This window comes from Dokdonella soli, from assembly GCF_039523175.1.
GTDB lineage: Bacteria > Pseudomonadota > Gammaproteobacteria > Xanthomonadales > Rhodanobacteraceae > Dokdonella_A > Dokdonella_A soli.
On sequence record NZ_BAAAEU010000023.1, the window covers coordinates 57,672 to 173,014 of the forward strand.

Here is a 115,343-nt window from a genome sequence, read left to right on the forward strand (position 1 = left end):
ATCTCCCTGTGCCAGTGGCACCGGCGCACCGGACGCGCCCCCTATGCCGAGCACCGAGACGCTGAAGCCGCGCTCGTGCGCCTTGCGCGCCGCCGCGACCGCACCAGCGCCTGCGCTGTCGGCGAGCAGGATGATCTCGCCGTGATGCAAGCCGGCCTGCTCGATCAGCGCGGCGGCGCTATCGATCGCGCGCGCGGTCGCGTTACCAGCGACCGGCATCGTGGTCGGATCGAGTGCATCGACGAGATTGCGCACGGTGCCGACATCGTCGGTCAACGGCGCGGCGATGAATGCATCGCCGCCGTAGCCGATCAAGGCGGTCTGGTAGTCACGGCTGCGCGCGAGGATGTCCTCGATCTTGTAGCGCGCGCGGGACAGGCGGTTCGGTTTCTCGTCCTGCGCGAGCATCGTCGGCGCCAGTTCCAGCGCAAGTACGCGTGCTGCTTGGTTGCGGTACAGCGGCATCGGTTCGCGTTCCCAGGCGGGGCCGGCCAGCGCGAGACAGGCCAGCGTCCACAGCAGCGCTGCGAGCATGATGCCGGCGCGGCCTGGGCCGCCGTCGATGCGTTCGATCAAGTGCGGCAGAAGATGTGCGTCGATTGCGGCGCGCCATGCGCCCGCGTCCGCGCGGCCATGACGCCAGGCGAGCCAGAACAGCGGCACGGCGAATACCAGCAGCAACGCGAACGGCCGCAGGAAATGGAAGTCCGCCCATCCGGCCATGAAAGCACCGCTCATGTCGACACCGCCCTGCGCAGCAGGCGCACGCGCCACACCGGCAGCAGGAACGCGAATGCGCCAGCCGCGAGTGCGCCGGCAAGCGGCAGCCAGTACAGCTCGTCGACCGGACGCAGGCTCTGCTTCGCGTCCGCCGCGGGTTCGAGCTTGTCGATCGTGCGGTAGACGTCGGCGAGTTCCTCGCTGTTGCGCGCGCGGAAATAGTGGCCACCGGTCTTCGCGGCCATCTCGCCCAGCATCTTCTCGTCGAGATCGGCGGACGGATTGATCACGCGGCTGCCGAACAGGCTATTGACGCGCATCGCATCGGCACCGATGCCGATCGTGTAGATGCGCACATGGTTCGCCGTAGCGAGATCAATCGCCTTGACCGGATCGAGTTCGCCGGAGGTATTGACGCCGTCGGTCAGCAGCACCATTACGCGCTGCTGCTGCGGACGATCGCGCAGGCGCTTGACCGCGAGGCCGACCGCGTCACCGATCGCAGTCTCGCGGCCGGCGAGTCCGATCGTCGCATCGGCGAGTTGCTTGCCGACCGTCTTCAGGTCGAAGGTCAACGGCACCAGCAGATAAGCGCGCGTACCGAACAGGATCAGGCCGACGCGATCACCGGCGCGGCGCTGGATGAAATCGGCGCCGATCGCCTGGATCGCCGCGAAGCGTGGCGCCGGCTGACCGCCGAGCTGCATGTCCTCGATGCTCATGCTGCCCGAACAATCGACCGCGAGCAGCAGGTCGCGGCCGGAGCGTGGCACGTCTTCCGGTGTGCCGAGCCATTGCGGCCGTGCCGCCGCGAGCGCGAGCAGCGCCCATGCGAACAATGCGAGCACGCGACGCAGGCGCGGCACCGGCGAGACATCCGCCTGCTGCGGCAGCGCGACGCCGAGGTGCGGCAGGTGCAGGGCCGTGCTCATCAGGCCGCACGCACGCGGCAGCAGCCGTACCGCGATGAAGGGCAGCGGCAGGATCGCAAGCAGCCAGGGCCAGGCCAGCTCAAGCACGCCGGTGTCTCCGCGGCAGCGCATGCGCGAGCCACGCGCGTGCGAGGTCGAGCAGCGCGCGCGCATCGAACGCCGGCGCCGCTGGATCGCCGTCGCGCCGGTACGGCGCATCGATCAACGCGCGTCCGGCACCGTTGCGGAACGGTGCCGCGGCGGCGTGCGACGGCGGCAGTCGCCGATCCAGAAAGTCCAGCCAAGCCTCATCACGCAGTGCCGCGGCCTGCGGCTCGATCAGCAGCGAAGCGCGCCGCAGCAGCTGCGACACCTGTGTCGCGACCTGAACCGGATCAGGTTGTGCCGCGTGCATCGCCGCGATGCGTTCGAGCTCGGCCTGAACGCGTCGGCGCCAGCGCCGTTCGCGCTCACGCCGGAGCAGCCAGCGTGTGGCGAAAACGGCCAGCGCGAGCGCGAGCGCAGCGAGCAGCCACCAACCTGGCGCCGGTGGCCACCACGATGGCGACGGCGGCAGATGAATGTCGTGCAGTTCGGGGCCGGGAAGAGGCGAGCTCATGTGACGATCGTGGAGTGGCGACTGCGCGCAAGCAGCGGCGCCAGCGCGCGGCGCAGGTCGGCGTGACTGTCGAGTTCAATCGTGCGTACGCCGAGTTTCGTGCACTGGTCGCGCAGGCGCTCGCGCGAAGCGGCGAAGCGTTCGGTCCACGCGCTGCGCACGCGGCTGTCGGAGAAATCGAGAATCTGTCGCACGCTGCCGAGATGCAATGCGTAGCGGCCGGGTGGCGGCGGTGCCAGTTCGAGCGCGTCGCGCAGCAGCACGACGGAGACTTCGTGGCGACCTGCGATCTGCGGCAATCGCTCGGCGGCAGCCGCATCGGTGCTGAAGCCGTCACTGAGCAGCACGAGGCGCATGCCGGGCCGCAGCAATCGGCGCACGCGCGCGAGCGCACTTGACAGCGGCTCCTGCTGGTTCGCATCGTCGGCGCTCGCATCCCAGTCGCGCAGCGCGCGCAGCACATGCAGTACACCACGTCGCCCGCCTGCCGGCTTGACTTCGCCATTGATGCCGCCGCCGAAGCCGATCGCGCCGACCCGGTCGCCGGCGGCGGATGCCATCCACGCCAGCAAGGCTGCCGCGCGCGCCGCCTGCACGCTCTTGAAGCGCACGCGTGTGCCGAAGCGCATGCCGGGATTGAGGTCCATCGCGAGCAGCAGGCCCTGTTCGCGTTCCTCCTCGAACAGTTTCGTGTGCGGCTTGCCGCTGCGCGCGGTCACGCGCCAGTCCATGTGGCGGATCTCGTCGCCCGCCTGGTAGATGCGCGACTCGCGGAAATCCACGCCACGTCCGCGCCAGCGTGAGCTGCTTGTGCCCGTACGCAGCGCCGGACTGCGTCGGCTGCGTGCAAGGCTGGTGCCGTGCGCGAGCGCGCTGAGCGCGATCAGCTCGTCGAGCGCGACACGGACGGAATGGGACATGACGGGCATCGGGAAATGCTCAGGGCAGCGGCACGCGCTCGAGCAGCAGCGCGATGACCTTGTCCGCGCTGATACCTTCGGCCTCGGCCTCGTAGCTCAGGAGCACGCGATGGCGCAGCACGTCGGCTGCAATCGCGTGCACGTCTTCGGGAGTCACATAGTCGCGACCGGCGAGCCACGCGTGCGCACGCGCGCAGCGATCGAGCGCGATCGTGCCGCGCGGGCTCGCGCCATAGGCTACATAGCGAGCCAACTCGGCGCCGAAGGGCGACGGATCGCGCGTCGCCAGCACGAGCTGGACCAGATAGTCCTCAAGCTGCGGCGCGAGATGGAGTTCCAGCACTTCGGCGCGCGCGCTGAACACCTGCTGCTGGCTGAGCCGGCGCGCCGGTACCGGCTGCGCGCTCAGCGCCTCGCGCGCACGCGCGCGCGCAAGTTTCAGGATCGCCGCTTCCGCGGCCGCCTTCGGATAGTCGACGCGCACATGCAGAAGGAAGCGGTCGAGCTGCGCCTCGGGCAACGGATAGGTGCCTTCCTGCTCGATCGGATTCTGTGTCGCCATGACCAGGAACAGGGCCGGCAATGCGTAGGTGTCGCGGCCGACCGTGACCTGGCGTTCGCCCATCGCCTCGAGCAGCGCGGACTGCACCTTGGCCGGCGCGCGGTTGACCTCGTCGGCGAGGATCAGGTTGTGGAAGATCGGCCCACGCTGGAACTCGAAGCTGGTCGTCTGCGGTCGGTAGATCTCGGTGCCGGTCAGGTCGGCCGGCAGCAGGTCCGGCGTGAACTGCACGCGGTGGAAATCCGCCTCGATGCGCGCGGCCAGCTCCTTGATCGCGGTGGTCTTGGCGAGGCCGGGGGCCCCTTCGACCAGCAGATGGCCGTCTGCGAGCAGCGCGATCAGCAGGCGGTCGATCAGCGCCTCCTGGCCGATGATGCACTGGCCGAGCTCGCTGCGCAGCGCGGAAAAGGCGGCGGATGCCGTTCTGGCTTCGGGCATGTCCATGGGTCGGTTCGGGGTTCCGGAGAGATGATCGCACGTCGACGTGCGCGCCTTCGGACAGCGCCGGAAGCGAGAAGTTTTATCGAGGTGTGTTGACGATTGGCCACGCCGGGTCGTTTGCGCGCGCGCCGCCGCATGACCCTGCGGGGCAATGCGACCGGCTGGGAGACTGTCAACGGACCTTGGTCAGGCCTTCAACACGTGGTCGAGCGGGACCGGCTTGCCGACCAGCCAGCCCTGCGCATAACGGCAGCCGAGTTGGTGCAGGATCTCGCGCTGCTCGCGCGTCTCCACGCCCTCGGCGACGAGATCGCAATCGAGCGCGCGTGCCATGGCGACGACCACGCCGACAACGGCGACGCCGCGCTGGCGGTCGAGCGCCTTCACGAAGCTGCCATCGAGTTTGATCTGGTCGAAACTCAGGGTCAGCAACGGTCCGAGGTTCGAGAAACCGGTGCCGAAGTCGTCGAGTGCGACATGCATGCCCACCGCGTGGCAGCGCTCCAGCAGGTCGGCGATACGCGCGTAATCGAGCACCAGGCTCTCGGTGATCTCGAGCTTGAGCCGGTCCGGCGGCAGGTCGCGCTTGCGCAGGTGGGCGAGGATGCGCTCGACCAGCTGCGCATCATCGAGCTGGCGCGCGGACAGGTTTACCGCGATGAAGGGCAACGGTTTGCGGCCGCGGCGCTGGAGTTCGCCCAGCATGTCGCAGACGCGCTCGAGGATGTAGTCGCCAACCGGCAGGATCAGCGAGGTCTCCTCGGCGAGGCGGATGAATTCGGCCGGAGACACCGCACCGCGTTCCGGATGCTGCCAGCGCACCAGCGCCTCGTAGCCGGCGATGCGGCCAGAGATGATTTCCTCGATCGGCTGCAGGCGCACCTCGAGCTCCTTGCGCTCGAGAGCCGCACGCAGTTCGCTCTCGAGGCGGATCTTGTCGAACGCATGGGCGTCATCCGGCTGCGCGAGCGAAACACTCGGGCGGCCAGTGCCGTCGCCGGTCAGGGTCGCCAGCGCCGAGCGGTAGCGTGTCAGCTGGCTCATCAGTAGCGCGCGAACAACCGGGTCGGCCGCGGCAAGACGTTCCGCGAACTGCGCGGCATCGATCGGTGTCAGGCGGCAGTTGGTCAGCGCGCGAGCGGTCGCCGTGCGTGGCGACTCGTCGAGGACCGCCATCTCGCCGAGCAGCATGCCCGGCCCAAGCTCACCGAGTACACGGCGCTCGCCGAACTGCGTCGTGCTGATCTCGATGCGACCGGACTCGATCAGGAACGCGCCGGACGGCGCATCGCCTTCGGCGAAGATGATGTCGCCGGTCTTGAACAGCTCGCTGTAGGGCTGCACTGCGCGATTCCCCTGAGAATTCGCTTACGCGCCGCGATGTTGTGGTTCTTGATATCCGGTGATCCTACACAAAAAAAGGGCCGCATTGCTGCGGCCCTTCGATTTTAGAATCTGCCCATCGTCTTACGGATGGCAGCTCGGATCACTCGGCGGACTGAAATCAGTGGCGCAATTGGCCGTGCCATTGAATGTTACGGTCGCGCTATTGTTGCCGCTGGCTGTGAATACACACGTCCCCGTACCATTGGACGGTTGAACGACAGGCGGTCCTAAGGAACCCGGCTTCACGAAGCCCGATGCGACCGCCGAGAACATCGCTGTCCCGGCGTTGCTCGTAGTGGCGCTACCCGGCGTCAGTGCGATAGCGGCGTTCAGTCCGCCACTCGCAGTGCATGTGCCAGTGACAAGCACACCAGGTACCAAGCCGCCGGAAGCTGTACGCGCGGTTACCGTGATCGCCGCCGTTACGCCAGCAGACGGTACGGAGACGGAGTTTGGTGAAACCTGCAAGGTCGCGATCTGCACTGAGATACCGACGCTCGTGCTCTTGCCAGCCGCGGAAAGCTTGAGCGAACCGCTGGTCGCGCCCGCCGCAGATGCCGGCACACCGGTGGTCACCACGTTACCCGTTGCGCAACCGTTGACGCCGGTCACTTGCGCGAATGTGCCACTGCCGGTCTGTCCGTCGACCGTGCCGGTGCCACCACCGGAAAGAGCGAACTGGAACGATACCGTCTGGCCGCGCAGCGGAATACCGAGTGCATCAGCCACGCACACGGTGACGGTCGCCGTCGTGTCGCCGAGGATCGGATCTGGCGATGCCGAGATCGTCGCGGGCGCCACGCCGGGATAGGCAAGGACACCAGCGTCGGTGACGCGGCGTGGACCGTTGGTCACGCGGTCAACGCCATCGCCCTGCGCCCAGATCGCAACCGCGTTGCCAACGCTCTTGACCGTATAAGTGAGGGATGCATGCACAACGCCTTTCGCATCGGTGACCGCCTGGGCCGTGACGCTGCCCTGCTGGGAGCGCCCGATCAAATAGGGAAGCACCGGGCCGTAATCCACGCTTACGCCGGTCGTGTCGTTGAGGTTGAAACCAGGCGACGCGACGAGGCTGGTCGCACTGGTCACGCTTTGCACCGTGACCGCGCTCTCAAGATCATCGTTGCCCTGCACAGCCTTGCCGAACACAACCAGCGCGTCGCCGGGACCGGCACCACCGCCGCCCGTCGTGAATTGTCCGGTCGGCGCGGTGAACAGGGTGCCGCCTTCTTGCGGATTGCCGTCGATACCCGAAAGCAGGAACTGGTTGTCGTTCTTGCTACCCGGCGCACCAACCGGTGTGTCCACTGAACCGAAGCGGATCGGCGTACCCGGCAGCACCGGATTGCCTTGGCGATCCTGCGCCTTGGCCGAAACGACCAAGCTAAGCGTGGCATCCGGATTCGTGGGAATCGCGTTCGGACTCGGGGTCACGCTGCCTGAAGCGGTTGGGACGACGCAGGGAGTCGTCACGCAATTGATCGTGATACCGGGCAAATTCGCTGCAAAGACCGGTGAAGTGACCTGGATCGAATACAGCTTGCCGTCCGACACAATGACCGAAGTCGTGAACGTGACCGGATCCTGGATACCGTTGCTGACGTTGTTGTCGGCGCGGTCGACCGTCGCGCGGATCTGGATCGGACCCTGTGGCGTCTGGTCGCCTGCTTGGAACGATGCCGTCGCAACACCATGCACGGTATGCGAAGACACCTTCGTGCCCGTGCTCGAACCGCTCACCGAATTGGTGGACAGGCGCGCATCGCCCGCATTGCCGATGATCTCGAACTGGATGTTGTCGACGCCGCTGTTGCCACTGACCGGATCGGGAATCAGCTGGCCACCGCCATCGCGCACAGTGGCGCTGATGGCGGACGAGTTGGTTCCGCCCGAACTCGGCAGATAGATGCCTGTCGGACTTGGGGTCAACGTGACACTCGCTGGCGACGAACCGACGCCGCTCGTCACTGTGAACACGAGACTGGCACTCACCGTCCGACCCGTCGTCGGATCGGTTGCGGTGACAACCAAGGTCGTTGTGCCCGCAGTCAGACGAGAATTGACGAAGACAGTGGCTTGCCCGTTGATGCCGGTGATCGGAACCGATCCATATAGGTCGCTGGTGGTCGCGCAGGTACCACTGCCACTGCCACCGCCGCTCGTCCCCGCTGCCAAACAGGAGATCGCCGCAACTGTGATCGGCGAAATGCTGACCGCGATGTCGTGCCCATTCACGAGCGTCCCATTGGCATTCCGCCATACGATGGTGACTTCAGCCTGGGTTGGTGCACCCCGCTGCGCCGGGTCATAGCCAGCCGTATTAAGCGGCAGCGTCGTCGTCGTTGCGGTCAGCGTGATCGAGCCGCTCTGCGGGGGCTGGAACGCGTCGCCGCTGCCACCACCACCGCCACCACCGCCGCAACTGGCCAGGACGAGGCTGGCGAGCAGCAGCCCCAGGGTCTTGCCGAAAAATTTCATGTTGAATCTCCAGGACTGCATGTTCGTTTCTGGTCGGGTGCCTTCAGGCATCGTCGTCATTGTGTGTTACACCCAGCCGGTCACTTGAGGCTGTCGCTCAGAATGCGCGGCGTGACGAAAATCAGGAGTTCCGCCTTGGTGTCGTTGCGACTGTTGTTCTTGAACAAGTTGCCGAGCACCGGCATGTCGCCGAGCAACGGCACCTTGCGGATCGTGTCGGATTTGCTGACCTCGTAGACTCCGCCGAGCACGACGGTCTGGCCATTGTCGACGAGCACCTCGGTGTTGATCTCGCGCTTGTCGAGCGTCGGCACCCTGCCACCGCCGGGGTTGTCGACGAAACCTGCGATCGCGTCCTTCTTGACGTTGAGGTTCAGCACGACGCGGTCGTCGGCCGTGATCGTCGGGGTGACCTTGAGTTCGAGCACTGCTTCCTTGAATTGCACGGTCGCGGTGCCCAAACCGCCAGCACCACCCGAGTTCTGGAACGTGACGTAACCGACTTCCTGGCCCTGCTTGATATCTGCTTCCCGCTGGTTCGCTGTGATCACACGCGGGCTGGAGATGACTTCGCCGCGACCTTCGGTCTGCGCCGCGGACAACTCGAGATCGAGTAGATAGTCTGCACCGAGGATCGCAAGGCCGAAGCTTCCCGCCGGATTTGTGGCCGGCATGTTGACGTTGAGGCGGTTGTTCAGCGAGGGCACCAAAATGCCGTTCCCTATTTGAGGATCCCGCGCAGTGTTCGGCAAACCGAGACCCGGTCCGTTAAAGCGGTTGTTGAGGACGACGTTGTTCATCTGATCAGTGCCGCGAGCTGTGCCGGCGGTGCTGATCACGTTGTTGTTGCTGTCCATGTAGCCGCCGCTAATACCGAACTTCACGCCAAGCTCGCGCGCGAAGCTGTCAGTCGCGATCACGATGCGCGATTCGATCAGCACCTGCTGAACCGGGCGGTCGAGCACGGCGACGAGCTGGCGGATCTCTTGGATCTTCGACGGAATATCGCTGACCAGCAGCGTGTTCGTGCGGTCGTCATAGCTGACGCTGCCGCGCGAGGACAGGAAACCCCGCTGAACCTGGCCACCGGCAGACTGGCCGCCCGCCGAGTTGGTCTGCGTTTCCTTGGTCAGCAGTGCGGCGATGTCCTTGGCCTTGCCATAGCTGACCGGGATGTAGTCGGTAACCAGCGCTTCCTTGTCTTCCATCTTCAGGCGCGCATCGGCAATCGATTCCTCGCGGTCCGCGATCTCCTTCTGCGGCGCGACCCAGATCACGTTGCCGCGGCGGCGCTTGTCGAGACCTTTGGCCTGCAGCACGATATCGAGCGCCTGGTCCCAGGGCACATTGATCAGGCGCAAGGTGACGTTGCCCTGCACGCTGTCGGCGACGACGATGTTGAGATCGGAGACATCGGCGATCAGCTGCAGCACCGAACGCGCGGGAATATCCTGGAAGTTGAAGGTGACACGGCTGCCGTTGTATTCCGGTTCCGCGTTCTTGCCCTTGAGCTTCGCTTCATCCTTCTTTTGCGAGATCTCGACGACGTACTCGTTGCCGGTCTGATAGGCGAGCTGTTCGAACGGCTGCTTGGCAACGATCTCCATGTGCACGCCGTTGTTGCGCGCGCGCGTGTCGATCGATTGCACCGGGGTCGCGAAATCGAGCACGTCGAGATGCTGCGCCTGGTTCGGCGGCAGCTTCACGTTGAGCATGTCGAGCACGATCGTGCCGCCCTCGCGCTTGAGGTTCGCAGCGGCGCCCGGACCGTTGAAACTGACCACGACGCGCCCCTCACCGTTCTTGCCGCGGCGGAAGTCGACGTTGGACACCTCGATCTCGTTCGATGCGCTGACCGCCTTGGTCGGATCGGTCTTGCCGACCGAGGTCGCGACGCTGGTCGTGCCGATCAGGCCGTTGTTGATCGTGAGCACCACGTTGTTGCCATTGGTGCGCGTGTCGTAGCCGGCGACGCGGAACAGGTCGACGACCACGCGCGTGCGTCCGGCGGCCTCGATCGCCGAGACGCCCGAGGTCGCCCCCGCGCTGATATCGATGTGGCGCTTGCTGACCGCGTTGCGGGTGTCGGCGAAATCGAGCGCGATGCTCGGCGGCGACTCGGTCGAGAACGCATGGGGAGCACTGACCGGGCTCGCGAACTTCAGCGTGACCTCGACTTTGCCTCCCGGCAGGGCCGTGTAGCTGATGTCGTTGAGCACATTCTCGGCCTGCGCGGCACCGCTCAGCACGAAACCGAGAAGGAGCAGCATCCAGAGCACTGGCCGGATCACCGGGAAGGCAAACCTGCGCTCCGAGGTTGAAGCGAATGTCGTGGTCATGAGATTTGTCCCGAATGATTCGATCATTTCTTGGTGTCGCCCAGGGCAATCGAGGCCTGCCGTTCCATCCAGCCACCGGTGCCGTTCGGCACCAGCTCGACGAGGTCGATGTGGTCCTCGCCGATAGCGGTGATGCGTCCGTAGTTCTGACCGAGGTAGTTGCCGACATGGACCCGATGCACCACGCCATCCGGATCCCGCACGAGCCCCTCGATCTGCTTGGCCAGACCGAGCGTGCCGGACATCTTCAGCCCGTCGAGAGGAAACGACTCGAGCGGCTCGCGCGTGCGGTTCTGGTCAGGATGCGGACCGGTGTTCGCGGTCTGCTCCTGCTCCTCGGCACTGAGGCCGAACGGATCGCGCAGGTTCTGATCCTTGTAGAGGAAGGTCTCGAACGTCTTGACGACTGGCAGCGGCTGCAAGGGAGCGCCTTTCTTCGCTTTCTCCTTCGCGACCCATTGATGCGGGTCCTCGCTCGAGCTGCAGCCGGCGATGCCGACAAGGAGCACGCACGCAACGGCCAGTCGATACATGGTGGCGAGGGGAGCATTCATGTCATTCTCCTCCTGCCTTGGACTTGGCCGCCGGTTTTGCGGCGAGCGCTGGCTTTGCGCCGGGCTTCGCTGCTTCCGCGCGCTGGACCTCCGCAGTCTCCGCCTCGTCGAGATAGCGATACGTCTTGACCGTGCCCTCGAGTGTCAACTGTCCGCCGGAGATCGATGTGGAACTCGCACTGGGCGCCTTGAACGGTTTCAGCGAGACATCGTGCATGGTCAGGATGACTACGCGCGGCAGCGATGCGACATTGCTGATGAACGATCCGAACTGATGGTAGGTGCCGAGCATCTTCAGCTGGATCGGCTTTTCGGCATAGAAGTCCTTCATCGCCTCCGGTCCCGGCTGGAACAGTTCGGTCTCGATGCCGGCCGCCAAGGCGGCCTGCGTGATGTCGTTCAGCAGGTCCGGCATCTCGGTCTTGCTCGGCAGCTGGCGCAGCATCGTCTGCAGCATCTCCTGCATGTCGTCGAGCTGCTTGCGGTAGGCCTCCAGGTTGACCACCTTGGCCTGCTTGTCCGAGAACTCCTTCTTCAGCGCGGTTTCCTTCTTGCGCGCGCTGTCGAGTTCGTCCTGCTGGCCGCTGATCTGCAGGTACCAGCCGAAGAACAGGATGAGGATGACGATGAGGCTGGCGAAGAAGATCTTGACCGACTTCGGCCAGCCACCGATGTTGTTGCGGTCCAGATTGCGCAGGTCGTCGAGGAAGCTCATTTCTTCTCCCCCGTGGCCGGAGTGGTCGTCGGTTGCGGCGCCGGCGCGGCCCTGTCACCAGCGGGCACCGGCTTGCTGGACGCGTCACCCGGCTGCGCGCCAGAATCGCCTGGCTTCTTCGCGCCTCCCGGCGCAGCCGTAGCGGCGGCCGTTGCTGCAACGCCGGCGTTCGCGGCTCCGCCCGCCGACGCCACCTGCCCGCCATCCTGCGCGTCCTGCGGCTTGCGCAGCTTCACGTCGAGCGAGAACACATATGGCATCTTCTTGTCGGCGTCCTTCAAGCCCGCCTGGTTCTCGATCTTGCGCAGGTCGGTGTGTCCCATCCACGGCGACACGTCGATGTTGCGCATGTAGCTGGCGACACGCGAATTCGATTCGGCGACGCCCTCGAGCGTCAGCACCTCGCCCGCCTGCTTCATCGAGATCAGGCGCACGCCGTCCGGGATCGTCTTCACCATCTCGTCGAACAGATGCACCATCTGCGAGCGGTTCGACTGCAGTTGCTCGATGATCTCCTTGCGGGTCAGCAGCTGCGAGCGCGTCTTGTCGAGCTCCTTGATCTCCTCGATCTGCTTGTCCAGACCCTTGATCTGTTCCTGCAGATACGTGTTGCGGCTGCTCTGATCGTCGATCAGATGATTCATCCACAAGATCGCCGCGATCAGCACCACGAACGCGCCAACCGCGGTCGCAAGCAGCATCATGTAGAACTCGCGCTCGCGCAGCTTGCGCCGCTCGGCACGCCACGGCAGAAGGTTGATGTGTGCCATCAGTCGTAGCTCCTGAGCGCGAGTCCGCAGGCGATCATCAGCGCGGGCGCGTCCTGCGCGAGCGTCTGCGCCTGCACGCGACCTGACAGCGACATGTCGGCGAGCGGGTTGGCGACGATGCAGGGAACGCCGAGGTGTTCCTCGACCAGGTCGGCGATGCCGGAAATCGACGCGCAGCCGCCGGCGAGCACGACCTGGTCGACGCGGTTGTACTCGCTGCCGGCGAAGAAGAACTGCAGCAGGCGGCTGATCTGCTGGACCATCGCCTCCTTGAACGGCTCCAGCACTTCGCTTTCGTAGGATTCGGGCAAGCCGCCCTGGCGCTTGGCGAGGCCGGCCTCCTCGTAACTGAGCCCGTAGCGGCGCATCACCTCGTCGGTGAGCTGCTTGCCGCCGAAGACCTGTTCGCGCGAGTAGATCGTGCGCTGGTTCTTCAGCACGATCAGCGTGGTCATCGTGGCGCCGACGTCGACGACCGCGACGACCGCATCCTTCGGCACGGACAATTGGTCGGCGATCAGCCTGAACGCGTTCTCCATCGCGAACGCCTCGACATCCATGACCTTGGTGCCAAGGCCGCCGAGGTCGAGCGCGGCGACCCGCAGGTCGACGTTCTCGGTCCGCGACGCGGCGAGCAGGACGTTCACCATGTCCGGGTTGTCCTTGATCGGACCGAGCACTTCGAAGTCGAGACTGACTTCCTCGATCGGATAAGGGATGTACTGGTTCGCCTCGACCTCGATCTGCGCTTCCATGTCCTCCTCGGACAGGTCGCCGGGCATAGGGATCACCTTGGTGATCACCGCCGAGCCGGCGACCGCGGCGGCCGCGAACTTGGTCCTGGCACCGGAACGGTTCAACGCGCGACGGATCGCTTCGCCGACCGCCTCGACCTCGACGATGTTCTTCTCGACGACGGCATTGGGCGGCAGCGGTTCGACCGCATAGTGTTCGACGCGATAGCGACCGCCGACCTGCACCAGCTGGAGCAGTTTGACCGCGGTCGAGCTGATGTCGACGCCGATCAGCGGCGGCGCTTTAGGTGTGAACAGGCCCACACTTTTTCCCCTTCCCACGCGCTCTTACGAGCGAAAGATGCGCCGTTACATTAAATACGATGATTAACGGTTTTTCAACAGCCGTCCAGCGTTAAAATAAAATTTAGTGAACACAGTCACTTAGATCGAACTTCGCCCCTGACAGAAGACAAGGCGCCCCTTCCGGCACCTGTCCCGCGAAACCATATACGCTCTATACTCCGATACTTACCGCACGTACCTTGACTGGCATCACAAGTCCCGCCGCATGACCCTATTTCTCCGACTGCTGCGCTATGCGCTGTACCTCGCGCTGGCCGGCGTCCTCCTCGGCGGCATCGCGATCGGTACCGCCTACTGGCTCATCTCGCCCCGGCTGCCTTCCGTCGAGACGCTCAAGGACGTGCGCCTGCAGGTGCCGCTCAGGATCAAGTCCGCCGACGACAAGCTGATTGCAACCTTCGGCGAGACGAAGCGCTCACCGGTGCGCATCCGGGATGTGCCGGAACGCCTGAAGAACGCGTTCCTCGCGGCCGAGGACGCCGACTTCTACACGCACCGCGGCATCGACCTCGGCGGCATCGGGCGCGCGGTCTGGTTGACCGTCACCACTGGCAGCAAGCATGTCGCCGGCGGCAGCACGATCACCCAGCAGGTGGCGCGCATGTTCTTCCTCAGCTCGGAAGTCAGCTACACGCGCAAGCTGTCGGAGATCTTCCTCGCGTTCCGCATCGAGAACGCGCTCAGCAAGGACGAGATCCTCGAGCTCTACCTCAACAAGAGCTTCTTCGGCCATCGTTCCTACGGCATCGCCGCGGCGGCGGAGTTCTACTACGGCAAGACGCTGGACCAGCTGACCCTGCCCGAATGCGCGATGCTGGCGTCGATCCCGAAGTTCCCGTCGACCGGCAACCCGCTCAGTCGCCCGCAGCGCGCGCTCGAGCGCCGCGCCTACGTGCTCGGGCGCATGCTCGACAACCGCTTCATCGACAAGACCGACTACGACGCCGCACTCAAGGCGCCTGATCTCGCGCAGCCACACGAGGCGCCGGTCGAGGTCGACGCACCCTACTTCGCCGAACTGGTGCGCCTCGAGGCGATCGACCGTCTCGGCAACAACGCGCTGACCGACGGCTACGTGGTCAAGACGACGCTCGATTCCGTGCAGCAGGACGCGGCGAACCGCGCACTGCGTAGTGGCCTGTCGACCTACGACCAGCGCCACGGCTGGCGCGGCGCGGAAGCGCATGTCGACCTTGCCGCCGGCGCGACCGCGTCCGACTGGGACAACGCGCTCACCGACTACCGACCGCTCGCCGGGCTGATTCCGGGCCTGGTCACCGAGAGCGACAAGCAGCAGGCACGCGTCCATCTGGCGGACGGCCAGAACATTTCGTTGGATTTCGCATCGGTCGCTTGGGCGCACCCGCGCCTCGACGAAGATCGCCGCGGCGCCGCGCCCAAGAGCATCGACGCAGTGCTCAAGCGCGGCGATATCGTGCGGCTCGTGCAGGACGCCGAAGGCGCCTGGAGACTCTCGCAGATTCCCGCCGCGGAAGCCGCGCTCGTCGCGCTCGATCCCGAGGACGGAGCGGTCGAGAGCATGGTCGGCGGCTTCAGCTTCCTGCGCAGCAAGTTCAACCGCGTGACGCAAAGCGCTCGCTCGCCGGGCTCCGGCTTCAAGCCGTTCCTGTATTCGGCCGCGTTCGACCACGGCTTCACGCCCGCCTCGGTGCTCAACGACGCGCCCGTGCAATTCCCCGACCCGTCCAAGCCCGACGGCGTGTGGACGCCGAAGAACGACGACGACACGTTCCAGGGCCCGATCCGGCTGCGCGAAGCGCTGGTGAAGTCGGTGAACCTCGTGTCGGTGCGCCTGCTCGACGCGATCGGCGTGCGCTATGCCCGCGAGTACATCACGCGCTTTGGTCTGAGCCCGGGCCAGATTCCGGAAAACCTGTCGATGGCGCTGGGCACGGCCAACGTCGCGCCGCTCGCGATGGCACGGGGCTATGCCGTATTCGCCAACGGCGGCTACCTGATCGATCCGTACCTGATCCGCGAGATCGACGACCGCGAAGGCAACGTGGTATATCGCGCCGATCCAGCGATCGCATGCGCGAATTGCGCGGAACGGCAGAACGCTGATGCGTCATCCGCAGCAGCGACTACCGGAGCGGAAAGTACCGCGAGCGCGCTGAGCCCGATCGGCAGCGCGCTCGCCAGCACGGCGGCGCAGACGCCCGGCCAGCCGCATCTCGCCCCGCGCGCGATCGATCCGCGCAACGCTTACCTGGTGACTTCGTTGATGCGCGACGTGATCCGGCGCGGCACCGGCTCCGCCGCGATGGTGCTCAAGCGCAACGATCTGGCAGGCAAGACCGGCTCGACCAATGACCACCGCGACGCCTGGTTCACCGGCTTCGACGCCAAACTCGTCGCGAGCTGCTGGGTCGGCTTCGACGACTTCAGCTCGCTCGGCCGCGGCGAGTTCGGTGCCAAGGCTGCCCTGCCGATCTGGATCGACTTCATGCGCGCCGCGCTGAATGACGTGCCGGAACAGCCGTTCGACATGCCGCCCGGCATCACCAAGGTGCGCATCGATCCGGCCAGCGGCTTGCTGGCCACCGCAGGCGATGCCGGCGCGATTCTCGAGGTCATGAAGGCCGAGGATGCAACCCGGCTCGCTTCGCAGCCGCCACCGACCGACGACAAGAACGGCGAGCAGCGCGAAGCCTACGACGTGTTCTGAGCATGACCGGCCGGCATGACCGCGGCAGCCATGCGGCGACGCGCGCACCGGAGCTGCGGCGGCGCGTCGCGGTCGAGGCCGCGCGCCTGATGACCGAGGGCGGCCTGCGCGACTACCGCCAGGCGAAGCTGAAGGCGGCCGAGCGGCTCGGCATCTTCGACGAACTCAGCCTGCCGAAGAACAGCGAGATCGAGGAGGCACTGCGTGAACACCAGCGCCTGTTCCGCGGCGACGACCAGACACGCACGCTGCGCCGGCTGCGCGAGGTCGCACGCGAGGCGATGCGCTTCTTCTCGGACCACGAGCCGCGCCTCGTCGGCGCGGTGCTCGAAGGTACCGCCGACGCGCATTCGGCGGTCTGCCTGCACCTGTATTCGGACCAGCCGAACAACGTGATCGCGCATCTGCGCGAACACGGCATTCCCTACGAGGAGCAGACCCGGCGCCTGCGCGTGGACCGTGCGAGTGCGCGCGATTTTCCGGTACTGCTGTTCAGTGCCGACGACGCGGCGATCGACATCACGCTGCTGCCATACGATCTGCTGCGCCAGGCGCCGCTCGATCGCATCAGCGAGAAACCGATGCAGCGCGCGTCCTTGGGCGCGCTCGAAATACTGCTCGAAAGCCGGTAGCGGCTAGCCCTCGCGCCCGAATGCAGGCTGTTCCGGCTACCGATTACCGGCTACCGGTTTCCCGTCAGCGTCAGCGCTTAGCGAGTTCGACGTAGTCGCGCTTTACCGCGCCGGTATAGATCTGGCGTGGGCGGCCGATCTTGGTTTCCGGATCGGTGTGCTGCTCGAGCCAGTGTGCGACCCAACCCGCGGTGCGCGCGATCGCGAACATCACGGTGAACATCTCGGTCGGGATCTTCAGCGCCTTGTAGATGATGCCGGAGTAGAAATCGACGTTCGGGTACAGCTTGCGTTCGACGAAGTACGAATCCTTCAGTGCGGCCTGTTCGAGCTCCATCGCCACGTCGAGCAGCGGATCGTTGACGTGCAGGTCGTTCAGCACCTTGTGGCACATCTCGCGGATGATCGTCGCGCGCGGATCGAAGTTCTTGTAGACGCGATGGCCGAAGCCCATCAGGCGGAAGCCGGAGTTCTTGTCCTTCGCCTTCTCCACCGCCTTGCCGACGTTCTTCGCATCGCCGATCTCGCCGAGCATCTTCAGCACGGCTTCGTTGGCGCCACCGTGCGCAGGCCCCCACAACGCGGCGATGCCGGCGGCGACGCAGGCATACGGATTCGCGCCGGTCGAGCCGACCAGGCGCACGGTCGAGGTCGACGCGTTCTGCTCGTGGTCCGCGTGCAGAATGAACAGCAGGTCGAGCGCCTTCGCAGCGACCGGGCTGAGCTCCAACGGCTCGCTCGGCACCTCGAACATCATGTGCAGGAAGCGCGTCACATAGTCGAGGTTGTTGCGCGGATAACGGATCGGCCAGCCGATCGAATAGCGGTACGCGGCCGCGGCAATCGTCGGCATCTTCGCGATCAGGCGGATCGCCGCGAGGCGGCGCTGCTCCGGATCATTCAGGTCCAGCGTGTCGTGATAGAACGCCGACAGCGAGGCAATCGATGCGCACAGGATCGCCATCGGATGTGCGTCGTAGTGGAAGCCGTGCAGGAAGTTCTTCAGGGCCTCATGCATCATCGTGTGATGCGTGACCTCGTCCTCGAACGCCGAGAACTTCGCCTTGTCGGGAAGTTCGCCGTTGATCAGCAGGTAGGCCACCTCGAGGAAGCTCGACTGCTTGGCGAGCTGGTCGATCGGGTAGCCGCGATACAGCAGCACGCCGGCATCGCCATCGATGAACGTGACCGCGCTGCGCGTCGCAGCGGTCGCCATGAAGCCCGGGTCGAACGTGAAGTAGCCGGTTTCCTTGTTGAGCTTGCCGATGTCGATGGCCGGATCGCCGAGCGTACCGGTCACAACCGGAAACGTCGCGCTCTTGTTCGTAGCGGAATCGGTGAGCTGGACGGTTTTATCGGACACGACGAACTCCTGGCTGCGTAGCGCCGCATCGCGCGCAACCGGTGCGAGGCGCTGCGGGCGGATATATCTTTGGTGGACGACCGCGATACTACGATGCGGTCAACGCATGATTATTGCACGGCAACATATGCGTTTGCGGCATGCACGAATCAAGCTGCGATGAGGTCGAGGACGCTCCCGCGGAATGACAAAATGTTCATCCGCCGCGCGGAAACGCAAACGCCGGCCATCGGCCGGCGTTTGGATGACTCGATCGAACTGGACCCCGGATCAGCGTACATCCCTGTACTGTCCGGGGTGAGGTCATCCTGACCTTACTTCGCGTAGCGGCGGCGGAACTTGTCGACGCGACCGGCAGTGTCGACGATCTTCTGCTTGCCGGTGAAGAACGGGTGCGAGTGGCTGGAGATTTCCACCTTGATCAGCGGATATTCCTGGCCGTCCTCCCACTTGATCGTGTCCTTGCTGGACATCGTCGACTGCGTCAGGAACGCGAAATCGCTGGAGATGTCCTGGAACACGACCGGCTTGTAGTTAGGATGGATGTCGGTTTTCATGGGCTCGGTTCCGCTGCTGGGCGGGATAAAAGAGCGGCAGTTTAACCGGCCCTGCCCAGCCCGTGCAAGTCGCCGGACCAAAACCGCGCGAATCAGCACGAATCAGGCGGCGCCCGGCGCGCCGAGCGCCGCCCCGACCATCGCCTCGAAGTGTGTCTGGTCGACATCCAGCACGATGCGCGCATTCACGGGGTGGCCGCAGCGGTCATCCCAGTCGACCACGGTCGCGCCGCGGGTCAGCGCGCCGGCCAGCTCGATGCCGATGTGATGGCGCTCGGCGCGCCGGACGATGCCCGGCTCCAGCGCAACCGCCATGGCCAGCGCGTCGGCCACGACCATGCCGTGGCGCCCATGCGACTGGTTGAACGCGCGTGCCTTGCGCGAAATCGCCGCGTAAAACCTCGCCCGCTCGGTGTCCGCCGCGACCATGCAATCGAAGCGCTCGAACGCGATCGCATGACGGACACAGGCTTCCCAGTCGACCAGATCGAATTCCGGCCAGCCCGAAAACACGACCTGCGCGGCCTCCGGATCGAAGCCGATATTGAACTCGGCCGGCACCAGATGCGTGTTGCCGCGCCCGGTCACGGCGCCGCCCATGATGACCAGCCGCGCGATGCGCGAGGGCAGCTCCGCATCGAGACGCAACGCGAGCGCGAGATTCGTCAGCGGCGCGAGCGCGACCAGCGTGAGACGGCCCGGCCGCTCCCGGGCGAGCCGTACGATCGCGGCCGCCGCGTGCTCATCGGCCGCCCGGCGCGCGGAGCGCAGATAACCGGTATCGCCGAAGCCGTCCGCGCCATGCACGAAGCCGGCATCCGCAGCCGGCAGCACCAACGGTACGGGGCAGCCCGCGAACACCGGCGTGTCGGTCCCGATCACATCGATCAGTCTCAACGCATTGCCGACCGTGTGCGCGAGCCCGACATTGCCGGCTGCGATCGACAGGCCGGCGACCTCGGCGTGCGCGTGGGCCATCAGGATCGCCAGCGCGTCGTCCACGCCAGGGTCGGTGTCGATCAGCAGTTCATGGGCTTGCACGGGAATCCTTCATGCGGGTTTGCGCGCGACCACGACCGCGCGGGGGACGGTCCACGGAATGCGCTGTGTGGGCGTCGTCAGGTCGGCTTCGGCAAAGCCGGCATCGCGCAGGCGAGCGAGGATGTCGCGGCCGTAGTCGCGGAACGCGAGGATGCCGGCGCCATCGCGCAACGGATCGGTGTGATAGACCGGAGGATGCACGTGTTCGAGCGCGCCATCGCGCAGCCGCGCACGTTCGACCGTAAGTTCACCCTCATGCATCGGCACCGTGAATATCGTGACACCGCCTGGCCGCAGCACGCGCACGAGTTCGGCGAACGCTCGTGCGTCGTCGGGCACGTGTTCGAACACTTCGGTGTGAGTGACAAGATCGAAGCTCGCATCGGCGTAACTCAGTCGCTGGACATCCTCGCAGCGGATGCCGTCGCGCAACCCACCCGGCGCGACATCGGCAAAGTACTCCGAGGTCGCGAGGCTGCGCGCGGAGCGGCGCAGGAAGGCCACCAGCGGGCCGCGGGCCGACAGTTCGCACGCGTCGCATTCGCCGAGATGCGTGACCTGATCGCGCAGCGCCCAACCAAGCGCCAGGTGCACTGCCGAGGCCGCGCAACGCGTGCAACGCACGCCGGTTTCCTCGCGCTGCAGGCGCACGAACAGGCTCGGGCCACAATAAGGACAAGGTGCGGCGGCCAGCGCGAACTCGCGCGGCTTCAACAGGGCGATGCCAGCGCGCAGCCGGCTGACCCAGTGTGTCATGAATTCAGGCTCCCGCGTATCGGGCTGCACCGCCAACCCACCGCGCGATCAGGCGTTCGGCAAGATTGGGATGATCGCGCAGCAGGGCTTCGCCAACGCGGTGCACCGATGGTAGCAGGTGCGCATCGCGCGCAAGATCGGCGACGCGGAATTCGAGCTGGCCGGTCTGGCGCGTGCCGAGCAGCTCACCGGGACCGCGCAGTTCGAGATCCTTTTCGGCGATTCGGAAACCGTCGCTGGTTTCGCGCATGACCTCGAGCCGCGCGCGCGCCATCCGCGACAGCGGCGTCTGGTAGAGCAGCACGCAACTCGACGCGGTGCTGCCGCGACCGACTCGTCCGCGCAATTGATGCAGCTGGGCGAGGCCGAGTCGCTCGGCGTTCTCGATCACCATCAGGCTCGCGTTCGGCACGTCGACGCCGACCTCGATCACGGTGGTCGCGACCAGTACGTGGGTTTGACCGGCCTTGAACGCATCCATCGCGGCCTGCTTCTCCTTCGGCTTCAGGCGTCCATGCACGAGGCCGATGCGCAGCTCCGGAAGCGCTGCCGCAAGCTCCGCGAACGCGACCTCGGCGGCCTGTGCTTCCAACTGCTCGGACTCCTCGATCAACGTGCACACCCAGTACGCCTGGCGACCCTCGGCACAGGCTGCACGGATGCGCTCGATGACTTCGCCGCGGCGCGCGTTCGAGATCGCGACGGTCTGCACCGGTGTGCGGCCGGGCGGAAGCTCGTCGATCACGGAGACATCGAGATCGGCGTACGCGGTCATCGCCAGCGTGCGCGGGATCGGCGTCGCGGTCAGCACCAGCTGATGCGGCACGACATCGCCGCTGCGGCCCTTGTCGCGGAGGCTCAGGCGCTGGTGCACGCCGAAGCGATGCTGTTCGTCGATGATCGCGAGACCAAGGCGGCGGAACACGACGCTCTCCTGCATCAGTGCGTGCGTACCGATCACGATCGGCGCGCCCGCCGCGACCGCGGCCAGCGCGGCTTCGCGCGCACGACCGAGCATCTTGCCGGCGAGCCATACCGGCTCGATGCCGAGCGGCTGCAGCCAGGCCCTGAAATTGTTCCAGTGCTGCTCGGCGAGCAGTTCGGTCGGCGCGACCAATGCGGTCTGGGTGCCCGCCTCCGCCGCCGCCAGCGCCGCAAGCGCGGCGACCACGGTCTTGCCGGAACCGACATCGCCCTGAACGAGCCGCAGCATCGGCACCGGCTGCGCAAGATCGCTTTCGACCTCGGCGCCGACGCGCCGCTGCGCGCTGGTCAGCGCATATGGCAGACCCGCACGCAGCGCGGCACGCAGATGACCGTCACCGGCCAGCACCGGCGCGGCATGTCGGCGCATCTGCGCGCGCAGGCGCTTGAGGCTCAGGTGATGCGTCAGCAGTTCCTCGAACGCGAGGCGCTGCTGCGCCGGATGCCGGCCGGCCGCGAGTCCGGTGACATCCGCATCGGCCGGCGGCCGATGCACGGTGAGCAACGCATCACGCAACGAAGCGAACCGCAACGGTGCGCGCAGCGCGTCCGGGATCAACTCCAGCGCTGCATCGTCGGGCAGGCGATCGAGTGAGCGCGCGATCACGCCGGCGAGACGCTTCTGGCCGAGGCCTTCGGTAGTCGGATAGATCGGCGTCAGGCGATCTTCGGTGGCGACACGGGTCTCACCGAGCACGCGTCTGTATTCGGGATGCACCATCTCCGGTCCGTGCGCGCCATGCCGGACCTCTCCATAGCAGACGAAACGCGCACCCGGCACGAACTGCTCGGCCTGCGCGCGATTGAAATGGAAGAATCTCAACGTGAGCGTCGCGCGCGAGTCGTCGCCGACCGCGACGCGCAGTTGCGGCCGGTAGCGGAACCCGCGCTCGACCGCCTCGACGACGCCCTCGACCTGCGCACTCTCACCGATACGCAGCTCGCGGATCGGCGTGATCCGGGTGCGGTCCTCGTAACGCAGCGGCAGGTGGAACCACAAATCCTGCACACGCTCGAGACCGAGCCGCGCGAGCGCCTGCGCCAGCGCCGGCCCGACACCGGCGAGCGCGGTCACGGGCGTGAGGCCGGAATCGGGCGTCGGTACGGCAACACGCTGGCGGACCGCTGGTGGCATCTGCCTAGCGTATCAAGCGCGGCCGCTGTGCGAAGCCCGACCGTTGCAACCCGCATCAGGAAAGCCCGCCACCCACTGGAATCAGATGCGCGGAATTCCGGCGAAAGACCGCATGCCGCGCACGATGATCGAAGCAATCCGCGGGTAGTATTCCGCCGCCCCCTTCGGCCCGGAGCCCGACTTGAACGAATTCGAGTACATCACGGTCCTGCTGTCGATCCTGATTGGCCTGGGCGTGACCCAATTGCTCTCGGGGATCGCACGACTGGTTCGCGATGGCCGCGCGCTTGCGCAGGCGTGGTGGGTCATGGTGCTGGTGGCCACGCTGCTGCTGGCGAATCTCCAGGTCTGGTGGGTGTCGTTCGGCTGGCGACACGTTGCCGACTGGACGTTCTTCTCCTACGTCTCCTTCATGATCCTGCCGGTGCTCCTGTACCTGCTGGCGTATCTGATCCTGCCGGCCGATCTGCACCTCGACGGCGCGGGGCTGGCGCGAACATTCATCGCCAAGCGCAAGCCGTTCTACACGCTCATTGCCCTGGTACCGGTGGCGTCTTTCGTGCAGCAATGGATGCTCGCGCACGCCGCGCCGCAGGCGGATCTGGACACGGGCCTGCGCGTGCTCTGGCTGGTGCTGGCATTGCCGGGATTCCTGTCCGGCCGCGTCGCGGTGCAGGCTGCGCTCGCAGTGACGTATTTCGTCCTGCTGGTCGCCTACATCAGCCTGCTGTTTGCGCGGATGGGGTGATGTCGACCAGCCACGTCGTCATCACAGAGGCCTCAGCGGTCGAGCACCATGATCGCATCGACCTCGACCTCGGCGCCGCGCGGCAGCTCGCGCACGCCGATCGTCGAACGCGCCGGATACGGCTCGCGGAAGTATTCCTTCATCACGCCATTCACCGCAGCAAAGTTTGCGAGATCGGTGAGATAGATGCCGACGCGCGCGATCTGGTCGAACGAACCGCCGGCCGCCTCGCAGACCGCCTGCAGATTGTCGAACACGCGGCGCGCCTGGGTTGCGATGTCGCCCTGCACGAGCTCGCCGCTGACCGGATCGAGCGGCGTCTGGCCGGACAGGTAAACCGTGTTGCCGACTTTCACGGCCTGCGAATAGGGACCGATCGCCGCGGGTGCGCGGTCGCTGTGGATGATGGTGCGGGTCATTGGCTGGGAATCGGGAATGGAGAGCCGCGAATAGTACGGCGAACGGAGCCGCTTTTACGATTCCCGTCTCTCCATTCCCGATTCCCGGCGCTCACACCGGATGCCGGCGCACGGCGGTGACGACCTGCAGCCGGTGCACGCGGCGCATCACGTCGGCGAGGTGCTTGCGGTTCTTGACCTCGATCGTGAACAGCATCGTCGCAGTCATCACGTCGCGTTCCTTGTACTCGACGTTCTCGATGTTCGAGCCCGCTTCCGCGATCGCCGCCGCGACCTGGGCGAGCACGCCGGGCTTGTTCGCGACCTCAATGCGCAGCTCGACCTTGTAGTCGCCCTGCACGTCGGCGTCCCAGGCGATCTCGATGCAGCGTTCCGGCGACTTGCGAAGTTCCGGCACGTTCGGACACTCGACGCGATGCACGACGATGCCCTTGCCGGCCGAGAGATAGCCCATGATCTCGTCGCCCGGCAGCGGATGGCAGCAGTTGCCGAAGCTGAGCACGCCACGTTCAGCGCCGGTGATCAGGATCTTCTCGCTGCTGCGCAGGCGCGTGGCATGTGGATGCTCGCCATGCGCCGTGAGCAGCGCCTGCGCGACCGTATCGGCGACGCGGTTGCCGAGCGCGATATCGGCCAGCAATTCCTCGAGCCGCTTGAACTTCTGCTCGGCCAGGTAGCGGTCGAGCACTTCGTGCGGAATGCTCTCCAGCGACGATTCCACAGCATCGAGCGCACGATCGAGCATGCGGTGACCGAACTCGACCGCGTCCTCGTGCTGCAAGCGCTTCAGGTGGTGACGGATCGCGGTGCGCGCGCGACCGGAGACGACCCAGCCCAGCCACTGCGGACTCGGCGCCGCGGACGGCGCGGTGATGATCTCGACGGTCTGGCCGCTGACCAGCGGCGTGCGCAGCGGCACCAGTTTCTTGTCGGCGCGCGCGGCCACCGCGTGGCCGCCGACATCGGTGTGCACGAAGTAGGCGAAGTCGAGTGCGGTCGCATTGCGCGGCAATGCGAGGATCTGCCCTTTCGGTGTGAACAGGTAGACCTCGTCCGGGAACAGGTCGACCTTGACGTTTTCGATGAACTCCAGCGACGACGGCGTCTGCGTTTCGCGGTCGACGAGGCCCGACACCCATTCGCGCGCCCTCGACTGTGCGCTGTTCGCCGGCGTCGCGTCGGTCTTGTAGACCCAGTGCGCGGCGACGCCGCGCTCGGCGACCGCATTCATGTCCTCGGTGCGGATCTGGATCTCGATCGGTGCGCCGAACGGTCCGAACAGCACCGTGTGCAGGGACTGGTAGCCGTTCGCCTTCGGAATCGCGATGAAGTCGCGGAAGCGGCCATCGAGCGGCTTGTGCAGGCCATGCACCGCACCGAGCGCGTGGTAACAGTGCGGCACGCTGTCGACGATGACGCGGAAGCCGTAGACGTCCATCACCTGCGCGAACGACTTGTGCTCGCTGCGCATCTTCGAATAGATGCTGTACGGCGACTTGATCCGGCTGACCACGCGATGCGGGATCTGCTCGCTCTCGAGGCGTGCATTCAGCGCGACCTCGATGCGCGCCATCGCCTCGCGGCGGTTGCCGAGCACGGAGCGGATGCGCTCCGCGATCACGCGGTGGCGGTCGGGAAACAGCGCGCGGAAACCGAGATCCTGCAGCTCGGCCTTGAAGCGGTTCATGCCGAGGCGCTGCGCGATCGGCGCGTAGATATCCAGCGTCTCGCGCGCAATGCGGCGGCGCGCGTCGGGCTCCATCGCACCCAGCGTGCGCATGTTGTGCAGGCGGTCGGCGAGCTTGATCAGGATCACGCGCAGGTCGCGCGCCATCGCCAGCAGCATCTTGCGGAAGCTTTCCGCGGCCGCCTCCTGGCGGTTGCGGAATCGCACCTTGTCCAGCTTGGTGACGCCGTCGACGAGCTCGATCACGGTCAGACCGAACTCGGCAGTGATCTGCTCCGCGCTGAGCGTGGTGTCCTCGAGCGTGTCGTGCAGGATCGCCGCGATGATCGTCTCGGCATCCATGCCGAGTTCGGCGAGGATGCTGGCGACCGCGACCGGATGGGTGATGTACGGTTCGCCGCTCTTGCGCGTCTGGCCCTCGTGGGCGAGCGCGCCGGTTTCATACGCCTTGCGGACCCGCGTGACCTGTTCGGCGGGCAGGTAGGCCGCGAGTTGGTGCTCGAGCGCCCGCACGTCGGCGGGGGGCTGGCTCACCGCCGGCGCCCGAACCGGCCAGGGCACAGTCGTGGCCATGTCGCCGGCGCAGCCGCTCAGGCTGCCCCGTCAGATCGACACGATTGCCACGTTCGAGCCATCAGAGATCGTCGCCGCCCTTGCCGATATCGTCGTCGACTTCGGCGGCGGCCCATTCCAGCGCCTCGCGCTCGGCGCGCTCGCGCTCCTGCTTGTCGATCTCGTCGATCATGGTCTGGTTGACCTTGCGGTCCGCGATCTCGCGCAGCGCGAGCACGGTCGGCTTGTCATTGTGCCCTTCGATCGCCGCCGTCGCGCCCTTCGCCAGCTGGCGGGCACGCTTGGTGGCCATCAGTACCAACTCGAAGCGGTTGTCGACCACTTCGAGGCAATCTTCCACGGTGATACGTGCCATTCAGGAATCCTCGGACCAAAATTGAAGCCAATTCATGGCTTTAGCGATGCGCCATTGTAACGCCGCGGTTTTGTGCAGTGCAATCACGCGCATCGTGTCTGTACCTGCGCTGCATCGCTGCGCCCCTGCCCGGTGCATGTCGACCCCGATTTCGCGTAGCCTTGCATTGCGGAAAGGGAACACCCAGCTGTGCCGTGGACCGAAGAAGCCACGCACCATCGAGACGATACCCAATGCGATCCAACCTGACTTCCTCCCACCTTCGCGCGGGAGTTCTGACCTTGAGCGTCGCGCTGCTGGCCGGCTGCGCGGTGGCCAAACCGCGCTCCGACGATCCGCTGGAAGATTTCAACCGCAAGATGTACGCGTTCAATGACGCGGCGGACAAGGCGGTGATCCGGCCGGTCGCGGTCGGCTACCGCAAGGTCACGACGAAGAACATGCGCCGCGTGGTCGCGAATTTCTTCGCGAACATCAAGATGCCGATCACGATCATCAACGACATCCTGCAGGTCGAACCGCTTTCGGCTGCGCACAATTCCGGCCGCTTCGTGATCAACTCGACGGTCGGCTTCGTCGGTCTGTTCGATCCGGCCAGCGAGATGGGGCTTCCGCCCGACGAGACCGACTTCGGCGTGACCCTGGCCAAGTGGGGCGTCCCGGAAGGCCCGTACCTGGTGCTGCCGCTGATCGGTTCGACGACACCGCGCGATTTCTGGCGCCTGCCGGTCGACAATTATTTCGATCCGCTCGGCTGGTACGCCAGGGAGCACGACCTGCGCTTCCACGCAGAATACCTGCCTAACACGCTGTACCTGGTCACGCTGCGCTCACGCGGCATCGAGGCCGAGGGCCTGCTCGAGGGCGTCTACGACCCGTATATCTTCTTCCGCGACGCGTACCGGCAGCGTCGTTTGTACGACATCTACAACGGCCAGCCGCCCGCGGAGATCATCGAACAGATGCAGGGCACCAACGACGTGGACGTCGACAAGCTGCTCGATGAGCAGCACGCCTACGAAAAGAAAAAACCCGCCAAGGACGGCGATCACCCCTGAGCGTGGCGGCGCGAAACCGACGCGCCGCCTGCACCTGGCGGATCAGGCGATGCCTAGCAGCGGCTCGGCGTCGCACAGATGCGCCAACGCCCTGAGAGCGTCCGGGACGCCGGTGAACCGCAGCACCACTCGGCCGATGCGCGCGCGTGCCGCCCAGGCCAGCAGGATCGCCAACGTCGCGCTGTCGACGTCCTGCAATCCCGCGATATCGACCACGACCTCGCGCGCCCCGCTTCCGGCCAATTCATTGCCGCGCATCAGCGCCGTGGCCGCTTCGGCGAAGCCGAGCCGGCCGGCAACGCGGACATGACCCGCGTCGACGCGCTCGATGCGCAGCGTCGCTGTCACTGACTGCCCTTCTGGTCGTGCTCCATCGTCTCCAAAGTCTTCTCGCCCCGGGTTTCCAGGCGCGTGATCAACGCATCGAGGCTGGATTTCTGGATCTCCGCGCCGACCTGGTTGCGGTAATTCGTGATGTAGGAGATGCCCTCGATGATCACGTCGTAGGCCTTCCACTCCGCATCCTTGGTCTTGCGGAACGCGTAGTCGACCGCCAGCGTCTTGCCGTCGTCGAGCACGACCTCGGTGCGCACGATCGTGCGCTTGTCGCTCAGCTCGCCCTTGGTCGGCAGCACGCGAACGCGGCCACGCGTGTAGTTGAGCAGGCCTTCCGCATAGCGATGTGCGATCGAGTTGTAGAACGCCTTGGCGAAGCGCGTGCGCTGTTCCGGCGTGGACGTGCGTGCGTACTGGCCGAGCACGAGGATCGACGCGTAGTCGATGTCGAAGCGCGGCAGCAGGATGCCGTCGATGATCTTGATCAGCTTGTCGTGATCGCTCTTGAGTTCGGCCTGGTGACCGTCGATCGCCTTGCCGAGATCGTCGGCAATACTCTGAACGACCTGATCCGGAGTCGCCGTATCGGCGCGCGCTGGCAGGGTCGCGACGACCCCCAACAACAAAGCGAAAGCAAGACCTAGCGTGCGCAACATGAATGACTCCTCAATGCTTGTTGTCGTTGGAGGGGGGATTCGCAGCGGGCTTGGCGGCGGCGTCCTGATCCTTGGCTGGCTGGCCATCTGCAGGCTTCTGCGACGGCGAACCGCTGACCAGGAACTTGCCGATCAAGTCCTCGAGCTGCATCGACGACTGCGTCAGCACGAACTCGTCGCCGTCCTTGAACATGTCCGGCGAGCCGCCCGGCTGAATGCCAACGTACTGGTCGCCCAATAAACCACTGGTGAATATCGCCGCGGACGAATCGTCGGGCACCTCGTTGTAGCGCTTGTCGATCGAGATGTGCACCAGCGCATCGAGCTTGCCCGGATCGAGCGCGATCGACTCGACCGAGCCGATGCGCACGCCGGCCAGCTTGACCGGCGCGCGCAGCTTGAGCTGGCCGATGTTGGTGAAGCGCGCCTTGAGCGTGTAGCTCGGGCCCTGGCTGAAGTTCGCGACCGACGTCGTCTGCGTCGCGAGGTACGCGAGCGCGGCGAAGCCGAGCAGGATGAACAGGCCAGTGCCGATCTGGTAGGAACGTCGTTGGGTCATGGTGCTGTCCTGTTTCGATTTTCCGTAGGAGCGGCTTCAACCGCGATGCATCTTCCCTACGCATGCATGGCAAAGCATCGCGGCTGAAGCCGCTCCTACATCAAGAATGCGGTCATCACGAAATCGAGCGCGAGCACGACGATCGACGAGAACACCACCGTGCGCGTCGTCGCATAGGCCACGCCCTCGCTGGTCGGCGCCGTGGTGTAGCCCTGGAATACCGCGATCAGCGCGACCACCGCACCGAACGCGACGCTCTTCCAGACGCCGTTGACGACGTCCTTCCAGACATCGACGCTCGAGGTCATGTTCGACCAGAACGTGCCGTTGTCGAGGCCGAGCCAGCTGACGCCGACCAGGTGCGCACCGAAGATGCCGAGCGCGTTGAACACGCACGCAAGCAGCGGCATCGCGACGATGCAGGCAATGAAGCGCGGCGCAGCGACGTAGGCGAGCGGATCGACCGCCATCATCTCCATCGCGGAAAGCTGGTCGGTCGCGCGCATCAGGCCGATCTCGGCGGTGATCGAGGTGCCGGCACGTCCAGCGAACAGCAGCGCGGTCACCACCGGCCCGAGCTCGCGGTACAGCGACAGCGACACCACCGTGCCGAGCGCGGCGGTGCCGCCGAAGATCGACAGCACGTAGTACAGCTGCAGGCCGAGCACCATGCCGACGAACAGGCCGCAGGTCATGATGATCACGAGGCTCATCGCGCCGACGAACCAGATCTGGCGGATCGTCTCCTTGAGATGGCGCAGGCTCTTCGGGATCGCGGCCAGGATCTGCAGCAGGAACAGGCCGCAGGCGCCGACCTGGGCCAGGGCATCACCGATCATCGAGGGTTCCTTGCGCACCTGGCTCATGCCTTCGGCCCCGTATGTCGCGAAGCGACACCTTCGTCCCTCGCCCGCGACGCGGGAGAGGGGGGGGCCGTCCGCTCCGCGGACGGGGTGAGGGAGGCCGCGTCGCGGCCACCCGCCGTCTGCGTGCCTGTCGGCGGCGCACTGCTCGGGAAGCCGAGATCGGACGCGTAGTCGCGCGCCGGATACTGGAACGGCACGGGGCCGTCGGCCTCGCCGCCGAAGAACTGCTTTGTCCATGGCGAGTCGTCGCGGGTGAGCTCGGCCGGCGTACCGCGCGCAACGACCTTGCCGGCCGCGATCAGATACACCAGGTCGGCCGCACGCGCGACTGCGGCGAACTCGTGTGCGACCAGGATGCTGGTGATGCCGAGCGTGTCATTCAACATGCGGATCAGCTTGAGCACCTGGTTCAGCGCGATCGGATCGAGGCCGACGAACGGCTCGTCGTAGAGAATCAGCATCGGATCGCGAATCATTGCGCGCGCCAGCGCGACGCGGCGTGCCATGCCACCCGACAACTCGCTCGGCATCAGCTCCGCGGCGCCGCGCAGGCCGACCGCCTGCAGCTTGGTCAGCACGATGTTGCGTACCAGTTCCTCGGGCAGCTTGAGGTGCTGGCGCAGCGGGAACGCGACGTTCTCGAACACGCTGAAGTCGGTCAGCAACGCCGAGTTCTGGAACAGGAAACCGATCTTCTCGCGCAGGTCGAACAACGCATTGCGCGACAGCGTCGGCACGTTCCGGCCGTCGACGCGGATTTCGCCCGCGTCCGCCCTCAGCTGCCCGGTGATATGACGCAGCAGCGTGGTCTTGCCGGTGCCGCTCGGACCCATGATCGCGGTGACCTTGCCGCGCGGGATATCGAGGTCGATGCCGTCGAAGATCGTCTTGCCGTTCAGCACCGTGTGCAAACCACGGATCTGCACGATGGCGGCGTCGGACTGCGATGTCTTGGCGTCGGTCACTCGATGTCGTTCCGTTCTGACGCGCAAGCGGGATGCGCGGCGCGCTACCTTAGCCGATGCCGAGGCGCGGCCGCCAGCAACCGCACCTGGCGTTCAATCGCTCTTCAGCAAGTCATCGACCAACGCCGCGTGGCGCGCCAGTTGCGCGCCGCGACGCAGGCGCTGGCAGGCCACGATCGCACGCAGGTCGGCCAGCGCATCGGCGAACTGGTCATTGACCACGATGTAGTCGAAATCCTGCGCATGCGCGATCTCGTGGCGAGAATCGGCGAGCCGGCGCGCGATTGCCGCCGCGTCGTCGGACGCGCGCGTGCGCAGGCGGCGCTCGAGCTCCGCGCGCGAGGGCGGCAGGACGAACACGCTGACGCAGTCGGGCCGCGCCGCGCGCACCAGGCGCGCGCCCTGCCAGTCGATCTCGAGCAGCACGTCGCGGCCTTCGGCCAGCAGCGGCTCGACCGCGGTGCGTGCGGTGCCCTTGAGATCGCCGTGCACGTTCGCGTACTCATAGAACGCGTCCGCCGCAGCCATCCGTTCGAACACCTCGCGCGAGACGAAATGGTAGTGCCGCCCGTCGACCTCGCCGGGCCGCGGCAGCCGCGAGGTGTACGACACGGACAGGCTGATGCCCGGTTCGCGCTCGAGCAATGCGTTGACCAGGCTGGTCTTGCCCGAGCCCGAAGGCGCCGCAACGATATAAAGCGTTCCTGGAGCCGAGGTCCTGCTCATTCGAGGTTCTGCACCTGTTCGCGCATCTGCTCGATCAGCACCTTGAGTTCGACCGCCGCATTCGTCGTGCGCGGATCGGCGGCTTTCGAGCCGAGCGTGTTCGCCTCGCGGTTGAATTCCTGCATCAGGAAATCGAGGCGGCGGCCGACTGCTTCCTTCAGCCCGAACACGCGGCGTGCCTCGGCGACGTGCGCGGTCAGGCGGTCGAGCTCCTCGTCGACATCGATGCGCTGCAGCTGCAGCACGACTTCCTGCTCGACGCGACCTGGCTCGAGCGGTTGCTTGAGTTCGGCCAGGCGCGTGTCGAAGCGGGCGCGCAATGCGGCGCGGACTTCCGGCAGATGCGTGCGAACTTCGGTGACGATGCGCTCGATCGCATCCAGCCGCTCGCGCATGAATCCGCCAAGGCGCTCGCCCTCGCGCGCACGCGAAGCCACCATGTCCGCCAGCGCCGTGTCGAGCACGCCCAGCGCGGCCTGGCGCAGCGATTCCTGATCAGTGTCGCGATCGAGCAGCACGCCCGGCCAGCCGAGCAACGCGGTGAAATCGACATGCAACTGCGGGAACTTCGCCGCCAGCGCCTGCGCGGTCTCGGCCAGGCGCGTGACCAGCGCCTCGTCGACCGCGATCGCCGACGCATCGGCGACGGCCGGCTTCCAGCGCAACCCCAGATCGACCTTGCCGCGCGACAGCTTCGCTGCAACGCGCTCGCGCACGATCGGTTCCAGCGTGCGCAGTTCCTCGGGCAGGCGCAGCCCGAGTTCGAGATAGCGGTGATTGACCGAGCGCAGCTCGATCGCCAGCGTGCCGTGGCCGGTATCGGCCTCGGCGCTGGCAAAGGCGGTCATGCTACGCAGCATCGGTGTATCCCGGAGGAACGAAAGGGCCGCAATGGTAAACTCCACGGCCCGTTTGCCATAGCACCCGCGTTCATGCCGGATAACACCACGAATTCCGCGCGCCCCTCGGGCCGCGCCGCCGATCAGCTGCGGCCGGTCTCGATCCAGCGCCACTACACACGGCATGCCGAAGGTTCGGTGCTGGTCGCGTTCGGCGATACGCAGGTGCTGTGCACCGCCAGTATTGAGGAAAAGGTGCCGCCGTTCCTGCGCGGCAAGGGCGAGGGCTGGGTCACTGCGGAGTACGGCATGTTGCCCCGCGCGACCGGTACGCGCACGCAGCGCGAGGCCGCGCGCGGTGGTCAGGGCGGCCGCACGATGGAGATCCAGCGCCTGATCGGCCGCTCGCTGCGCGCCTGCATCGACCGCCAGGCGCTCGGCGAGCGCACGATCACGCTCGACTGCGACGTGCTGCAGGCCGATGGCGGCACGCGCACCGCGGCGATCACCGGCGCCTATGTCGCGCTGGTCGACGCGATCCGCTGGCTCAAGAGCCGCAACCTGATCAAGCGCGACCCGATCTTCGGCGCCGTCGCGGCGGTATCGGTCGGCATTTACCAGGGCGTTCCCGTGCTCGACCTCGACTACGCCGAGGATTCCGCCTGCGACACCGACATGAACGTGGTCATGAACGACGGCGGTGGCTTCATCGAACTGCAGGGCACCGCCGAAGGCCATGCGTTCCGGCGCGAGGAGCTGGATGCCTTGCTGGCACTCGCCGGCAAGGGCGTCGCCGAGCTTTGCAATCTACAACGTGAAGCGCTGGCGCGCGCCGCATGAGCCGACGCATCGCGCAGATCGCGTTGCTGGTGCGGGATTACGACGAAGCGATTGCGTGGTTCGCACGTGCGCTCGGCTTCGTCCTGCTTGAAGACAGCGACCACGGCGGCGGCAAGCGCTGGGTGCGCGTCGCACCGGCCGCCGACGCCGCATTCTGCCTGCTGCTGGCGAAGGCGACCACGCCGGAACAGCAGGCCTGCGTCGGCCGCCAGCATGGCGGGCGCGTCGGCTTCTTTTTGCATACGGACGACTTCGCACGCGACCACACATCGCTGGCTGGCGCCGGCGCGCGCTTCGACGGCGAACCACGCCACGAAACCTATGGTACGGTCGTCGTGTTCGAGGACATCTACGGTAACCGTTGGGATCTGATCGGGCCGGCGCAATGAAGCTCGTCCTCGCCAGCAGCAACGCCGGCAAGCTGGTCGAGATGCGCGCAATCCTCGCCGGTCTCGACATCGAGCTGGTCGCGCAACCGGAATTGGGCATCGACGATGCCGACGAGACCGGCTCGACCTTCATCGAGAACGCTCTGATCAAGGCGCGTCATGCCACGCGCGCATCCGGCCTGCCCGCACTCGGCGACGATTCAGGCCTGTGCGTCGACGCGTTGAATGGCGCACCCGGCCTGTACTCGGCGCGCTACGCCGGCGGCCACGGCGACGCCGCGGCGAACATCGCGAAGCTGCTCGATGCCTTGCACGATGTGCCCGAATCGGGGCGCACCGCACATTTCCACTGCGCGATCGTGCTGCTGCGCAACGCCGACGATCCGGCGCCGCTGATCGCGGAAGGCCACTGGCATGGCCGCATCCTCGCCGCGCCGCGCGGCAGCAACGGATTCGGCTACGACCCGGTGTTCTTCGATCCTGCACTGGGCGCCGGCGCGGCGGAATTTGATGCCGCCACCAAGAACCGCGTCAGCCATCGCGGACAGGCGCTGGCGCGGTTGCGCGAGCTGATCGCCCACGCCGCCCCCTCCTCGTAGGAGCGGCTTCAGCCGCGATGCTCTTCGTTCTGATCGAACGCACCAGAAAAGCATCGCGGCTGAAGCCGCTCCTACGGTCACGTCACGATCCTGGACGCCCCACCCGCCGCCAACGCCTACAATCACGTCATGTCACTCGTCACACCACCGCTGTCGCTGTACATCCATATTCCGTGGTGCGTGAAGAAATGCCCGTACTGCGACTTCAACTCGCATGCGCAGAACGGCGCGCTACCGGTCGATGCGTATGTCGACGCGCTGCTCGCCGATCTCGACCGCGATCTGCGCGGCTTGGGCGAAGCGATCATGGGCCGGCCGCTGCGCAGCATCTTTTTCGGGGGCGGCACGCCGAGCCTGTTCGCACCCGACGCGATCGCGCGCATTCTCGACGGCGTCGCCGCGCGCATCGATCTGCCACGCGGCATCGAGGTCACGCTGGAGACCAATCCCGGCACGGTCGAGCATGGCCGTTTCGACGGCTACCTCAAGGCCGGCGTTTCGCGACTCAGCTTCGGCGTGCAGAGCTTCGACGATGCCAAGCTGCGCCGGCTCGGTCGCATCCACTCCGCCGCCGACGCGGAACGTGCGATCAGGGAAGCGCAGGATGCGGGCTACGCGAACTTCAATCTCGACCTGATGTACGCGCTGCCGGAACAGACGCTCGACGGCGCGCTCGCCGACATCGAACGCGCGCTCGCGCTGCTTCCCGCGCATATCTCGCACTATCAACTCACGCTGGAACCGAACACGCTGTTCGCCGCGAAACCGCCGCCGCTGCCGGACGCGGACAGCGCCTGGGACATGCAGGAAGCCTGTCAGCAGCGCCTTGCCGAGGCCGGCTACGCGCAATATGAGGTCTCCGCGTATGCACGCGACGATCGGCGCTCGGCGCACAACCTCAACTACTGGACATTCGGCGACTACCTCGGCATCGGCGCCGGCGCGCACGGCAAGTTCAGCGATGCAGCGAGCGGACGCATCGCGCGCACGACGAAGGTGAAGCTGCCGCGCAGCTATCTCGAACGCGCCGAACGCGATGAAGCGTTCGGTACGAACACCGATGTGGCGCGCGCGGACCTGCCGTTCGAATTCATGATGAACGCGCTGCGCCTCAACGACGGCGTCGCGAGTCCGCTGTTTGCGGAACGCACGGGCCTCGCGATGGACGCGCTCGACGACGGCCTGCGCGTCGCGCGCGAACGCGGCTGGCTGGAACGCGATCCGGCGCGCATCATTCCCACCGAACTCGGCCGCCGCTGGCTCAACGACGTGATCGAGCTGTTCCTGCCGGAGAACGGCTGAGGGAATCGGGAGCAGAAGAAGCCCGTCGTCACCCATCGGCACTCGACCGCCATGCTCGAATCGATCACGCTGACGTGCCCCTATTGCGGCGAGAGTTTCGTCACGACCGTCGACCTCTCGGCCGGCTCGCAGCGCTACATCGAGGACTGCGCCGTGTGCTGCCGGCCGATCGAAGTAACGCTGCGGGTCGATGACGACGGCGAGCTGCTCGGCGTCGATACCGCGACTGATCGCGATTGAGCTTCGCTTGCGGCGCCCCGCCCCCGCCCCTACACTGCGCGCCGCCACAGGTGTCCCGCGCGTTGTCGCGCGGGGTGAAACGGGAAGCCGGTGCGAATGCGGGTTCGATCAACGAATCCGATTCAAGACCGGCGCTGCCCCCGCAACGGTAAGCAAGCCGAACCGGATCAGTTGCCACTGCCGCAGAAGCGGCGGGAAGGCGATTCGGCCGATGTAATGGTGGTTTTGCGCTCATCCCCGAGCGCGAAAAGAAGGTGGTCGTCCGCGACCGCACTTTTCACCAGGCGCATCGCTTGCAAGCCCGGAGACCGGCCTGAGGCTTTCACCGATCGCACTCGAGTCGGCTCCACGAGCCAGGACAGCGAATCGGCGAATCAGCTCCAGGCGTTGCGGCGGGCAACGGGCGGGCAAGGGCGCCCGCCGTCCTTTGCACGACCCTCCTCCGACGCCCTGGCCACGCGGGTGTGCGACAGGAGGGTATGAAATGTTCCGTTATTCCGTTTTGTTCATCGCGGTCTCGGCCGCGCTCGGCGGCGCCGCACACGCCGACGAGGTCGACCTGCAGCCGACCGTGCAGGTCACCGCCTCGCGCGTGGCGGAAACCGTCGACCAGACGCTCGCCGACGTCAGCGTGATCACTCGCCAGGACATCGACACTAGCGTCGCACGCGACGTGCTTGACCTGATGCGCCTCGAAGCCGGAATCGATCTGTACCGCACCGGCGGCCCGGGCCAGCAGACCTCGCTGTTCCTGCGCGGCACGAACTCGAACCAGGTGCTGGTGCTGATCGACGGCGTGCGCACCGCAGCGGCGACCACCGGCGCGTTCGCGTTCGAGCAGTTGCCGCTGGACGCGGTCGAGCGCATCGAGATCGTACGCGGCCCGCGCGCGAGCTACTGGGGTTCGGACGCGATCGGCGGCGTGATCCAGATCTTCACGCGCAAGCTCGAGGGTCCGCGCGTCGCGCTCGGCTATGGCAGCTACCGTGATGCCGAGGGCAGCGCGGGCATCGGCCACTGGGACGGCGCGAACGGCTACAGCGTGCAGGTCGGCGCGCGTCATGTCGGCGGCTTCTCCCCGACCAATCCCGGCATCTGCAACGGACCGAACGATCCGTACTGCCCGTACGACGGGGACGACGATGGCTACCGCAACACGAACCTCGCCGCGCGCGGCGCCTACACGCTCGGCAGCCAGCTGCTGTCGGCCACGCTGTACCGCAGCCAGGGCCAGGTGCAGTTCGACCAAGGTTACTCGAACGTGATCGAGCAGACCGCCGGCCTCAATCTCGAAGGTGAGCTTGGCGCGAACTGGAGCCATCGTCTCGCACTCGGCAACGCGCGCGAGGACCTCAACACGCCGGCGTTTTCGACGCTGTACCTGACCCGACGCAGCAGCCTGCTCTGGCAGAACGAGATCCGCCTAGACGAGAACCAGCGCCTGATCGCCGGCCTCGACCTCGTCCACGAAAAGGGTGAGACACGCGACACCTCCAGCAACACGCCGCGCTATCGCGACAGTCGCGACAACCGCGCGCTGTTCGGTGGCTGGCGCGCAGCGTTCGGCGCGTTCGACAGCGAGCTCTCGGCCCGCCACGACGACAACAGCCAATTCGGCGGCGCGACCACCGGCTCGCTGGCGCTGGGCTGGCGCGTCAACGAACGGCTGCGCGCGTATGCGAGCTTCGGCCAGGGCTTCCGCAGTCCGACCATGAACGAGCTGTACGATCCCGGCTATGGCGGCTATTTCGCCGGCAATCCGAACCTCGCTCCGGAGCGCTCGCACAGCGCCGAACTCGGCCTCGAGTTCTCGCCGACGGCGAATCAGCGCTTCAAGGCGAACCTCTATTCGACGCGCGTGCATGACCTGATCAGCTTCACCGGTCCTCAGAACCGCGCCGAGAACATCGCGAACGCGAAGCTCGACGGCGCCGAGCTGAGCTACCGAGTCAACGCGGGGGCGTGGTCTGCGCGCGCCGCGTACACCTGGGAGGACGCGCGCAACGCGGACACCGACACGCCATTGCTGCGCCGCGCCAAACAGAAGGTATCCGGCACCGTCGAACGCAGCTTCGGCGAGCGCTTCACAGCCGGAGCCGAACTCGTCTACGCGGGCAGGCGCCACGATATCGGCGGCGTCGAGTTGCCGGCTTATGCGATCGTGAACTTGCGCGCGCGCTACACGCTGAGCCCAGCCTGGAGCCTGAGCGCACGTCTGGAGAACCTCGCCGACCGCAACTACGAATTGGTCCACGGCTACAACACGCCGGGGCGTTCCGGCTTCCTGGACATCGTCTGGCAGCCGTAGCGCTGCGCAGCCTCTGTTCGCCCGCTGGACGACGTGCAAGAATCGTCTCCGTCGACCGCACGAGCGGCGGTCGACGGGGAAACAGGGGAGCGCGCGCAACTGATCGCGGCGCATTGGGGCAAGCGCAGCAGCGACACACCCGCAGCGTACGAGAGCACGTCCGGCCGCATGACGATACGCAGGCCAGCGCAGGACAGGCCGGGTCGCCCAAATGAGGGCGAGCCCTCCGCGTCGCTCGCGCGGCGGACGGATTTGCCACCCCGCGTGCGCGGGTTGCTGGACGGACTGCTGGAGCTCACGTTCACGCACTTCGAAAGCGCGATCCTGCGCACGCTCGACGAAACCGAACACGCGCTGTTCAAGCTGGCCGAACGCTCCAGCAGCAGTGCGCAGCAGCAGAAGCGCTTCGAGGGTCTTCGCGAGGTCCGGCACGGCCGCGCCGATGTAGCGCCGCGCTTCCTGCAGCACGTGGAATCGATATTCACGCGCATCCGCGGTGCGCCGAAGCCGCCACCTGCGCCGGATACGGCCGATCCCTCCATGCCGCTCGAACTGATCGATGCCGCGGTACTCGAGGAGGATCTTGCGCTGCAGGAGATCATCGGCAAGTCGGAAATCCGCAACAGTCAGGTGCTCTATGCGCTCGCGCATCGTCTCGGCGTGCTGGCCGGTACGCCGGCCTGGCCGCACGACACGATGCCGTTGGGTCCGGCGCAACTCGCCGCCGCATTCCGCTGCGCGATGCAGCCGCTCGATCTGGACACCGAGCATCGCGTGCTCGCCTATCGGCAATTCGACCGCCTGGCGATGCTGCCGATCGCGCCATTCTACGAGAGCGTGAACGCCTACCTCGTCGCGCAACGCGTGCTGCCCAACCTGCAGATGCCGGCCGGCTATCGGCGCGGCGACTCCGCGCGCGAGGCACTCGCCGAGCAGGCCGCGCTGGAGCCGGTGCTTCCGCGTGATCCGCCCGAAGCGGCGCCTGTGCACGACGGCGGTGACCAGGAGCTGTTCAAGACGCTGCGCAGCCTGCTTGCAGAGCAGCGGCGCCTCGACGGTGACGTCCCGGGCATCTCCGAAGGCCAGGTTTTCAGCGCCAGCCAAAGCGACGTGCAGTCCGTGCTCGGTGCGCTGCAACGCAGTCCAGGTACACGCGCGACCGCCAACGCCGCGTATGACAGCGAACATTTCAGGAACACGCTGCTGGTCAAGTTGCGGCGCGCGAGTCCGGAAGGACGTCCGCTGCGGCTGGCCGAGGAGGACTCGGACACGGTCGACCTCATCGGCATGCTGTTCGACCACATCACGCGGAGCATGCACGGCAGCGCAGGCGCGCTCGGCCTGCTGGCACGGCTGCATGTGCCGGTGCTGCGTGTCGCGCTCGACGACAAGACGTTCTTCACACGTCGCGACCACCCGGCACGGTTGCTCCTGAACACGATTGCCGAAACCGCCGTGCACTGGATCGACGATTCGGAATCGGATCCCGATCTGGTCAAGAAGATGCAGATCGTCGTCGACCATGTCAGCGCCGATTTCGACGGAGACGTCAGCGTTTTCGGCAACCTGCTCGATGACCTCGGTCGGCATATGCAGCTGCTGGCGCGCCGCGCCGAAGTCGTGGAGCGCCGCCACGTCGATGCGGCTAAGGGCCGCGACAAGCTCGATATCGCGCGCGAGACCGCTCGCAGCGCGATCGTGCACGTGCTGCAGGAAGGCACACCGACACTGATGGTGCGCTCGCTGCTCGAGCACGCCTGGACCGATGCCCTCGCGCTGAGCGCGCTGCGCAGCGGCAAGGACGGCAGCGAGTTCAAGCGACGCGTTGCGGTCGCCGAGCAGCTGGCACGTGCCGCCCCCGCGTCACCGGCGCCGGAGCCGGAGCCGGTCGATGCGGCGCTGCGCGAGGACATCGATGCGGGGCTGCGTCAGGTCGGCCTGCACGACGATGACGTGCGCGGCGTGCTCGACAACCTGTTTCCCGCACCCGGTACGGCGCCCGTCGCCGCGCCGGAACATCTGGATCGCATCAGCAGCGCGCTGAAGGACAAGACCCGGCTCGGCGGTGGCAATACGGACCGCCACGCAGCGCCGGTTCGCTCGCCGGTCACGCTGACCGACGCGGAAGCGGAGATGCTCGAACGGCTGCGCAAGATTCCGTTTGGCACCTGGTTCGAATTCGTGACCAACCAGCAGGGCCAGTCGGTGCGTCGCAAGCTCGCCTGGTTCTCGACCATGACCGGGCGTTGCCTGTTCGTGAACCAGCGCGGCGCACGCACCGAGGACACGACGCTGGAGCAGTTGGCCCGCGACATGGCGCGCGGCCAGGCGCGCGTGGCGGCCACCGAGCAACTGTCACTGATCGACCGCGCCTGGAAGGCGATCATGGCCACGCTGCGTCCGCAAGCAGCCGATCCGGCCGAGGCGCCGCGCGCATGAACGAAAAACGCCGCCTTCCGCGCAAGCGTCCGGACGTCGCCCTGCAGGTGACCGATGCAATGACCGGCGACGTCGTGGGCCGGCTCGGCAACCTCTCGCTGGAAGGCATGATGCTGATCGCCCATGCCCCGATCATCGAAGACGGGCTCTACCAGTTCGTATTCCATCTGCCCGACGCGCACGGCCGGTTGCATCCGCTCGAAGTCGGTGTCCACGAGCAATGGAGCGAGGCGTCCAACGTCCGCGGCCACCACTGGATCGGCTTCCGTTTCATCGACATCACGGCTGAGGATCAGCGCGTGCTGCGCGACTGGCTCATGCACGCCGAGGAGTTCCAGGGCTGAGCGCCGAACACGACCCCGACAGCCCTGTCGCAGAAAAGCCGCTCCGATCAGATCAGTTCAAAGCCTGACCGGCGATACGCGGCCCGGGCACGGCGCATAAGCGCGCAGAAAGAATTCGACCGTCGCCCGCACATGGCGCTCGATGTCGTGCTCGGAAATCGGCTCGGAGCATCCACACAGCAGACGCGCGTGGAATTCACCCTTGAGCAGCGCGAAGAACTGCGCTGACGCGCGCGGGATATCCGCGATTTCGAGCTGACCGGCCTCAACCTCATTGTGCAGGAATTGCTGGAAATGACCCTGCACCCGCTTCGGACCAGCGTCCCAGAACATCTGCACCAGCTTGGGCGATGTACCCGTGCCCGACGTCAGCACGCGATGCAGCGAAATCGATTCCGGCGCCATGACCAGCGAAAAGAACGCACGCGCGATCGCTTCGAGCTGATGCCTGACCGGCCCCTTGAGATCGACGTCGAACAACGTCGCCGGCATCTGTTCCTCGCAGCGCGCGCGGATCGCGGCGAAGAACAGCGTCTCCTTGTCCGTGAAATGGCTGTAGACGGTCAGCTTCGACACGCCGGCCTCGGCGGCGATCACGTCCATGCTGGTGCCTTCGAAACCCGACTGCGGGAACAGGCGCTTGGCGGCCTCGAGGATCGCTGCGCGCTTCTCGAGATCCTTCGGGCGACCGGGGCCGCATGACTTTGCAATAGCTAACGTCATTTTATGGATACTAGCTGGACTACCGGGTTCAGTTTTTATACTATACTACGGAGTACATGAACGGGGATAAATGGTTTCCCGCGATTATGCCTTCGGCGTGGCGGCATCAGGCTTGCAACATGGCTTTTAGCGTCCGCAGGCTCCTCGCGCAACACGCGGCCCAGGAAACCGGATCCTTCGCCTGTTTGAAAGCCTCTCGACCGCGTCGCCCGGGAACTCCCCCCTCCCGCACCCGGGCGGCGTTGGTCGAGAGCACTCGCGCCGGATAACAACGCGCACATGTTCGGCTTCACCGCGGCGGGAGAATCGATCTTCGCGGCTCACCGCGATGGCCCATGTCTTGCTAGGAACGACCCCATGCAACCTTCTCCGCTGATCGAGCATCCCATTGCCGCGACACACGTGTGCGCGGTGTCCGGAACCACACCATGACCGCGCACGCCGTGCCGCAAGTGGGCGAGCAAGCAGGCAACGCGGTGAGCTGGCCGCTGCGCATGGCGCAGCGGGCGTTCGCCGCGTTGATCGACAATGCCACGCGCGATCATGCCGCCGACATTGGCACGTTTCGCATGGCGCGGCGGACATTGTCCGCGCTGTCCGCGGACGACCTCGCCAGCCTGTCGCGCTGGCTGACACTGCAACTGGTGACGGGCACCGCGCGCGACGCCGCCCTCGCCGGCCAATCGATGTCACGTGTTGATGCGATGCTGGCCGCAACGATCGGCGCAGCCATCGCGCGGACGCACGAGGAACTGTTGCACGGCGCGGACGCGGGCGCGGCTGCCGCGTGACAAGCAGGGCTGGCGTCGCGATGACTTCCGGCACTTCGACCCGGGTGCACGCGCCGCCAAGGTAGATTGCCGCGGATGCAGTGAGTGCCTATGCTTTTCAACCTTTTTTTCTTGCGGAAGCCCCGACCATGCTGATGAACACCGAGCTGGCGCGACAGAACATGGTCGAGAACCAGGTGCGCACCTGGGAAGTCCTCGATGCGCGCGTGCTCGACACGCTGGGTGCCGTGCGCCGCGAGGACTTCGTGCCGGCGCGCCATCGCGCGCTCGCGTTCGCCGACCTCGCACTGCCGATCGGCCACGGGGAAGTCATGCTGAAGCCGACCATCGAGGGTCGCATCCTGCAGGCGCTCGCGCTCGCTCCCGGCGAACGAGTGCTTGAGATCGGCACCGGCAGCGGCTTCCTGACCGCCTGCCTGGCGCGGCTCGCAGGCAGCGTGGTCAGCGTGGAACAGCACGCGGACCTGGCTGAAGCCGCGCGCGCGAATCTGGCGGCAGCCCAGGTGCGCAACGCGCGCATCGAAGTCGCCGATGCGATCCGCGACTTCTCGCCCGGCGAGTCGTTCGACGCGGTAGTAGTCGGTGCCGCGGTCTACGCATTGCCCGAAAGCTTCCAGCGCTGGGTCAAGCCCGGCGGCCGCCTGTTCGCGGTGGTCGGCGAATCGCCGGCGATGCAGGCGACGTTGTACACGCACCCCGATGAAACGCACTGGCTGTCGGAAAGCCTGTTCGAGACCGACCTGCCGTATCTGCGGAATGCCGAACCCCCGCGCCGTTTCACGCTCTGAACGCGCGGGCAGGAAATCCCCACACTTTCGAAGGAAGAAACCGATGATTCGCATCCGCTCCCTGTCGCTGGCCGTCCTGCTGGCGATTGGTGCTTCCGCGGCACACGCTGACGACCTGATGCAGGTCTATCAGGAGGCGCGCGCCGCTGATCCGACGCTGGCCGGCGCCGAGGCGACCAAGCTCGCCACAGACGAGAATGTCGACCAGAGCCGCGCGCAACTGCTGCCGCTGATCGCGGCGAGCCTGGATTTCACGCGCGCGCGTGCCGGCGACAATGGTGTTTCGCTGGTCCCCGACCCGACCAAGCCTGGCAACCCCAACGCGACGATTCCGGTCGATGGCATCACCAAGACGACCTACACGCGCGCGACCACCGCAACGCTCAACCAGAGCGTCCTCGACATCAGCAAATGGACCGCGCTGAAGGCGAGCCGGTACACCGCGCAAGCCGGCGCGGCGACCTACGATGCCGCGCAGCAGGCGCTGCTGGTCCGCGTCGCGAGCGCGTACTTCAACGTGCTGAGCGCGCTCGATGCGCTGAAATTCGCGGACGCGAACGAGAAAGCGCTCGGTCGCCAGCTCGAGCAGGCGCAGCAGCGCTTCGAGGTCGGCCTTGCCGCGATCACCGACGTCAATGACGCCAAGGCGCAGCATGACCAGGCAATCGCCAGCGTGATCAGCAACCAGAACAATGTCGATCAGACACGCGAAGCGGTGCGCCAGATCACCAATCAGGAACCGGGTGAGTTCAAGAAGCTGCGTGAGAGCCTGCCACTCGACCACCCGACGCCGGACGATCCCAAGGCCTGGGTCGATGTCGCGCTGAAGCAGAACCCGGCCCTGCACTCGGCCGCACTGCAGGTCGAGGCGGCGAACGCGAACATCAACACGGCGCGCGCTGGCCACCTGCCGACGATCGGTGCGCAACTGAGCTATGGGCGCTCGCCAAGCTGGGGCGACTCCAGCCTGGGCGGTGTCGGTGAATTCCACAACTTCAGCGGCGACCCGAAATGGGGCAGCTCGATCTCGCTGGTGCTGAATGTACCGATTTTCAGCGGCGGCGCCACGCAATCGCGCGTGCGCCAGGCGATCTACAACCGCGACTTCGCGCAGGACCAGTTCGAAGTGAACCGCCGCCTCGTCGAAGCGACCACGCGCAACAACTTCCGCTCGGTGATCGCCGGCGCCAGCGAGGTCGAGGCGACGCGCGCTGCGGTCGTGTCCGCGCAGAGTTCGGTCGAGGCGACCAAGGCCGGTTACGAGGTCGGCACGCGCACGATCGTCGACGTGCTGATCAGCCAGCAGACCCTGCTGCAGGCGCAGAGCAGCTACTCGGCCGCACGCCACACGTTCGTGCTGAACGGCCTGCTGCTCAAGCAGGCGGCCGGCGTGATCGAGGTGAAGGACATCGAGGCGATCAACGCTTTGCTCGAATGAGTACCGTAGGAGCGGCTTCAGCCGCGATGCTTTTCCAGCGATGTCAGAGCAACGGCATCGCGGCTGAAGCCGCTCCTACAACACCCCCTGACTATCGCTGCTCGTGTTCGCTTCGGCCAGCACACGCTCGACGATCGCCATCGTCCGCTCGACCGCGCCGCGCTCGCTTTCCATCACTGCATGCGCCGCCTCGCCCATGCTGCGCCGCTCGACGTCGCGTGACAGCAGGCGCACCACGGTCAGGCCCAACGCGTCACCGTCGGCGATCCGGATCACCGCGCGCGCCTTGATCAGGTCCTCGGTGACCTCCTCGAAATTGAACGTCTGCGGCCCGACGATGACCGGCCGCGCCAGTGCCGCCGGCTCCAGCAGGTTGTGGCCTCCGACCGGCACCAGGCTGCCGCCGACGAACGCGACGTCGGCCGCAGCGTAGAAGTCGATCAGCTCGCCCATCGAATCGACCACGAAGCATTGGCAGCTCACGTCGGCGCCGCCCTCCTCGCTGCGCGTCGCGGTGCGGAATCCGTAGGCGCGGCAGGCCGCGGCAACCGGCTTGAATCGTTCCGGATGGCGCGGCGCGATCAGCAACAGTGCATCCGGAAAACGCCGCAGCACGGCCGCATGCGCCTTCAGCACGATCAGCTCCTCGCCCTCGTGCGTGCTCGCGGCGATCCACACCGGCCGAGCGCCGCCGGCCGCCGCGCGGAACGCAACGCCACGATCGCGCGCACTATCCGGCACGGCCATGTCGAACTTCAGATTGCCCACCACCGCCAGACGCGGTTCGGCGGCGCCCAGCGCGCGCAGGCGCTCGTTGTCGGACGCCGATTGCGCGGCGACGAAACTCACGCAACGGATCGCACGGCGCACCAGCGGCTGGATCGGCCAGTAGCCGCGCAACGATTTTTCCGACAGCCGCGCATTGGCGACGACGATCGAGATGCCGCGCTCGGCGCACGTCATGAACAGGTTCGGCCAGATTTCGGTTTCCATGATCACGGCCAGGCGCGGCCGCACGCGATCGAGGAAACGCTTCACTGCCGTGGTCAGGTCGTACGGCAGGTAGACGTGAAACACGCGATCGCCGAACAGCTGCAGCACGCGGTCGGACCCGGTCGGCGTGACCGTGGTGATCACGAACCGGGAATCGCGGTAGCGGCGCATCAGCGCCTCGATCAGCGGCACCGCGGCGTTGACCTCGCCGAGCGAGACCGCGTGGATCCAGATGCTGTCGCGGATGCCGGGGTCGGGGAAGAAACCGAAGCGCTCGCGCCAGCGCGCGAAGTAGCCGTGGTACTTGATGCCGCGCGCGGCCAGCCGATACACGACGAATGGCGTCAGCAGATACAGCGTGAGGGTGTAGACGAAGCGCTGGAACACGGGAGCGACGGACGCGGAGGGTGCGAAAGTATAGCTTCGGGGGCCGTGGGCCAAAGGATGGAAGCCGGACCGCGCCCTCGGCCTGCCGCCCGGCTTCCTCCATAATCCGCGCGATGCGCCAGACCGCACCGCCGTTCCGCTACGCACTGCTCGCCCCACGCCACTGGCCCGCCTGGATCGGGCTCGGTTTCATCGCGCTTGCCGCGAAAGTGCCGCGCCGGCTGCTGTTCGGGGTCGGACGCGGGCTCGGCTGGCTTGCCGCACGCATCATGCGCGAGCGCCGACATGTCGCCGCGTGCAATCTCGCACTGTGTTTTCCGGAGCTCGAAGACCGGAAACGAGCGGCGCTGCTCGAGGAGAACCTGCGCGACAGCGGCACGATGCTGGCCGAGTTCGCGCTGGCCTGGATGGGCTCGGTGCGCGCGATCGAACGTATTCCGGTCACGTTCGAGGGCCTGCATCATCTCGAGGCCGCCCGCGCAGCCGGGCACGGCGTACTGCTCGTGGGTGCGCACTTTTCCCATCTGGAACTTTGCTCGCGCCTCGTCTCGCAGCGGATCGCGATCGCCGGCATGTACCGCGAACACGCCGACGCCGCGTTCGAGTGGGCGATCAAGCGTGCACGGCTGCGCTATGCGGACGCGATGTTCGCCAAGGACGAACTGCGCCAGACCGTGCGCTACCTGAAGTCCGGCGGCACGGTCTGGTACGCGCCGGACCAGGATATGCGCGGCAAGGACGTCGTGTTCGCGCCGTTCTTCGGCGTGCCCGCGGCGACGATCACCGCGACGCATCACCTCGCGCGCCTGTCCGGCGCGAAGGTGATTCCGTTCTTCCATCGCCGCGATGACGGCGGTTATGCGATCCGCCTCGAAGCACCGCTCGGCGATTTCCCGAGCGCCAATGCGGTGGCGGACACGGCGCGCGTCAATGCCAGCATCGAACGCATGGTGCGCGAGGCGCCAACCCAGTACCTTTGGATGCACAAGCGCTTCAAGACGCGACCGCGCGGAGCGGCGGACGTCTACTGACCGGCACATCCTGAGGGGGAGAGTCGCATGGCGTTCCTGATCGTTATCGCGAGTTGCATCGTCGGCCTCGTCGTCGGCAGCGTGGTCGGCAACGACGCAACCGCAGCCTTGGGTTTTCTGGGCGGCTTCGCGATCGGGCTCGTGCTGGTGCGCCAGCGCAGCCTGTCCGCACGTATCGACGTGCTGCGCAATGAACTCGATGCGTTCAAGCGCGCACCGCGCGTGCCTGCACCGGCCGCGACGCTCGCACGCGCCACGGACGCGCATCCGGAGCATGCCGAAGCGCCCGCTCCGGACGTTGCAGCGGCGCCGGCAATCGCACCGCGCGCGGTCATCGACCAGCCCGTGATCGACGCCACGGCGCACGCGGCGACGCCGCCCCCTGTGCCGCCGCAAGGCACGTCACCGTCCGCGACCGTCGGCGGAACACGAGAACCCCTCGAACCCGGTCCCGTCGAAAAAGTCGCCGCCTGGCTGAAACGCTGGTTCACCGAGGGCAACGTGCCGGTCAAGGTCGGCATGCTGGTGCTGTTCGCCGGCATCGCTGCCTTGCTCAAGTACGCGAGCGACGAGGGCTGGCTGCGCCTGCCCGTCGAGTTCCGTCTCGCCGGCATCGGGCTCGCCGCGATCGGCTCACTCGCGTTCGGCTGGCGCGAGCGCGCCCGCCGGCGCAGCTTCGGACTCGCGTTGCAGGGCGGCGCAATCGGCGTGCTGGTACTGACCGTGTTCGCTGCATTCCGGCTCTATCAGCTGCTGCCGGCCGGCGCAGCGTTTGCGTTGCTGCTGGTCCTGGTCGCCGGTGCCGGCGTGCTCGCGGTGCTGCAGGACGCGCTCGCGCTGGCCGTGCTCGGCATCCTTGCCGGCTTCGCCGCGCCGATCCTGATCTCGACCGGCAGCGGCAACCACGTCGTGCTGTTTTCGTACTACGCGCTGCTCAATCTCGCGATCTTCGCGATCGCCTGGCGCAAGCCGTGGCGCGCACTGAACCTGCTCGGCTTCTTCTCCACCTATGCGATCGGCACGGCCTGGGGCGTGCTGCGCTACGAGAACGCGCTGTTCGCGAGTACCGAACCGTTCCTGCTGATCTGGTTCGCGATCTATCTCGCGATCCCGATCCTGTACGCGCGCCGGCAGGCGCCGCAAACGCGCGACCTCGTCGACGGCACGCTGGTGTTCGGCAATCCGCTGGTTGCGTTCGCGCTGCAGGCCGCGCTGCTCAGTGGCGAGCGCATGCCGCTCGCGTATTCGGCGCTGGCGCTCGCCGCAGTCTACGCAGCGCTCGCGGGGTGGCTGATGCCGCGTCTGCGCACGCTCGGCGAATCCTTCGCGGTGCTGGCGGTCGGCTTCGCGACGCTCGCGGTGCCGCTGGCGCTGAGCGCACGTGTCACCGCCAGCACGTTCGCGCTCGAGGGTGCGGCGCTGGTCTGGCTCGGCCTGCGCCAGCAGCGTCGGCTGCCACGGATCAGCGGCCTCGTGCTGCAGGCGCTCGCGGCGGGCGCATTCGCTTTCGCGCTCGCGTTCGGCAGCGCCGGCGGCGGCATGACGCCGATCGCGAACAGCCTCTGCATCAGTGCATTGCTGATCGCGGCGGCGGCGTTCGTCTGCGCCTGGCTGTACTGGCGCGACGGCGCACGGCCGCAACTCGCATTGCTGTTGTACCTGTGGGGACTCGCCTGGTGGCTCGGCGCCGGCCTGCGCGAGATCGACCATTTCGTGCCGACGAGCCTGCAGACACAGGCATTGCTCGCGTTCGCGGCATTGACGGCTGCATTGGCGGGATTCGCGTTCCTGCGCGTGCGTGCAGGCGCGCCCGCGTGGACGGCAGCGATCGCGCTCGCGTTCGGCATCGTAGTGAGTCTGATGTTTGCCAATGCCGGCGCCCGTCCGTTCGCCGGCTGGGGCCTGGCCGCGTTCGCCGCGTATGCGGCCGCGGGATTTTTCGCGTTGCGCGCGCTGCGCGATGAACCGGGCAACACGCCCGTCGTTGCGCAGATCGGCTGGCTGTGGACCTGGACACTCGCGCTTGCGGTCGCGATGCGCCAGTTCGCCGGCGACGCGCAGCTCGCGATCGGCTGGCACGACGCGGCGACCCTGCTGCCGCTGCTCGCCGCATGGACGATCACGCTGCTCCGACCGGCGTGGATCGCGCCTCCGCTCGAGATGCGCTTCGCCGGACACCGCGGTCTGCTGCTCGCGTCGCAGGCGCTGGTCGCGATCATCGCGTTCGCCAGTTTGCTGCTGCACGACGGTGCCAGCGCACCGCTGCCGTTCGTCCCCGTGCTCAATCCGGTCGACCTTGCGCAGATCGGCGTGCTCGCGCTGGCCGCGCGCTGGCTGGCCGATCGCGATACCGCCACCGACCTCGCGGCGCGGCGCGCGACGCTGCTCGCCGTGGCCGGTTTCGCATTCGTGACCGCGGCGACGCTGCGCACCACGCACCAGCTCGGTCACGTGCCGTGGGACGCGAGCCTGTGGTCGTCGAACCTCGCGCAGACCGCGCTGACCGTGGTCTGGAGCGTGCTCGGCGTGCTCGGCTGGGTGCAAGGCTCGCGGCGCGGCAACCGCATGCTGTGGCTGGCCGGCGCTGTGCTGATGGGCGTCGTGCTGGCCAAGCTGCTGCTGGTCGACCGCACCCATCTCGGCAACCTGTTCGGTATCGCCTCGTTCATCGCGTACGGTCTGCTGTGCACGGTGATCGGCTATTTCGCACCGGCGCCGCCGCGTGCGCCGGTCAATGGAGCTGTCCCATGAACGTGCGCGCCCTGCTCGCTTCCACGCTGCTCGCCGCCTCCGCCGCGAACGCGAACACGCCGGCGGACTATGCCTATACGTTCCCGATCGAGACGGCGGCGAGTCCTCAAGATGGAAACAGCGCGTGGCGCATCGAACTGACGCCCGAAGTCTATGCCTGGGTCCAGGATGCAGCGCTGCGCGATGTCGAGGTCTTCAATGCCGCGCGGCTGCCCGTACCGTTCGCGCGTATTGCGACCGAGCCGGCGGCGACCTCGCGCGAACAGAATGTGCCGCTGCCGGTGCTTGCGCTGCCTGCTGCCGCGTCCGGCGCCGCCGCGAGCGATCTGCGCCTGGTCATCGACCGCGATGCCGACGGACGCTTGCGTCGCATCGATGCAGGCGAGCAGACACCCGCGACCACGAAATCGACGGTACGCGACTGGCTGCTCGATGCGAGCGCTGTCGATCGTGCGATCGACAGCGTCGTGCTCGCATGGACCGCGCCCACGTCCGGCGTCGTCGCCCGCTTCAGCATCGAGGCCGGCGACGATCTGCAGACTTGGCGAAATGCCGGCAGCGGAACCGTGCTGGCGCTCGAACAGGCGGGCGCCCGCCTCGAACGCCACGACATCGTGCTCGGTGGCGTTCGCGCGAAGTACCTGCGCCTGCATCGGCTCGACGACGGTGCGGATCTCTCCGGCCTCGGCGCACAGGCGCATTCGGTCGAGCGCGGCCACGCGGCGCCGGCTCGAGGATGGCTGGACGCGGCCCTGGTTGCCACGCCGGCGGACGTCGAATTGCCCGCCGGCGTGGCGCGTTTCGACTATGCCCTGGCGTCCGCGCTGCCGATCCATGCCGCGCGCATTGAGCTCGCGAACGACAACGCGCTCGCGCCGCTGACGCTGTCGGCACGCATGCCGGGGAGTCCGGGCCGCGAGTGGAGCGATCTCGCTCGCGTCACTGCATTCCGTCTGCGCTCGGGCGACGAGACGATCCGCAACAGCGACATCGACCTGACCAGCACACCGCGCCTGCGCGAGTTCCGTATCGAATCGCGCGTGCCGTTGGCCGCGGCGCCCCGGCTGGCCCTCGGCTACCGACCCGACAGCTTCGTGTTCCTCGCCGAGGGCGATGGCCCCTGGACGCTCGCGGTCGGCAGCGCACGGGTGCGGCGCGCCGACTACCCGGTCGACGCCGCGCTCGCGGGCCTGCGCGCGAAGTCCGGCAAGGACTGGCAACCGCCGCTGGCCAAGCTCGGCGCCGCGCGGGAAAGCGCGGGGGCGATCGCGTTGAAACCGCCGCCGGCACCGACCCCCTGGCGGCGCTGGCTGCTCTGGAGCGTGCTGGTCGCCGGTGCGGCCGTGGTCGGCGGTTTCGCGATCAGTCTGCTGCGCGGTACGCGAGACAACAAGCCTTGAAGCCCTCCCTTTCAAGGGAAGGAGGGATGGGTTTATTCCTGCGGTCGCGCCATAGCAACACCATCCCCACCCAACCCTCCCCTTGAAGGGGAGGGCTTCAAACGCAGATCGGAACTATGTCGGATGGGGCGCTTCAGATGTCTCCCCACGCGCAGCCAGCGCCGCGCAATACAGTGCGAGCAGCCACCAGAACAGCAGGCCCCACCACGCTGAATAGAACGCGAGGTGCGTGTTGAGCGGAAAGCACATCGCAACCAGCGCAAGTCCGGGCGCGAACGCGCGCGCGCGCGCGGCGGCGTCCGCGCGCCACCACGCGCGCAACGCGAGCCACGCGCCCGCTATCCAGAACGCAAGACCGAGGACGCCGGTCTCGCTCAGCACCTCGAGCACGATCTGGTGTGCATGCGAAGCACCGATATCACTCGCGGTGTCGACGAAGCGGTCGTTCGGCGCCGCATAGTGCGGATAGGCGTAGCGGAAGCCGCGCACGCCGACGCCGGTCAGCGGATGCGCGGCGCTCATCGCGAGCGCGGTGTGCCAGATGCTGAGGCGTCCGGCCGAGGCCTCGTCGATCGCGCGTTCGGTGCCGCGCAGCGCGAGCAGGCTGCGCTCGATGCGCGCGCCGAAGCGCGTCGAGTCGTGCCAAGCGAGCGCGCCGAGCGTGCCGATGCCGATCGCGAGCGCGGCGAGCACGCCGAGGAAGCGGCGCGGGTCGCGCGTCTCGTGCCAGGCGAGCAGCACGCCGACCAATGCGTAGGAAAGCCACGCTGCGCGTGAGCCGGCAAGCAGGATCGGGGCGACGAGCAGCACGAACGCGAGCGCGAGTCCGCGTCGGCCGAAGCGCGCGCGTGCCGCGAGCAGCACGAACGGCGACAGCACCGCGAGCACCGGACCGAGCTTGAGGTTGCCCGCTCCGAAGATGCCGGAGACGCGCTCCATTTCGGCTGCGCCGCCGAGGCTGTAGCCGGTCGCCATCTGCACGTAGGCATCGATCGCCCACAACGCCACGATCATGCCGATCGCTGCGGTCAGCGCGGACCAACGCGCCGCATCGCGCAGCGCCCAGACGGTGAACAGCGCGAACGGCAGGAAGCGCAGCGTGACCGCGACGGTCGACCAGGTCTTGCCGTGCTCGACCGCGGCGAACCCCGACAGCAGTGCCGGCAGCCAGTAGCACGCAAACAAGGCGAATACGAGGCGCGAGGTGTGATCGCGCCAATCAACGCGCCATCGCGCCAGCAGCACCAGTGCGGCGATCCCTCCGCACGCGAGCGGCAGCTCGGAACTGCGTCCGAGCGGCAGCAGCACGAGCACGGCGAGAACGAACAGCGCGGGCCAGAGCGTCGTGCGGGAAACAGAAGGCGGGATCACGCGGCATCCTGCGAGGGAAGTCCGCCCATTCTATCTGTGCGCGCCACATGGCCCGGCATCCGCGAGAGCGGATGCGCGGCGAGCGGTCTCAGCGCTGCACGATGCCGCGGTACAGCGCGAGTGTCGCGTCCTGCATGTCGACCAGGCGATAGCGCGTGAGCGGCGCGATTGCCGGTGCCAGACGCAGCAGCTCTGCCGCGCGCTCGGCGAGGCGCTCGCGATCACCGGGCGGCACGCGGCCGGCCGGATACAGGTCCGCGAGCAGTTCGCCGACGCCGCCATGGTCGTAACCGAGCACCGGACGGCACAGCGAAAGCGCCTCGACGACCGTGCGGCCGAACGCCTCCGGCTTGTTCGACAACTGCAGCACCAGCGCGGAAATCGCATAGATATCGCGCGCGTCGTCACGTTGCGCGCTGATCACGATGCGGTCGGCGACGCCGCGCGATGACGCGACCTGTTCAAGCTCGGCCACGTAGGCTTCGCGTCCGGCCTGGCGCGCACCGAGCAGCAGCAGGCGTGTGTCGATGCCGCGCGCCTTGAGGTCGGCGACCAGCTCGATCGCGTCAGCATGGCCCTTCAGGCGCGTGCCGCGCCCCGGCAGGGTCAGCAGCGGCGCGCCGGCGAGCTGCGCGAACTCGGCGAAGAACCATTCGCGCCAGGAGCCGTCCGGTTGGTAGCCGTATGGGAAGTCCTCCGGATCGACGCCTCGCGGGATCACTACGAGCTTGCCCGGGTCGGTGCGCGGATAGTTGCGCAGCAAGTAGTCGCGCACCGTGTTCGACACGCAGATCACGCGGTCGCCACGGGTCATGATCGCGCTGTAGCGGCCGGGACTGTTCAGGCCGTGTGCGGTTGTGACAAACCGCGCCCGCGCCGACAGGCCGCGCAGCGCGAACCAGCCCAGCCAGGCCGGCATGCGCGAACGCGCATGCACGATGTCGGGACGCTCGCTGCGGAACAGGGCACGCAGCTTCGGCACCTGCGCCAGACTGGCCAGCGACTTGCGCCCGATCGGCAGCGTGACATGCTCGCTGCCTTCGGCGACCAGCCGGTCGACGAAACGGCCGCCGCCCGAAACCACGATCGAGCGATGGCCTTCCGCGACCAGCGCGCGCGCGATCTCCAGTGCGGAACGCTCCGCACCGCCGGCTTCCAGCGCCGGCAGCAGCTGCATGATGGTCAGGGCGCGCGACTGCACGATCGGCGTGTGTCAGGCGATCAGGTCGTATTCGGCGCCGCAATAGGGGCATTTCACGTGACCGCCCTGCTCGGCGATCGGCAGATACACCTTCGGATGCGAATTCCACAGCGACATGCTCGGCATCGGGCAGGACAACGGCAGGTCCGCGCGGGTGACCTGATAACGGTTCTCGGCATTGGCGGGAATGGTCTTTTCCGCCGCGGGATTGGGGCGCGACATGGCTGGCTCCATCGACAAGTCGTCCAGTTTACCAGCAGGACGCGTGCCAACCCGTTCACATTTTGCCCGTGACCCCGATCGCGCTGCCGGCGCGAATTCCAGCGCGGCGCGCCCCCCGGCCTTCTGGCCTAGAATGCCGGCAGCTGCATTCCATCGACTCAACCGGGAGGAGCACGTGGATACAACCAAGCTGGTAGCGCGGGTCAAGGCGATTCTGATGACACCGAAGACCGAATGGCCGGTCATCGCGGCGGAACCGGCGACGGTGCCCGACCTTTACAAGAACTACATCGCGATCCTGGCCGCGATTCCGGCCATCGCCGGTTTCATCAAGGGCAGCCTGATCGGCTACGGCATGTTCGGCATCCACTATCGCACACCGATCATGGCCGGCATCACGGGCATGATCGTGACGTATGCGCTGGGCCTCGCGCTGGTCTACGTGATGGCGCTGATCATCGATGCGCTGGCGCCGAGTTTCAGTGGCCAGAAAAACCAGGTGCAGGCGCTGAAGGCGGTCGGCTATGCATACACCGCGAGCTGGATCGCGGGCATCGGCGTGATCATCCCCGGCCTCGGCTGGCTGATCGCGATCGCTGGTGGCATCTACAGCATCTACCTGCTCTATCTCGGCCTGTCGCCGACGATGAAGTGCCCGCCGGAGAAAGCCGGTGGCTATACCGCGGTGAGCATCATCATCGCGATCGTGCTGAGCTGGATCATCATGCTGATCGTCGGCGGCATCATCGGCACCAGCGCGATGATGGGCGGCGCGTTGAGCGGCGCGCATGTCAGCAGTGACGGCGGCGAGGTCACGATCGACAAGGACAGCACGCTCGGCAAGCTCGACGCCTGGAGCAAGAAGATGGACGCGGCCGGCAAGCAGATGGAGGCCGCGCAGAAATCCGGCGACGCCGACGCGCAGGCCAAGGCGCTGGGCGCGGTCATGGGCGCCGCGACCGGCAGTGGCCAAGTGGAGGCACTGGCGCCCGACGTGCTGAAGCCGTTCGTGCCGGACACACTGGCCGGCCTCAAGCGCACCGAGTTCTCGGCCGAGCGCAACGGTGCGATGGGCATGCAGATCTCCGAGGCGCATGCGACCTATTCCGACGGCGCGGGTCGCTCACTGCGTCTGGAAGTGACCGACATGGGCACCGCCAAAGGCCTGATGGCGCTGGCCGGCTGGGCCGCGGTCGAGAACGACAAGGAAACCGACCACGGCTATGACAAGACCTACAAGCAGGACGGCCGCCTGATCCACGAGCAATGGGACAGCCAGAGCAAGAGCGGCGAATACGGCATCGTGCTCGGCGACCGCTTCTCGGTGAAGGTCTCCGGCAACGCGGACAGCATCAACGATCTGAAGGCCGCGGTCGCAGGCCTCAATCTCGCCGGGCTCGAGGCGCTGAAGGAACAGGGTGTCAAGAAGGGTTGACGCGGCGAGCAGTCCGCTGACCCGCGGCAACTGTCCACATTACTTTGGCCGGCGATCCGAAACCTTCGGACCGGCGGCAAGAAAACGCTTTCGTAGGAGCGGCTTCAGCCGCGATGCTCTTTCAGCATTCAGAGCGAGAGCATCGCGGCTGAAGTCGCTCCTACGGAGGTTGTTGCAAGGAACCTTGAGATCGCGAAGTGCGTCAGTTCTTCGCCGCCGGCTTCAGGCTCTCGGCATAGGCCTTGGCGTCGATCGTCTCGCTGGTGATGTGCACCTTGACGTCGTCGCTGACCATCGGCACGTACTTGGTGAGTCCGAATTCGGAGCGCTTGATCGTCGTGGTCGCATCGAAGCCTGCCGCCTGCGCCTTGCGCATCGGATGCTCGCCGACCTTGTTGATGGTCACGTCGAGCACGACCGGCTTGGTCACACCGTGCACGGTCAGGTCACCGGTGACCTTGAGCTTGTCCTTGCCCGCGCCCTTCTCGACCTTGGTGCTCTTGAAGGTCGCATCCGGGTACTTCGCCGCGTCGAAGAATTCATTCGACTGCAGGTGCTCGTCGAGCTTGGCCACGTGGCTGTCGATGCTCGAAAGCGGGATCGTGACACTGACGGACGACTTGGTCGGGTTTGCCTGGTCGAATTCGAGCGTGCCTTCGACCTTGCCGAATTGGGCGGACGGATTCGAGTAGCCGAAATGGTTCCAGCTGAAGATAACCTGGGTATGTGCCGGATCGAGCGTGTAGGTGCCCGCGAATACCGGCGCGGTGGCCAGCGCGAGCGCTGCGGCAAGGGCAATGCGGCGAATCATGAGAACACTCCTGTTGGACGGAAGCATTGGGAACGGGGTGGCGCGGCATCGACGGTGAATGCGCCGATGAAACGATTCGACGTCGCCACACGATGGCGGCGGCGCGATACTCATCAAGCATGCAACCGTGCGATAGCGACGGCAAGACGCGCCGGCCGGAAACAGTGTTTCCGCCACGCGCACAATGGCGCGCCGCTGCCGCTCACCCGGGCGCCTGCCTGCATTACCCTGCGCGGATGACCCCGCATCCTTCAGCCGTGCCATCCTGCTGGGCGATCAGCGACGGCGCCGCCGGCAACGAGCGCCAGGCGCTCGCGCTGGCGCGCGCGCTCGGCCTCGCGCCGCGCGAGCTGCGCGTCCATGTGCGCCAGCCATGGGCTGCGTTCGCCCCGCGCCTGACCGCCGGAGCACACGCGGCGATCCGCGACGAGGCCGGCGCACCGCTGCTGCCGCCATGGCCGGACATCGCGATCGGCTGCGGACGCCGCGCTGCGCTGGTCACCCGGCTGCTGCGCGGCTGGAGCGACGCGCGAACCTTCTGCGTGCAGATCCTCGATCCACGTATCGACAGCGCCGCGTTCGATCTGGTCATCGCGCCGCAGCACGATCGCGTCGAGGGCACGAACGTGATCCACAGCATCGGCGCGCTGAATCCGGTCGACCACGAGTGGCTCGGCGCCGCACGCGCGCGCTTCGCGGCCTTCGGCGCGCTGCCGACACCGCGCACGACCGTGCTGGTCGGCGGATCGAACCGCGCGCAGCGACTCGACGGCGCATATTTCGATGCGCTGCTCGAACGCCTCGCGACGCGCCACTCGGTTGACGGCGGCAGCTTCCTGACCAGCGTTTCGCGGCGCACACCGCCGCCGGTCACGGCACGGCTTCGCAAAGCCTTCGCAGCATTTCCCGGCGTGCTCTGGAGCGGGCCGGACGACGGCGAGAATCCGTACGCCGGTTTTCTCGCCTGGGCCGATCGCATCGTCGTCACCCCGGATTCGGTCAACATGCTGTCCGAGGCCTGCGCAACCGGCAAGCCGGTCTACACGTTCGCGCCACGTGCAGTCACCGGCAAGCTCGCCGCGTTCCACGCCGAGCTCCTCGCCAGCGGACACCTGCGTCGGCTCGATGACAACGCCTCGCTCGCGCAACCCGCTCCGCTTGCGGAAACCGCGGCCATCGCCGAGCTCGTGCGCGAACGCTGGCAGGCGTTCACCGCGAGCGCGCCGCACTAAGTCCCCACCGCGACAATCCGACCTGATCCCGCCGGAACTTTCGGCCCGGTTGCCGACAGCGGCTTTGCCCTAGCATGACCTGGCTCACTGTTCCGGGGATCGCCCATGCCATTGCTACGCCCGGCCGCGCTCGCGGCCTGCCTCACCTTTGTGCTCGCACCGGCGTTCGCCGCCGACAAGGGCGATGACAAGCCGAAATGGGACGTCAACGCCGCGCACGGCGCGACGAAAACCGTCAAGTTCACGACCGACGAAGGCACCTGGATCGACCTCGACGTCAGTCCGGACGGCAAGACCATCGTGTTCGACCTGCTCGGCGACCTGTACCTGCTGCCGATCGAGGGCGGCACGGCGAAGCGGCTGACCTCGGGCCCGGCCTGGGACGTGCAGCCGCGCTTCTCGCCGGACGGCAAGGAGATCGCGTTCACCTCCGACCGCGGCGGCGGCAACAACCTGTGGCGCATGCCGGTCGGCGGTGGCGCCGCGACGCAGGTCACGAAGGAAGACTTCCGCCTGCTCAACAACCCGGCCTGGACGCCGGATGGCCAATACATCATCGGCCGCAAGCATTTCACCGGCGAGCGCTCGCTCGGCGCCGGCGAGCTGTGGATATACCACCGCGCCGGCGGCGCCGGCCTGCAGCTGACCAAGCAGAAGAACGACCAGCAAGACCTCGGCGAGCCGGCGGTCAGCCCGGACGGCCGCTACGTCTACTACTCCGAGGACGTCAGCGCCGGTCCGTCCTTCCAGTACAACAAGAACCCGCATGCGGTGATCTACGCGATCAAGCGCCTCGACCGCCAGACCGGCGAGACACAGACGATCGTCGCCACGCCGGGCGGCGCGGTGCGTCCGCAGCCCTCGCCGGACGGCAAGACGCTCGCGTTCGTCAAGCGCGTGCGCGAGAAGAGCGTGCTGCACCTGGTCGACCTCGATTCGGGCGACGTGCGCCCACTCTGGGACGGCCTCTCCCACGACATGCAGGAAGCGTGGGCGATCTTCGGCCCGTACGCGAACTTCGCCTGGACGCCGGATTCGAAGCAGCTCGTGATCTGGGCGCAGGGCAAGCTCTGGCGCGTCGATGCGGAGGGCGGCAAGGCGGTGCAGATTCCGTTCAGCGCCGCGGTCGAGCAGACCGTCGCGCAGCCGCTGCGCTTCGAGCAGAAGCTCGACCAGGGCACGTTCGCGCCGAAGATGATCCGCGACGCCGCCACCAGCCCGGACGGCAAGACCCTGGTGTTCCACGCAGTCGGCCACTTGTGGACGAAGGCGCTGCCAAACGGCACGCCGCAGCGTTTGACCGGCGACGCGGCGCAGTTCGAATACCAACCGGCGTTCAGCCCGGACGGCGGGAAGCTGCTCTACACGACCTGGTCCGACGCCGCGCAGGGCGCGATCGTCGAGCGTGACCTCGCCAGCGGCCAGGTGCACACGCTGACCAGCAAACCCGGCTTTTATTACGGACCGATTTACTCGCGCGACGGCGCGCGCATCGTCTACGCGAAGACCGCCGGCGGCTCGATCACGGGCAATCTCAATTCCGGCGAAACCGGCATCTACCTGATGGCAGCGAACGGCGGCGCGGCCAAGCGCATCGCCAAGTCCGGCACGAATCCGCAGTTCGCCGCCGACGGCCAGCGCGTGTACTTCCTGACCGGCGACGGCCTGAAGAAGAAGCTGCAAAGCGTCGGTGTGAGCGGCGAGGAGCCGCGCGACGTGTTCGACCTCAAGTACACCGACTTCGTCGCCTTGAGCCCCGATGGCAAGTGGGTCGCGTTCACGGAACTCTTCAACGCCTACGTCGCGCCGCTGCCGCAGACCGGCGCCGCGATCGAGCTGTCCAAGGACACCAAGGCGATCCCGGTCACGCCGGTGAGCAAGGACGTCGGATCGTACCTGCACTGGTCGGCCGATTCCCGCGCGCTGCACTGGATGGTCGGCCGCGACTACCACACGCGTGACCTCAAGGATGCGTTCGCATTCGTGCCCGGCGCGCCGAAGGAGCTGCCCAAGCCCGGCAGCGACTTGGGTCTAGACGTCGGCCTCAGCGTGCCGATGGACCGCCCGGCCGACACGTTCGCGTTCACCCACGCGCGCATCATCACGATGAAGAACGCGCAGTCCGGCGAGCAGGAGGTGATCGAGAACGGCACGTTGATCGTCGAAGGCGACACGATCAAGGCCGTTGGCGCGAACCTCGCGATCCCGGCCAACGCGAAGGTCATCAATGCGAGCGGCAAGACCATCGCGCCAGGCTACGTCGATGTGCACGCGCACGCGAACCACTTCTTCACCGGCGTGGTGCCGCAGGCGAACTGGGCCTACTACGCGAACCTGTCCTTCGGCATCACCACGATGCACGACCCGTCGGCGACCACCGAGACGGTGTTCTCGCAGGCCGAACTGGTCAAGGCCGGCGACCTGGTCGGCCCGCGCGTGTTCTCGACCGGCACGATCCTGTACGGCGCCGACGGCGACTTCAAGGCGGTGGTCAACTCGCTCGACGACGCGCGCGCGCACCTGCGCCGCATGCAGGCGAACGGCGCGTTCAGCGTAAAGAGCTACAACCAGCCGCGCCGCGAACAGCACCAGCAGATCAACCAGGCTGCGCGCGAGCTCGGCATGCTGGTCGTCGAGGAAGGCGGTTCCACGCTCAACCACAACCTGCCGATGATCCTCGACGGCGTCACGAACATCGAGCACAACCTGCCGGTCGCGCCGCTGTACGCCGACATCGTGAACCTGTGGAAGCAGACCGACGTGCGCAACACGCCGACCCTGGTCGTCAACTACGGCGGCCTTTCCGGCGAGTACTACTGGTACGCGCGCGACAACGTGTGGGAGGACAAGAAGCTCAACCGCTTCTTTCCGCGCGAAACGCTCGATGCGCGCTCGATCCGCCGCGAGACCGCTCCGGAATGGGACTACTACTACAAGGAGGTCGGCGCGGCCGCGAAGAAACTGCGCGACGCCGGCGTGAAGATCCAGACCGGCGGCCACGGCCAGTTGCAGGGTCTGTCCGAGAACTGGGAGATCTGGATGCTGGCGCAGAGCGGCTTCAGCAACTGGGAAGCGCTGCGCGCGGCCACCTACGACGGCGCCGACCTGCTCGGTCTGTCGAAGCAGCTCGGGTCGCTCGAAGCCGGCAAGCGCGCCGACTTCGTCGTGCTGAACTCGAACCCGCTCGACAACATCCGCGCGACGATCGACACGCGCTACGTCGCGGTCAACGGCCGCGTGTTCGACGTCGACGCCGACATGGCCGAAGTCGCCGGCAAGGGCCGCAAGGCACCGGAGTTCTACTGGCAACGCCACCGCGACGGCCGCAGCTTCGGCATCGAGTTCGGCCCGACTGCGATGTGCCATTGCCCGAAGTCGGGAACGTTCCACGTGCATTGAGCCCGAGCCTCCCGCGTATTGTGCGCGGGGGAGACCGCTGCAGGAGCGGGCGCAAGCCGTGGCACGTCCACGGTTTGTACTCGCGCGACGACGTCGGCAGACCAGTGCTTCGCCTACCGCGACAGGGTGTTCCGGGAGCGAGTTTCAACAAGCGCGAGATCGACATCTTGCGGCTGCTGGCCGGCGGCTATACCAATCGGTGAGATCGGCCAGGCGATCCACGTCACCGAAGGAACGGTCAAGAACTACCTCATGCACATCTTCGACAAGCTGGGCACCCGCGATCGCACGCGCGCCGTATTGAAGGCGATCACCCTGAAAGTCATCTAGGGCGCCGCGCCGGCAATCCGTTGCCTCTACCCGAACCCATAACGCTGTGCCACGCCACGCACGACCTCCGCCTCGCGCTCGATCGTATCGCTGCGCAGGATCACGCGCGGACGCCCATCGAGCGTGCAGCGGATCGCGCAGGCAAGCAGCGCGGCGTGTGCCGCGGCGAGCGCGGTCGCGTCCTCCGCCGACAGCGCGCCGACGGCGACCAGCGCGGCGATCAGATCAGCGCTGTTGCCGCTGGCGAGCAGTGGCGGATGCTGCGATGCGTGCAGCAACACCAGGCCTTGCAACAGGAACTCGAGATCGACGAGGCCGCCGGGGCCCTGCTTGAGGTCGAATTGCTGTGCGTCGGAGCGGTCGCGTTCGGCGCGCCAGCGTGTACGCATCGCGACGACGTCGGTGCGGATCGTGGCGGCGTCGCGCGGCGTGGCGAGCAGGTCGCGGCGCTGTTCGCTAAAGCGGCGTGCGAGCACGACATCGCCGGCGACCGCGCTGGCGCGCACCAGCGCCTGCAGCTCCCAGGTCCAGGCACGTTCGCGCTGGTAGCTCTCCCAGGCAGCCAGGCTGAGCACGAGCATGCCCTTGCTGCCGTCCGGGCGCAGGCGCACGTCGACCTCGTAGAGTCGGCCGGCGCGGGTCAGCATGCCGAGCAGGTGCACGATGCGCTGCGCGAGCCGCGCATAGTAACGTGATCCGTCGAGCGGCTTGGCGCCGCCGGATTCGCCGCGCGCGCGCTCGTCGTCGTACAGGAAGACCAGATCCAGGTCGGAGCCGAAACCGAGCTCGGCGCCGCCGAAGCTGCCGTAGGCGACGATCGCCAGCCCCGTTCCTTCGCTCGCGGATTGGCCGTCCAGACGTCCATGCGCGGCGACGATGTCGCGCTCGGCGATGCGCAGAACGGCGCCGAGCACGACCTCGGCGACTTCGGCAAGCGCACGTGCGGTGGCGACGGCATCCAACCTGCCGGCGATGAACGCGAGCCCGATGCGGAAGAGCGCGGACTGGCGTTGCTCCTGGATCAGCTCGATTTCCGCCTCGGGATCGGACTCGCCGAGCACGGCAAGCCGGCGCGCCAGTTCCGCCTCGATCGCGTCGCGCCGCAGCGGCGCACTGTCGACGCGATCGTCGAACAGGTCGTCGAGCAGCAGCGGATGTGCGCTCACACGCTCGGCGAGGAATGCGCTCGCGGCAAACACCGTGCTGAGCCGCCTCAATGCGGCCGGCTGCTCGTCGAGCAGGGCCAGATACACGGAACGCCGTGCGATCGCATGCACGAGACGCAGCAGGCGCACCAGCACGCGGGCCGGGTCCATCTGCGCCGCGGCGGCGGCGAACAGCGCCGGCATCACGCGGTCGAGCCGTTCGCGCGCGCGCGCCGACATGTTGCGCAGCGCGGCGCTGCCGAGCAGACCTTCGAGTTCGGCCACGACCTCCTGTGGCGGATCGAAACCGGCCGCCGCGAGCGTGCCGGGATCCACGCCGCCACCCGCGGCGAGCGCACGCCAGAACTCCGGCCACTGCGCTTGCGTGTGCCGCGCAGCGTTGCGCGCATCGACCGCCATCAGCGCCGCAAATTCTTCGGCGACCGCGGCGCGATGCACCTGCAGCTCCGCGGCGAGCGACGCCCAGTCCGCGCGACCGAGCGCGAGCGCAAAGCGCTGGCGAACGACCTCCTCGGCCGGAATCTCGTGCGCCTGCTGGTCGGCGAACATCTGCACGCGGTTCTCGAGCCGACGCAGGAAACGGTATGCGTCGCGCAGGCGCTTCGCACGCTCGGCCGGCATGAAGCCGAGCTGCTCGCAGGCGGCCAATGCCGGCAGCAGGCCGCGCACGCGCAGGGTCGGCTCGCGGCCGCCGCGAATCAGTTGCACAAGCTGCACGATGAACTCGATCTCGCGGATGCCCCCGGGGCCGAGCTTGAGATGATCGGCGAGATCCTTGCGCGCGACCTCGGCGTCGATCAATGCCTTCATCTCGCGCAGGCCGGCAAACGCGGTGTAGTCGAGATAGCGGCGGAACACGAACGGCCGCAGCGTGTCGAGCAGGCGCGCGCCGGCATTGCGGTCGCCGGCGACCGGGCGCGCCTTGATCCAGGCGTAGCGTTCCCAGTCGCGGCCCTCACGCTGGAAGTACTGTTCCATCGCGGCGAACGACAGCGCGAGCCGGCCCGCATTGCCGAACGGTCGCAGGCGCAAGTCGACGCGATAGACGTAGCCGTCCGCATTGCGGTCGGCGAGCAACGACACCAGCGCCTGGCCCACGCGTGCGAAATAGGTGCCGGCATCGAGCGGCCGCGCGCCATCGCTGTCGCCATGCTCGGCGAATGCGAACACGAGATCGATGTCCGACGAGAAATTGAGTTCGCCGCCGCCGAGCTTGCCGAGCGCGAGCACGACCAGCCGCTGCGGTCGGCCATTGGCATCGCGCACGACGCCGTGGCGAGCGGCAACCTGGTGCTCGGCACCGCGCAAGGCCGCCTCGAGGCAGGTTTCGGCCAGCACTGACGCACCGGCCAGCGTAGTCTCGATCGCGTCCGCACCATTCACGTCGCGCCAGATCAGGCGCAGCGCCTCGCGCAGCCGGAACTCGCGCAACGCGCTGCGCAATGCGGCATCGTCGTGCCCATCCACGAGCGCGCCGGCGCGCGCATCCGCGTGGCGCGGGTCGCTCATCAATTGCAGGAAGTCCGGACCGAGCAGGCGCGGATCGCGCAGGAAGCTCGTATACGCGAAGTCGCTCGCAAGCAACACGCGCTCGAGGTGGTCGTCGACGCCGGCGTCGTCGTAGAACGGCACGGCGGCCTCGCGGCAGGCGGCTTCGAGCCGGGACAGGCGCTCATTGAGGAACGCAGCGGTCGCACGAGGCCAGGGAATGGGCTGGAACATCGCCGGATTGTCGCAGCAGGGGCGCCGGCACGGCCAGCCATCGCCAAGGCACATCCGAACAAACCGTCATCCCGGCTTTCACCGGAATGACGAGCTTCGCCCTGTGCCGAGCTTCCCTGACCCAGCGTTAATGCAAGGCTTGTCGCGTCATGGCATTGTCACGGGTTCGTCATGACCACCCTGGCTCTCGAATCCTCCACGCCTGACCGTCGGCGCGCGCTGATGCTGCGCGAAAGCGCGGCCGCGGTCGGCTGTGCGCTGCTCGTCGCGCTGCTGGTCGCACAACTGGACCCGGGCATCGATCTTGCGGTGCCGGCACACGGGGAGGTATTGCAGAGGGTGCTGCTCAATGCGCTGCCGGCGTTGACCGCGTTCGTGCTGCTGCTCGCATTGACACGTCGCCTGCTGCTGTCGAGCTGGGTCGTGCTGCTCGCGCTGGCCGGCCTGTACGCTGCGAACAGCGCCAAGCTCGGCACGCTGGAGACACCGCTGCTGCCGGCCGACCTGCGCTTTCTGGCAACACCGGGCCCGGCGCTGCGGCTGTTCTCGCAATACCTGCAGGTCGACGCGACGCGCTGGGGGCTGATCGCGCTCGCGCTCGGCATCACCGCGCTGCTCTGCCGCGAGCGTCGCTTGAACACGCTGGCCGGCTGGCGCGCGCCGGCGCTCGCCGCGCTGGCCCTGCTCGCCGGCTGCAGCCTGATGGTCGGCGCCACACCGTGGCGGCGCGTGTACCAGTCGGTCGAGCTGGGCTTCCAGCCGTGGTCGCTGGCCGACAGCGTGGCGCGTACCGGCCTGATCGGCAGCCTGCTGCTGTACCACTGGGAAATCGGCGATGGCCAGGTGCCGGCGGCCGATCGCGACGCCGCGGTCGCGTTGCTGCAGGCGCATGCGCCGAAGCTGCGCGCCGCGCTGGCCGCAACGACGCCGGCGGCGGAGCTGCCCGACATCGTCGTCGTGCAGAGCGAGTCGCTGTTCGACCCGGCGCGCCTGCGCGAAGTGCTGAGCGGGCGCTGGTTGCGCGACTACCATCGCCTCGCGGGTGGCGCGACATCGGGTGACCTGCGCGTGCCGACCTTCGCTGGCGGCACGATCCGTACCGAGTTCGAAGTGCTGACCGGGGCGCCGCTGGCGAGCCTCGGCGGCGTGCAGTATCCATGGCTGGAACTCGACCGCGACGAATACCCGGGCCTCGCCCGCGTGCTCGACGCGCACGGCTACCGCAGCGTCGCGATCCATCCGAACGCGGGCGCGTTCTGGAATCGCGCGCGCGCCTATCCGGCGCTCGGCTTCGACCGCTTCATCGATGGCGCCTCGTTTTCACCCGACCGTATCGTCGGTTTGTTCACCGCTGACGCCGCGCTCACCGAGCGCGTGCTCGACGAACTCGCCGACGACGGCCCGCCGCAGTTCCTGTTCGCGATCAGCATGGAGAACCATGGCCCGTTCGACTGGCGGCCGGGGCTCGATGCGCAACGTCTCGCCGCAATCGAGATGCCGGAACGGCTCGACGCCGGCGGTCGTCTCTGGTTCGGCAATTACCTGTACCTGCTCGACGACGCCGACCACGAACTCGGCCGCCTCGCGAAAGCGCTCGTGCAGCGCAAGCGGCGCACGCTGCTGCTGTTCTACGGTGACCACTTGCCCGGTCTCGCGCCGGTCTACACGCAGCTCGGTTTCGACGACGGACGCGATGCGAAAGAGCAGCCTGTTCCGTGGCTGCTGCTCGACAGCGCCGATCCGCGCCCGCACCGGCTCGACACGCACAGCTGGATGCTGCCCGCGCTGCTGCTGCAGGCTGCCAACATCCATGACGGCGCCTGGTTCAGCCTGCTCGCTGCGCTCACGCGCGACCACGATTTCGATCCGGACGAGCCAACGAGCGCGGCGGGATTGAACGCACTGGCTCGCCTGCAATTGCGCGGCGAGCTGGCACCGGTCATGCACGAGGCGCTCGGCCTCGCCGACAGCACCGACGCGGGTTGATCCGTCCGCACCACCCAGTCGCGTGGGCGCTTCGGCGCGACTACACTGGCGTCGCTTCCGCGAGGTCGCCATGCCCGCGCTCGACCCGTCCGTCATCGGCAGTCGCGCCGCTCCGCCGCTCGGAGCGCTGTTCGACGCGGTGTACGACCGCCTGAAGGCGCTCGCCAGCCGCCAGCTCGCACTCGGCCCGCGCGGCACGCTCGACACCACCGCGCTGGTCCACGAGCTGTATCTGCGTCTCTACAGCAGCCACGAACTCGCGTTCGAACACCCGGCCCAGTTCTTCGCCTACGCCGCGCGCGCGATGCGCCACGTGCTCGCCGACCGCGCGCGCAAGCACCTGCGCCGGAAGGCCGGCGGCGAATGGATCAGGACCGCGCTGACCGCGACCGCCGAAGACCAACTTGCCGTTGCCAGTGCCGAACAGGCCCTCGCGCTCGACGAGGCGCTGACGCAACTCGAGCAAACCGACGCGCGCGCCGCGCACGTGGTCGAACTGCGCTACTTCGCCGGGCTCTCGCCCGAGCAGATCGCCGAGCTGCTCGGCATCACCCGCCGCACCGTCGACCGCGACTGGCGTTACGCACGTGCGTTCCTGCACGCGGCACTGGAATGAAGATGTCCTGATCGCGCTTTTTTCGGCGTTATTGCCATGAAACCCGAGGATCCGACGCAATCCGCGATGACCGAACCCACGCCAACCGCGCGCGAATTGTTCGAGGAAGCACTGGCGCTGCCGGCCGCGCGCCGCGCGGCTTACGTGACCGCGCACTGCGCCGATCCGGTGCAACGGGCGACCGTGGAACGGCTGCTGGCCGCCGACGCGGCGGAGCTGGGGCACCAGCTCGATCGCTCCTTCGACGACCTGCTCGCGTGCGTGAGCGAGCTCGAACCGGAGCCGCCGATACCACTCGGCGAGCGCATCGGGCCGTTCACGCTAATCGAGAAGCTGGGCGAAGGCGGCTCATCGGTCGTGTTCCGCGCGGAGCGCGAACAGGCCGGCGTGCGCCAGACCGTCGCGCTCAAGCTGTTGCGCCATGGCCTGTATTCGGAGGACGAGCGACGGCGGTTCCGCGATGAGCGCCGCGCGCTCGCGCAACTGCGCCACCCCGGCATCGCACGCCTGATCGAAGGCGGCCTCACCGACGCGGGCACGCCGTACATCGCACTCGAACTGATCGACGGCGTACCGATCACGGAGCATGTCCGCGCCCTGCATCTGGATCTGCGCAATCGCCTGATGTTGTTCGTCGATGTCTGCCGTGCGGTCGAGGCGGCGCATCGCGCGCTGATCGTGCATCGCGATCTGAAACCCTCGAACGTGCTGGTCACGCGCGAGGGCGAGGCCAAACTGCTCGACTTCGGCATCGCCAAGCTGCTGGACACCGGGCTCGACCACGACGCAACGCGGACACAGCATCAGGCGCTGACGCCTGCATATGCCGCACCCGAGCAGTTCCAGCAGGGCCAGATCACGACCGCTACCGACGTCTACGCGCTCGGCATGCTGCTCGGCGAGCTGATCACAGGCCAGCGGCGCGAACACGGCGACCCGCGCACGCCATCGTCGCGGATCAGCGGCACCGACCCCGATGCACTGCCGGCGCCGCCGAAGACCGTGCGGCGCCAGCTGTACGGCGATCTCGACAACATCGTGCTGAAGGCGACTGCGGACGAACCCGAGCGCCGCTATGCGTCCGCCGGCGCACTCGCGGACGATATCGAGCGCCATCTGGCCGATCAGCCGGTGCTCGCGCATCCGCCATCGCGCTGGTACCGCGCGCGCAAGTTCGTCGCGCGCCATCGTGGCGGCGTCGCCGCCGCGATGGCGTTCCTGCTCGCGATTCTCGCCGGGCTGGGCATCGCCTTGTGGCAGGCTCGCCGGGCGGAGATTCAGGCGCGGAGAGCCGAAGCGGTGCAGGCATTCCTGAGCGACGTGTTCCGCGCCAACAGCAGCAGCCAGCCCGACCCGGTCAAGGCGCGCCAGACCACGGCGCGCGCATTGCTCGACCTCGGCGCCGGCAAGATCGACGGCGCGATGGCCGACGCCCCGGAGGTCAAGCTCAGCCTGCTGCGCCTGTTCGGCGGGCTCTACGACGACTTGTCGCTCTACGACGAATCCGTGAGGCTGCGCAGGCAGGCGGTGGAGATCACCCGCGAGCTGCATGGCACGAATGCACCGGAAGTCGCCGCTGCCCTCGTCGAACTGGCCGGATCGATGGCCGGTTCGAAATCGGCGAACGAGCGCGAACCTGTACTCAAGGAAGCGGTGAGCATCCTCGACCGGAATGGCGATTTCACCTCCGCGACGCGCGGCTCGCTGCTACGAAAACTGTCGATCTACTACCAGGACACGGATGTGCCGCGGGCGCTCGACTACGACCTCCAGTCGGTGCGCGTTTTCGAGGCCTTGCCGCCCTCGGCGGATCTCGCCGAATCGCTGGGCGATCTGGGCTGGGTGCAGCATCACCTCGGCAAGCCGCGCGAGGCGATCGCTTCCCTGCAGCGCGCAGTGGAGGTATCGAAGGCGCAACAGGGAGCGAAGAATCCGGAATTGCCGCGCTATTACGCCTATCTCAGCGATGCCCAGTACGATGCCCTCGACATTGCGGGCGCGGAACGGAATGCACGCGCTGCGCTGGAGGGCATCGAGGCGATCAACGGCGACGAACCTGCCGACACCGCATACTTCATGATGCGCCTCGGCAAGCTGCTGGCCAGCACCGCCCGCACCCGGGACGGGCTTGCCCTGCTCAAGCAGGCAAGGGATCGGTCGCTGGCCTCCAAGGGTGCGGACGATCCCGGCCAGACGCTGTGGGCGCAGTTCCTGTACGGCGAGGCGCGAGCCCGTTCCGGTCAACTACGCGAGGGCCTGACCGATATGGGAACGGCGATCGCGAACTGCCGTCGCGAACAGCCCGACGTGGTCTTCCTGGCAACGTTTCTCGAGAGCGAAGCGGACGCGCAGATGGACAGCGGCCGCTACCAGCAGGCCACCGACACGCTGGACGAGGCTGCGCAAGTTCGCACCCGGCACAAGCAGGCGCACGGGACATCCGCATTCAATGCGAATACCGCGACGCGCGCACGGCTCGAGCTGGCGCGTGGACACGTAGACACCGCCCGCGCGCTGCTCGATGAACTACGCATCGAGGGCGACGACGCTGTGTCATGGATGCGGTTTGAGCAGGAACTGTTGTCGGCGGAAATCGCGTTGGCCGATGGCCACTCCGAGTCAGTGGCGAAGCTGGCCGCCGAAGTGCGACAGCAGATCGCGGGAAACGGACTCGCCGCGTACCTGAAGGCCTGTGCGGCGCGCGCCGACCTGGTCGAAGGCATGACCCTGCTGCGTGCGCGGCAAGCGGGAGCGGCCCTGCCGCTGCTGCAGCGCGCGGTATCCCTGCGCCAGGCGACCTTCGATCCTTCCAGCCCGAAAATCGCCGAGGCGCAGGTCGCACTGGCCAATGCCTTTTTGGATCTGGGCGATACCGGCAAGGCACGCGCACTGGCCGCCGCCGCGAGCACGATCGACGCTGCACAAGAGGAACTCGGCGAGCACTATCGCCGACCGCTGCGCGAGCTGCTGGCCCGACTGCGCGAATGAAGGCGAGCGCAGGACGAGCGCGCCTGCAACGAGGTGTCCGGCAACGTTGTCGAAGATGCCAACAACCAGCCGACCGACGGTGCCGTGATCCTGGTCGGTTCGCGCTCGCATTTCGTGGCCAATAGGCTGATCCTGCGCGGCAATGCGGCGGCCTATGCCATCAACGTTTTGGGTGACGACGACGTCAGTAACGATACCGAGCTTGCGAACTGTCTGATCGTCGACAACCATACCCGGCACGAACTCGTCGGCGTGCGTCGTTCTGGGCCAACGATTCTCTCCATGGACGGTTGTACGCTGGCGCACAACACGATCGACAACGGCTATGTGTTGTATAGAAACGGCATCTCCGGGCTCTTCCTGACCGACAGCATCATCGACATGCCCGGCGTGCAGACGGTCGACGGCGGCGCGTCCGCCCACTACGTACTGTCCAATGACACCAGCACGCTGCGAGCGACAGCCAACTTGGTGGTGCAGGGCGAGCCGAGCTTCGTGAATGTCGCCGTCGGCGACTACCACCTGCTGCCATCCTCGCTGGGCGTCGACTTTGCGCCGGCCGCCGGCGGCACCGATCTAGATCGCCTGCCGCGAGATGTCGACCTGCCGCAGGTGCCGAATTTCTACGGCCCACGCGATATCGGCGCCTACGAGCGCCAGTCCGCATTTCTGTGCGACAACAATCGCGACGCGATCTTCTGCGACGGCTTCGAGGCGATGTAGCACGAACCCGTACCGCAGGCTGGTGGACGATATGGCAATTTCCGCTCACGCAAATCCTGCGCAAGATCACCGTTGAAGTTCCTGCTGCTCTCCTGGACAAGGCACAGGCAGCAAGCGGGGATGGCGTCAGCGAAACCGTGCGCAGCGGCCTCAAGCTGGTCGCGACCGCGCGCGCGTACGCCAAGCTGCGCGATTTGCGCGGCAAGGTCCGGCTTTCGGCTGGGGGCTCGAAGACCCCACACGGCGTGTCTGAGTTTGCTGCCAAACGGCGTTACTCGAACATGCCCGCACCCGGGTTCTGATTCGAGGAGCGTGTCGTGTCCGCCTCGTTCCGTTTCGCATTCGTTGCGTGTGCGCCGCTCATCGCAGCGTTGACGTTTGGCAGTCGTGACGCCGACGCGTTCCTCTGCCAGCCAATACCCTACTACCGTTTCGTCGGCGACACCGCCAGCGACGCGATGTGCACCGACAACGACATCCAGTCCGCGATCAACAACGCGAGCTGTCCAGGCACCACCATCGTCATCACCCGCGAGCGGGTCTACACCGCGCAGCATCTCACGATCAGCAACAAGTCACTGACCCTGTATGCGGTCGGCGACGGGGTGCCGTGCGGCCCGCCGCCCCCGTTCTGCGATCCGAACATCGGCGGGTGCAACAATCCCCCGCCTACCCAACCGCAGGTCACGCTCGACGGCATCGGGCAGACTGGCAACAGCACGCTGCACATCGACGGCACCAGCTACGTGACGCTGCGGTTCCTGCACGTGACCGGCGGCAACGTAAGCGATCGCGGCGGCGGCATCTACTTCTCCGGCGCCGGCTCGCTGATGCTGGACACCACCACCGTCGACCACAACAGCGCCGGCAATGGCGGTGGCATCAGCTTCAGCGGCTCCGGCGGCAATGCCACGCTGACGCTGCTCGGCAATACCCTGGTCCTGGAAAACGCCATTGGTGCGGGTGGCAGCGGCGGCGGCATCCTCGTCGAGGGCAGCGCGCGGCTGTTCGCACTCAAGGACAGAACCCTGATCGGCTACAACCACGCGCCCGGTGGTTTTGGCGGGGGCATCGCGGTGATCGGCCCGGCTCGCGCGGATATCGGCTCGCCCGGCTACAACGGCGGCGCGGCGATCCAGTTCAACGACGCCGCCTACGGCGGCGGCATCGCGGCCAGCGCGGTGCACGATCGGCAGTCCGTGAACGTCCGGCTGTTCACGGTCGATCCCGCCAACCCGGTACACATCCAGAACAATACGGCGTCCCGAACCGGCGGCGGCATTTATCTCAAGCCACTCAACAATTCCAGCGGCGATTTCGGCGAGGCGACCCTGTGCGCGTTCGATTTCCGGATCGACGACAACAAAGCCCAGGAGGGCGCGGCGATCTACGCCGACACGGACATAGACACCTCAGTCGGGATCGATTTCGGTGGCGAGGTGTACATGAATATCGACTCCCATCCCGGCTGCAACATGCCCGAATCGCCGCCATCGCTCGGCGCGGTCGCGTGCGCCCACGGCGTGCCGTGCAATACCGTATCCGGCAACATCGCCGAAGACAGCAACAACACGCCGACGCCGGGTTCTGCGATCCTGGTCCAGGACGACGGCAGTTTTAAGGTGAACCGCCTGCTGATGCGCGGCAACCAGGGCGCGCATGCAATCCGCACCTTCGGGCTGGATTCCAGCTTTGGCACGGCCTACGTGTACAACTGCCTCGTCGCCGACAACCAGGTGACCGGCGAACTGGTGCGCATCGACAATGACGGCTCCTACGTGGGCCCGACCGCATTCGCCAACTGCACGTTCGCGAACAACACGATCGGCGGCAGCACGGTGATCTACTCAGGCCACGATCTCAGCCTGACCGACATGATCTTCGACCAGCCCGGCGTGCCGACGCTCGCATATGCCGGCAATCCGGCGAACCTCGCGGTCCACTACGTGCTGACGAACAGCAACGGCACACTGCCTTCGCAACCGGACATCGTGGTCGGTCGGCCCTCGTTCCTCAGCGCGGCCACCGGCGACTACCATCTGCTGCCCACTTCGCTCGGCGTCGACTTCGCCCCGGCCGCCGGCGGGACCGACCTCGACCGCCGCCCGCGCGACGTTGATCTGCCGACCATCCGAAACGTCTACGGCCCGCGCGACCTCGGCGCCTACGAGCGCCAGTCCGCGTTTGCCTGCGACGACAATGCCAACGCGCTGTTCTGCGATGGCTTCGATATGTAGCACGGAAACGAAAAGCCCCGCGTCGCTGCGGGGCTTTTCGAGTTGCTTCGCAAGCAGGAACACCATCCCCACCCAACCCTCCCCTTGAAGGGGAGGGCTTCAAGAGCAGTAGCGCGGGCCCTGGCCCACCACGGCAATCGGCGGGCTAAGTCCACCCTACGTGAAAACCCGCCAAGGCCGCGGGCGCCGCCGCTCATGGTTCGATACCTCACCACGAACGGCTCTCCATTCAAGCCGAGGCGTTGCCCGCCTTTTCGATATTTTGCAACTGCCTTGCGAGTTGCAAACCTTCGGCGTGGTTTCCTAAGGCCATATCGCCTCAGGGAATTTCACGTTGATCGAAGCGGCGTGGATCGGAAGGACCAAAGTCCTCGCATGGAATGCATCCGGTGCCGTTGCCGCGGGCACTGCGTTGGTTGCGCTCGTGTACGCGCTGGATCCGGCGTTTCGGCCCGCGCACGGCGCCGCAGGCGATGTCGGCCTCGCCGCCCTGAATGCGCTGCCGGTCGCGCTGTTCGCGCTGTTCATGCTGGCACTTACACGGCGTCCGTTCCTCGCGTGCTGGTGCGCGATGCTGCTGACCGCGCTGCTCTACGCCGTCAACAACGTCAAGCTGCAATCACTCGAAACGCCACTGCTGCCGAGCGATTTCGCACTCATCGGCCAGCTCGTCGCAGGCCACGGTCTGCTCCGACGCTACGTGCCGACGAACCCGATCGATCTCTGGCTCTATGCGCTGGCGGCGGTCGTGACCATCGTGCTGATCGCGATGCAGTTGCGCGTCGAGATGCGCGCGCGACCGCGTGCGCTGCTTGCCTGCGGCGTGCTCACGGTCGGCGCAAGCCTGATCGCGGGAAGCATGCCCTGGCAAGCCCTGTACTCGGACGAACGCCTCGATTTCCAGTCGTGGGCGCCGGTCGAGACGACCGACCATGCCGGCCTGCTCGCTTCGCTGCTGCGCTATCACTGGGAGTTCTCAGGCCCGTTGTCCGAACCCAACCGCGCGGCTGCGGCCATTCTCCTGGAACGGCATCCGCAACCCCTGAACGACACGGCTCCAGCCAGGAACGGGGCCGGCGATCTGCCCGACATCATCGTGGTGCAGAGCGAATCCTTCTTCGATCCGGCACGCCTCGAGGGACTGAACCCGGCACAGGTCGCACCGATGCTGCGTGAGCTCGGCGCGCGAGCCACACATGGCGATCTGTGGGTGCCGACCTACGGCGGCGGCACGATACGCACCGAGTTCGAAGTGCTGACCGGGATTGGCTTGCGCTATTTCCCGCACAACCAGTATCCGTACTACGACCTCACCTCCGGCGGGCCACCGAGCCTGGCAAGCGCGCTGGCATCGCATGGCTATCGCACGCTTGGCGTGCATCCGAACGATGCGACGTTCTGGAACCGCGCCAGCGCGTTCAAGTCCCTGGGGTTCGCCGGCTTCGATGACGACGAAGCATTTGGCAACGCTCCTCACGAGGGCCGCTACATCAGCGACGAGGCACTGGTCGATCACATCCTGCGGCGCCTCGACGAGGGCGGATCGCCCACGTTTATCTTCGCGATCAGCATGGAAAACCATGGCCCTTATGACGACAGCCCGGGCATCGACGCGCACCGCCGCGATGCTCAGCCGATACCGCCGGGTCTGCCCGCCGATGCGGTGAGGCCTCTGCGCAACTACCTGTATCACCTCGGCAACGCGGATCGTTCGCTCGGCCGCCTCGCTGAAGCGCTCGGCCAGCGCAAGCGGCGCAGCCTGCTGCTGTTCTACGGCGATCATCTGCCCGCCCTGCCCGAGGTCTACCGCCGCCTGGGCTTCCGCGACGGCGCCGGTGAAACCCTGCAACCGGTCCCCTACCTGCTGTTCGACACCGCGGCGCATGACGAACACGTCGAAACCACCGCGTCGTTCTTCCTGCCTTCACGGCTGCTCGCTGCGGCAGGCATCCGCGATCGCTATTTCGAAGTGCTCGATGCGGTCCGCGATGAGACGACATTCGGTCCGGAATACACGCCTGCGGAAGACGCCTACCTCGGCGCGCTGATGCAGATGCGCCAGCGCGACGAATGGCCATCGGCGCAGGTCGCGTTACCGGTCGCGGCCACTCACTCCGGAGGAGTCGCCGTGCGCGAGAATTCACCGTGACGTCGGCTGCTCGTATCCGGTGCCTGACATGGCATTCCCGCCAGCGATCCGGCTCAGGATTTTTGCGCGGGAGCGGCGACCGTCGCTTGCGCAGCATCCTCGACGCTCCAGTAGTTCAGCTCCTCCGGCGACAGCTGCGGCAGCGCGGCACGCAGCAGCAGGTCGCGCGCGGCATCCTTCAAACGGGTCACGCGCAATGCCTGGCCACGCGCTGACAACCATCGTGAAAAATCACCCAGCGCCTCCAACGCGGTGCTGTCCAGATCGGGAGATTCCTCGAGGCTGAGGATCACGACGGCCGCGTCGGCATGGCGCGCGACCTTGGCGCGCGCCTGCGCCAGCATCGGTTCGGCGTTCGCGAAAAACAGCGGCTCTTCCGGCCGCAGGATCAGACAACCGGCTAGTTGCTCCGCTTCGGGATGACGCGCGACATCGACGAAATCATGGCCACCATGCAACCGCCCCAGCACGCACAATCGTGGCGTGGCCAACGTGCGCAGCAACATCAACAGGCTGAATGCGATTGCGATGAGCAGTCCGTTCAACACGCCGAACGCGATCACCGCGAGCACCGCCGCGAGCGCGACGAGGCGGTCGCGGCGCCATTGCAGATATGGCCGGAACACCGCCGGTCGCAATGACTTGCTCACTGCATGGATCACGATCGCCGCCAGCACCGGGCGCGGGATGCGTTCGATCCACGGCAGGAACAGCAGCACGAGCGCGAGCACCACGGCCAGCGCACACAATCCGGCGAGGCGCGAACCGGCACCGGCCGCTTCGTTCGCCGAGGTGGCGGAATAGCCGGCACCGACCGGCATGCCGTGGAACAGGCCGGAAACGAGATTGGCGATGCCGAGCGCGGCGAGATCACGGTTCACCGCCACCTCGTCGCCGTGCTTGAGAGCGTAGGTGCGGATCGAGCCATACGACTCCGCGTAGAGGATCAGCATCAGTGCCGCGGAAAGTCCGGCGAGCGGCATCCATTGCGCAGCGGCCGGCAGTTGCAGCGAAGGCATCTGCAAGGCCAGCGCGATCGGTCCGGTCAACGCCACGCCGCGGGCGCCCAGCCATGTGGACAACGCGATGCCCGCAACGATCACCAGCAGCGGACCGGGCAGCGCGCGGATGCGTTCCAGCACGAACAGTCCGATCAACGCGGCAACTCCGGTGAAGAGACTGGCGCTCTGCCAGTCGCCGACGCGCCGGCCGAGTTCCAGCAGCAGCGACGCGAATTGCCCATGCTGCGCACTGATGCCGAGCAACCCCGGCAACTGGCCGACCGCGATGACCAGCGCGAGTCCGAACGCATAGCCGCGCAGCACCGGCTTCGCGATCACGTTCGAGAACGCGCCGAGCCGGGCCAGCGCCGCGACCAGGAAGCACAATCCCGTGAGCGACACCAAGACCGTTGCCAGCAGCAAGCGCTGGGCAACGTCACCATTCGACAATGCGAGCGTCGCCGCTGCCAGCACCGCCGCGGACGACGACGTCGCCGAGACGATCGCGAAGCGGCTGCGCCCGATCGCTCCGTAGCAGGCCAGCCCCGCGAAGAGCGCGATCACGCCCGCCTGCGGCGGCAGCTTGGCGATGCCCGAATACGCGACTGCCTCGGGCAGCAACAAGCCGGCGATGGACAGGCCGGCGAGTGCATCGGCCCACGGCATGACCTTGGCTGCTGGTGTCACGGCTGCGCTGTTCATGCCATCGCATCCACCACGCCGGCATCTGCCAGCGCGAGCAGCCTTGTCACGAACGCGGCGAAGGACACCCGAGGCGATCCGGACATCGACATGCTCCAGCACGGCGATACGAGTTGCCGAGCGTACCCCGAAAGCGCCTGGACCCGTGCCAGCTGGCACCTGGACGCCGTGATCGCTGCCGACCACGGCGTCACGTGTTCAAAGACCGCTGGAGCGACAGATTCTTCCGCTTGCCCGGTCATACCACTCGTGGGACATGCCCAAGTCCGGCTTCCAGATCGGCGCCTGCAGGTCCGCACAGGTGGAGCGGGGCGCCTGCCGTTCCGTGTTCGCAGCTGCGAGTAGCGCGGGATCGAAACCGTTCTTGAATATCTCGTCGGTGATCATGTTCGGATCGTAGATCTCCGCGCTGGCGAGCGGGTTATTGGCAGCATCGAGACCGCCGGTAACAAGTACGCGACCATCCGCGAGTTTGGTCAGAGTGTGTGAAGCGCGCGCCACGGTCATCGGCGCATTGGTCGGGACGAATGCATGCAGGCCCGGCACATACAAGTCCGCGCTGGCTACATTCGGGGTACCCGTTGCGTTGGTTTGGACGCCGCCTGCCATCAGCACGCTTCCGTTGTTGAGCAGCACGCTCTGGTTGAACAGCGTACGGTCAATCGCGGGCGGTGACGTGGCCGACGCGAACAAACCCGTGATCGCGTCGAAATCCTCCACATTGGTCGGCAACGTCGTCAAATAGTAATTCGATGGGTCATATGCCGCATACGCGACCAGCACGCTGTCGTCCTGCAGGCGAACCGCCACATGCCCTGTGCGCGCACCCCCCATCGGACCGTTGGTCAGATGAAACCCTCCTGATGGATACAGGTAGGTCTCGGCACTGTCGTTGACGTGAGTATCGAGTATCAACGTACTGCCGATTTGGCTGATGTAGTTCCACGAGCCGCCTGTCACCAGCACCGTGCCATCGGCCAAGGGCGCGATCGCGGGATGTTCGCGCGGCGCGGCCAGATGGCCACCAGGGCTGAACACGCCAGTGGTCGGATCATAGATCTCGGTGCTGCCGAGTCCGTTGGGCATCACGAAGATTTCCGAGTAGAGACAGCAGCCGCTGCCGCCGACAAACAACACCGTTCCATCCGGGAGCAGGGTCGCGCCCGGCGCACGGCGCTCTTCCAACATCGATCCCGTCGCCGTGAACTGATCAGTGGCAGGATCGTAGATCTCGGCTTTGGTCGGTGGAATGCCGATCGCGGCTGCGAATATATTGCCGTCGCCTGCAATCAGTACCTTGCCGTTCTGGAGCAGCACGGCCACATGGTCGGCGCGCGGTGTGAGCATGTGGCTTTGGCTCGGTGTAAACACGCCGGTCGCCGGGTCGTACAGGGCAGCGCTATCGAGCGGGGCACCGTTGATGTCCGCACCGCCGGCAATCAGGACCTTTCCACTCGGCAGCAAAGTCGCCGTGCCCCTGGATCGCGCAAATGGCATGTTGCCAGTCGCCACGAAGCCGTCCGCCATGGCGACCTGGGCACCTATCAAGACGCCACTGACGAGAACCAGCCCGAATCCCCAAAATCTGTTCATGGATCAACCTCTGCGATGGTATGGGTTGCGTTGTGGCGACGGGTGATGGCCATCCGCGGCCGCGGCGCCTGACAATGAAGCGATCGCGCCGATTCACGCCGATCCTCGACGCGCCCGGGCAACAGCGGTTTTGTACGTGGAGCGAACGCCTTGCGCATTCGCATCGGGCGACAAGCGGATGTGATCTGCGTGTAAATCAATGAAAGACACGCGAAAGACAGTGGCGACGACCGATCGTGCGAAGCGATAACGTCGTCCTTCAGGCGGATGGATTTCGGACCACCCTGGCGGATCCCCCGCGGATCACCGCAGGCATTCGTTTCGCGGGGTGTAATCCAGGCTGCTACGGTGGGGTGAGAAGGTCTGCAGAGATGACACGTTCGCCGGCCAGACGGCGGGCGTTGTCCAGAGCAGACTTCCACGCGGCCTGTTGTTTCAGCGCATGGTAGAAACGCACCTGAAGGAGGGCCGCTTCGTAGTCGTCGTCGGCCCAGCCGGCGACGCGGCCCACGATCCTGCCGGCGCGATCGAGATCGCCTTCGCCCATCAGCCAGCTCGCGTAGCTCGATGCGACCGCCAGCGTATCCGCAGGCACTTCGCGTTCGCCAGCCAGCTGCGTCGCCTGTTCGTACGCGGATTCGGCCGCAGCGTGATCACCCACGGCCACCGCACGCTCGGCGACCGCCAGGGCTGCGTAAGCCCGAGCCACCGGGGTATCGTCCTTGGCGGCCCAAACCTCCATCGCCGCCACGATCGGATCGAGTGCGGCGATTTGTTCGTCGGCGATGCGCGCACGCAGCCGTATCAGCCACATGCGCGCCGGGTCGCGGGCACCGGCATCGTCCATTCGACTGGCGAGCGCGGCTCCGGCCTCCTGTTCCGCCATCGCGCGGTTCCCGGTGTTCAGCGCGTATAACGCAGCCACATAGTGCATCCCGAACAGATACGCCTCGTCCCCGGCTTTCAGTGTTTCCGCGTAGGCCGGCTGCAGCAGTAACCCGGCAGCACCCAGCTGGCCATTGGCGATCAGGATCTCGGCGCGCGTCAGATCGAGAGAATTCCGCTGGCCGGGCGACGCTGTCTGCGCGGCGAGCTCATGCAAGCGCGTTTCAATACGCAGTGCCGCCTTCGGATTGGCCAACGCCAGCCAGATGGCCACCTGATCTGCGCGCAAGATGGCTTCGACACCCACCGAGTGAAATGCGGCCATTTGCGCGGCGGCGGTTTCCAGCATCGGCAACGCGACGGAGAAACGGTCGCGAAGGCTCTGAGTGATCGCGATGCCCGCGTCGATGCGCGCCGCACCGAGTCGATCGCCGGCAATCTCGAACGCGATCCGCGCCTGTGCGAAGTCCGCCAACGCCGCATCCCAATCTCGCTTCAAACCCGCCACCGTCGCGCGCCCCTCCAGTGCGCGACCGAGTTCCTCGGGTGCATTGCGGTTGCTGGTCAGGGCAATAGCCGCGTTCGATACGCGAATCAGACCCGCTTTATCCCCTTGTGTGTAGAACACGCTGCCGAGGGCATTCAAGGCGCGGGCGCGCATAACCGGACTGCCTTCAGGCGACAGATCCTGAACCAGCGATTCGAGAGCGGTCTGTGCCTGGTCGAAATGATCAGTGCTGAATTCAAGCACGGCCGCCTGATAGCGGAACTCCGGCGACTTTCGTTGCTCAGCCGTGGCACCTTGCAGCACAACGCGCGCTGCCGCGGACCGTCCGGAAAGCGTGAGCGCTTCTGCTTGTTTGAGAAGCACCGCCAACTCACGTTCACTGGCGCTTCGCCCTGTTTGCGCTGCCGGCGAAAAACCGAGCAGCACGGCCATCCGGTCGCCTGCGATTCGCGCGGCCGTCAGGGCATCGTCGGCGCTGCCATCCACCGACAATCCCGGTTCGCGTCCACGGATCGTGCGCAGCGAAACGGCCCAATGGCCGCCGGCCTGATTCGCTCGGGCTTGCAGGATCACTGCCGCGCCGGTGGTTCGCGCGAGCTCATCGAGTTCGGATGCCGCAGGTGCCGCGGCCAGATCGCGACTCGCCGCGACGACATTGTCGACGGGGACGACCGCCTGCCCTGCGTCGTGCAGACGTTCGCCGATCACGGACATCAGGCCGAGACGCATCCAGCTGTCGTCCGGGCCCGCATCAAGCGCGACTGGCAGGACCATGGCGGCTGTCGTCGGGACAGCGTTCGGCGCGGCCGTCTTCGAGGACGACACGCCAAAGCGCTCGCCCAACACGACCCAGGCCGCCACAATGCACACCAGCATCCCGACCGTAGCCCGCATCGTCCAGCGGCGCGACGATGCGTGCGCTCGCCGCGCGACCTCGACCGTCGATGCGGGCTGCGCCGGCGCCGCACTCGGCACGGACAATTCGACCTGCGGCACCGCAAATATCGCCGCGGCGGACTCCCTCGCCACGCCCGATGATTCGTCCGCCCGCATTGTGTCTTGGTCGACCGGCGCCGCCTCGGCGCCGACGGATTCATGGGCGCCGGTCGCGACCAACTCGATCGCGCCGACCCAGCGATAACCGAATCCGGCCACCGTGCGGATCATGCGCTGCTGATCGCCGGTATCGCTGATCACGCGTCGCACACGCACGACTAGCTGTGCGAGCAGGTTGTCGGCGACATCCGCCTTGCCCCAGATGGCGCCGATCAACTCATCGCGACCGACCGCGCGGTCGCGATGCTCGATCAGCCAGAGCAGGCAATCGAAGACCCGGGACGACACCACCACGCGCTCGCCCTCGCGCCACAACTCACGTGTTTCACGGCTCAGCCGGAATCGCTCAAACTGATACACGCAGGAATCCATCGCGCCAAGGTATGCAGTCAGCCTCACACCTTGTCAAGAAAAACAAGATGGCGTTTCCCAACAAAAAACCCCGCCGAAGCGGGGTTCTTTGTAACGCGTTGCGGTTGAGGCTGGATCAGAAATCCATGCCGCCCATGCCGCCCATGCCACCACCGCCGCCACCGTGGTTGTGCGACTCTTCCTTCTTCGGCGCCTCGGCGACCATCGCTTCGGTCGTGATCATCAGGCCGGCGATCGACGCGGCGTTCTGCAGTGCGGTGCGCGTGACCTTGGTCGGGTCCAGGATGCCCAGTTCGACCATGTCGCCGTACTCGCCGGTCGCGGCGTTGTAGCCGAAGTTGCCCTTGCCGTCGGCGACCTTGTTGAGGATCACGCTCGGCTCTTCGCCGGCGTTCGCGACGATCTCGCGCAGCGGTGCTTCCATCGCGCGACGTGCGATCGCGATGCCGTGGTTCTGGTCTTCGTTGTCGCCCTTGAGCTTGGCGAGGCCAGCCAGCGAACGGATCAGCGCGACGCCGCCGCCCGGGACCACGCCTTCCTCGACCGCCGCACGCGTCGCGTGCAGGGCGTCTTCGACGCGCGCCTTCTTTTCCTTCATCTCGACTTCGGTCGCAGCGCCGACCTTGATCACCGCAACGCCGCCGGCGAGCTTGGCCACGCGTTCCTGCAGCTTCTCGCGGTCGTAGTCGGAGGAGGTTTCCTCGATCTGCGCCTTGATCTGCTTGATGCGCGACTGGATGTTCGCCGCTTCGCCGGCGCCATCGATCAGCGTGGTGTTTTCCTTGGTGATCACGACCTTCTTCGCGCGGCCGAGATCCTTCAGCGTCGCCTTCTCGAGCTGCAGGCCGACTTCCTCGGAGATGACCTGGCCACCGGTCAGGATCGCCATGTCTTCCAGCATCGCCTTGCGACGATCGCCGAAGCCCGGCGCCTTCACGGCCGCAACCTTGACGATGCCGCGGATCGTGTTGACGACCAGGGTCGCCAGCGCTTCGCCTTCGACTTCCTCGGCGACGATCAGCAGCGGCTTGCCGGCCTTGGCCACGCCTTCGAGCACGGGCAACAGCTCGCGCACGTTCGAGATCTTCTTGTCGTACAGCAGGATGTACGGGTCTTCCAGCTCGACCTGCTGGCTCTGCTGGTTGTTGATGAAGTACGGCGACAGGTAGCCGCGGTCGAACTGCATGCCCTCGACCGTGTCGAGCTGGTTGTCCAGACCCGAACCTTCCTCGACCGTGATCACGCCTTCCTTGCCGACCTTGTCCATCGCCTCGGCGATCAGCTTGCCGATCGCGTCGTCACCGTTCGCGGAGATCGCGCCGACCTGCGCGATCGACTTGGAATCCGCCGACGGCTTGCTGAGCTTCTTCAGCTCCGCGACCGCGGCGATCACGGCCTTGTCGATGCCGCGCTTGAGGTCCATCGGGTTCATGCCGGCCGCAACGGCCTTGAGGCCTTCGCGGATCAGCGCCTGCGCGAGCACGGTCGCGGTGGTGGTGCCGTCACCGGCGACGTCGGAGGTCTTGGAAGCGACTTCCTTGACCATCTGCGCGCCCATGTTCTCGAACTTGTCGGCCAGCTCGATCTCCTTGGCGACGGACACGCCGTCCTTGGTGATCGTCGGCGCGCCGAAGCTCTTCTCGAGCACGACGTTGCGGCCCTTCGGGCCGAGGGTGGCCTTGACCGCATTGGCCAGGGTGTTCACGCCGCGCAGGATGCGTGCGCGCGCGTCTTCGGAAAAGCGGATCTCTTTGGCTGCCATGGAACTGTGTCCTCAGGAAATTCGTGGGATTGAACGGGTCGATCGAAGCGGCGCTGCACGCCTGCTTACTTCTCGATGACCGCGACGAGGTCTTCTTCGCGCATGACGAGCAGTTCCTCGCCATCGACCTTGACCTCGGTGCCGCTGTACTTGCCGAACAGCACGGTGTCACCGGCCTTGACCGCCATCGGGCGGACCTTGCCGTCGTCGAGGATCTTGCCGGTGCCGACGGCGATGACTTCGCCCTTGATCGGCTTTTCGGCAGCGGCGTCGGGGATCACGATGCCGCCAGCCGACTTGGTCTCGGCCTCCAGACGCTTGATGATGACGCGGTCGTGCAACGGGCGAAGCTTCATTGGGGAGTCTCCATCAACGGGTTGATGCAAAAGGGGTTTTCAGAAACTGTTAGCACTTGATACTGCTGAGTGCCAAGTTTAGCGGCGAAGCAAAACCGAGGGAAGAGTCCGCCGGCGTGGTCGGACAGATGCTGCCGGCGGGAATCGTTTCAAGGGGCATCGCTCGTCCCGAGGCATCGAAGGATGGGATGCACACCCGCACGCGACGATCGCCATCGCCCTGTCACCAGCCCGACGCTAGACTCCGCGACACGGCGCCCCCTCCGGCGACCTGCGTGCTAAATACTGGCAACGACGTGATCTTCAAGAACGGCTTCGAAGCGCAGACGCCGTAAGCGATGATCCGGCGGGAGCGGCGCAACGGCGCCGCTTCCGCGTTTTCACCACCCGCCCGCTCCGTGCCAGACTTGCGCGATGAGCGTCGTCATCGCCCACTGCACCTGCCCCGACGAGGAAAGCGCCGCGCGGATCGCGCGCGCGCTCGTCGACGAGCGGCTCGCCGCCTGCGTGCAGGCGATTCCGAGCGTGACCTCGACCTATCGCTGGAACGATGCGGTGCATGCCGAGCGCGAGGTCCTGCTGCTGATCAAGACCACGCGCGCGCGGTTCGCCGCGCTGAAATCGCGCCTGCCGGCCTTGCATCCGTACGAATCGCCCGAATTGATCGCGGTCGACGCAGTCGACGGCCTCGATCGCTATCTGGGTTGGGTCGAGACGGAAACCGAGTCACAATGAACATCATGCAAGACGCGCGGTCCAAACGCGGTCTTCTTCGCAACCCCGCAAGAATCCCGGAGCTTTTCCCGATGCGCAAGCTGCTCGCCGGCCTCGCCGCGCTGTTCGTTTCCATCGCTGCCGCGCAGGCGCAGTCGAGCGACGACCTTCTCCCGGTCGAGCAGGCGTTCAAGCTGACCGCGAAGGTCGCCGCGCCCGGCACGATCGCGCTGCACTGGGAGATCGCGCCGGACTACTACCTGTACCGCACGCGCATCAAGGCGAAGACGTCGCAGGCCGGACTCACGCTCGCTGCGCTCGACCTGCCGGCCGGCGAGAAGAAACACGACGAATTCCTCGGCGACGTCGAGGTCTACCATCACGCGATCGATGCGACCCTCCCGTACACGCTCGCCGACGCGACCGCGAAGACGCTGGCGGTCACGATCACCGTGCAGGGCTGCCACCAGACCGATCCGAAGATCTGCTATCCACCGAACCCGACTACGCTGACGCTGGACGTGCCGCCTGCTGTTGTAGGAGCGGCTTCAGCCGCGATGCCTTTGACCAACGTACAGAAGAGCATCGCGGCTGAAGCCGCTCCTACGGAACGCTCTCCCGCTTCGCCGCTCGGCCTCAAGCTCGGCGGGGCGCAACCGCTCGCGGGCGCGACCGAGAACATGCCGCTGCCGCCGGAGCAGGCGTTCGTGTTCGAAGCCATTGCGCAGAGCCCGACCGCGATCCTCGCACGCTGGACGATGCCGAAGGGCTACTACCTGTATCGCGACAAGAGTTCGGTCGCGCTTGCCGACGGCACCGGCGTGAAACTCGGTGCGCCGCAATGGCCGAACGGCGTTGACCACACCGACGAACATTTCGGCACGGTCAAGGTGTATTTCAATCAGGTCGAGTTGCCGATCCCGCTCGCACGCGAGCACGGCGAGGCGCAGACGATCAAGGTCCATGCCGAATACCAGGGCTGCCAGGAAAACGGCATCTGCTATCCGGTGATGCCGCGTGACGTCAGCATCGACTTGCCGGCGGCAAGTGCGTCGGAACTCGCGGCGGCGAAATCCGCTTTTGTAGGAGCGGCTTCAGCCGCGATGCCGTCGAGCGCACCACAGAAGAGCATCGCGGCTGAAGCCGCTCCTACGAAAGCAGCTGCAGGCGCGGGCGGTCAATCGGAGGAACAGGCGCTCGCCGCAAATCTGTCCAGCAACCGCCTGCTCGCGCTGCTCTCGTTCTTCGGCTTCGGCCTGCTGCTTGCGTTCACGCCCTGCGTGTTCCCGATGATCCCCATCCTGTCCGGCATCATCGCCGGTTCCGGCGAGAACGTGACGACGCGGCGCGCGTTCGTGCTGTCGGTCGTCTACGTGCTCGCGACCTGCGTCGTGTTCACGATCGCCGGCGTCGTCGCCGGGCTTGCCGGCGCGAACCTGCAGGCGGCATTCCAGAAACCGTGGATCCTGTGGAGCTTCGCGATCCTGTTCGTGCTGCTCTCGCTCAGCATGTTCGGCTTCTACGAATTGCAGCTGCCGAGTTCGTGGCAATCGAAGATCGCGAATATCAGCAACCAACAGAAGAGCGGCTCGCTGATCGGCGTCGCGATCATGGGCCTGCTCTCGGCGCTGATCGTCGGACCGTGTGTCGCCCCGCCGCTGGCCGCCGCGGTGCTCTACATCAGCCAGACCCGTGATCCGGTGTTCGGTGGCCTCGCGCTGTTCGTGCTCAGCCTCGGCATGGGCGCGCCGCTGGTCGTATTCGGTACCGCGGCCGGCAAGCTGCTGCCGCGCGCCGGCGCCTGGATGGATGCGGTCAAGGCGGTGTTCGGCGTGGTGTTCCTCGGCCTCGCGATCTGGATGCTCGCGCGCATCCTAGACGGCGTCTGGATCATGCTGATGGTCGGTGCACTGCTGGTCGCCTCGGCCGTCTATCTGGGCGCGTTGGAACGTCTGGCCGATGGCGCGTCCGGATGGCGCAAGCTGTGGAAGGCGCTCGGCGTGATCCTACTGGTCGCCGGCGCAGCCGAGCTCATCGGCGCTGCCGCCGGTGGCCGCGACGTGACCCAGCCGCTGGCCGGCATCGTCGCCAACGGCGGCAAGGACGCCGGCGCCGGCGAACTCGCGTTCCGCACCATCAAGTCGAGTGCGGATCTCGATCGCGAACTCGCCGCCGCGTCGGCAGCCGGCAAACCGGCCATGCTGGATTTCTACGCGGACTGGTGTGTCAGCTGCAAGGAGATGGAGAAATTCACGTTCACCCGACCCGAGGTGCGGCAGGCGCTCGCCGGTTTCGTGCTGCTCAAGGCCGACGTGACCGCGAACGACGATGCCGACCAGGCGCTGTTGAAGCGCTTCAGCCTGTTCGGGCCGCCGGCGACGATTTTCTTCAACAAGGGGGATGAGCGGCGCGCACTGCGGCTGATCGGGTTCGAGAAGGCCGAAGATTTCATCACCCGGATCGGCAAGGCGGGCACCTAAGCTCGTCGTCCCGGCGTACGCCGGGACCCAGCGTCTGTGCTGTTGCGAAGAGGCACTGGGTTCCGGCGTACGCCGGAACGACGAAGACAAGATGTTCCGGAACGCCACGTGCCTGCATGTTCAACCGCACCAACCTCCTGATCCTCCTGATCGCCCTCGCCGGCGCGCTCGGCGGCTTTCTCGCCGGCGGCTGGCTGCACGCGCCGTCCGCATCACGCGCGGATCTGACGGCTAAAGTCGGTGCGCTCGCGACGCCGTTCGACCTGCCCGACCTCGCCGGACAAACACATTCGCTGGCCGAATGGCGCGGCAAGCTGGTCCTGGTGAATTTCTGGGCGAGCTGGTGCGCGCCCTGCGTCGAGGAAATGCCGATGCTCGACCGTGCCCAACAACAGTTGACCGCACGTGGCGTGCAGGTGATCGGCATCGCCTCCGACAACCACGACGCGACCCGCGCGTTCCTCGACCGTCATCCGGTGCGCTACCCGATCCTGATTAACGATCCCGACCACGGGCCGGACGTTTCTATGGCCTACGGCAATACCCGCAGCGTGCTGCCGTATTCGGTCCTGATCGGCCGCGACGGTCATATCCTCGCGCAACGTTTCGGCAACTTCAGCGAAAACGGGCTGGAGAAGTGGCTGGCGCCCTTCTTCTGACCATTCAGCCGCAACAGCAGCCGACCCGTCGGATTTCCACGAATCTCGTCAATTTCCACGCAAACGTCGCCGAACTGGACAGAACAGGCGAGCTCGGCCAGACTAGCGGCCTTTTTCGGCGAGTCCGCCCGTGGCGAACATTCTGGTCCTGCACGGCCCCAACCTGAACCTGCTCGGCACCCGCGAGCCGGCGCTGTATGGGCACGCGACCCTGGCCGCAATCGACGCCGACCTCGCGCACACCGCGCAGGCGGCCGGCCACGCACTGACCAGCCTGCAGTCGAACGCCGAGCATGTGCTGGTCGAGCGCGTGCAGGCGGCTGCGCAGGATGGCACCGATTTCATCCTGATCAACCCGGCCGCGTTCACGCACACCAGCATCGCGCTGCGCGACGCGCTGGCCGCGGTGGCGATCCCGTTCATCGAGGTGCACCTCAGCAATGTGCACGCGCGTGAACCGTTCCGCCGCCATTCGTATTTTTCCGACTTCGCGGTCGGCGTGATCGCCGGCTTCGGCGCGGACAGCTACCGCTTCGCGCTCGATGCGGCGCTGCGCCGGCTCGCCGGCTGACCCTTTCCCAGACTTTCAACCAGGAGTCCCGATGGACCTCCGCAAGATCAAGAAACTCATCGACCTGCTCGAGGAATCCAACCTCGCGGAACTCGAGATCAAGGAGGGCGAGGAAATCGTCCGCCTGTCGCGCATCCCGAAGGGCATGGTCAGCGCATTGCCGGCCGCCGCGCCGGTGCAGCAGGTGCGCGTCGACACGCCCGCTCCCGCAGCCGTGCCCCCGCCCGCCGCGACGGAATCCGCCGCCGGGGCAGGCGGCAAGGCGACGCCGGAAGGCCATATCGTCAAGGCACCGATGGTCGGCACGTTCTACGCGTCGGCCAATCCGGAATCGCCGCCGTTCGTGAAAATCGGCCAGGCGGTCAAGGCCGGCGACACGCTCGGCATCATCGAGGCGATGAAGATGTTCAACCAGATCGAGGCCGACGTCAGCGGCACCGTGCTGGCCATCCTGGTCGGCAACGGCCAGCCGGTCGAATTCGACGAACCGATGTTCGTGATCGGCTGAAAGGCCGGGAATCGGGAATGGAGAATGGAGAATCGTCCAAGCGGCCGCACGAGCGACTTGACGTTTGGCGAGACTCCATGGCGCTAGTGGAAACCGTATACCGGCTCTCGCGATCCTTTCCCGACTCGGAGCACTTCGGGCTGACCTCGCAAGTGAGGCGATGTGCGGTAAGCGTTCCCTCCAATATCGCTGAGGGCGCGGCGCGACGTTCCACTGCCGAATATCTGCGCTTTCTGTCCATGGCACGCGGTTCCCTGTCGGAGTTGGATACCCAGATCCAGATCGCAACGCGCCTCGGCTATATCGAAGCGTCGCCAGATTTCGAGCAACGCGTCGATACGACATTCGCCCGAATCACCGCACTAATGAACGCGCTGGAAAAAGTTGGAGCCGCACGATGACCGCTTTTACCCATTCTCCATTCCCGACTCCCCATTCCCATGTTAGATAAAGTCGTCATCGCCAACCGCGGCGAGATCGCGTTGCGCGTGCTGCGCGCCTGCCATGCGCTCGGCATCAAGACCGTGGCCGTGCACTCCACGGTCGACCGCAATCTCAAGCACGTCGGCATGGCCGACGAGTCGATCTGCATCGGCCCGCCGCCGGCGGCGGAGAGCTACCTCAACGTGCCGGCGATCATCGCCGCGGCCGAGGTCACCGACGCGCAGGCGATCCATCCCGGTTATGGATTCCTGTCCGAGAACGCGGACTTTGCCGAACGCGTCGAGAAGTCGGGCTTCATCTTCATCGGACCGACCGCCGACGTGATTCGCCTGATGGGCGACAAGGTCGAGGCGATCCGCGCGATGAAGGCGGCCGGCGTGCCCTGCGTGCCCGGCTCCGGTGGACCGCTCGGCGAGGACATGGTCAGCAACACCAAGATCGCGCGCGAGATCGGCTATCCGGTCATCATCAAGGCGGCCGGCGGCGGCGGCGGTCGCGGTATGCGCGTCGTGCATACCGAGGCGCACCTCGCCAACGCGATCACGATGACCAAGACCGAAGCCAAGGCCGCGTTCGGCAACGGCGAGGTCTACATGGAGAAGTTCCTGGAGAACCCGCGCCATATCGAGATCCAGGTGCTCGCCGACGGCCAGGGCAACGCGATCCATCTCGGCGAGCGCGACTGTTCGATGCAGCGCCGCCACCAGAAGGTGGTCGAGGAAGCGCCCGCTCCGGGCATCACGCCCGAGCAGCGCGCCGAGATCGGCAAGGTCTGCGTCGACGCGTGCCTGCGCATCGGCTACCGCGGCGCCGGCACGTTCGAATTCCTGTACGAGAACGGCCGCTTCTATTTCATCGAGATGAACACGCGCATCCAGGTCGAGCATCCGGTGACCGAACTCATCACCGGCACCGATCTGGTGCGCGAGCAGCTGCTGATCGCCGCCGGCGAAAAGCTGAGCTTGCGCCAGGAAGACATCGTGCTGACCGGCCACGCGATCGAATGCCGCATCAATGCCGAGGATCCGGACACGTTCATGCCGAGCCCTGGCACCGTGAAGCGTTTCGAGTCGCCCGGCGGCCCCGGCGTGAGAGTTGATACGCATGTCTACGATGGCTACAAGATTCCACCGAACTACGACTCGATGATCGGGAAACTCATCGTGCACGGCCGCGACCGCGCCACCGCGATCGCGCGCATGCGCATCGCGCTGTCGGAGATGGTCGTCGAAGGCATCAAGACCAACGTGCCGCTGCAGCAGCGCATCCTCGCCGACGGCGGGTTCCAAGCCGGCGGACAGAACATCCATTACCTCGAGCGGCGGATTGCCGAGGCGAAGGAAAAGTCCATCGGGTTGGGATGAATGCAAGCGATCGTGTTCGTCATTCCGGCGAAGGCCGGAATCCAGTGTCTTCGCCCTGCCAAAAAAGACACCAAGCCCCGGTTTTCGCCGGGACCACGATAGACTTTCGCCGGCCCTCCTGACAGCGCTCAAATGCCCTGGCTCGAACTCTCCCTAACCATTCGCGAATCCGACCAGGAGCGCGTCGAACTCGCGCTCGAGGAAATCGGCGCGCTCGCCGTGACGTTGCTCGACGCCGAAGTCGATACGCCGAACGAGCGCGCGATCCTCGAGCCCGGCGTCGGCGAGATGCCGCTGTGGGGCGAGATCGCGCTGTCGGCGCTGTTCGACGTGGAGGCCGATCGCGCCGGCCTCGTGCACGTGCTGACCGAACTCGTTCCCGAGATCACGCCCGAGCAGATCCGCTTCCGCGAGGTCGCCGACCAGGACTGGACGCGCGTCTGGATGGACCAGTTCCAGCCGATGCGCTTCGGCCGGCGGCTGTGGATCTATCCATCGAACATCGAGCCGCCAACCGGTGACTCGGAAACGGTCATCGTGCGCCTCGACCCCGGCCTCGCGTTCGGCACCGGCACGCATCCGACCACCGCGCTGTGCCTGGAATGGCTGGACGCAGCCGACCTCGCCGGCAAGACCGTGATCGACTATGGCTGCGGTTCCGGCGTGCTCGCAATCGCGGCGCTGAAGCTCGGCGCAGCGCGAGTGATCGGCGTCGACAACGACGCGCAGGCGCTCGCGGCGAGCCGCGACAATGCCGAACGCAACCACGTCGCCGATCGCCTGGACCTGTTCATGCCCGAGGACCATATCGACGCGCCGGCCGACGTGCTGGTCGCGAACATCCTCGCCGGCCCGCTCGCCGAGCTCGCGCCACGCTTCGCGGCGAACGTGAAACCCGGCGGCGGCCTCGCGCTGTCCGGTATCCTCTCCGGCCAGGACGACGAGCTGTGCCGGCGCTACGCGGAATGGTTCGAGGACATCCGCGTCGACGTGCGCGAGGATTGGGTGCGGATCGGCGCGCGGCGCCGGACCTGAGTCATCGCCGCATTGCGCCGGCGGCGGATGCGCGAAATCACGATGATCTGAACGGAGGTCCCCTTGCGTCCGCTGCACTGGATCGGCCGCAAACTGGCGCATTACCTGTCCGCCCCGCGCGAGCTCGTGCATGTGTCGACGAGCCGCCCTGGCCTGCTCGCGGCAACCCTGTGCAAGGGCGATGTGCTTCTGGTCGAAGGCACCAGCCGCTTCGCCTCGGCGATCCGCACGATCACGCAGTCGAACTGGTCGCATGCGGCACTGTTCATCGGTGACGCGCTGACCGCATCGACCGGCGATCCGGCCCCGCTGTTCGTCGAGGCGGACATCAATGCCGGCGTGCGCGCGGTGCCGCTCGACCACTATGCGCATCTGCATACGCGGATCTGCCGCCCGGTCGGTCTCGACGACACCGAGATCGATGCGCTGATCGCGTACGCCGTCGCGCGTATCGGCAATCAGTACGACTTGCGCAATGTGATCGACCTTGCACGCTATCTGGTCCGGCCACCCCCGGTACCGGACCGCTATCGCCGGCGCCTGCTTGCATTCGGCGGTGGTGATCCGACGCGTGCGATCTGCTCCTCGCTGATTGCCGCCGCGTTCGCCTCGATCCGCTATCCGGTGCTGCCCGACATCGAACTCGTGCGCGGCAAAGGCGTCGGCGGCGAGGAGCAGGCGCGCGAGATCCTGCACATCCGCGACTCGAGCCTCTACGCACCGCGCGACTTCGACATGTCGCCGTACTTCCGCATCGTCAAGCCGACGCTGCAGCATGGCTTCGATCCGCATGCGCTGACTTGGGCGCCGGCCGCCGATCAGGACTGACAGCTCGTTCCGCTTCCCCGTCGCGGGCGCAGGCTAGAATCGGCAGCAGGGTCCGTCACCACGCCGCTTTCACAATGTACGCCCAGTGTCCCGAATGCCTGACGATCTTCAAGCTGGCCGGCGCCGACCTCGCGGCCGCGCATGGCAGCGTGCGCTGCGGACATTGCGCCTCAGTGTTCGATGCCTTGTGGACGCTGACCGCGCAACTGCCGCCGGAACCGATCGAATACCTGGAAGTGCACGCGAGCCAGGCCGCGCCACCGCAACTCGTGGCGCCGGTGTTCCGGCCCAATCCCGCGCAGGCGACGCTGTTCACCGAGGCCATCGACCGCTCGCGTGCGGCCGAGCGCTCATCGTTGCCGGCGTTCGCGGCCGCACGTCGGCGCGCGCGCGCGCCACGTGCCTGGCCCTGGCTGCTCGGCAGCGCGCTGCTCCTGTTCAGCCTCGCCGGCGAAGTTGCCTGGGCCGACCGCGCTCACTGGATGAATAGCGCGAACGTGCGCACCGCGCTCGACCCGGTCTGCGCGCGCCTCGGTTGCCGTCTGCCGCTGCGCCGCGACGCGGCGACGCTGGAACTCCTGTCACGCGATATCCGACCGCACCCGTCGGTTCCCGGCGCGCTGATCATCTCGGCGACGCTGCGCAACGACGCGCCGTTCGCGCAGGCGTTCCCGGTCGTCGAAATCACGCTGTCCGATCTCGACGAGAAGCGCATCGCGATGCGGCGCTTCCACGCACGGGAATATCTGAGCGATGCGCGCGCGATCGATGGCGGCCTCGCCGCGGGCGCGAGCACCGCGTTGGTGTTCGAGGTCGCCGATCCCGGCAAGGATGCAGTCGCGTTCGAGTTCAAGTTCGAGTGAGTCAAGGAAGGCCGATGAGAACAGCAGGTCGCAACGCGCTTGTTCGACCTATTCATGCTCGACTTCGCGCGCGCGATGCCGCGCCGCGCCAACGCTTTCAGCGAGCGCATGAGGATGCGCACGCAAGTGCCGACACCGGAAGGCATCGCGCCCGCAAGCACGCCAGACGCGCGCAAATTTCACGTCGAGGCACTTATCAAGCCGCGCGCGCGGCGCTACTATCCCCGCCCGACGTGCGCTCCGTGGTGCATGCCGGCCCGCTCAAGGAAGCACGTTCGTAAAAAGGGGCCTGACTGTAGTGAACGCCGCCATCTCGCTGCGCGCCGATGCCGCACACGAACCCGCGTTGCAACCCGCGCTGCGCGAATGCGTCACGCGCGCGGTGCGTCGCTATCTCGCGGACGTCGAGTCGGAGCCCGGGGAAGGCCTGCATGCGCTGGTGATGGGCGAAGTCGAATCGCCGCTGCTGCGCGAAGTCATGGCCTGGTACGGCGGCAACCAGAGCAAGGCCGCGGCCGCGCTCGGTATCAATCGCGCGACCCTGCGCAAGAAGCTGCAGCAGTACGGCCTCGCCGACTGACGCGCCGGCGCAGGGCTGGCAGGGCACGCTGGCCGGCGGGCCGCTATAATCCGGCGTTTTCCGCAGCACGTACACGCTCATGTTCGACGCCACTCTCGCTCCGGTCCGGCGCGCCCTGCTCAGCGTTTCCGACAAGACCGGCCTGATCGACCTCGCCCGAGGCCTCGACGCCCTCGGCGTCGCGCTGATCTCGACCGGCGGCACCGCCAAGGCGCTGCGCGAGGCCGGCCTGCCGGTGACCGACGTGGCCACGCTGACCGGCTTTCCGGAAATCATGGACGGCCGCGTCAAGACACTGCATCCGATCGTCCATGGCGGCCTGCTCGGCCGGCGTGGCACCGACGATGCGGTGATGGCGAGCCATGGCATCGCGCCGATCGATCTGCTCGTCGTCAACCTGTATCCGTTCGAACAGGTGACGGCGGCCCCGGACTGCACGCTGGCCGACGCGATCGAGAACATCGATATCGGCGGCCCCGCGATGCTGCGCGCAGCCGCCAAGAATCACGAACATGTCGCGGTCGCGGTCGATCCGACCGACTACGCGGAAGTGCTCGAGGCGCTCGCGCATGGCGGCACGTCGATCGGGTTGCGACGCCGGCTCGCGGCGAAAACCTATGCGCACACCTCGCGCTATGACGGCCTCGTCGCGACCTGGCTCGGCACCCACGGCGACGTGGAAAAACCCGAGGCATTCGCGCCGAGCCTGCGCCTCGCGTTCGAGTGCAAGCAGTCCTTGCGCTACGGCGAGAACCCGCATCAGGGCGCCGCGCTATACGTCGAGCAGAACCTGCCGCGCGGCACCGTCGCCGGTGCCCGCGTGCTCGCCGGCAAGGAACTCTCCTACAACAACATCGCCGATGCCGATGCCGCGCTCGAGTGCGTCAAGGCATTCCGCAAGACGCCGGCCTGCGTGATCGTCAAGCACGCGAACCCGTGTGGCGTCGCGCTCGGCACGGACCTCGCACAAGCCTATGAACGCGCCTATGCCTGCGACCCGGTATCGGCGTTCGGCGGCATCATCGCGTTCAACCACACGCTCGACGCGGCGACCGCGAAAAGTATTCTCGCGCGCCAATTCGTCGAGGTGATCGTCGCGCCAGAATTCGACAAGGACGCGATCGCCGCGATTGCCGCGAAGCCCAACGTGCGCGTGCTGGCCACCGGCGAGTGGGACGAGCTGCCGCCGCCGGCGTTCGACTACAAGCGCATCGCCGGCGGCCTGCTCGTGCAGGATGCCGACCGCGACACGCTGCTGCTGTCCGACCTCAAGGTGGTGTCCAAGCGCGCGCCCGACGCCGCCGAACTGCATGACCTGCTGTTCGCCTGGCACGTCGCGATGTTCGTGAAGTCGAACGCGATCGTGTACGCGCGCGGAGGCCGCACCATCGGCATCGGCGCCGGCCAGATGAGCCGCGTGATCAGCGCGAAGATCGCCGCGATCAAGGCCGCCGAGGCGAAGCTCGAGGTGCCCGGCAGCGTGATGGCCTCGGACGCATTCTTCCCGTTCCGCGACGGCATCGACGCGGCGGCGCAGGCCGGCATCCGCGCAGTGATCCAACCCGGCGGCTCGATGCGCGACGCCGAGGTGATCGCCGCGGCGGACGAGCACGGCATGGCGATGGTGTTCACGGGCGTGCGGCATTTCCGTCACTGAAGCGCAGCTTCGCTGGAAACGCTGTTTTCGCCCTTCCTGGCAGCAGGACCCCAGCCATTCCTGCCCAAGATGATGATGAACGTGCATTTCTCTTCGTAGGAGCGGCTTCAGCCGCGATGCTTTTCGTCGAGCGCCACAGAATGAAGCGAGAGCATCGCGGCTGAAGCCGCTCCTACAGAAGAAGGCACCCTTGAACTCGACGAGGTGAGGATGAAGGTTCTGGTCATCGGTTCCGGTGGTCGCGAGCATGCGCTCGCGTGGAAACTCAAACAGTCGCCACGGGTGAGCGAAGTCATCGTCGCGCCCGGCAACGCCGGCACCGCGCGCGAGACCGGCGTGCGCAACGCGGATGTCGCGGTCACCGACATCGACGGCCTGCTGACGCTCGCGGTCGACGAGGACATCGCGTTGACCGTGGTCGGCCCCGAAGCCGCACTGGTCATCGGCGTGGTCGACCGCTTCCGCGCAGCCGGATTGCGCTGCTTCGGTCCGGGCCGGATCGCTGCACAGCTTGAGGGCTCGAAGGCGTTCGCCAAGAACTTCCTCGCCCGCCACAACATCCCGACCGCACGCTATGCGGTGTTCACCGAACTCGCGCCCGCGCTGGCATACGTGCGCAAGCACGGCGCACCGATCGTGATCAAGGCCGACGGCCTCGCCGCCGGCAAGGGCGTGGTCGTCGCACTGACGCTCGCCGACGCCGAGCAGACGCTGCACGACATGCTCGGCGCGCATTCACTCGGCGAGGCCTCGGCGCGTGTCGTGATCGAGGAATTCCTCGACGGCGAGGAGGCCAGCTACATCGTGATGAGCGACGGCCGTCACGTGTTGCCGCTCGCGACCAGCCAGGACCACAAACGCCGCGACGAAGGCGACCTCGGCCCCAACACCGGTGGCATGGGCGCGTATTCGCCGGCGCCGGTGGTCACGCCGGCGGTCGAACAGCGCATCCTCGACGAGGTGATCCGTCCGACCATCGCCGGCATGGCCGCGGAAGGTGCGCCGTTCACCGGTTTCCTCTACGCGGGGCTGATGATCGACAAGAGCGGTGCGCCGAAGGTCATCGAGTTCAACGCGCGCCTCGGCGATCCGGAGACGCAACCGATCATGCTGCGCCTCAAGTCCGATCTCATCGATCTGATCGAAACCGCGCTGGATGGCCGTCTCGATGGAGAGACGGCCGAATGGGATCCGCGCCCCGCGCTTGGCGTCGTGGTGGCTGCGGCCGGTTATCCCGGCAAGGTACGCAGTGGCGACGTGATCGACGGACTGGATGCGGACACCGGCACGGACGCAAAGGTATTCCATGCCGGCACGCGCCTGGACGCCGAGGAGCGCGTCGTCACCGCCGGCGGTCGCGTGCTCGCGGTCTGTGCGCTGGGCGACGACATCGGTGCGGCACGTGAACGCGCCTACGCGGTCGCACGCGGCATCCGTTTCGACGGCGCGTTCTTCCGCCGTGACATCGGCCACCGCGCCTTGCGCGCGCGCTGAGCGCCGCCGCCGGAATCGCGGCGGCGCCCGTCACTGCGTTACTTCTTCGGCGCCGCCGCGGCGGGCGCCGGTTTCAGATCGGGCGCGAGCCGGCTCGGATGGAACACCGCCGCGCTCGCCGGCCACGGCAGGTCCGGCAGCTTGTGCGCCTGGAACTGCTGCAGGAACTCGCGATAGCCCGGCAGGGCCTCCTTCATGCCGTTGCGCACGAGGATGAACATCGCCGCCTGCTGGATCTTGACCGCCTCGTCCCACTTTCCGGCGGCGGCCAGCGCCAGCGCATAGGCCTCCGAGACCGGCGCGGCCGGGTTGTCGCGATAGAGCTTGCCGCCGACCTCGAGCGCGCCGCGCTTCTGGTCCGCGCTCGCCGCAGGGCACGTGCTGGCGAGTCGCACGAACAGTTGCAGCAGGAAATTGTTGTTCGCATCCTTGGCGAGCACGTCGCTCACGTCCCTGATCGCGGCGACGCACTTGCCGGCGATGACATCGGCCGCAGCGAGCAGGGTCCAGGCTTCCGCATTGCCGATATCGAACTGCACGAGCGCGCGATATTGCGCGATCGCCTCATCCTTGTGTCCGGTACGCATCAGCAGCGATCCGAGGAACACGCGTGGCTCGGCGAGCTTCGGATCCGCGCGGATCGCCTCTTCGTACGCGCGCTGCGCACCGCTGTCGTCGGCGCTCATTTCGAGCGCGACACCCTCGCTGAGGCGTGCCAGCGCATTGCCCGAATCGGCGGCGACGGCTGCCGTCGCGCGCGATTTCGCCGCGCCGAGGTTGCCTGACGCCGCCTCGACGCGAGCATAGAACGCGAGCAGCGTCGAGTCGTTCGGATGCAACTTGAGCGCGCTGTCGAGTTCGCGCCGCGCGGCATCGTACTGGCGCAGCGCGAGCAGGGATGCCGCGTCGCGCACGTGGTTCGTCAGCGGATCCTCGGCCGCCGCCGCAGGCGCCTCCGCTCCGGACTGCGCGAGCATGCCCTGACCGAGCGGATCGCTCAGCGAGACGGCCACGTCGGCGGCCTTCGCGCGCGCCTCCGCGGACGCCTTCGCGTTGCCGGCGCCGGCCTGCGCATCGGCGAGCGTCGCGTACAGGCGGGTCGCGTTCGGGTCGAGCGCGAGCGCGCGCTGGGTCTGGTCGACCGCCTCGGCATAGCGCTTCTGTTTCAATGCGATCTCACCAAGCAGGGCATAGGCGGCCGGCTGGTCGGTGTGCTGCGCTGCATACTCCGCGAGCAGCGAGCGCGCGCCCTCCAGGTCGCCGTTGTCGAACTTGGACCGTGCAACCGCGATACGGATCGGCAGGTAGTCCTTGTCGAGCTGGAACGCGATGTCGAAATAGTTCTGGGCGACTGCGTTCTGCTTCTGCATGCGTGCCAGGATCCCCTGCGCATAGACCCAGCGCCCGTCCTTCGGCGAGAGCTGCGCCGCATCCTCGAGCGCAACCGAGGCCGCATCGTAGAAACCCATGCGCGCGTAGGCTGCGCCCATCAGCGCGTAGGCCTCGGCCAGGGGATCGCCGACCAGCTTCTGCTTGACGCGCTCGAATTCATTGCGCGTCTTGTTCAGCTCCTCGGCGCGCGCAGGTGCCAGCTTCGAGGTATCCGGAGTCGGAACCGGCCTGATCAGCGCCTCGGCATGCAGGTGCGGCGCGGCGAGGGCCAGGGCGGCCGTGAAAACGAGCGGGGAAAAGGAGCGGATGGGCATTCGGGCGACAATCGATGGAGTGCGGACAAGGCGCGCAGTGTAACCGCTCGCCCCGGACGCCGGCTGCGACCCGTCCGCGAGCCGGAAGTTCGGCCGCCGGATCCACAGGGGCGGCCTGTCCTGCTAGATTCCAGCCATCCCCGCAAAGGCGTCTTATGAGCGGCTCCAGCCAGTTCGACCTGCTGCGCACACGGCGTTTCGCGCCCTTCTTCGCGACCCAGGCGCTGGGCGCGTTCAACGACAATGCATTCCGCCAGGCGATGGTCGTGCTGGTCGCATTCCACCTCGGCCTCAGCGACGCCGCCGTCGGCTTCTATTCGAACCTTGCACCGGCATTGTTCATCCTGCCGTTCTTCCTGTTCTCGGCCAGCGCAGGCCAGCTCGCTGAGAAGTTCGAGAAGACGCGCCTGATCCGCTACGTGAAGCTGTTCGAGATCGCCGCGATGGCGCTCGCCGCGTACGCGTTCCACGCGCACAACGTGCCGCTGCTGTTGACCGTGCTGGTCATGATGGGCCTGCATTCGACCCTGTTCGGACCGATCAAGTATTCGATCCTGCCGCAGGCCCTGAAACCCGAGGAGCTCGTCGGCGGCAACGGCCTGGTCGAGATGGGCACCTCGCTGGCGATCCTGTTCGGCATGATCGCCGGCGGTTCGCTGATGGCGCTGGCCGCTGTCGGGCCGACTGCGGCCTCGTGTCTGGTGATCGGCATCGCGATCATCGGCTACCTGGTCAGCCGCGCGATTCCACCGGCTCCGGCGACCGCGCCGGGCCTCGTCTTCAACTGGAACCCGTTCACCGAAACCGTGCGCGTGCTCGGTTTCGTCACCAAGAACCGTACCGTGTTCAACTCGGTGCTCGGCATCTCCTGGTTCTGGTTCTTCGGCGGCGTGTTCACCGCGCAGCTGCCGAACTACACGAAGCTGTTCCTCGGCGGCAACGAGTCGGTCGCGATCCTCGTGCTCGCGCTGTTCTCGATCGGCGTCGGTGTCGGTTCGCTGCTGTGCGAGCGCCTGTCCGGGCACAAGGTCGAGATCGGCCTGGTCCCGTTCGGCTCGATCGGGCTCAGCCTGTTCGGCATCGATCTGTATTTCGCACGCCCGGAGCTGGCGACCGCACACGGGTTGAGCGCGTTCGCGTTCCTCGTCGCGCCGGGCAGCTGGCGCATCGCGCTCGACATGACCCTGCTCGGCGTGTTCGCCGGCTTCTACATCGTGCCGCTGTTCGCACTGGTGCAGAGCCGCGCCGAGCGCAGCGAGCTGTCGCGCGTGATCGCCGGCAACAACATCCTCAACGCGCTGTTCATGGTCGCCGCGGCCGCACTCGGTATCGGCCTGACGGCGCTCGGATGGTCGATTCCGCAGATCTTCCTGACCGTCGCCGTGCTGAACGCATTGGTCGCGATCTACATCTACACGCTGGTGCCGGAATTCCTGATGCGTTTCCTCAGCTGGATCCTGGTCAGCACGCTGTATCGGATCAAGGTCGAGGGGCTCGAACGGATTCCCGATGAGGGGCCGGCCCTGCTCGTCTGCAACCACGTCAGCTACATGGACGCGCTGATCGTCGGCGGCGTGGTGCGCCGGCCGGTGCGCTTCGTGATGTACTACAAGATCTTCAACATCCCGGTGCTGCGCTTCATCTTCCGCACCGCGAAGGCGATCCCGATCGCCGGCCATAAGGAGGATCCGGCGCTGCTCGATCGTGCATTCGATGAAGTCGATCGTGCACTCGCCGATGGCGAACTGGTCTGCCTCTTTCCCGAGGGGGGCCTGAGCCGCGACGGCGAGATCGCACCGTTCCGTTCGGGCGTCGAGCAGATCCTCGCGCGACGGCGGGTTCCTGTCGTTCCGCTCGCGCTGCGCGGGCTCTGGGGCTCGGTATTCAGCCGTCGCGATTCCGCGCTCGGCCGCTCGCGCCTGCCGCGCCGCTTCTGGTCGCATATCGCACTCGCGGTCGGCGCACCGGTGCCGGCTGCGCAGGCCGACGCGACGACACTCGAACAGCGGGTCCGCGAATTGCGCGGAAGCTGGGCCTGAGCAGTTTCCCTCCCCGGATCCACTTCCCGGCCATTCGCTGGCCGGGATGACGATGGAGCTCACGATGACCCAACCGTTCCGCCTCCTGGTGCTCAGCGTCTCCGCCGGGGCCGGCCACGTGCGTGCGGCCGAGGCGCTGCGCGTCGGCGCCGAAACCGGATTCGACGCCGAAGCATTGCACCTCGACGTGATGGACCATGTCGCACCGGCCTTCCGCGCGCTCTACACCGACGCCTACCTGAAGTTGGTCGAGCACTCGCCGGCGGCATGGGCCATGTTGTACCGGATCATGGATCGCACCCCGCCGAGCGCACCACTGGCACGCCTGCGCCGCGCGATCGAGCGGCTCAATACGCTGGCTCTGCGCAAGGCGATCGCCGCGTTCGCGCCGGACGCGGTGATCTGCACGCACTTCCTGCCGGCCGAACTGCTGATGCGCGAGCGCAGCCGCCGGCGGCTCGCGTGTCCTGTGTACGTGGTCGTCACCGATTTCGACCTGCACGGCATGTGGGTCGTACCGGACATGGCCGGCTATTTCGCGGCCAGCGACGAGGTCGCGTTCCGCATGCAGGCGCGCGGCATCGAGGCGGCGCAGATCCACACGACCGGCATTCCGATCATGCCGGCGTTCGCGATCGCGCACGATCGCGCAGCATGCGCCACCGAATTCGGGATCGACGCGCAACGCCGCACGATCCTGCTGATGGGCGGCGGCGCCGGCTTGGGCGGGCTCGACGAGGTCGCGGAGCGACTGCTCGCACAGGAGGCGGATTTCCAGCTGATCGCACTGGCCGGGCGCAACGCGAAGATGCTCGAGAAGCTGCGCGGACTCGCGGCGCGGCATCCGCAGCGCCTGATCGCGCAGGGCTTCACCGACCGCGTCGAACGCCTGATGACCGCCAGCGATCTGGTCGTCACCAAGCCGGGCGGTCTGACCACGTCGGAATGTCTCGCGCTCGGCCGGCCGATGATCGTGCACGCGCCGATCCCGGGCCAGGAGGAACGCAACTGCGACTACCTGCTCGAACAAGGCGCCGCGCTGAAAGCAGTCGATGCGACCGCGCTCGACTATCGCGTGCGCGAACTCATGGCGCAGCCGCAGCGCATGGCCACGCTGGCACAACGCGCGCACGCGCTCGGGCGGCCGCATGCGGCGCGCGATGTGCTGCGCATCGTGACCGGCGAGACCGGGAGGCGGTGACGAGCCCTCATCCGTTCGTGCTGAGGTATCGACTACGTGCGCAGGAGCGCACGAAACGGCGACAAAACGGCAGGGCTGCCGTTTTGCGCAGCGGAGCTGCCCGCAGGGCGAAGCGCACGGTGCGCCGAGTGAACCCGGCCCAAAGGGCGAGCGCCGGGACGACGCGAGCAACCTCGAACGGCGCCGACGCCCGTTCACCCTTCGATACCTCAGGGCGAACGGAGTGCAGGGTTGACCAAGGCGTCGGCTAGTGCGTCAAGCCGGCCAGCGCGAGCAGCGCGATCACCGCGAGCCAGGCGACGAGAATGCGGCGCAGCACCTTGCGCGCGTCGGCGAGTTCGACCAGCGGATCGCTGACGTCGGTCGCGTAACCGTCGCCGGCCATGACGTCCGCTTCCACGCCGGCGCGCGCGAGCGCGCCGAGGAAACCGAGATCGAGCGTGAAATAACCGCGGCCATGCGCGGCGTGATAGTCGCGCCAGGTCTGGATCACCGCATCGAATTCGGAGACCAGCGCGAGTGTCATCGCGACCAGGTGCGTCGGCGCCCAGTCGAGGATCAGTGCAGTGCGTTCGAGCACGCTGCGCTGGCTCGCCTCGATCTCCGCGGTGAAGGCCGGATGCCGCGCGAGCAACTGCACGATGCGATAACCCAGTGCGCCGGCCGGCCCGAGGATCACGAACCAGAACAGTACGCCGAACCAGCGCGACAGCGCGGATGCGAACGTGGCCTCGACCAGCGGCGCAGCCTCCAGCGGCAGCGTCGCCGTCGCCGGATCGGCACGCAGCGCCTGCGCTGCCGAGTTGCGCCGATCGCTGTCCGGCGCCTTCAGCACCGCTTCGACGTCGGCATCGAGATCGCGCGGACCCCAGGCGTAGAACAGCACGATCACGCCGAACGCGAATGCCGGCAATCCGAACAGCACGCGGGCCAGCGCAGCCTGGATCAGCAGGCACGCCACCACGAGCAGCAGCGGCAACAGCACGAGCGGAACGCGCGAGGTGGACGCATCGTCACCCACCCGGGTCCAGCGCGACAGCCAGACCTTCAGCCATGAGAAATCACGCAGTCGGCTGAGATCAGGCAACGTGTACCCGCTTGCGAGGACCAGCAGGACGGCGAGCAGGGTCTGTGCCATGGGCGTGTTCGCGAAGGGACGCATCGTTGCGATACGCGTCATTCTAGCTGACGCGCTCACGGCAGTGGGCTTCGCCAGATGCGAGGCTGCGCTCAGGCGCGCGGTTTCTGCCAGGGTTCGTCGGAGAGCAGTTCCGCGAGTTCGAGTCCGGCGCGTTCGCGCAACCAGTGCGCGATCAGCTCGTGTGAAACCGACAGGCGCGGCGGCAACACGAGCCGGTGTTCGGCAAGGCCGTCGACGATCTCATCGACGCTGAACCAGCGCGCATCGCTGAGCTCGCGGCCGAGCCGGATCGCCGGATCCTCCGCTTCGGCGGTGAAGCCGAGCATCAGCGAGGATGGGAACGGCCACGGCTGTGAGGAATGGTAGGCGCAGGCACCGACCTTCACGCCGGCTTCCTCGAAGACCTCGCGGCGCACCGCATCCTCGAGCGATTCGCCGGGTTCGATGAACCCGGCCAGCGTCGACCAGCGGTTTTCCGACCAGGTCGACTGGCTGCCGAGCAGACACTGGTCTCGCCAGCTCACGATCACGATCATCGCCGGATCGACGCGCGGGAAATGCTCGAGTGCGCAGGACGGATTCGTGCATTTGCCGCGGTGGCCGAGCGCAACGAGCTGGAGCGTCGCGCCGCAGGCCCCGCACCAGCGCGTGCGCGCCTGCCAATGTGCGATCGCGCGCGCGTACGCGAACAGGCCGGCCTGGAACGGGTGCAGGCGCATGCCGGCGCTGCGCAGGTCGATGAACACGCCTCCGAGTTCGGCGCGGACGCGGTCGGCGAGCGAGGCCTCCGCACACAGCGAGAACAGCGGACCGATGCCGTCGCTGCCGAGATAGGTGGGCGCGAGATCCGGCGCAAACCGCCGCCGCTCGTCCTGGTCGAGCCAGCGCAGTGCCTCGGACGCGGCCTGCAGCAGCGCCTGGCGGCCGCCCGCTGCCTCCGCGCCGAGCAACAGGAAACGCGCGGTCGGATCGGCCAGCTGCGCGGCGGCCCACTCCGCGTCATCGCGCAGCTCGGCGTTGCGATCGAGCGCGATGCCGGCAAAGATGTTCGTGCGGTCACTCACGAACACACGGCTGCGCTCATACGGTGAATGAAGAACCGCAGCCGCACGTCGTCTTCGCGTTCGGATTGCGGATCACGAACTGCGCGCCGGTCAGCGACTCGGAATAGTCGATCTCGGCACCGGCGAGGTATTGCAGGCTGAGCGGATCGACGAGCAGGGTCACGCCGTCCTTGTCGACCGCGAAGTCGTCGTCCGCGCGCGCCTCGTCGAACGTGAAACCGTACTGGAAGCCCGAGCAGCCGCCACCGCTGATGTAGACGCGCAGCTTGAGCTCCGGATTGCCTTCCTCGGCGATCAGCTCGCGCACCTTGCCGGCGGCTGCGTCCGTGAACAGCAGCGGCGCGTTGTCGGCGTCGAGATAGGTCGGCGTGGTCGTGTCGTTCATGAGCGTGGGCGTCGGCGTCATGCTGGAGGTCGGGCCGGCGCGGCGTGTTTTCAAGCTTCGGCGGCGATCACCGGACCGATGATCTCCGGCGCCGGTGCCGGCAGGCGCCGCGGCGGCTCGGTCTGATAGAGCATCCGGCCGTTGACCTGCGCGCCCGCCGCCATTTCCAGCACCTTGTAATGCACGTTGCCCTCGACGCGCGCATTGCCTGCGAGTTCGAGGCGCTCGCCGACGAAAATGTCGCCATTGACCGTGCCGTTGACGACCGCGTTCGACACGCGCACCTCGCCGTTGACGCGGCCCTTCTCGCTCAGAGTCAGCACCGCGTCGGTACCCTCGGCGGAAATCGAACCGTCGATCACGCCCTCCAGGTGCAGGCCGCCGCTGAATTCGATGTCGCCCCGGATCGTGGTGCCTTCCGCAATCAACGTGCTGATTGCCGCAACGGACTTGCCGTTGCGCTTGTCATTGCCGAACATCATCGCTCTCCTCGCCCTTGACTGCGTCCTTCCAGGAAAACTCCTGCTCGACCCGACCGGCATCGCCGTCGGCCCGAACGATCACACGATTCGCCGCGAAATCCGCGGGGAGCATGATGGTACCGCTCACCTGCTGGAAATACTTGAAGCTGTACTCGATTCCGGAGGCGTCCTGCCCCTGGGTCAGCGCGCTCCAGTCGAGCGTCTTGAGCTTGCCGCCGGCGACGCCCTCGACGCTCAGCATCACGCGGCCGCGGATGTCCTGGCCGCGCTTGAAGTTCTGGGTCAGCGTGGCGGTGAAATTCCACGCCTTCGAATCCTTGACCGGCTTGACCCGCAGCGCGTGCACGGCCAGCCCCTCGCGCTTGCCGCCGCCGACCAGGCGGCCATAGAACGCGAGATCCACGCGCAGCCCGTCGATTTCCTCCTCACGTTCGCGCAGGGTCTGCTGCACATCGGCGAGCGCGGCCTTGGCGACCTGCTCGGAGCGCTCGAGCACCGCGATGCGCGCCTTCAGCGCCTCGCTCTCCCGATCGGCTTCGGCGAGCCGCGTAATCGTTTCGCTGCGCGGCCCGCGCGATGCGACGGTCGCGACGATCGCCGCGACGATCAGCAGCGAGCCCAGCCACGCCAGCGCGAGCAACAGCCAAGCGCGACGCCGTTGCGCCGGATCGTGCGGGCGGATCACCAGGGACGGAATCGGGCTGGGCATGACAAACGGCGAATGCGCGCGCGAGCGGACGCTTATAGTCGTGTGGCGGGACACGGGTCAAGCGCGAATGGGCGCGCTACGGCGCCGACTATACTCGGCACATCGTCTCCGGGAGCTGCGGCATGCTTTGGCTGAAAGCGTTCCATGTGATCTTCGTCGTGACCTGGTTCGCCGGCCTGTTCTACCTGCCGCGCCTGTTCATCTACCACGCCGAGGCGAGCGAAGCGGTCGTGCGCGAGCGCCTGAAGATCATGGAGCGACGCCTGCTGATGATCACGCACATCGGCGGCGGCCTGGCGGTCCTGTTCGGTGCGCTCACCCTGTTTGCGTTCGCGCACGCCAGCATCGACTACCTGCAGCAGGGCTGGTTGCACGCGAAGCTCGCACTGGTCGTGTTGCTGGTCGCGTACCACGTGATGCTGGCCCGCATGACCCGCGAGTTCGCACGCGATGCGAACCGCCGCTCCAGCCGCTGGCTGCGGATCTTCAACGAAGTGCCCGCGTTGCTGCTGGTCGCGATCGTGCTGCTCGTGATCATCAAGCCCTGATGGGGTGAGTGCGGCGGAGCGCGCTGGTATGATTCCCGCAGGGTCGGGGGATGGCGATGCACGTGCCTGATTTCCGCTTGCTCAGTCCCGAACGGCAGCGCCTGTTCCAGGTGCAGCTGCCGCAGCGGCTGGCGCGGCTGCGCCAGCGCGGCGAGCGGCTTGGCCCGGAAAACTGGGATATCAACGCTCTGGTCGTGTTCGCCGAGGATGCCGCGTTCATGGCCGGCGCCTGCCGCGCGGTCGATGCCGGTGAACTCGCCGATTGCCTGGACGCCCTGCACGGCAGCCTTGCCGCGCTGCTCGATCCGCCACGTCTTCCCGGTCGATCGAGCGCCGCGCGCGTCGCCGAGCTGGTCGCGGAACTGTCGCGCCAGCGCCTGCCCGAAGCGCTCGATGCCGGTCGGGGCCAATCCGGTGCCGTCGCCATCGCGGGACCGACGCACGAACTCGGGTTCCCGCTGCTGGTCGTTCCGCCTAGGGATCACTGGGCGCGATTCGGTGCGACCGTGCCGCTACCCGTCGACGACAACCCGGACGAGCCGCCGATCGAAGGGGTCGATTCGGACCTCGCAGCGACTGCGGATGCGTACCGCATCCTGATCGTCGAGGACGACCGCTCGCAGCTGCTGTTCGCCGAATCGATCCTGCGCAACGCCGGCATGGTGACGCTCGCGGTCGCGGAGGCGCTCGATGCACTCGATGCGCTGGAGCGCTTCCGGCCGGACCTGGTCCTGATGGATCTGCACATGCCCGAGTGCGATGGCATCGACCTGACTGCGCTGATCCGCCAGCGTGGCCAATTCGCGGCCACGCCCATCGTATTCCTGTCCGCAGACCACGCTGCGGACAAGTGCGCCGACGCGCTGCGCGCGGGTGGCGATGCATTCCTGACCAAGCCGGTTCGCCCCCGGCAGCTGATCGATGCGCTGCGCGGGCATGTGAGCCGCGCGCGCGAGCAACGCGGCCGCGTGGATGAGAGCGCGACCGCTTCCCACGAGACAACGACGCGCGAGCGCCTGCTGCGGCGACTTTCGCAATGCCTGGCCATGGACGATGCCGGCACGCGCAGCGGCGGTCTGCTGGTGTTCGCGATGGAAGGCGCGGCCGCGCGCCAGGCCGGGCTTGGGGCGGCTCGTTTCGCCGCCCTGCTCGCGGAGATCGGCGCGTTCCTGATCACCCACGCCGCCCCACGTGACCTCGTTGCGATCGACGCCGTCGGCAGTTTCCTGCTGCTCAATCCGGACCGCGACGCGAACCAGCTCGAGGCGCACGCGCTGAACCTGCGCGATCGCATCGCGCGCGAGCCATTCAGCGCACTCGAGCCGGGTGATCGCGCCCTCTTCGATGTTGGCGTCTGCGCGTTCGCCGCCTCTGCGCGCGATGCCGAGGCGATGCGCGGCGCGGCGCTGAACGCGATCGACGGCGCGCGTGCGGACGGCCGCAGTGGCGTGTTCGTCGTGCGCGGCATCGACGCCGCGATCGACAGCGAGCTCGTCGAGCGCATCCGCTTCGCACTCGACGGCACTGGCTTCGAGCTGCTGTTCCAACCGATCGTCTCATTGCTCGGTGAGGAGCAGGAGCAGTTCCAGGTCCTGCTGCGGCTCCGTGGCGACGATCATCGCCTGCACACCGCCGCCGAGGTGATTCCGGTCGCCACGGAGGCCGGCCTCGTCGGTGCGCTCGACCGCTGGGTCCTGGAGCAGTGCGCCGCGTTGGTCGCAGAGCGGGCGCGCCACGGCCCGCCGCCGCGTCTGTTCGTGAGCCAGTCCATCGAGAGCGCGCGCGACGGCCGGGGCATTGCCAGGCTGGGCGATCTGCTGCGGACGACCGGAATCGATGGCAGTTCGCTCGTGCTGGAGCTGCGCGTCCGCGACGTGACCGAGGCGCCGGCCGAAATCGCTCGGTACGCGAAGTCGCTGCAGGCGCTTGGCGTCGGCCTGGCGTTATCCGGTTGCGACATCGACACGATGGACGATCGCCTGCTGCGCGCGCTGCCGGCCGGGTTCGTCAAGATCGCTCCGCGCTATCTGCATGCCGACGACGAGGTGACCCGCGATGAGCTTCACGCGCTCGTCAAGCTCGCTCACGAGAATGGCCAGCGCGTGATTGCGCCGCGCGTCGAGGACGCGCGCGGCGCGGCGGCGCTGTGGGCCGCCGGCGTCGATTTCGTCCAGGGTAATTTCGTGCAACCGGCCGACCGCGACCTGGCGTTCGATTTCCACGCCTCCGCCATCTAGAGCATCCGCGTGAATATGACCACGCCCGATCGCACGGTATCCGCCCTGCTCGGCGTGGCCCTGGTCGTGGCCGCCGGCGTGATCGCACCGTGGTGGGCGCGGCCGGGCTACCGGATCGCGTCGATCGTGCTGCTGCTGGTGGCCGCAGGTGCGATCCTGCACGCACTGCGCACGCGCGCGCCAAAGGCAGCCGGAAGCCGTGCCGATGCAACACCGATTGCTGCGCCGACTGCGCCCGAGGACGACCTGCTCGATCAACTGGAGACACTGCGCACGGCGCAGGGCGAACTGTTGCGGGCCAAGCAGGCGACCGAGGCGGCGATGCTCGCGAAGGATGAATTCCTCGCCACGGTCAGCCACGAGATCCGTACGCCGCTGAATGGCGTGCTGCCGCTGCTCGAACTCGTGCTGTCGACGCCGCTGGAAGCGGAGCAGCGCGACCATCTCGATACCGCCTACCGTTCGGCGCAGGAAATGCTGCGCATCGTCGATGACATCCTCGACTACTCCAAGCTCGATGTCGGCAAGCTCGAACTGGAGAGCATCAGCCTCAATCTGCGCGAGGTCGTCGACGCGGTCGCCCAGCTGATGCGGCGCAATGCCGAGGCCAAGGGGTTGCGGCTCGACGTCGTCATCGAACCGAACGTGCGACTCGCCGTGCGCGGCGATCCGGTGCGCCTGCGCCAGGTGCTGACGAACCTGGTCAGCAACGCGATCAAATTCACCGAGCGCGGCAGCGTCGGCATCCGGGTGAGCCGGCATGGGGAAACACCGAGCCATCACGAGATCCTGTTCGCGGTGCGCGACACCGGCATCGGCGTCGCGCCCGACGCCGCGGCGAAACTGTTCCAGCCGTTTTCGCAGGGCGACGCCTCGATCACGCGCGCTTTCGGCGGCACCGGGCTCGGCCTGGTCATCTGCAAGCGCCTGGTCGACCTGATGGGTGGCAGCATCGGCGTGCGCTCCGAGGCGGACGGAGGTTCGCTGTTCTGGTTCTGCGTGCCGCTCGCGAAGGTCGTAGGCGATCTGCCCGCGCAGGCGGACCTGCACGGTGCGCGCGCGTTGCTGGTCGGCAGTGAGGATCGCTTCGGGCACCGCCTGCGCGAGGTGTTGTCGACTTTCGGCCTGCGCACGACAGCGGCGATGAACATGGCCGATGCCTTGACCAAGCTGCGTTCGAGCAGCAGCGGGACGTTCATGCGATCCCATTTCACGCTGCTCGCGCTGGACATGGCGAGCCTGCCGGCAAATGCGGGCGCGTTCGTGCGCAACCTGCTCAAGGACACCGCACTGGCGCAGATGCGCGTGGTCCTGTTCGGTGACGCTGCTGACAAACCCGGCGAGTTCGCCGGCGTGCCGCGTATCCGCATGTTGCCGCGCGCGTTCGGCGAACCGCAGCTACGCGCCGCGCTCGATCACCTGTTTGCCGACGATGCCACGGAGGTGCCGGCGCCGAACGACGCCGCCGTCACGCAACCGGAGTCGCCGCCGCGGCTGCTCGGCCGTGTGCTGCTGGTCGAGGACAACGCGGTCAATCTCAAGGTCGCGCAGCGCATGCTGGCCCTGCACGGCATCGACGCCGAAGTCGCCGCACACGGCGGCGAGGCGCTGGAGCGGATGCGCAGCACGCGCTATGACCTCGTGCTGATGGATTGCCAGATGCCGGTGATGGACGGCTATGCGGCCGCGCAGACCCGGCGCAGCATCGAACACGAGCAGGGCCTTCCGGCGACGCCGATCATCGCGATGACCGCGAACGCCATGCCTGGCGACCGCGCGAGATGCCTGGCCAGCGGCATGGACGACTATCTGTCGAAACCGCTGAGCCGCAGGAACGTCGAGCAGATGCTGACGCGCTGGCTGACGCCCGCGGCCGACGACGCCGGACACATGCCCGCGTCGAATGACGTCAATGCGCCCGCGACCATGCCTGCACACGTCGTCGCAACGCTCGGTCCGCACGATGTCGACGCGCACGCGGACCGGAATTCCGCGAACTCGGTGGTACTGGATGCTGACACGGTGCGCGAGCTGCGCGAGCTGATGGGCACGGATTTCGCGCTGCTGGTGCGGATCTACCTCGACGAGACACCGCCCCGGATCGCAGCGCTCGGGCAAGCCGCGGCCCGTGACGACCGCGCGAGCCTGATCACCCACGCGCACATGCTGAAATCGAGCAGTGCGAACCTCGGCGCGGTCGCGCTCACCGAACTGGCGCGTGGTCTCGAGGAGAGCTTGCGCGGCGCACGGCCGATTCCGGCGCAGGAAACTGTCGACCTGATCGCCAGCGAGTACCGGCGCGTCGCCGAGTGTCTGCGCGCGCTGATCGACGAGGCGGGTTGATTCAGCTCTCGACTTTGGTCTGCAGATACGCGACTTCGCCCAGCTGCCCGATCAGCGCGAGCTGCGTCTCCAGCCAGTCGATATGCTCTTCCTCGGATTCGAGGATGTCCGCGAACAGCTCGCGGCTGACATAGTCGCCGAGCTTCTCGCATTCGGCGATCGCCGCCTTCAGATCCGGCACCGCGAGCATCTCGAGCTTGAGATCGCAGGCCAGGACTTCCTTCGGCGACTCGCCGATCAGCAGCTTGCCGAGCGCCTGCAGGTTCGGCAGGCCGTCGAGGAACAGGATGCGCTCGATCAGGCGATCGGCGTGCTTCATCTCGTCGATCGATTCCTTGTACTCGTGCTCCGCGAGTTCCTTGTAGCCCCAATTCCGGTACATCCGCGAATGCAGGAAATACTGGTTGATCGCGGTGAGCTCGTTGAACAGCGCCTTGTTGAGGTGCCCGATGATCTTCGGATTGCCCTTCATCGCGAGTCTCCGGAGTGGATGCGGCCGCGCATGGCGGCGCGGGCGCCGACTATAGCGCGCGCATCAGGACAACGAGGGAACGAAAATCGCACGCATTCGCGCGTGCGATCGACAGCCGGGTACAGGCGGATCAGGCGGCGGCGGCGAACTGCGGCAGGTCGAGCACGCGGCTGCGCAGCGCGTCGTCGAAGATCTCGCGCGCGAGATCCTCGCAACTGCCGCAACAGTCGGCGCAACCCGTGCGACGGCTCAGTTCCGCGAACGTGTGCACGCCGGTGCCGGCGGCTTCGCGGATCGTGCGGTCAGTGACGGCATTGCAGACGCAGACGTACATGGCTGGCACCCAGGAACGGATGCGCCATTCAAATGCAAATGCGAATGATTGTCAACTAGGAAGCCGCATCGCGTCATTCAGGTTGCGGCAGCCAGGCTGGACTCCCAGCGCTGTTCGCGCAGGCACACGCTGCAGCTGTTCTCGGCCAACCCGACCAGATGGCGCAGGGCCTGTTCGTAGACGCGACGCTTGAAGTTCACGACATGCGCGGCCGGGTACCAGAAGTCGACCCAGCGCCAGAGATCGAATTCCGGATGCTCGTTCGCGTCCAGTCGGAATGCGGATTCGTCCCCGACCAGGCGCAGCAGGAACCAGACCTGCTTCTGGCCGATGCAGACCGGCCGCTCGTGCCGGCGCACCAGCCGCGGCGGCAGGCGGTAGCGCAGCCAGCCCGGCGTCGCGCCGAGCACATCGACATGCTGCGGCTGCAGGCCGGTTTCCTCCTCCAGCTCGCGGTACATCGCCTCGACCGGGGTCTCGTCACTGCGCATGCCGCCCTGCGGAAACTGCCAGCCGTCGCGGCCGACGCGGCGCGCCCAGAACACGTGGCCGTCCGCGTTGAGCAGGATGATGCCGACGTTGGGTCGGTAGCCATCGGGGTCGATCATGGCTGATGGCCGATAACGTACATAGGCCGAATTCTTCCACACGGCTCGCGTATGCGGCAAGGCAGACGTCCGATTCAGGCCTGCCGCACCGACACCCCGCCACGCACGCCTCCATCGGACCGCCCGGATGCGCTTGGCCATGCCGTTCAGGTCGGAGCGCGGTACTCCGCCGACCGCGTACCGGTCGAAAAGAGATTCAGTCTGCTAGAAGGCAAGACGGACCCAGCGTGACGGCATGCGCTGGCGCGATGCGGGCAAACCCAAACTGGCCTTGCCGGACAGCGCATACCGGGCGAGCCCGGCATGCGCCATCAGGGCGGCGGAAGGTTATGGGTTCGCCGGCGGCTGCGGCAGAGCCAGCGTCAGCGACCAGGCAAAGTCGCGCAGCACATAGCCGGCGGGAGGCGGCTGTGGAGCGCCGATGATGAAGGCCGGATTGAGCTCCTGGCCCTGCGGGTTGATCGTGGACAGGTTGTGGCAGCTGATGCACGAGGAGCGCGTCATGGCCTGCGGATTGCCGGCGTTGTCGCCCTCGATGATGGAGTTGCCCAGCCGGGTCGGCTGGCCCTTGGCGTCGAGGAAGTCGGTCTGCACGCCGTCGAGACGGTAGTTCGACCACTCCGGCGCGAGCTTGGCCTGCTGCATCAGCGCGGCCAGGGCGGGCGTCTGCTTGGTCGGCGCGCCGCTGCTGGTCGCCGGGCTGGAGCCCCAGGGATCATTGCAGCCCAGCACCTTGCAGCGCTGCGAGTTGGTCGTGGTGTTCTGCGGCTCGAAGGTGGCCCAGATCCATTTGTCGATCAGCTTGGAGATGAGGTGGATGCCGCCCAGCGCATAGCAGACGCTGCCGATCTTTTCGACATGAACACCTTGCGGAAGGTTGTTGCAGCTCGTGAGCTGGATCCAGTCGGCCTTCAATTCGACCGCGGGGGGCGGAAAGACGAAGCTGTTGCCCGCCGTGATGAAAGCGATCTGTCCGGGACGCGTGTTCAACCCGTTGGAGGCAACGTAATGCTGCGCGTCGGCGTTGAGGCGCGCCTCTTCGCAGATCGTGCGCTTGCTCCACGTGTCGGAGTTGCAGTTCTGATTGGCGACCTCGGGTGCGGCGGTTTCGGAAGCGGCCCCCTTACTCTTCTCGTGCGCATGCATCTTGGCCTGGGCCCTCAGCATTGCGGCCAGTGGGCTCATATGGAAACGCGGCCGCTCGCCTGCGGCCAGGGCCTGGGTCGCGCCAGTCCCGTAGAGCTGGTTCTGCTCAATCCAGTTCTGCCAGGTGACATAGGGATACTTGTCCGCATTGACCGGGCAGGTCGCCGCGACGAAGAGCCGCCACGCCGTTTCCTGCGGCGTCGCCGCAACGGTTGTCGGCGGCGTGCAGACCGCCAAAGCTTCTTCGGCCCACGCCACGCGCACTCCCAAAGGCGTGCCCGACATCACCGCAAAGACCAGACCGAACGCAAGACGAGGTGCCCCTTTCATGGTGAATCCTCCAGTGTTGGCGTGGATGACATACAAGGGGCGACGCCCTCATCGTGCGGCGGGCGGCGTCCCACAGGGTTGCGAGTCGACACAGCGGATGGCAATACAAGGAACGTGGCAACGGCAGCGGACGCACGCCTGCCCGGAGCAGCCGGCGGCGCCGACAACAATTCGCGAGCGGGGTCTTCTCGTTGACTGCGGCGGGTACGGACCCGCGGCGTTAGGCTAGCCCGGCGCAACGGCCTGCAAAAGCTGCAATAACGTACAGTTGCAAAAGTGGCGATCTGACCTTTTGTTGTGCGTCGCTGCATCGTGCTCTTGGCGCCGTTGCCAGACCGTCGTTCCAGCGCCCGGCACCCGTATCTTCAGGCGATTTTCCGATGACTCGCATGGTTCGAAGGCGCCAAGACGTCCGCCCCGACATCGAGGTTTGCCTGCGGCATTCATTCCCGTTTCCGATGAGACGGCTCGGAAACTCACGCGCCAACGTTGCCGAGCGGCTGTTGCGGGGTGAATTGATCCGAGGAATGGGAGGCTGTTAGGAACGTCGCTGAGCACCGGTTTCACGGCAGTTGCCGGTTTACCGCGCTGCGACAAGCCTTTAGACTATGCGGCCCCATGGCTATGTAGCTCAGCCGGTTAGAGCACAGCACTCATAATGCTGGGGTCGGTGGTTCGAGTCCACCCATAGCCACCATCTTTTTGATCAAAGAACCTCGCGCATCTTCAACGCGTTACGCCTAGATGACGGCGATCACGCCGGAGAAGTTACGATCTTCAAAAGCGCTCTGTGGCATGTTTGTGGCAGGTTTTGTGACATGTTCGAGCGTCACAAGATCGAGCAAGACACCCCATTGACCCTGGCACTGTGTGCCACCGACTACCGCAGTGACGCCGAATTTCTGCGAATCTCCGGTCCGCAAGCGCCCTGCGGTCCGGTGACTAACGCACCATCATCGCAACGGCTTTTGCACGAGTGAGTGCGACATACACCAACTGAGCTGCATCACCGTACTGATCGTCCAGCATGCCGGGCGCGAACACAGCCACGCGATCGAACTCCAAGCCCTTGGCGCGATGCATGGTGGCCACACGCACCGCGATGGAGCTCGCAGAATCGACGGTGTCGGGTTCGATAACGCTGGTCGCCACACTGCATGTGGCTAAGCGCCGCGCGATCTCGTCGCGCTCGGCCTTGCTTCGCGCCATCACACAAACCGAAGGTGGTCGCTCCTTTCCGTCAACGGCCACCCAAGCGGCGACTCGATCCACAATCGTTGACATGCCAATCCCGGGATCCGCCGCGTCGATAACTTCGGGAACCGGACCATGCGACAGGGACTTGTACCGTCGATTGTCGTCACTGCCGCCGTCCAGATCGTCGATGTCACGCCCCTCCAGCAATGCTACAGCGACCTTGCGAATCTCGTCGGTAGTGCGGTAGTTCAAATACAGTTTGCGCGATCGCCCACGGATGTCGATACCGCAACGCCCGAGCACCGCATGATGCTTGGCATAGATTCGCTGGTGGCCATCGCCCACGAAGAACAGATCGTTCTCTCCCGACGGAACCATTGCGCGGATCAACCGCAACGCCTGCGGGCCAAAATCCTGGGTTTCGTCAACTACGATTGCGGCGTAAAGCGGATCGCGGCCGGCTTGCGACAGCAGGTCAGCGGCATCGCGATAGGCGTCATCAACATCCTTGAGACCACGCGAACTGAGCTGTCCGCGATACTCCTCGAACACCGGCCAGACCATGTCCCGCTTGGAGCGGGTGAGGATTGATTTGCGACCAACGCGGCTGATCTTGCGATAGTCGTCCAGGGACTGGACCCCCTGCGCAGCCACCACACGCTCCCACTCCTCAACGTAAAACGCCTCATCGAGGTCGAGCGCGGCGTCCGCAAGCTGCATGGATCTGCCCCATGCGCCTTCGTCACGACCATAAATGATGCGCTGAGGATAGTTGTGCTTGCGCAGATAGCCGTATACCCAGCGGTCGAGGTTGCAGACCTCAACCTTGTTCACATCCGGATCATCCAGGAACAACGATTTCAGATTTTGCTCAACGTCCACCGCAAGATTCCGCGTGAAGGTCGTGAACAGGACTTTCTGTCCGTCACCTGCCCGATTCTTGGCCAGCCATTTGGCTCGATGCAAAGCCAGAACCGTCTTGCCGGTACCTGCGCCGCCGAGGATGCGAACGGGCCCGCTGCGATCGCCAGCCGCGAGCTTGCGTTGGAGGGGATGCAGGAACACACGCCACTGGGCCAGCGGCGCGTTCAAGATCGCGGTCATCTCCGCATCGCTGCTGACCACGACAAAGCGCGATTGGCTCTCGGCTGTCTCA

General features: G+C 66.6%; 96 protein-coding genes, 1 tRNA gene, 1 pseudogene and 1 riboswitch (2 of these 99 cut by a window edge). Of the genes and pseudogenes, 48 read left to right on the forward strand and 50 right to left on the reverse strand.

Annotated features, from left to right (window positions below; translation table 11 throughout):
* From ABD002_RS13425 to ABD002_RS13480, 12 genes are all read right to left on the reverse strand, one after another.
* Positions 1-738, reverse strand: the 5' portion of a protein-coding gene (locus tag ABD002_RS13425; protein WP_343791931.1) for a tetratricopeptide repeat protein. 1,230 nt of this gene lie to the left of the window's left edge; 738 of the gene's 1,968 nt are visible here — the first part of the coding sequence; it begins with the start codon at positions 736-738; its stop codon lies beyond the left edge, outside the window.
* On the reverse strand, positions 735-1,763 hold the full coding sequence (locus ABD002_RS13430; protein ID WP_343791933.1) for a vWA domain-containing protein: 1,029 nt from the start codon (positions 1,761-1,763) through the stop codon (positions 735-737). Before ABD002_RS13430 ends, ABD002_RS13425 begins: the two co-directional genes overlap by 4 nt.
* Complete coding sequence (locus ABD002_RS13435; protein WP_343791935.1) at positions 1,732-2,250, reverse strand: DUF4381 domain-containing protein; 519 nt, start codon at positions 2,248-2,250, stop codon at positions 1,732-1,734. The genes ABD002_RS13430 and ABD002_RS13435 overlap by 32 nt, the downstream gene beginning before the upstream one ends.
* Positions 2,247-3,170 carry a DUF58 domain-containing protein gene (locus ABD002_RS13440; protein WP_343791937.1) on the reverse strand — a complete coding sequence of 308 codons (924 nt, stop codon included), beginning with the start codon at positions 3,168-3,170 and terminating at the stop codon, positions 2,247-2,249. Before ABD002_RS13440 ends, ABD002_RS13435 begins: the two co-directional genes overlap by 4 nt.
* A 19-nt stretch (positions 3,171-3,189) precedes the next feature.
* Positions 3,190-4,176, reverse strand: coding sequence for an AAA family ATPase (locus tag ABD002_RS13445; protein WP_343791939.1), 987 nt, complete (start codon positions 4,174-4,176; stop codon positions 3,190-3,192).
* A gap of 183 nt (positions 4,177-4,359) precedes the next feature.
* Complete coding sequence (locus ABD002_RS13450) at positions 4,360-5,517, reverse strand: EAL domain-containing protein (RefSeq protein WP_343791941.1); 1,158 nt, start codon at positions 5,515-5,517, stop codon at positions 4,360-4,362.
* 123 nt (positions 5,518-5,640) lie between these two features.
* On the reverse strand, positions 5,641-8,040 hold the full coding sequence (locus ABD002_RS13455) for a hypothetical protein (protein WP_343791943.1): 2,400 nt from the start codon (positions 8,038-8,040) through the stop codon (positions 5,641-5,643).
* An 80-nt stretch (positions 8,041-8,120) separates the two neighbouring features.
* Positions 8,121-10,379, reverse strand: a complete 2,259-nt coding sequence (locus ABD002_RS13460) for a type IV pilus secretin PilQ (RefSeq protein WP_343791945.1) — start codon at positions 10,377-10,379, stop codon at positions 8,121-8,123.
* 23 nt (positions 10,380-10,402) lie between these two features.
* The gene (locus ABD002_RS13465) at positions 10,403-10,933 is read right to left on the reverse strand and encodes a pilus assembly protein PilP (RefSeq protein ID WP_343791947.1); all 531 of its coding nucleotides are present in this window, start codon (positions 10,931-10,933) and stop codon (positions 10,403-10,405) included.
* Between the two features lies 1 nt (position 10,934).
* On the reverse strand, positions 10,935-11,648 hold the full coding sequence (locus ABD002_RS13470) for a type IV pilus inner membrane component PilO (protein ID WP_343791949.1): 714 nt from the start codon (positions 11,646-11,648) through the stop codon (positions 10,935-10,937).
* The gene (locus ABD002_RS13475; RefSeq protein ID WP_343791951.1) at positions 11,645-12,418 is read right to left on the reverse strand and encodes a PilN domain-containing protein; all 774 of its coding nucleotides are present in this window, start codon (positions 12,416-12,418) and stop codon (positions 11,645-11,647) included. The genes ABD002_RS13470 and ABD002_RS13475 overlap by 4 nt, the downstream gene beginning before the upstream one ends.
* Positions 12,418-13,476, reverse strand: a complete 1,059-nt coding sequence (locus ABD002_RS13480) for a pilus assembly protein PilM (RefSeq protein ID WP_343791953.1) — start codon at positions 13,474-13,476, stop codon at positions 12,418-12,420. The genes ABD002_RS13475 and ABD002_RS13480 overlap by 1 nt, the downstream gene beginning before the upstream one ends.
* Before the next feature lie 247 nt (positions 13,477-13,723).
* Here ABD002_RS13480 and ABD002_RS13485 point away from each other — a divergent pair, with 247 nt between their 5' ends.
* Both ABD002_RS13485 and ABD002_RS13490 read left to right on the forward strand, forming a co-directional pair.
* Complete coding sequence (locus ABD002_RS13485; protein ID WP_343791956.1) at positions 13,724-16,207, forward strand: penicillin-binding protein 1A; 2,484 nt, start codon at positions 13,724-13,726, stop codon at positions 16,205-16,207.
* Positions 16,208-16,209: 2 nt separating this feature from the next.
* Positions 16,210-16,839: a hypothetical protein gene (locus tag ABD002_RS13490; protein ID WP_343791958.1), complete on the forward strand. Its 630-nt coding sequence runs from the start codon at positions 16,210-16,212 to the stop codon at positions 16,837-16,839.
* A 70-nt stretch (positions 16,840-16,909) separates the two neighbouring features.
* Here ABD002_RS13490 and ABD002_RS13495 read toward each other — a convergent pair whose 3' ends face one another.
* The 5 genes from ABD002_RS13495 to recG all read right to left on the reverse strand — a co-directional run bounded on the left by ABD002_RS13495 (position 16,910) and on the right by recG (position 22,675).
* On the reverse strand, positions 16,910-18,202 hold the full coding sequence (locus tag ABD002_RS13495; RefSeq protein ID WP_343791960.1) for a citrate synthase: 1,293 nt from the start codon (positions 18,200-18,202) through the stop codon (positions 16,910-16,912).
* A 314-nt stretch (positions 18,203-18,516) separates the two neighbouring features.
* The gene (locus ABD002_RS13500; protein WP_343791962.1) at positions 18,517-18,759 is read right to left on the reverse strand and encodes a type B 50S ribosomal protein L31; all 243 of its coding nucleotides are present in this window, start codon (positions 18,757-18,759) and stop codon (positions 18,517-18,519) included.
* Between the two features lie 102 nt (positions 18,760-18,861).
* Positions 18,862-19,800 (reverse strand): nucleoside hydrolase, encoded by a 939-nt coding sequence (locus tag ABD002_RS13505; protein WP_343791964.1) that lies wholly within the window; start codon positions 19,798-19,800, stop codon positions 18,862-18,864.
* A 9-nt stretch (positions 19,801-19,809) separates the two neighbouring features.
* Positions 19,810-20,556 (reverse strand): class I SAM-dependent methyltransferase, encoded by a 747-nt coding sequence (locus ABD002_RS13510; RefSeq protein ID WP_343791966.1) that lies wholly within the window; start codon positions 20,554-20,556, stop codon positions 19,810-19,812.
* A 4-nt stretch (positions 20,557-20,560) separates the two neighbouring features.
* Entirely contained in the window at positions 20,561-22,675 is a 2,115-nt protein-coding gene (gene recG, locus ABD002_RS13515) for an ATP-dependent DNA helicase RecG (RefSeq protein ID WP_343791968.1), read from the reverse strand.
* Between the two features lie 181 nt (positions 22,676-22,856).
* Here recG and ABD002_RS13520 point away from each other — a divergent pair, with 181 nt between their 5' ends.
* A complete protein-coding gene (locus ABD002_RS13520) occupies positions 22,857-23,423 on the forward strand; it encodes a hypothetical protein (protein ID WP_343791970.1) in 567 nt (188 codons plus the stop codon).
* Between the two features lie 32 nt (positions 23,424-23,455).
* On the opposite strand, the gene ABD002_RS13525 is transcribed toward ABD002_RS13520, so the two are convergent.
* From ABD002_RS13525 to rpoZ, 3 genes are all read right to left on the reverse strand, one after another.
* On the reverse strand, positions 23,456-23,842 hold the full coding sequence (locus ABD002_RS13525) for a RidA family protein (protein ID WP_343791972.1): 387 nt from the start codon (positions 23,840-23,842) through the stop codon (positions 23,456-23,458).
* 91 nt (positions 23,843-23,933) lie between these two features.
* Positions 23,934-26,102, reverse strand: a complete 2,169-nt coding sequence (locus ABD002_RS13530; RefSeq protein ID WP_343791974.1) for a RelA/SpoT family protein — start codon at positions 26,100-26,102, stop codon at positions 23,934-23,936.
* 61 nt (positions 26,103-26,163) lie between these two features.
* A complete protein-coding gene (gene rpoZ / locus ABD002_RS13535; protein ID WP_343791976.1) occupies positions 26,164-26,457 on the reverse strand; it encodes a DNA-directed RNA polymerase subunit omega in 294 nt (97 codons plus the stop codon).
* A 281-nt stretch (positions 26,458-26,738) separates the two neighbouring features.
* On the opposite strand from rpoZ, the gene ABD002_RS13540 reads away from it, so the two are divergent.
* A complete protein-coding gene (locus tag ABD002_RS13540) occupies positions 26,739-27,515 on the forward strand; it encodes an MlaA family lipoprotein (protein ID WP_343791978.1) in 777 nt (258 codons plus the stop codon).
* A gap of 42 nt (positions 27,516-27,557) precedes the next feature.
* On the opposite strand, the gene ABD002_RS13545 is transcribed toward ABD002_RS13540, so the two are convergent.
* The 7 genes from ABD002_RS13545 to ABD002_RS13575 form a co-directional block, all read right to left on the reverse strand.
* Positions 27,558-27,863, reverse strand: a complete 306-nt coding sequence (locus tag ABD002_RS13545; RefSeq protein ID WP_343791980.1) for an STAS domain-containing protein — start codon at positions 27,861-27,863, stop codon at positions 27,558-27,560.
* Entirely contained in the window at positions 27,860-28,507 is a 648-nt protein-coding gene (locus ABD002_RS13550; RefSeq protein WP_343791982.1) for an MlaC/ttg2D family ABC transporter substrate-binding protein, read from the reverse strand. The genes ABD002_RS13545 and ABD002_RS13550 overlap by 4 nt, the downstream gene beginning before the upstream one ends.
* A gap of 10 nt (positions 28,508-28,517) precedes the next feature.
* On the reverse strand, positions 28,518-29,066 hold the full coding sequence (gene mlaD, locus ABD002_RS13555; protein WP_343791984.1) for an outer membrane lipid asymmetry maintenance protein MlaD: 549 nt from the start codon (positions 29,064-29,066) through the stop codon (positions 28,518-28,520).
* Positions 29,067-29,161: 95 nt separating this feature from the next.
* Positions 29,162-29,932 carry a lipid asymmetry maintenance ABC transporter permease subunit MlaE gene (gene mlaE / locus ABD002_RS13560; protein ID WP_343791986.1) on the reverse strand — a complete coding sequence of 257 codons (771 nt, stop codon included), beginning with the start codon at positions 29,930-29,932 and terminating at the stop codon, positions 29,162-29,164.
* Complete coding sequence (locus ABD002_RS13565; RefSeq protein WP_379989102.1) at positions 29,929-30,897, reverse strand: ABC transporter ATP-binding protein; 969 nt, start codon at positions 30,895-30,897, stop codon at positions 29,929-29,931. Before ABD002_RS13565 ends, mlaE begins: the two co-directional genes overlap by 4 nt.
* Positions 30,898-30,990: 93 nt before the next feature.
* A complete protein-coding gene (gmk, locus tag ABD002_RS13570) occupies positions 30,991-31,623 on the reverse strand; it encodes a guanylate kinase (protein ID WP_343791988.1) in 633 nt (210 codons plus the stop codon).
* Entirely contained in the window at positions 31,620-32,483 is an 864-nt protein-coding gene (locus ABD002_RS13575; RefSeq protein ID WP_343791989.1) for a YicC/YloC family endoribonuclease, read from the reverse strand. Before ABD002_RS13575 ends, gmk begins: the two co-directional genes overlap by 4 nt.
* 72 nt (positions 32,484-32,555) lie before the next feature.
* Between ABD002_RS13575 and rph the strand changes: the two genes are divergently transcribed.
* The 8 genes from rph (at position 32,556) to ABD002_RS13615 (ending at position 40,923) form a co-directional block, all read left to right on the forward strand.
* Positions 32,556-33,302 carry a ribonuclease PH gene (rph, locus tag ABD002_RS13580; RefSeq protein WP_343791991.1) on the forward strand — a complete coding sequence of 249 codons (747 nt, stop codon included), beginning with the start codon at positions 32,556-32,558 and terminating at the stop codon, positions 33,300-33,302.
* Positions 33,299-33,691: a VOC family protein gene (locus ABD002_RS13585; RefSeq protein WP_343791993.1), complete on the forward strand. Its 393-nt coding sequence runs from the start codon at positions 33,299-33,301 to the stop codon at positions 33,689-33,691. The genes rph and ABD002_RS13585 overlap by 4 nt, the downstream gene beginning before the upstream one ends.
* Entirely contained in the window at positions 33,688-34,290 is a 603-nt protein-coding gene (gene rdgB / locus ABD002_RS13590) for an RdgB/HAM1 family non-canonical purine NTP pyrophosphatase (RefSeq protein ID WP_343791995.1), read from the forward strand. Before ABD002_RS13585 ends, rdgB begins: the two co-directional genes overlap by 4 nt.
* Before the next feature lie 129 nt (positions 34,291-34,419).
* Entirely contained in the window at positions 34,420-35,592 is a 1,173-nt protein-coding gene (hemW, locus tag ABD002_RS13595; protein ID WP_343791997.1) for a radical SAM family heme chaperone HemW, read from the forward strand.
* Positions 35,593-35,643: 51 nt separating this feature from the next.
* Positions 35,644-35,832, forward strand: coding sequence for a CPXCG motif-containing cysteine-rich protein (locus ABD002_RS13600; RefSeq protein WP_343791999.1), 189 nt, complete (start codon positions 35,644-35,646; stop codon positions 35,830-35,832).
* Between the two features lie 31 nt (positions 35,833-35,863).
* A riboswitch (cobalamin riboswitch) is annotated at positions 35,864-36,163 on the forward strand.
* Positions 36,164-36,316: 153 nt separating this feature from the next.
* Positions 36,317-38,140 (forward strand): TonB-dependent receptor domain-containing protein, encoded by a 1,824-nt coding sequence (locus ABD002_RS13605; protein ID WP_343792001.1) that lies wholly within the window; start codon positions 36,317-36,319, stop codon positions 38,138-38,140.
* Positions 38,141-38,404: 264 nt separating this feature from the next.
* Entirely contained in the window at positions 38,405-40,579 is a 2,175-nt protein-coding gene (locus ABD002_RS13610; protein ID WP_343792003.1) for a DUF1631 family protein, read from the forward strand.
* On the forward strand, positions 40,576-40,923 hold the full coding sequence (locus tag ABD002_RS13615) for a PilZ domain-containing protein (protein WP_343792005.1): 348 nt from the start codon (positions 40,576-40,578) through the stop codon (positions 40,921-40,923). The genes ABD002_RS13610 and ABD002_RS13615 overlap by 4 nt, the downstream gene beginning before the upstream one ends.
* Positions 40,924-40,980: 57 nt before the next feature.
* Here the strand turns inward: ABD002_RS13615 and ABD002_RS13620 are convergent, their stop codons facing one another.
* A complete protein-coding gene (locus tag ABD002_RS13620; protein ID WP_343792007.1) occupies positions 40,981-41,646 on the reverse strand; it encodes a TetR/AcrR family transcriptional regulator in 666 nt (221 codons plus the stop codon).
* 428 nt (positions 41,647-42,074) lie between these two features.
* Between ABD002_RS13620 and ABD002_RS13625 the strand changes: the two genes are divergently transcribed.
* The 3 genes from ABD002_RS13625 to ABD002_RS13635 all read left to right on the forward strand — a co-directional run bounded on the left by ABD002_RS13625 (position 42,075) and on the right by ABD002_RS13635 (position 44,663).
* A complete protein-coding gene (locus ABD002_RS13625; RefSeq protein WP_343792009.1) occupies positions 42,075-42,437 on the forward strand; it encodes a hypothetical protein in 363 nt (120 codons plus the stop codon).
* A gap of 128 nt (positions 42,438-42,565) precedes the next feature.
* Positions 42,566-43,225, forward strand: a complete 660-nt coding sequence (locus ABD002_RS13630; protein ID WP_343792011.1) for a protein-L-isoaspartate O-methyltransferase family protein — start codon at positions 42,566-42,568, stop codon at positions 43,223-43,225.
* 43 nt (positions 43,226-43,268) lie between these two features.
* Positions 43,269-44,663: a TolC family outer membrane protein gene (locus tag ABD002_RS13635; protein WP_343792013.1), complete on the forward strand. Its 1,395-nt coding sequence runs from the start codon at positions 43,269-43,271 to the stop codon at positions 44,661-44,663.
* A gap of 75 nt (positions 44,664-44,738) precedes the next feature.
* Here the strand turns inward: ABD002_RS13635 and waaA are convergent, their stop codons facing one another.
* Positions 44,739-46,043 carry a lipid IV(A) 3-deoxy-D-manno-octulosonic acid transferase gene (waaA, locus tag ABD002_RS13640; protein WP_343792015.1) on the reverse strand — a complete coding sequence of 435 codons (1,305 nt, stop codon included), beginning with the start codon at positions 46,041-46,043 and terminating at the stop codon, positions 44,739-44,741.
* Positions 46,044-46,156: 113 nt separating this feature from the next.
* On the opposite strand from waaA, the gene lpxL reads away from it, so the two are divergent.
* From lpxL to ABD002_RS13655, 3 genes are read left to right on the forward strand one after another with little or no spacing between them, the layout of a single operon-like run.
* The gene (gene lpxL / locus ABD002_RS13645; protein WP_343792017.1) at positions 46,157-47,074 is read left to right on the forward strand and encodes an LpxL/LpxP family Kdo(2)-lipid IV(A) lauroyl/palmitoleoyl acyltransferase; all 918 of its coding nucleotides are present in this window, start codon (positions 46,157-46,159) and stop codon (positions 47,072-47,074) included.
* Positions 47,075-47,101: 27 nt separating this feature from the next.
* Entirely contained in the window at positions 47,102-49,825 is a 2,724-nt protein-coding gene (locus ABD002_RS13650; protein WP_343792019.1) for a DUF2339 domain-containing protein, read from the forward strand.
* Positions 49,822-51,225: a DUF3999 domain-containing protein gene (locus ABD002_RS13655; RefSeq protein WP_343792021.1), complete on the forward strand. Its 1,404-nt coding sequence runs from the start codon at positions 49,822-49,824 to the stop codon at positions 51,223-51,225. The genes ABD002_RS13650 and ABD002_RS13655 overlap by 4 nt, the downstream gene beginning before the upstream one ends.
* Positions 51,226-51,339: 114 nt before the next feature.
* Here ABD002_RS13655 and ABD002_RS13660 read toward each other — a convergent pair whose 3' ends face one another.
* The 3 genes from ABD002_RS13660 to ABD002_RS13670 form a co-directional block, all read right to left on the reverse strand.
* Positions 51,340-52,596 carry an O-antigen ligase family protein gene (locus ABD002_RS13660; RefSeq protein WP_343792023.1) on the reverse strand — a complete coding sequence of 419 codons (1,257 nt, stop codon included), beginning with the start codon at positions 52,594-52,596 and terminating at the stop codon, positions 51,340-51,342.
* Between the two features lie 88 nt (positions 52,597-52,684).
* The gene (locus ABD002_RS13665) at positions 52,685-53,773 is read right to left on the reverse strand and encodes a glycosyltransferase (RefSeq protein WP_343792159.1); all 1,089 of its coding nucleotides are present in this window, start codon (positions 53,771-53,773) and stop codon (positions 52,685-52,687) included.
* A 36-nt stretch (positions 53,774-53,809) separates the two neighbouring features.
* Entirely contained in the window at positions 53,810-54,019 is a 210-nt protein-coding gene (locus ABD002_RS13670) for a zinc-finger domain-containing protein (RefSeq protein WP_343792025.1), read from the reverse strand.
* A gap of 175 nt (positions 54,020-54,194) precedes the next feature.
* Here ABD002_RS13670 and ABD002_RS13675 point away from each other — a divergent pair, with 175 nt between their 5' ends.
* Positions 54,195-55,454 (forward strand): Yip1 family protein, encoded by a 1,260-nt coding sequence (locus ABD002_RS13675; protein WP_343792027.1) that lies wholly within the window; start codon positions 54,195-54,197, stop codon positions 55,452-55,454.
* Between the two features lie 202 nt (positions 55,455-55,656).
* On the opposite strand, the gene ABD002_RS13680 is transcribed toward ABD002_RS13675, so the two are convergent.
* Complete coding sequence (locus ABD002_RS13680; RefSeq protein ID WP_343792029.1) at positions 55,657-56,265, reverse strand: YceI family protein; 609 nt, start codon at positions 56,263-56,265, stop codon at positions 55,657-55,659.
* 257 nt (positions 56,266-56,522) lie between these two features.
* On the opposite strand from ABD002_RS13680, the gene ABD002_RS13685 reads away from it, so the two are divergent.
* The 3 genes and pseudogenes from ABD002_RS13685 to ABD002_RS13695 form a co-directional block, all read left to right on the forward strand.
* Positions 56,523-57,497, forward strand: coding sequence for a mitochondrial fission ELM1 family protein (locus tag ABD002_RS13685; RefSeq protein WP_343792031.1), 975 nt, complete (start codon positions 56,523-56,525; stop codon positions 57,495-57,497).
* Positions 57,498-57,602: 105 nt separating this feature from the next.
* A complete protein-coding gene (locus ABD002_RS13690; RefSeq protein WP_343792033.1) occupies positions 57,603-60,896 on the forward strand; it encodes an amidohydrolase family protein in 3,294 nt (1,097 codons plus the stop codon).
* 122 nt (positions 60,897-61,018) lie between these two features.
* Positions 61,019-61,226 (forward strand): annotated as a pseudogene (locus ABD002_RS13695) (helix-turn-helix domain-containing protein); the annotation flags it as partial.
* Between the two features lie 26 nt (positions 61,227-61,252).
* On the opposite strand, the gene glnE reads toward ABD002_RS13695, so the two are convergent.
* The gene (gene glnE / locus ABD002_RS13700) at positions 61,253-64,114 is read right to left on the reverse strand and encodes a bifunctional [glutamate--ammonia ligase]-adenylyl-L-tyrosine phosphorylase/[glutamate--ammonia-ligase] adenylyltransferase (protein WP_343792035.1); all 2,862 of its coding nucleotides are present in this window, start codon (positions 64,112-64,114) and stop codon (positions 61,253-61,255) included.
* Positions 64,115-64,285: 171 nt separating this feature from the next.
* Here glnE and ABD002_RS13705 point away from each other — a divergent pair, with 171 nt between their 5' ends.
* The 7 genes from ABD002_RS13705 (at position 64,286) to ABD002_RS13735 (ending at position 74,813) form a co-directional block, all read left to right on the forward strand.
* Positions 64,286-66,100: an LTA synthase family protein gene (locus tag ABD002_RS13705; RefSeq protein ID WP_343792037.1), complete on the forward strand. Its 1,815-nt coding sequence runs from the start codon at positions 64,286-64,288 to the stop codon at positions 66,098-66,100.
* A gap of 70 nt (positions 66,101-66,170) precedes the next feature.
* On the forward strand, positions 66,171-66,716 hold the full coding sequence (locus tag ABD002_RS13710; RefSeq protein WP_343792039.1) for an ECF-type sigma factor: 546 nt from the start codon (positions 66,171-66,173) through the stop codon (positions 66,714-66,716).
* Between the two features lie 66 nt (positions 66,717-66,782).
* Positions 66,783-69,704 (forward strand): protein kinase domain-containing protein, encoded by a 2,922-nt coding sequence (locus ABD002_RS13715; protein WP_343792041.1) that lies wholly within the window; start codon positions 66,783-66,785, stop codon positions 69,702-69,704.
* 33 nt (positions 69,705-69,737) lie between these two features.
* Positions 69,738-70,427, forward strand: a complete 690-nt coding sequence (locus ABD002_RS13720) for a hypothetical protein (protein ID WP_343792043.1) — start codon at positions 69,738-69,740, stop codon at positions 70,425-70,427.
* A gap of 137 nt (positions 70,428-70,564) precedes the next feature.
* Positions 70,565-70,729 (forward strand): hypothetical protein, encoded by a 165-nt coding sequence (locus tag ABD002_RS13725; protein WP_343792045.1) that lies wholly within the window; start codon positions 70,565-70,567, stop codon positions 70,727-70,729.
* A 15-nt stretch (positions 70,730-70,744) separates the two neighbouring features.
* The gene (locus ABD002_RS13730; RefSeq protein WP_343792047.1) at positions 70,745-72,664 is read left to right on the forward strand and encodes a hypothetical protein; all 1,920 of its coding nucleotides are present in this window, start codon (positions 70,745-70,747) and stop codon (positions 72,662-72,664) included.
* 334 nt (positions 72,665-72,998) lie between these two features.
* Positions 72,999-74,813 (forward strand): LTA synthase family protein, encoded by a 1,815-nt coding sequence (locus ABD002_RS13735; protein WP_343792049.1) that lies wholly within the window; start codon positions 72,999-73,001, stop codon positions 74,811-74,813.
* Between the two features lie 53 nt (positions 74,814-74,866).
* On the opposite strand, the gene ABD002_RS13740 is transcribed toward ABD002_RS13735, so the two are convergent.
* From ABD002_RS13740 to groES, 5 genes are all read right to left on the reverse strand, one after another.
* Positions 74,867-76,516: a SulP family inorganic anion transporter gene (locus ABD002_RS13740; RefSeq protein WP_343792051.1), complete on the reverse strand. Its 1,650-nt coding sequence runs from the start codon at positions 76,514-76,516 to the stop codon at positions 74,867-74,869.
* 198 nt (positions 76,517-76,714) lie between these two features.
* Positions 76,715-78,109, reverse strand: coding sequence for a Kelch repeat-containing protein (locus tag ABD002_RS13745; RefSeq protein ID WP_343792053.1), 1,395 nt, complete (start codon positions 78,107-78,109; stop codon positions 76,715-76,717).
* A gap of 343 nt (positions 78,110-78,452) precedes the next feature.
* Entirely contained in the window at positions 78,453-80,930 is a 2,478-nt protein-coding gene (locus ABD002_RS13750) for a winged helix-turn-helix domain-containing protein (RefSeq protein ID WP_343792055.1), read from the reverse strand.
* Between the two features lie 115 nt (positions 80,931-81,045).
* Complete coding sequence (groL, locus tag ABD002_RS13755; protein WP_343792057.1) at positions 81,046-82,692, reverse strand: chaperonin GroEL; 1,647 nt, start codon at positions 82,690-82,692, stop codon at positions 81,046-81,048.
* 65 nt (positions 82,693-82,757) lie between these two features.
* Entirely contained in the window at positions 82,758-83,048 is a 291-nt protein-coding gene (gene groES / locus ABD002_RS13760) for a co-chaperone GroES (protein ID WP_343792059.1), read from the reverse strand.
* A gap of 414 nt (positions 83,049-83,462) precedes the next feature.
* Here groES and cutA point away from each other — a divergent pair, with 414 nt between their 5' ends.
* The 13 genes from cutA to purD all read left to right on the forward strand — a co-directional run bounded on the left by cutA (position 83,463) and on the right by purD (position 96,245).
* Entirely contained in the window at positions 83,463-83,783 is a 321-nt protein-coding gene (gene cutA, locus ABD002_RS13765) for a divalent-cation tolerance protein CutA (protein WP_343792061.1), read from the forward strand.
* A 71-nt stretch (positions 83,784-83,854) separates the two neighbouring features.
* Positions 83,855-86,242 carry a protein-disulfide reductase DsbD gene (dsbD, locus tag ABD002_RS13770; protein ID WP_343792063.1) on the forward strand — a complete coding sequence of 796 codons (2,388 nt, stop codon included), beginning with the start codon at positions 83,855-83,857 and terminating at the stop codon, positions 86,240-86,242.
* 116 nt (positions 86,243-86,358) lie between these two features.
* Positions 86,359-86,901, forward strand: coding sequence for a TlpA family protein disulfide reductase (locus ABD002_RS13775; protein WP_343792065.1), 543 nt, complete (start codon positions 86,359-86,361; stop codon positions 86,899-86,901).
* 130 nt (positions 86,902-87,031) lie between these two features.
* Positions 87,032-87,472, forward strand: a complete 441-nt coding sequence (gene aroQ / locus ABD002_RS13780) for a type II 3-dehydroquinate dehydratase (protein WP_343792067.1) — start codon at positions 87,032-87,034, stop codon at positions 87,470-87,472.
* A gap of 31 nt (positions 87,473-87,503) precedes the next feature.
* Positions 87,504-87,980, forward strand: coding sequence for an acetyl-CoA carboxylase biotin carboxyl carrier protein (gene accB, locus ABD002_RS13785; RefSeq protein ID WP_343792069.1), 477 nt, complete (start codon positions 87,504-87,506; stop codon positions 87,978-87,980).
* Between the two features lie 77 nt (positions 87,981-88,057).
* Positions 88,058-88,381, forward strand: coding sequence for a four helix bundle protein (locus ABD002_RS13790; protein ID WP_379989089.1), 324 nt, complete (start codon positions 88,058-88,060; stop codon positions 88,379-88,381).
* Between the two features lie 39 nt (positions 88,382-88,420).
* Positions 88,421-89,788, forward strand: a complete 1,368-nt coding sequence (gene accC, locus ABD002_RS13795) for an acetyl-CoA carboxylase biotin carboxylase subunit (RefSeq protein ID WP_343792073.1) — start codon at positions 88,421-88,423, stop codon at positions 89,786-89,788.
* Positions 89,789-89,920: 132 nt separating this feature from the next.
* The gene (prmA, locus tag ABD002_RS13800; RefSeq protein WP_343792075.1) at positions 89,921-90,823 is read left to right on the forward strand and encodes a 50S ribosomal protein L11 methyltransferase; all 903 of its coding nucleotides are present in this window, start codon (positions 89,921-89,923) and stop codon (positions 90,821-90,823) included.
* Between the two features lie 63 nt (positions 90,824-90,886).
* Positions 90,887-91,651, forward strand: a complete 765-nt coding sequence (locus tag ABD002_RS13805) for a YiiX/YebB-like N1pC/P60 family cysteine hydrolase (protein WP_343792077.1) — start codon at positions 90,887-90,889, stop codon at positions 91,649-91,651.
* Between the two features lie 74 nt (positions 91,652-91,725).
* A complete protein-coding gene (locus tag ABD002_RS13810; protein WP_343792079.1) occupies positions 91,726-92,514 on the forward strand; it encodes a zinc-ribbon and DUF3426 domain-containing protein in 789 nt (262 codons plus the stop codon).
* 298 nt (positions 92,515-92,812) lie between these two features.
* Positions 92,813-93,094, forward strand: a complete 282-nt coding sequence (locus ABD002_RS13815; protein WP_343792081.1) for a helix-turn-helix domain-containing protein — start codon at positions 92,813-92,815, stop codon at positions 93,092-93,094.
* A 79-nt stretch (positions 93,095-93,173) separates the two neighbouring features.
* The gene (gene purH, locus ABD002_RS13820) at positions 93,174-94,751 is read left to right on the forward strand and encodes a bifunctional phosphoribosylaminoimidazolecarboxamide formyltransferase/IMP cyclohydrolase (RefSeq protein WP_343792083.1); all 1,578 of its coding nucleotides are present in this window, start codon (positions 93,174-93,176) and stop codon (positions 94,749-94,751) included.
* Between the two features lie 210 nt (positions 94,752-94,961).
* On the forward strand, positions 94,962-96,245 hold the full coding sequence (gene purD, locus ABD002_RS13825; RefSeq protein ID WP_343792085.1) for a phosphoribosylamine--glycine ligase: 1,284 nt from the start codon (positions 94,962-94,964) through the stop codon (positions 96,243-96,245).
* A 38-nt stretch (positions 96,246-96,283) separates the two neighbouring features.
* On the opposite strand, the gene ABD002_RS13830 is transcribed toward purD, so the two are convergent.
* Positions 96,284-97,951: a tetratricopeptide repeat protein gene (locus ABD002_RS13830; protein WP_343792087.1), complete on the reverse strand. Its 1,668-nt coding sequence runs from the start codon at positions 97,949-97,951 to the stop codon at positions 96,284-96,286.
* Positions 97,952-98,106: 155 nt separating this feature from the next.
* Here ABD002_RS13830 and ABD002_RS13835 point away from each other — a divergent pair, with 155 nt between their 5' ends.
* Both ABD002_RS13835 and ABD002_RS13840 read left to right on the forward strand, forming a co-directional pair.
* Complete coding sequence (locus tag ABD002_RS13835; RefSeq protein WP_343792089.1) at positions 98,107-99,990, forward strand: MFS transporter; 1,884 nt, start codon at positions 98,107-98,109, stop codon at positions 99,988-99,990.
* A gap of 64 nt (positions 99,991-100,054) precedes the next feature.
* Positions 100,055-101,191, forward strand: coding sequence for an MGDG synthase family glycosyltransferase (locus ABD002_RS13840; RefSeq protein ID WP_343792091.1), 1,137 nt, complete (start codon positions 100,055-100,057; stop codon positions 101,189-101,191).
* Between the two features lie 247 nt (positions 101,192-101,438).
* On the opposite strand, the gene ampE is transcribed toward ABD002_RS13840, so the two are convergent.
* From ampE to ABD002_RS13865, 5 genes are all read right to left on the reverse strand, one after another.
* Positions 101,439-102,329, reverse strand: a complete 891-nt coding sequence (gene ampE / locus ABD002_RS13845; RefSeq protein ID WP_343792093.1) for a regulatory signaling modulator protein AmpE — start codon at positions 102,327-102,329, stop codon at positions 101,439-101,441.
* A 92-nt stretch (positions 102,330-102,421) separates the two neighbouring features.
* The gene (gene nudC / locus ABD002_RS13850; RefSeq protein WP_343792095.1) at positions 102,422-103,396 is read right to left on the reverse strand and encodes an NAD(+) diphosphatase; all 975 of its coding nucleotides are present in this window, start codon (positions 103,394-103,396) and stop codon (positions 102,422-102,424) included.
* Positions 103,397-103,412: 16 nt separating this feature from the next.
* Positions 103,413-103,781 (reverse strand): iron-sulfur cluster insertion protein ErpA, encoded by a 369-nt coding sequence (gene erpA, locus ABD002_RS13855; protein ID WP_343792097.1) that lies wholly within the window; start codon positions 103,779-103,781, stop codon positions 103,413-103,415.
* A gap of 50 nt (positions 103,782-103,831) precedes the next feature.
* Complete coding sequence (locus ABD002_RS13860; RefSeq protein ID WP_343792099.1) at positions 103,832-104,260, reverse strand: bactofilin family protein; 429 nt, start codon at positions 104,258-104,260, stop codon at positions 103,832-103,834.
* Entirely contained in the window at positions 104,247-104,972 is a 726-nt protein-coding gene (locus tag ABD002_RS13865) for a DUF6776 family protein (protein WP_343792101.1), read from the reverse strand. The genes ABD002_RS13860 and ABD002_RS13865 overlap by 14 nt, the downstream gene beginning before the upstream one ends.
* A 122-nt stretch (positions 104,973-105,094) precedes the next feature.
* Between ABD002_RS13865 and hemJ the strand changes: the two genes are divergently transcribed.
* Genes hemJ through ABD002_RS13880 form a run of 3 tightly spaced genes read left to right on the forward strand, consistent with a single transcriptional unit; the run spans position 105,095 to position 110,100 of the window.
* Entirely contained in the window at positions 105,095-105,520 is a 426-nt protein-coding gene (gene hemJ, locus ABD002_RS13870) for a protoporphyrinogen oxidase HemJ (protein WP_343792103.1), read from the forward strand.
* A gap of 56 nt (positions 105,521-105,576) precedes the next feature.
* Positions 105,577-107,757: an EAL domain-containing protein gene (locus ABD002_RS13875; RefSeq protein WP_343792105.1), complete on the forward strand. Its 2,181-nt coding sequence runs from the start codon at positions 105,577-105,579 to the stop codon at positions 107,755-107,757.
* Between the two features lie 15 nt (positions 107,758-107,772).
* Positions 107,773-110,100 carry an ATP-binding protein gene (locus ABD002_RS13880; RefSeq protein WP_343792161.1) on the forward strand — a complete coding sequence of 776 codons (2,328 nt, stop codon included), beginning with the start codon at positions 107,773-107,775 and terminating at the stop codon, positions 110,098-110,100.
* Position 110,101: 1 nt separating this feature from the next.
* Here ABD002_RS13880 and bfr read toward each other — a convergent pair whose 3' ends face one another.
* The 4 genes from bfr to ABD002_RS13900 all read right to left on the reverse strand — a co-directional run bounded on the left by bfr (position 110,102) and on the right by ABD002_RS13900 (position 113,026).
* Complete coding sequence (bfr, locus tag ABD002_RS13885; RefSeq protein ID WP_343792108.1) at positions 110,102-110,572, reverse strand: bacterioferritin; 471 nt, start codon at positions 110,570-110,572, stop codon at positions 110,102-110,104.
* A 130-nt stretch (positions 110,573-110,702) separates the two neighbouring features.
* On the reverse strand, positions 110,703-110,906 hold the full coding sequence (locus tag ABD002_RS13890) for a (2Fe-2S)-binding protein (RefSeq protein ID WP_343792110.1): 204 nt from the start codon (positions 110,904-110,906) through the stop codon (positions 110,703-110,705).
* Between the two features lie 77 nt (positions 110,907-110,983).
* Positions 110,984-111,514: an RNA pyrophosphohydrolase gene (locus tag ABD002_RS13895; protein WP_343792112.1), complete on the reverse strand. Its 531-nt coding sequence runs from the start codon at positions 111,512-111,514 to the stop codon at positions 110,984-110,986.
* A gap of 327 nt (positions 111,515-111,841) precedes the next feature.
* A complete protein-coding gene (locus ABD002_RS13900; RefSeq protein ID WP_343792114.1) occupies positions 111,842-113,026 on the reverse strand; it encodes a hypothetical protein in 1,185 nt (394 codons plus the stop codon).
* A 584-nt stretch (positions 113,027-113,610) separates the two neighbouring features.
* Here ABD002_RS13900 and ABD002_RS13905 point away from each other — a divergent pair.
* Positions 113,611-113,687 (forward strand) — tRNA-Met (locus ABD002_RS13905).
* 245 nt (positions 113,688-113,932) lie between these two features.
* On the opposite strand, the gene ABD002_RS13910 is transcribed toward ABD002_RS13905, so the two are convergent.
* Positions 113,933-115,343: the 3' portion of a UvrD-helicase domain-containing protein gene (locus ABD002_RS13910; RefSeq protein ID WP_343792116.1), read on the reverse strand. 665 nt of this gene lie beyond the right edge of the window; the window shows 1,411 of its 2,076 coding nt (coding positions 666-2,076); the start codon falls outside the window, past its right edge — the gene reads right to left on this strand; its stop codon occupies positions 113,933-113,935.

Bases quoted from the DNA above. Each gene is read 5' to 3' on its own strand.
- ABD002_RS13710 (WP_343792039.1), top strand. From the start codon at position 66,171: ATGCCCGCGCTCGACCCGTCCGTCATCGGCAGTCGCGCCGCTCCGCCG.
- ABD002_RS13895 (WP_343792112.1), bottom strand. From the start codon at position 111,514: ATGATCGACCCCGATGGCTACCGACCCAACGTCGGCATCATCCTGCTC.
- ABD002_RS13500 (WP_343791962.1), bottom strand. From the start codon at position 18,759: ATGAAAACCGACATCCATCCTAACTACAAGCCGGTCGTGTTCCAGGAC.
- ABD002_RS13890 (WP_343792110.1), bottom strand. From the start codon at position 110,906: ATGTACGTCTGCGTCTGCAATGCCGTCACTGACCGCACGATCCGCGAA.
- ABD002_RS13485 (WP_343791956.1), top strand. From the start codon at position 13,724: ATGACCCTATTTCTCCGACTGCTGCGCTATGCGCTGTACCTCGCGCTG.
- dsbD (WP_343792063.1), top strand. From the start codon at position 83,855: ATGCGCAAGCTGCTCGCCGGCCTCGCCGCGCTGTTCGTTTCCATCGCT.
- ABD002_RS13490 (WP_343791958.1), top strand. From the start codon at position 16,210: ATGACCGGCCGGCATGACCGCGGCAGCCATGCGGCGACGCGCGCACCG.
- purD (WP_343792085.1), top strand. From the start codon at position 94,962: ATGAAGGTTCTGGTCATCGGTTCCGGTGGTCGCGAGCATGCGCTCGCG.
- cutA (WP_343792061.1), top strand. From the start codon at position 83,463: ATGAGCGTCGTCATCGCCCACTGCACCTGCCCCGACGAGGAAAGCGCC.
- gmk (WP_343791988.1), bottom strand. From the start codon at position 31,623: ATGAGCAGGACCTCGGCTCCAGGAACGCTTTATATCGTTGCGGCGCCT.
- ABD002_RS13830 (WP_343792087.1), bottom strand. From the start codon at position 97,951: ATGCCCATCCGCTCCTTTTCCCCGCTCGTTTTCACGGCCGCCCTGGCC.
- groL (WP_343792057.1), bottom strand. From the start codon at position 82,692: ATGGCAGCCAAAGAGATCCGCTTTTCCGAAGACGCGCGCGCACGCATC.
- ampE (WP_343792093.1), bottom strand. From the start codon at position 102,329: ATGGCACAGACCCTGCTCGCCGTCCTGCTGGTCCTCGCAAGCGGGTAC.
- mlaE (WP_343791986.1), bottom strand. From the start codon at position 29,932: ATGAGCCAGGTGCGCAAGGAACCCTCGATGATCGGTGATGCCCTGGCC.
- ABD002_RS13810 (WP_343792079.1), top strand. From the start codon at position 91,726: ATGTACGCCCAGTGTCCCGAATGCCTGACGATCTTCAAGCTGGCCGGC.
- purH (WP_343792083.1), top strand. From the start codon at position 93,174: ATGTTCGACGCCACTCTCGCTCCGGTCCGGCGCGCCCTGCTCAGCGTT.
- ABD002_RS13880 (WP_343792161.1), top strand. From the start codon at position 107,773: ATGACCACGCCCGATCGCACGGTATCCGCCCTGCTCGGCGTGGCCCTG.
- ABD002_RS13460 (WP_343791945.1), bottom strand. From the start codon at position 10,379: ATGACCACGACATTCGCTTCAACCTCGGAGCGCAGGTTTGCCTTCCCG.
- ABD002_RS13455 (WP_343791943.1), bottom strand. From the start codon at position 8,040: ATGAAATTTTTCGGCAAGACCCTGGGGCTGCTGCTCGCCAGCCTCGTC.
- ABD002_RS13625 (WP_343792009.1), top strand. From the start codon at position 42,075: ATGACCGCGCACGCCGTGCCGCAAGTGGGCGAGCAAGCAGGCAACGCG.
- hemJ (WP_343792103.1), top strand. From the start codon at position 105,095: ATGCTTTGGCTGAAAGCGTTCCATGTGATCTTCGTCGTGACCTGGTTC.
- ABD002_RS13550 (WP_343791982.1), bottom strand. From the start codon at position 28,507: ATGTTGCGCACGCTAGGTCTTGCTTTCGCTTTGTTGTTGGGGGTCGTC.
- prmA (WP_343792075.1), top strand. From the start codon at position 89,921: ATGCCCTGGCTCGAACTCTCCCTAACCATTCGCGAATCCGACCAGGAG.
- ABD002_RS13775 (WP_343792065.1), top strand. From the start codon at position 86,359: ATGTTCAACCGCACCAACCTCCTGATCCTCCTGATCGCCCTCGCCGGC.
- ABD002_RS13475 (WP_343791951.1), bottom strand. From the start codon at position 12,418: ATGGCACACATCAACCTTCTGCCGTGGCGTGCCGAGCGGCGCAAGCTG.
- ABD002_RS13840 (WP_343792091.1), top strand. From the start codon at position 100,055: ATGACCCAACCGTTCCGCCTCCTGGTGCTCAGCGTCTCCGCCGGGGCC.
- rdgB (WP_343791995.1), top strand. From the start codon at position 33,688: ATGAAGCTCGTCCTCGCCAGCAGCAACGCCGGCAAGCTGGTCGAGATG.
- ABD002_RS13440 (WP_343791937.1), bottom strand. From the start codon at position 3,170: ATGTCCCATTCCGTCCGTGTCGCGCTCGACGAGCTGATCGCGCTCAGC.
- ABD002_RS13860 (WP_343792099.1), bottom strand. From the start codon at position 104,260: ATGTTCGGCAATGACAAGCGCAACGGCAAGTCCGTTGCGGCAATCAGC.
- mlaD (WP_343791984.1), bottom strand. From the start codon at position 29,066: ATGACCCAACGACGTTCCTACCAGATCGGCACTGGCCTGTTCATCCTG.
- accC (WP_343792073.1), top strand. From the start codon at position 88,421: ATGTTAGATAAAGTCGTCATCGCCAACCGCGGCGAGATCGCGTTGCGC.
- ABD002_RS13875 (WP_343792105.1), top strand. From the start codon at position 105,577: ATGCACGTGCCTGATTTCCGCTTGCTCAGTCCCGAACGGCAGCGCCTG.
- ABD002_RS13575 (WP_343791989.1), bottom strand. From the start codon at position 32,483: ATGCTGCGTAGCATGACCGCCTTTGCCAGCGCCGAGGCCGATACCGGC.
- ABD002_RS13655 (WP_343792021.1), top strand. From the start codon at position 49,822: ATGAACGTGCGCGCCCTGCTCGCTTCCACGCTGCTCGCCGCCTCCGCC.
- groES (WP_343792059.1), bottom strand. From the start codon at position 83,048: ATGAAGCTTCGCCCGTTGCACGACCGCGTCATCATCAAGCGTCTGGAG.
- ABD002_RS13600 (WP_343791999.1), top strand. From the start codon at position 35,644: ATGCTCGAATCGATCACGCTGACGTGCCCCTATTGCGGCGAGAGTTTC.
- ABD002_RS13680 (WP_343792029.1), bottom strand. From the start codon at position 56,265: ATGATTCGCCGCATTGCCCTTGCCGCAGCGCTCGCGCTGGCCACCGCG.
- ABD002_RS13525 (WP_343791972.1), bottom strand. From the start codon at position 23,842: ATGACCCGCACCATCATCCACAGCGACCGCGCACCCGCGGCGATCGGT.
- ABD002_RS13650 (WP_343792019.1), top strand. From the start codon at position 47,102: ATGGCGTTCCTGATCGTTATCGCGAGTTGCATCGTCGGCCTCGTCGTC.
- ABD002_RS13670 (WP_343792025.1), bottom strand. From the start codon at position 54,019: ATGTCGCGCCCCAATCCCGCGGCGGAAAAGACCATTCCCGCCAATGCC.
- ABD002_RS13615 (WP_343792005.1), top strand. From the start codon at position 40,576: ATGAACGAAAAACGCCGCCTTCCGCGCAAGCGTCCGGACGTCGCCCTG.
- ABD002_RS13790 (WP_379989089.1), top strand. From the start codon at position 88,058: ATGGCGCTAGTGGAAACCGTATACCGGCTCTCGCGATCCTTTCCCGAC.
- glnE (WP_343792035.1), bottom strand. From the start codon at position 64,114: ATGTTCCAGCCCATTCCCTGGCCTCGTGCGACCGCTGCGTTCCTCAAT.
- bfr (WP_343792108.1), bottom strand. From the start codon at position 110,572: ATGAAGGGCAATCCGAAGATCATCGGGCACCTCAACAAGGCGCTGTTC.
- ABD002_RS13715 (WP_343792041.1), top strand. From the start codon at position 66,783: ATGACCGAACCCACGCCAACCGCGCGCGAATTGTTCGAGGAAGCACTG.
- ABD002_RS13690 (WP_343792033.1), top strand. From the start codon at position 57,603: ATGCCATTGCTACGCCCGGCCGCGCTCGCGGCCTGCCTCACCTTTGTG.
- ABD002_RS13510 (WP_343791966.1), bottom strand. From the start codon at position 20,556: ATGACACACTGGGTCAGCCGGCTGCGCGCTGGCATCGCCCTGTTGAAG.
- ABD002_RS13465 (WP_343791947.1), bottom strand. From the start codon at position 10,933: ATGAATGCTCCCCTCGCCACCATGTATCGACTGGCCGTTGCGTGCGTG.
- ABD002_RS13470 (WP_343791949.1), bottom strand. From the start codon at position 11,648: ATGAGCTTCCTCGACGACCTGCGCAATCTGGACCGCAACAACATCGGT.
- ABD002_RS13430 (WP_343791933.1), bottom strand. From the start codon at position 1,763: ATGCGCTGCCGCGGAGACACCGGCGTGCTTGAGCTGGCCTGGCCCTGG.
- ABD002_RS13585 (WP_343791993.1), top strand. From the start codon at position 33,299: ATGAGCCGACGCATCGCGCAGATCGCGTTGCTGGTGCGGGATTACGAC.
- ABD002_RS13435 (WP_343791935.1), bottom strand. From the start codon at position 2,250: ATGAGCTCGCCTCTTCCCGGCCCCGAACTGCACGACATTCATCTGCCG.
- ABD002_RS13740 (WP_343792051.1), bottom strand. From the start codon at position 76,516: ATGAACAGCGCAGCCGTGACACCAGCAGCCAAGGTCATGCCGTGGGCC.
- ABD002_RS13865 (WP_343792101.1), bottom strand. From the start codon at position 104,972: ATGCCCAGCCCGATTCCGTCCCTGGTGATCCGCCCGCACGATCCGGCG.
- ABD002_RS13835 (WP_343792089.1), top strand. From the start codon at position 98,107: ATGAGCGGCTCCAGCCAGTTCGACCTGCTGCGCACACGGCGTTTCGCG.
- erpA (WP_343792097.1), bottom strand. From the start codon at position 103,781: ATGAACGACACGACCACGCCGACCTATCTCGACGCCGACAACGCGCCG.
- lpxL (WP_343792017.1), top strand. From the start codon at position 46,157: ATGCGCCAGACCGCACCGCCGTTCCGCTACGCACTGCTCGCCCCACGC.
- hemW (WP_343791997.1), top strand. From the start codon at position 34,420: ATGTCACTCGTCACACCACCGCTGTCGCTGTACATCCATATTCCGTGG.
- ABD002_RS13750 (WP_343792055.1), bottom strand. From the start codon at position 80,930: ATGGATTCCTGCGTGTATCAGTTTGAGCGATTCCGGCTGAGCCGTGAA.
- ABD002_RS13530 (WP_343791974.1), bottom strand. From the start codon at position 26,102: ATGGCCACGACTGTGCCCTGGCCGGTTCGGGCGCCGGCGGTGAGCCAG.
- ABD002_RS13665 (WP_343792159.1), bottom strand. From the start codon at position 53,773: ATGCAGCTGCTGCCGGCGCTGGAAGCCGGCGGTGCGGAGCGTTCCGCA.
- recG (WP_343791968.1), bottom strand. From the start codon at position 22,675: ATGCCACCAGCGGTCCGCCAGCGTGTTGCCGTACCGACGCCCGATTCC.
- ABD002_RS13745 (WP_343792053.1), bottom strand. From the start codon at position 78,109: ATGAACAGATTTTGGGGATTCGGGCTGGTTCTCGTCAGTGGCGTCTTG.
- rph (WP_343791991.1), top strand. From the start codon at position 32,556: ATGCCGGATAACACCACGAATTCCGCGCGCCCCTCGGGCCGCGCCGCC.
- ABD002_RS13635 (WP_343792013.1), top strand. From the start codon at position 43,269: ATGATTCGCATCCGCTCCCTGTCGCTGGCCGTCCTGCTGGCGATTGGT.
- ABD002_RS13630 (WP_343792011.1), top strand. From the start codon at position 42,566: ATGCTGATGAACACCGAGCTGGCGCGACAGAACATGGTCGAGAACCAG.
- ABD002_RS13620 (WP_343792007.1), bottom strand. From the start codon at position 41,646: ATGACGTTAGCTATTGCAAAGTCATGCGGCCCCGGTCGCCCGAAGGAT.
- ABD002_RS13445 (WP_343791939.1), bottom strand. From the start codon at position 4,176: ATGGACATGCCCGAAGCCAGAACGGCATCCGCCGCCTTTTCCGCGCTG.
- ABD002_RS13605 (WP_343792001.1), top strand. From the start codon at position 36,317: ATGTTCCGTTATTCCGTTTTGTTCATCGCGGTCTCGGCCGCGCTCGGC.
- rpoZ (WP_343791976.1), bottom strand. From the start codon at position 26,457: ATGGCACGTATCACCGTGGAAGATTGCCTCGAAGTGGTCGACAACCGC.
- ABD002_RS13705 (WP_343792037.1), top strand. From the start codon at position 64,286: ATGACCACCCTGGCTCTCGAATCCTCCACGCCTGACCGTCGGCGCGCG.
- accB (WP_343792069.1), top strand. From the start codon at position 87,504: ATGGACCTCCGCAAGATCAAGAAACTCATCGACCTGCTCGAGGAATCC.